Origin of the sequence: Psychrobacter sp. DM8 (genome assembly GCF_051307025.1) — a bacterium.
Classification (GTDB): domain Bacteria; phylum Pseudomonadota; class Gammaproteobacteria; order Pseudomonadales; family Moraxellaceae; genus Psychrobacter.
The window spans coordinates 2825901-2912690 of record NZ_CP195538.1 but is presented as its reverse complement, the minus strand read 5'-3'; the positions used below and the strand labels follow the sequence as shown (position 1 = coordinate 2912690).

General features: G+C 44.3%; 69 protein-coding genes, 3 tRNA genes and 4 rRNA genes. 47 read left to right on the top strand and 29 right to left on the bottom strand.

What is annotated here, in order from left to right:
* Window positions 1–585: 585 nt before the first annotated feature.
* The 8 genes from rpmH (at window position 586) to ACR64J_RS12480 (ending at window position 7833) form a co-directional block, all read left to right on the top strand.
* The gene (gene rpmH, locus ACR64J_RS12515) at window positions 586–720 is read left to right on the top strand and encodes a 50S ribosomal protein L34 (protein WP_007394757.1); all 135 of its coding nucleotides are present in this window, start codon (window positions 586–588) and stop codon (window positions 718–720) included.
* Window positions 721–899: 179 nt separating this feature from the next.
* Window positions 900–1271, top strand: coding sequence for a ribonuclease P protein component (gene rnpA, locus ACR64J_RS12510; protein WP_435949935.1), 372 nt, complete (start codon window positions 900–902; stop codon window positions 1269–1271).
* A 1-nt stretch (window position 1272) separates the two neighbouring features.
* Complete coding sequence (gene yidD, locus ACR64J_RS12505) at window positions 1273–1632, top strand: membrane protein insertion efficiency factor YidD (RefSeq protein WP_435949934.1); 360 nt, start codon at window positions 1273–1275, stop codon at window positions 1630–1632.
* 297 nt (window positions 1633–1929) lie between these two features.
* Window positions 1930–3606, top strand: coding sequence for a membrane protein insertase YidC (yidC, locus tag ACR64J_RS12500; protein WP_435949933.1), 1677 nt, complete (start codon window positions 1930–1932; stop codon window positions 3604–3606).
* A gap of 177 nt (window positions 3607–3783) precedes the next feature.
* Window positions 3784–5202: a tRNA uridine-5-carboxymethylaminomethyl(34) synthesis GTPase MnmE gene (gene mnmE, locus ACR64J_RS12495; protein ID WP_317200729.1), complete on the top strand. Its 1419-nt coding sequence runs from the start codon at window positions 3784–3786 to the stop codon at window positions 5200–5202.
* 33 nt (window positions 5203–5235) lie between these two features.
* Complete coding sequence (nrdR, locus tag ACR64J_RS12490) at window positions 5236–5703, top strand: transcriptional regulator NrdR (protein ID WP_317200725.1); 468 nt, start codon at window positions 5236–5238, stop codon at window positions 5701–5703.
* Window positions 5704–5779: 76 nt separating this feature from the next.
* Entirely contained in the window at window positions 5780–6835 is a 1056-nt protein-coding gene (gene ribD / locus ACR64J_RS12485) for a bifunctional diaminohydroxyphosphoribosylaminopyrimidine deaminase/5-amino-6-(5-phosphoribosylamino)uracil reductase RibD (RefSeq protein WP_435949932.1), read from the top strand.
* 341 nt (window positions 6836–7176) lie between these two features.
* Complete coding sequence (locus ACR64J_RS12480) at window positions 7177–7833, top strand: riboflavin synthase (RefSeq protein ID WP_435949931.1); 657 nt, start codon at window positions 7177–7179, stop codon at window positions 7831–7833.
* Between the two features lie 5 nt (window positions 7834–7838).
* On the opposite strand, the gene ACR64J_RS12475 is transcribed toward ACR64J_RS12480, so the two are convergent.
* Window positions 7839–10574: a response regulator gene (locus tag ACR64J_RS12475; RefSeq protein ID WP_435949930.1), complete on the bottom strand. Its 2736-nt coding sequence runs from the start codon at window positions 10572–10574 to the stop codon at window positions 7839–7841.
* A 212-nt stretch (window positions 10575–10786) separates the two neighbouring features.
* Here ACR64J_RS12475 and fmt point away from each other — a divergent pair, with 212 nt between their 5' ends.
* The 13 genes from fmt to ACR64J_RS12410 all read left to right on the top strand — a co-directional run bounded on the left by fmt (window position 10787) and on the right by ACR64J_RS12410 (window position 24825).
* The gene (gene fmt, locus ACR64J_RS12470) at window positions 10787–11839 is read left to right on the top strand and encodes a methionyl-tRNA formyltransferase (protein WP_435949929.1); all 1053 of its coding nucleotides are present in this window, start codon (window positions 10787–10789) and stop codon (window positions 11837–11839) included.
* 79 nt (window positions 11840–11918) lie between these two features.
* Window positions 11919–13466 carry a transcription antitermination factor NusB gene (locus tag ACR64J_RS12465; RefSeq protein ID WP_435949928.1) on the top strand — a complete coding sequence of 516 codons (1548 nt, stop codon included), beginning with the start codon at window positions 11919–11921 and terminating at the stop codon, window positions 13464–13466.
* Between the two features lie 168 nt (window positions 13467–13634).
* Window positions 13635–15053: a threonine synthase gene (gene thrC, locus ACR64J_RS12460; protein ID WP_435949927.1), complete on the top strand. Its 1419-nt coding sequence runs from the start codon at window positions 13635–13637 to the stop codon at window positions 15051–15053.
* A 243-nt stretch (window positions 15054–15296) separates the two neighbouring features.
* Window positions 15297–16394 carry a LysM peptidoglycan-binding domain-containing protein gene (locus ACR64J_RS12455; protein ID WP_435949926.1) on the top strand — a complete coding sequence of 366 codons (1098 nt, stop codon included), beginning with the start codon at window positions 15297–15299 and terminating at the stop codon, window positions 16392–16394.
* Between the two features lie 62 nt (window positions 16395–16456).
* Window positions 16457–17680: a DNA-processing protein DprA gene (dprA, locus tag ACR64J_RS12450; protein ID WP_435949925.1), complete on the top strand. Its 1224-nt coding sequence runs from the start codon at window positions 16457–16459 to the stop codon at window positions 17678–17680.
* A gap of 73 nt (window positions 17681–17753) precedes the next feature.
* A complete protein-coding gene (locus tag ACR64J_RS12445; RefSeq protein WP_435949924.1) occupies window positions 17754–18383 on the top strand; it encodes an L-threonylcarbamoyladenylate synthase in 630 nt (209 codons plus the stop codon).
* Between the two features lie 271 nt (window positions 18384–18654).
* Window positions 18655–19173, top strand: a complete 519-nt coding sequence (locus ACR64J_RS12440; protein ID WP_435949923.1) for a GbsR/MarR family transcriptional regulator — start codon at window positions 18655–18657, stop codon at window positions 19171–19173.
* A gap of 172 nt (window positions 19174–19345) precedes the next feature.
* Complete coding sequence (locus tag ACR64J_RS12435) at window positions 19346–19843, top strand: hypothetical protein (RefSeq protein WP_435949922.1); 498 nt, start codon at window positions 19346–19348, stop codon at window positions 19841–19843.
* A 28-nt stretch (window positions 19844–19871) separates the two neighbouring features.
* Window positions 19872–20837: a TIGR01777 family oxidoreductase gene (locus ACR64J_RS12430; RefSeq protein WP_435949921.1), complete on the top strand. Its 966-nt coding sequence runs from the start codon at window positions 19872–19874 to the stop codon at window positions 20835–20837.
* A 219-nt stretch (window positions 20838–21056) separates the two neighbouring features.
* Entirely contained in the window at window positions 21057–21902 is an 846-nt protein-coding gene (locus ACR64J_RS12425; RefSeq protein ID WP_435949920.1) for a fatty acid desaturase family protein, read from the top strand.
* A 63-nt stretch (window positions 21903–21965) separates the two neighbouring features.
* Window positions 21966–22424, top strand: coding sequence for a thiol-disulfide oxidoreductase DCC family protein (locus ACR64J_RS12420; RefSeq protein ID WP_435949919.1), 459 nt, complete (start codon window positions 21966–21968; stop codon window positions 22422–22424).
* A gap of 94 nt (window positions 22425–22518) precedes the next feature.
* The gene (locus ACR64J_RS12415; protein ID WP_435951081.1) at window positions 22519–23598 is read left to right on the top strand and encodes a metallophosphoesterase; all 1080 of its coding nucleotides are present in this window, start codon (window positions 22519–22521) and stop codon (window positions 23596–23598) included.
* Between the two features lie 96 nt (window positions 23599–23694).
* Complete coding sequence (locus ACR64J_RS12410) at window positions 23695–24825, top strand: metallophosphoesterase (RefSeq protein WP_435949918.1); 1131 nt, start codon at window positions 23695–23697, stop codon at window positions 24823–24825.
* Between the two features lie 23 nt (window positions 24826–24848).
* On the opposite strand, the gene ACR64J_RS12405 is transcribed toward ACR64J_RS12410, so the two are convergent.
* Window positions 24849–26264 (bottom strand): alpha/beta hydrolase, encoded by a 1416-nt coding sequence (locus ACR64J_RS12405; RefSeq protein WP_435949917.1) that lies wholly within the window; start codon window positions 26262–26264, stop codon window positions 24849–24851.
* 471 nt (window positions 26265–26735) lie between these two features.
* On the opposite strand from ACR64J_RS12405, the gene grpE reads away from it, so the two are divergent.
* The 6 genes from grpE to ACR64J_RS12375 all read left to right on the top strand — a co-directional run bounded on the left by grpE (window position 26736) and on the right by ACR64J_RS12375 (window position 33081).
* Window positions 26736–27362, top strand: a complete 627-nt coding sequence (gene grpE, locus ACR64J_RS12400) for a nucleotide exchange factor GrpE (RefSeq protein WP_435949916.1) — start codon at window positions 26736–26738, stop codon at window positions 27360–27362.
* A 285-nt stretch (window positions 27363–27647) separates the two neighbouring features.
* Window positions 27648–29588: a molecular chaperone DnaK gene (gene dnaK, locus ACR64J_RS12395; protein WP_435949915.1), complete on the top strand. Its 1941-nt coding sequence runs from the start codon at window positions 27648–27650 to the stop codon at window positions 29586–29588.
* A gap of 313 nt (window positions 29589–29901) precedes the next feature.
* Window positions 29902–30444, top strand: a complete 543-nt coding sequence (locus ACR64J_RS12390) for a porin family protein (protein WP_435949914.1) — start codon at window positions 29902–29904, stop codon at window positions 30442–30444.
* Window positions 30445–30633: 189 nt separating this feature from the next.
* Window positions 30634–31209, top strand: coding sequence for a porin family protein (locus ACR64J_RS12385; RefSeq protein WP_435949913.1), 576 nt, complete (start codon window positions 30634–30636; stop codon window positions 31207–31209).
* A 192-nt stretch (window positions 31210–31401) separates the two neighbouring features.
* Window positions 31402–32013, top strand: coding sequence for an NfeD family protein (locus tag ACR64J_RS12380; RefSeq protein WP_435949912.1), 612 nt, complete (start codon window positions 31402–31404; stop codon window positions 32011–32013).
* 207 nt (window positions 32014–32220) lie between these two features.
* The gene (locus tag ACR64J_RS12375; protein WP_435951080.1) at window positions 32221–33081 is read left to right on the top strand and encodes an SPFH domain-containing protein; all 861 of its coding nucleotides are present in this window, start codon (window positions 32221–32223) and stop codon (window positions 33079–33081) included.
* Between the two features lie 65 nt (window positions 33082–33146).
* On the opposite strand, the gene hemN is transcribed toward ACR64J_RS12375, so the two are convergent.
* Window positions 33147–34667 (bottom strand): oxygen-independent coproporphyrinogen III oxidase, encoded by a 1521-nt coding sequence (gene hemN / locus ACR64J_RS12370; RefSeq protein ID WP_435949911.1) that lies wholly within the window; start codon window positions 34665–34667, stop codon window positions 33147–33149.
* Window positions 34668–34851: 184 nt separating this feature from the next.
* On the opposite strand from hemN, the gene ACR64J_RS12365 reads away from it, so the two are divergent.
* On the top strand, window positions 34852–36396 hold the full coding sequence (locus ACR64J_RS12365; RefSeq protein ID WP_435949910.1) for a YifB family Mg chelatase-like AAA ATPase: 1545 nt from the start codon (window positions 34852–34854) through the stop codon (window positions 36394–36396).
* 29 nt (window positions 36397–36425) lie between these two features.
* Here the strand turns inward: ACR64J_RS12365 and ACR64J_RS12360 are convergent, their stop codons facing one another.
* From ACR64J_RS12360 to ACR64J_RS12340, 5 genes are all read right to left on the bottom strand, one after another.
* Window positions 36426–38126 (bottom strand): formate--tetrahydrofolate ligase, encoded by a 1701-nt coding sequence (locus ACR64J_RS12360; protein ID WP_435949909.1) that lies wholly within the window; start codon window positions 38124–38126, stop codon window positions 36426–36428.
* A gap of 50 nt (window positions 38127–38176) precedes the next feature.
* Window positions 38177–38857, bottom strand: a complete 681-nt coding sequence (locus tag ACR64J_RS12355) for a phosphoglycolate phosphatase (protein WP_435949908.1) — start codon at window positions 38855–38857, stop codon at window positions 38177–38179.
* Between the two features lie 86 nt (window positions 38858–38943).
* Entirely contained in the window at window positions 38944–39444 is a 501-nt protein-coding gene (locus ACR64J_RS12350) for a DUF4385 domain-containing protein (protein ID WP_435949907.1), read from the bottom strand.
* Between the two features lie 179 nt (window positions 39445–39623).
* Window positions 39624–39699, bottom strand: a tRNA-Phe gene (locus ACR64J_RS12345).
* A gap of 116 nt (window positions 39700–39815) precedes the next feature.
* Window positions 39816–40238 (bottom strand): hypothetical protein, encoded by a 423-nt coding sequence (locus tag ACR64J_RS12340; RefSeq protein WP_435949906.1) that lies wholly within the window; start codon window positions 40236–40238, stop codon window positions 39816–39818.
* Window positions 40239–40438: 200 nt separating this feature from the next.
* Between ACR64J_RS12340 and hisB the strand changes: the two genes are divergently transcribed.
* The 5 genes from hisB to ACR64J_RS12315 all read left to right on the top strand — a co-directional run bounded on the left by hisB (window position 40439) and on the right by ACR64J_RS12315 (window position 44255).
* The gene (gene hisB / locus ACR64J_RS12335) at window positions 40439–41089 is read left to right on the top strand and encodes an imidazoleglycerol-phosphate dehydratase HisB (RefSeq protein ID WP_435949905.1); all 651 of its coding nucleotides are present in this window, start codon (window positions 40439–40441) and stop codon (window positions 41087–41089) included.
* Window positions 41089–41724 carry an imidazole glycerol phosphate synthase subunit HisH gene (gene hisH / locus ACR64J_RS12330; RefSeq protein WP_435949904.1) on the top strand — a complete coding sequence of 212 codons (636 nt, stop codon included), beginning with the start codon at window positions 41089–41091 and terminating at the stop codon, window positions 41722–41724. Before hisB ends, hisH begins: the two co-directional genes overlap by 1 nt.
* Window positions 41725–41815: 91 nt before the next feature.
* Complete coding sequence (locus tag ACR64J_RS12325; RefSeq protein WP_435949903.1) at window positions 41816–42193, top strand: hypothetical protein; 378 nt, start codon at window positions 41816–41818, stop codon at window positions 42191–42193.
* A 67-nt stretch (window positions 42194–42260) separates the two neighbouring features.
* Entirely contained in the window at window positions 42261–43103 is an 843-nt protein-coding gene (locus ACR64J_RS12320) for a hypothetical protein (RefSeq protein ID WP_435949902.1), read from the top strand.
* A 207-nt stretch (window positions 43104–43310) separates the two neighbouring features.
* Complete coding sequence (locus ACR64J_RS12315; protein ID WP_435949901.1) at window positions 43311–44255, top strand: DJ-1/PfpI family protein; 945 nt, start codon at window positions 43311–43313, stop codon at window positions 44253–44255.
* Window positions 44256–44487: 232 nt separating this feature from the next.
* Here ACR64J_RS12315 and ACR64J_RS12310 read toward each other — a convergent pair whose 3' ends face one another.
* Entirely contained in the window at window positions 44488–45819 is a 1332-nt protein-coding gene (locus ACR64J_RS12310) for a valine--pyruvate transaminase (RefSeq protein WP_435949900.1), read from the bottom strand.
* Between the two features lie 657 nt (window positions 45820–46476).
* Between ACR64J_RS12310 and ACR64J_RS12305 the strand changes: the two genes are divergently transcribed.
* The 3 genes from ACR64J_RS12305 to ACR64J_RS12295 are packed head-to-tail and all read left to right on the top strand — an operon-like array spanning window position 46477 to window position 49092.
* Window positions 46477–47322 carry a PP2C family protein-serine/threonine phosphatase gene (locus tag ACR64J_RS12305; RefSeq protein ID WP_435949899.1) on the top strand — a complete coding sequence of 282 codons (846 nt, stop codon included), beginning with the start codon at window positions 46477–46479 and terminating at the stop codon, window positions 47320–47322.
* A 30-nt stretch (window positions 47323–47352) separates the two neighbouring features.
* Window positions 47353–48042, top strand: a complete 690-nt coding sequence (locus ACR64J_RS12300; protein WP_435949898.1) for a hypothetical protein — start codon at window positions 47353–47355, stop codon at window positions 48040–48042.
* Window positions 48043–48096: 54 nt separating this feature from the next.
* Window positions 48097–49092 (top strand): restriction endonuclease, encoded by a 996-nt coding sequence (locus ACR64J_RS12295; RefSeq protein ID WP_435949897.1) that lies wholly within the window; start codon window positions 48097–48099, stop codon window positions 49090–49092.
* A gap of 15 nt (window positions 49093–49107) precedes the next feature.
* Here the strand turns inward: ACR64J_RS12295 and ACR64J_RS12290 are convergent, their stop codons facing one another.
* The 15 genes from ACR64J_RS12290 to ACR64J_RS12220 all read right to left on the bottom strand — a co-directional run bounded on the left by ACR64J_RS12290 (window position 49108) and on the right by ACR64J_RS12220 (window position 66636).
* On the bottom strand, window positions 49108–51735 hold the full coding sequence (locus ACR64J_RS12290; RefSeq protein ID WP_435949896.1) for an ABC transporter permease: 2628 nt from the start codon (window positions 51733–51735) through the stop codon (window positions 49108–49110).
* Entirely contained in the window at window positions 51728–52426 is a 699-nt protein-coding gene (locus ACR64J_RS12285) for an ABC transporter ATP-binding protein (RefSeq protein WP_435949895.1), read from the bottom strand. The genes ACR64J_RS12290 and ACR64J_RS12285 overlap by 8 nt, the downstream gene beginning before the upstream one ends.
* 163 nt (window positions 52427–52589) lie before the next feature.
* Window positions 52590–53369: an arylesterase gene (locus ACR64J_RS12280; protein ID WP_435949894.1), complete on the bottom strand. Its 780-nt coding sequence runs from the start codon at window positions 53367–53369 to the stop codon at window positions 52590–52592.
* Window positions 53370–53497: 128 nt separating this feature from the next.
* Window positions 53498–54550: an alpha/beta hydrolase gene (locus ACR64J_RS12275; protein WP_435949893.1), complete on the bottom strand. Its 1053-nt coding sequence runs from the start codon at window positions 54548–54550 to the stop codon at window positions 53498–53500.
* A 39-nt stretch (window positions 54551–54589) separates the two neighbouring features.
* Window positions 54590–55846, bottom strand: a complete 1257-nt coding sequence (locus tag ACR64J_RS12270) for an MFS transporter (RefSeq protein ID WP_435949892.1) — start codon at window positions 55844–55846, stop codon at window positions 54590–54592.
* Between the two features lie 445 nt (window positions 55847–56291).
* On the bottom strand, window positions 56292–56537 hold the full coding sequence (nqrM, locus tag ACR64J_RS12265) for a (Na+)-NQR maturation NqrM (protein ID WP_435949891.1): 246 nt from the start codon (window positions 56535–56537) through the stop codon (window positions 56292–56294).
* 120 nt (window positions 56538–56657) lie between these two features.
* The gene (gene nhaD, locus ACR64J_RS12260; RefSeq protein WP_317200681.1) at window positions 56658–58172 is read right to left on the bottom strand and encodes a sodium:proton antiporter NhaD; all 1515 of its coding nucleotides are present in this window, start codon (window positions 58170–58172) and stop codon (window positions 56658–56660) included.
* A gap of 170 nt (window positions 58173–58342) precedes the next feature.
* Entirely contained in the window at window positions 58343–59410 is a 1068-nt protein-coding gene (locus ACR64J_RS12255) for an FAD:protein FMN transferase (protein WP_435951079.1), read from the bottom strand.
* Between the two features lie 158 nt (window positions 59411–59568).
* Window positions 59569–60369 carry an SDR family NAD(P)-dependent oxidoreductase gene (locus ACR64J_RS12250; protein WP_435949890.1) on the bottom strand — a complete coding sequence of 267 codons (801 nt, stop codon included), beginning with the start codon at window positions 60367–60369 and terminating at the stop codon, window positions 59569–59571.
* Window positions 60370–60550: 181 nt separating this feature from the next.
* Window positions 60551–61786 (bottom strand): NADH:ubiquinone reductase (Na(+)-transporting) subunit F, encoded by a 1236-nt coding sequence (gene nqrF / locus ACR64J_RS12245; RefSeq protein ID WP_317200679.1) that lies wholly within the window; start codon window positions 61784–61786, stop codon window positions 60551–60553.
* A 92-nt stretch (window positions 61787–61878) separates the two neighbouring features.
* Complete coding sequence (nqrE, locus tag ACR64J_RS12240) at window positions 61879–62487, bottom strand: NADH:ubiquinone reductase (Na(+)-transporting) subunit E (protein WP_435949889.1); 609 nt, start codon at window positions 62485–62487, stop codon at window positions 61879–61881.
* Window positions 62487–63158 carry an NADH:ubiquinone reductase (Na(+)-transporting) subunit D gene (locus ACR64J_RS12235; RefSeq protein WP_435949888.1) on the bottom strand — a complete coding sequence of 224 codons (672 nt, stop codon included), beginning with the start codon at window positions 63156–63158 and terminating at the stop codon, window positions 62487–62489. Before ACR64J_RS12235 ends, nqrE begins: the two co-directional genes overlap by 1 nt.
* 1 nt (window position 63159) lies before the next feature.
* Window positions 63160–64065, bottom strand: coding sequence for a Na(+)-translocating NADH-quinone reductase subunit C (locus ACR64J_RS12230; protein ID WP_435949887.1), 906 nt, complete (start codon window positions 64063–64065; stop codon window positions 63160–63162).
* Window positions 64046–65281, bottom strand: a complete 1236-nt coding sequence (locus ACR64J_RS12225) for an NADH:ubiquinone reductase (Na(+)-transporting) subunit B (RefSeq protein ID WP_435949886.1) — start codon at window positions 65279–65281, stop codon at window positions 64046–64048. The genes ACR64J_RS12230 and ACR64J_RS12225 overlap by 20 nt, the downstream gene beginning before the upstream one ends.
* Window positions 65282–65286: 5 nt before the next feature.
* On the bottom strand, window positions 65287–66636 hold the full coding sequence (locus tag ACR64J_RS12220; protein ID WP_435949885.1) for a Na(+)-translocating NADH-quinone reductase subunit A: 1350 nt from the start codon (window positions 66634–66636) through the stop codon (window positions 65287–65289).
* Window positions 66637–67298: 662 nt separating this feature from the next.
* Here ACR64J_RS12220 and hisA point away from each other — a divergent pair.
* The 5 genes from hisA (at window position 67299) to ACR64J_RS12195 (ending at window position 71531) form a co-directional block, all read left to right on the top strand.
* Window positions 67299–68036 (top strand): 1-(5-phosphoribosyl)-5-[(5-phosphoribosylamino)methylideneamino]imidazole-4-carboxamide isomerase, encoded by a 738-nt coding sequence (gene hisA / locus ACR64J_RS12215; protein WP_435949884.1) that lies wholly within the window; start codon window positions 67299–67301, stop codon window positions 68034–68036.
* 163 nt (window positions 68037–68199) lie between these two features.
* Entirely contained in the window at window positions 68200–69720 is a 1521-nt protein-coding gene (locus ACR64J_RS12210; RefSeq protein ID WP_435951078.1) for a mechanosensitive ion channel domain-containing protein, read from the top strand.
* 58 nt (window positions 69721–69778) lie between these two features.
* Window positions 69779–70057 (top strand): hypothetical protein, encoded by a 279-nt coding sequence (locus ACR64J_RS12205; protein WP_435949883.1) that lies wholly within the window; start codon window positions 69779–69781, stop codon window positions 70055–70057.
* 134 nt (window positions 70058–70191) lie between these two features.
* Window positions 70192–70704: a helix-turn-helix domain-containing protein gene (locus tag ACR64J_RS12200; RefSeq protein WP_435949055.1), complete on the top strand. Its 513-nt coding sequence runs from the start codon at window positions 70192–70194 to the stop codon at window positions 70702–70704.
* Complete coding sequence (locus ACR64J_RS12195) at window positions 70692–71531, top strand: IS3 family transposase (RefSeq protein WP_435951011.1); 840 nt, start codon at window positions 70692–70694, stop codon at window positions 71529–71531. The genes ACR64J_RS12200 and ACR64J_RS12195 overlap by 13 nt, the downstream gene beginning before the upstream one ends.
* A gap of 85 nt (window positions 71532–71616) precedes the next feature.
* On the opposite strand, the gene rnr is transcribed toward ACR64J_RS12195, so the two are convergent.
* The 4 genes from rnr to thrS form a co-directional block, all read right to left on the bottom strand.
* Entirely contained in the window at window positions 71617–73878 is a 2262-nt protein-coding gene (gene rnr / locus ACR64J_RS12190; protein ID WP_435949882.1) for a ribonuclease R, read from the bottom strand.
* Window positions 73879–74051: 173 nt separating this feature from the next.
* Entirely contained in the window at window positions 74052–75287 is a 1236-nt protein-coding gene (locus ACR64J_RS12185; RefSeq protein WP_435949881.1) for a toxic anion resistance protein, read from the bottom strand.
* 306 nt (window positions 75288–75593) lie between these two features.
* A complete protein-coding gene (gene infC, locus ACR64J_RS12180) occupies window positions 75594–76091 on the bottom strand; it encodes a translation initiation factor IF-3 (RefSeq protein WP_435951077.1) in 498 nt (165 codons plus the stop codon).
* A 29-nt stretch (window positions 76092–76120) separates the two neighbouring features.
* Window positions 76121–78055, bottom strand: coding sequence for a threonine--tRNA ligase (gene thrS, locus ACR64J_RS12175; protein WP_435949880.1), 1935 nt, complete (start codon window positions 78053–78055; stop codon window positions 76121–76123).
* Between the two features lie 1146 nt (window positions 78056–79201).
* On the opposite strand from thrS, the gene ACR64J_RS12170 reads away from it, so the two are divergent.
* From ACR64J_RS12170 to rrf (ACR64J_RS12150), 5 genes are all read left to right on the top strand, one after another.
* Window positions 79202–80740, top strand: a 16S ribosomal RNA gene (locus ACR64J_RS12170).
* Window positions 80741–80826: 86 nt separating this feature from the next.
* A tRNA-Ile gene (locus ACR64J_RS12165) sits at window positions 80827–80903 on the top strand.
* A 208-nt stretch (window positions 80904–81111) separates the two neighbouring features.
* Window positions 81112–81187 (top strand) — tRNA-Ala (locus tag ACR64J_RS12160).
* 426 nt (window positions 81188–81613) lie between these two features.
* Window positions 81614–84473, top strand: a 23S ribosomal RNA gene (locus tag ACR64J_RS12155).
* A 216-nt stretch (window positions 84474–84689) separates the two neighbouring features.
* Window positions 84690–84804 (top strand): 5S ribosomal RNA (gene rrf, locus ACR64J_RS12150).
* 299 nt (window positions 84805–85103) lie between these two features.
* On the opposite strand, the gene ACR64J_RS12145 is transcribed toward rrf (ACR64J_RS12150), so the two are convergent.
* Window positions 85104–86255 carry a catalase family protein gene (locus tag ACR64J_RS12145; RefSeq protein WP_435949879.1) on the bottom strand — a complete coding sequence of 384 codons (1152 nt, stop codon included), beginning with the start codon at window positions 86253–86255 and terminating at the stop codon, window positions 85104–85106.
* Between the two features lie 232 nt (window positions 86256–86487).
* On the opposite strand from ACR64J_RS12145, the gene rrf (ACR64J_RS12140) reads away from it, so the two are divergent.
* Window positions 86488–86602: ribosomal RNA gene (gene rrf, locus ACR64J_RS12140) — 5S ribosomal RNA — on the top strand.
* Together the 16S, 23S and 5S rRNA genes with 2 tRNA genes alongside form the textbook arrangement of a ribosomal RNA operon.
* Window positions 86603–86790: the final 188 nt, after the last annotated feature.

Genomic DNA, 86790 nt, shown 5'->3' with positions numbered 1-86790 from the left:
AAAGAAATTTAACCTTTTATCTTAAAATATGACGCACTTTGTGTCATTTGTGAATAATTTAGAAACTTGCTTAGCAGCACCCTTTGACCATTTAAGGTAGAACAAAGCTAGGATAAGTTCTCTATTTTGTAGGCTGCTAATTTAACATAAACTGCCTGTGGATAACATCTTGTTTTTTGTGGATAAGGCTGTGGATAGTTTTGTGGATAAGTTAAAAGGCAGAGTTATCCATATTTCGCCCACAGGTTATCCACAGGGTTACCCCTAGTCTAGTAGTTTGATAGTAAAGAACTAATTAGACTTACCCACAGATATTAGGGTCTCCAATAACAACAATACTTATATATATTAATTATTAATTATTATGGAAAACAGCATTTGCTGTGGATAACTTTTGAATACTGGTCAAATATTCGTCTAGACTTAACTAGTAACCAAGCGGCACAGATCATAAAAAAAGATCACCTATCTGATGAGATAACGGATACTTAGAAATTTAATAAACTAGTTCGTTGACCCAGTTGTTACTAAGTGGTATAATCCTTCGCTATTACGAATTTAGTCCATTATTTTGATAGGTGAGTTATGAAACGTACATTCCAACCCAGTGTGATCAAGCGTAAACGTACTCACGGTTTCCGTGCTCGTATGGCAACTAAAAAGGGCCGTCAGGTTCTAGCACGTCGCCGCGCTAAAGGACGTCATCGTCTTACTGTGTAATGAGCACATTGCAAGAATCGTGGGTCAAGGTGCTGGTTGAATATCTAGTATGATAATAAGATAAACTATAGTTGCCATTGATTCATATATTAAAAGCGCCCATATAGGCGCTTTTTTTGTCTTTACGATTTATACTATTACTTTCTGTAACATCAGAAGCTCTCAATTTAGGCTGTACTATGTCCAACACTGTCTTAGCAGTACCTACTACCCGTTTCACTAAAGAGCAGCGCCTACTGACGCCTAGTGACTTCAAATCGGTGTTTGATGCTCCTACTCGTAAGCTTCACCAAAGTCACTTGATGGCATTTGTACGTGATAATACTTGTCAGCGGCCACGAGTAGGTATGGCTATTACCAAGCGCAAAGTACCTACTGCAGTCGCTAGAAATTTAATCAAACGTCAAATACGTGAGCAGTTTCGATTAAAGTCTCATATATTAGAAAATAAAGACATAGTTTTTATTGTTAAAAAACCTATAAAAGATATAGAAAGAAAAGAGATAAGGGATCAGATAAAATATATATTTAAAAAAATAGAAAATAAATAAAATGACTAAATTTATAAAAAACATTAATAATTTTTTTTATTTATTATTTAGTAGTATTATTGTTTTTTATCAAAAAATAATAAGTCCAGTATTACCTGCGCGCTGTCGCTATTATCCTACTTGTTCAGAATATGGCAAACAGGCCTTGGCATGGCATGGCGTTTGGTCAGGTATTTGGCTATTGTTGAAGCGCTTAGGTCGTTGTCATCCACTAGGTGGTCATGGCATTGATTTTGTACCTCTGCCGCTATCTTCTTATCAATATCAATATGTAGATACGTCTTGGATAAAGGTTCACTCGATCATTTATTCAGACTATACAAGTTATGCTGCTCGTCTGAATTATCTAATGAGAGGATGATGAGGCTGTCTATAATTGAATGCTGTGGATAAGTTCTATAGTTATCCACAGCAAGTTATCCACACTTAGACCTAGCTTTTCCACAGAAAGACAAAGTTATCCCCAGGTTATCTACATTATTTATGATTTGGGCTATTGGTATCATTTAGAGTGGATTTTTAGTAAAATAGTGCACATTTTGTGTCAGTGACTGCTTTTGCCTGATTTCATTGCGTCAGTAGTAGCAATAATCTTATCTAGCAGTCATGACATATGTCCCAACATTTCGCTCCCTAATTTTTAATCTAGGAAAGGTTTATGCAAAAGATATTTCGGGTGATGATCATCATTGCGATGTTGATTACCGCTTATCTGCTGATATTAGCGTGGCGCGACGATTACGCTGACGCACCTGCTGTGGATACTGTCTCTGAGGCCACGACGTCTGTGAGTGCTGATATTCCTGCAACGACTGGTGCTGCAGGTGATATTCCAGTGCAAACACTGCCTGCCGATAATAGTATAGTGGCGGCCGCCCCTGATAGCGCCGCTCTTATCACAGTAACGACTGATCGCTATGATATTAAAATCAACCCAGAAGGCGGTGATATTGAGTATGCAGCGCTTAAGCAGTTTGATGCGACACTCGATAGCGATGAGCCTTTTGTATTATTAGAGAGCAATAGCAATCGTATATATGTCGCTCAATCAGGTTTGATTGGTCAAGATGGTATCGATACTGCTGAGGGCCGAGCAAGCTACAGCCATACTGCTAATAATTATGTGATGGAGGAAGGTCAGCAAACTCTATCTGTACCACTTACCTATCAACAAGACGGCGTTAAGATCACAAAGACCTTTACCTTTACCCAAGGTAAATACCCTATCGATATCAGCTATCAGATTCAAAACGCCTCTACGTCTGCCTGGCAAGGACAGATGTTTGCGCAGCTTAAGCGTGATGATAGTAAAGACCCTGGTATGTCTGATAAGGGCGCGCTTAGTATGGCTACCTATTTAGGCGGTGCGTGGGGTACACCTGATGACCCTTATAATAAGCTTAAGTTCAAAGACTTTAGCGAGCAGCTGGCAGTAACCAGTGATGAGGGTTGGGTAGGGATAGTGCAGCATTATTTTGTTTCTGCATGGACGCCTGAGAATTTCACAGGTAAGTTCTTTACTCGCGAAACAGGCAATGACTATTTTATTGGCTTTAATAGTCAGCCAGTTAATGTCGCCCCAAATAAGCAAGTGACGTTAAATGCAACCTTGTATGCTGGACCAAAAGTACAGTCTGAGCTCAAAGAGGTCGCTGTAGGTCTTAACCAAACGGTTGACTATGGCTTGCTTTGGCCAATATCTAAGATATTATTCGCCATACTTGATGGTATCCACAAAGTGCTTGGCAATTGGGGTTGGTCGATCATTGTGTTGACTATCTTGGTCAAAATCGCTTTGATGTGGTTCTCAAATAAGAGCTACTACTCTATGGCGAAGATGCGCGCACTTGCTCCGCGCCTAGCCGCGCTCAAAGAAGAGCATGGCGATGATCGCATGAAGATGTCACAAGAGATGATGGGCATTTATAAAGAAGAAAAAGTCAATCCAATGGCAGGGTGTTTGCCCATACTCATGCAAATGCCTATTTTCTTGGCACTGTATTGGGTGCTGGTTGAAAGTGTTGAGCTACGTCATGCGCCGTGGATATTATGGATTCAAGATCTGTCAGCGATGGATCCATGGTTCATCTTGCCACTGCTCATGGGTGCGTCGATGTTCATTCAGCAGCAGCTTAATCCTCAGCCTGCTGATCCGATGCAAGCTAAAGTGATGAAGTTTTTACCTATTATCTTCACCGCCTTTATGTTGTTCTTCCCAGCAGGCCTGGTATTATACTGGACAGTGAACAACTTGTTTAGTATGACGCAGCAGTATATCGTCAACAAAAAAGTTGAAGAAGAGCAGAAGCGCCGTACCGTTAAAGTGCTGAGCTAAGTTTGTATGTACGATATAAAAACCATCGCTCAAGCGGTGGTTTTTTTATGAATATAGTTTTATTTTTTAGTGCTAGAGATACTGATATCAAGTTTGTTTTGTGAGTATCCACGCAGCCGTCTATAATGATGATTTTAGCTAGTGAGAGTCAATGTGAATGCTATTGTAACGCCGCTGATGCCTGATGAGCGATCTGAAAAGTCAGGACTTACGACCATTGCCGCTATAGCTACGCCTATCGGCCGCGCGGGAGTAGGCATCGTTAGGCTATCGGGCCCAAAAGCTTATGCTATAGCCTGCAAGCTTACAGATAAAACGAGCTTTACGCCGCGACAAGCTCACTTTTGCCGTTTTTATCAAGCGGATGGTAGTATTATTGACGAAGGCTTAGTGCTGTATTTTAAAGCACCGCATTCGTTCACAGGTGAAGATGTTATCGAGCTACAAGGTCATGGCGGAGTAATACTACAAAATCATCTGCTTGCACGCGTGTTCGAACTAGGCGCTCAGCAAGCGACAGCGGGCGAGTTCTCTTATCGCGCCTTTGACAATGATAAGTTGGATCTAGTGCAAGCAGAAGCTATTGCTGATGCTATTGATGCGACTAGTAGTGCTGCGGCGAGTAGCGCTATTCGCTCACTAAGTGGTGAGTTTTCACAAAAAATTAACCAGCTATTAGAGCAGCTCATTCATCTGCGTTTGCACGTTGAGGCGGCTATTGATTTCCCTGATGAAGAAGACGTTGATTTTTTATCCGATGGCGTCATACAAGATAAGCTTGAGCACACTCAAGCTAGAATTAGGCAAGTCTTGGCGACTGCAAAACAAGGGCAATTATTGCGTGATGGTATTCATGTGGTGCTAGCAGGGCGTCCTAATGCTGGCAAGTCAAGTCTGCTTAATCGCTTGGCAGGGCAGGAGCGCGCTATTGTCACAGAGGTCGCAGGCACAACTCGTGACACTCTAAGTGAGACAGTGGTGCTCAATGGTCTGACGCTACATCTAACTGATACTGCAGGTCTAAGGGACACTGAGGATACCGTAGAGCGCATAGGGATTGAGCGCGCGCGCACAGCGATTGAGCAAGCCGATATACTCCTTATGGTCTACGATGTGACTCGTGATCTTGTAAGTGAAAGTACACCATTACAGCTAGCAGAGCAGCTATTTGGTAAGCTGCCTGAGGCTAAGCGCTTACTTATAATTGCCAACAAAAGCGATTTATTAAATGCTAGTGATGATCAAAAAAAGGCTATAGATACTGATAAGCACATGCGAGAAATAGGTTACGAGCAGGTCAATGTTTCATGTGAAACAGGTGCTGGTATCGATACTTTAGTTACGGCTCTATGTGATAAAGTAGGATTTCATCCGCCAGAAAACAGTCTAATCGCTCGTACGCGTCACTTAGATGCCTTAAAGCGAACGGCTGAACATTTAAGTGAGGCGCACGAGCAACTCACGGTATTTACCGCAGGCGAATTGGTCGCTGAAAGTCTGCGCCAAGCGCAGCAGAGTTTGGGCGAGATCACAGGTGAGTTTAGCGCTGATGATCTACTAGGTAAAATATTTGGTAGTTTTTGTATTGGTAAATAGCTGTTTTTAATAAAGAGTTAACAAGGAAGCGATATGCATTGTCCCTATTGTAATGCCTCAGAGACAAAGGTTATTGACTCGCGTCTGGCCGCAGAGGGCGCACAAGTACGCCGCCGCCGCTCTTGTAGTAGCTGTCAAGAGCGCTTTACTACCTTTGAGATGGTAGAGGTAGTCATGCCGCGTATCATCAAATCTAGTAGTAAAATCGTACCTTATGACAATGAAAAACTGCGCCGCTCTATTTTATTGCCGCTACAAAAGCGTCCTATTACTATCGATGAGCAAGAGGCGATGATTAGCCGTATCGAAAAACGTATTAGGCAAATGGGCGAGCGTGAGATCAGTAGCAAAGTGCTTGGTGAGATTATTATGAGCGAGCTTAAAGTGTTGGACGATGTCGCCTATGTACGCTTCGCTAGCGTCTACCGTGACTTTCAAGATATCGATGCTTTTCATCAAGAAATTGCTAATATTCGCCCTAGTGAAAAATCAGATGATTAATTCTGAAAATGGATAGCGTCTTAAAATCATTTCACCTTTTGGTGTTGACTCATATTTACTTAATAAGCACTCCCTTATGTCACCTATAGACCATGCTCAAAATGCGCAGGATAGCTATTTTATGATGCTCGCTATCGAAGAGGCTAAACTAGGTTTGTATACTACCAGACCCAATCCAGCGGTAGGCTGCGTCATTGTGCAAGCACAGCAGGTCGTTGGACAAGGCTATCACCCCAAGGCAGGACAGCCTCACGCTGAGGTATTTGCACTCAAAGATGCAGGCGAGCAAGCGATTGGTGCGACCGCTTACGTTACTTTAGAGCCTTGTAGTCATACGGGGCGCACGCCGCCTTGTGCTTTGGCACTGATAGAGGCTGGGATTAAGCGTGTCGTTGTAGCAGGTCTTGATCCCAATCCACAAGTCGCTGGACGCGGTGTCCGCCTACTCAAAGAGGCTAGAATTGAGGTCAGTGTTGGTGTATTAACTGAGCAAGCAGAAGCACTCAATCGAGGATTTTTGAAGGCGATGCGTACGCAAATGCCTTACGTGCGCCTCAAAATCGCTACTAGTCTTGATGGACGTACCGCGATGGCAACTGGCGAGTCAAAGTGGATCACTGGACCAGCTGCCCGCGAGGATGTACAAAAGCTGCGAGCACGTAGTGGTGCCATTATTACAGGTAGCGAGACAGTTATTCAAGATAACCCGCAGCTTAATGTACGCTCAAATCAGCTGGGGGTATCGCCTGAGCAGGTTCCGCCTCCTATCATCGTCATACTCGATAGACGCAAACGCTTATCCCATAATGCACGATCAAATTATCGACTCTGTCGCCATATGGCTACTGTGTATTGGCGCGATGACAATTTGATTGAACTACTAAAAACTTTAGTGAGTGAGCATCATTGCTATGAGGTGTTAATAGAGGCAGGCGCTAGCGTCGCAGGTAGTTTTTTGAGTCAGCAGCTGGTCGATGAATTGATTGTTTATCAAGCGCCTTGTATTTTAGGGGCACATGCACGCGCTATGGTTGATAGTGCTCCGCTGACTTTAGCGCAGCAACTACGTTTTGAGTATCAAAGTTGTGAGAAAATAGGCTCTGATTTAAAGCTAACCTTGTTGCCGATCTAAATACTTATCTATCCACAGCTAATATCATTACTGTTTATAAATATAGATAAAAGCAGCTCTCTTGAAAGTTCCACATGAAACTGTGTATAACTTTGTTTCACATGGAACCAAAATAATTAATCAAAGGTAAGTTGCTATAAATTATCATAAAAATCAGTAATTTATGTCTATTAGTGTTCGTTTACCAGAGTTGTACTATGTATTCAAATACTGTGGATAACTTCTTAATTGGTACTCATGAAATAGTAATATCTAAAATTTTTTATACTTATCCACAGGTTATCCCTTACTACGCAAACTAAAATATAGCATAGGTTTATAACCATAAAAATGAGGTTCATATGTTCACAGGAATTATAGAAAGTGTCGGGCACGTAAAATCAATGCAACCTGTAGGCGGTGATATCCGTCTCACAGTAGAGTCCAATGATCTAGACTTCAGCGATGTCAAGATTGGAGACTCCATAGCATCTAATGGTATTTGTCTTACCGTGGTAGATATGAGCAGCAACGCTTATTCAGTAGATGTGTCACGTGAAACTATGGCTCGTACGGCGCTTGAAGGGCTAAAGACGGGTGATATTGTGAATTTAGAAAAAGCTATGCTACCGACCACTCGTTTTGGCGGTCATATTGTCGCAGGTCATGTCGATGGCGTGGGTACAGTCGTTAAACTCCAACAAGATGCACGCTCTATCTATATTGAGATTGCTATTCCAAAGGAGCTTGAGCACTACGCGGCGACCAAAGGCTCTATTACCCTAGACGGAATAAGTCTCACAACCAATCTAGTCAAAGATAATATCGTATCTCTAAACATCATCCCGCATACTGCACAAGTCACCAATATATCAAAGCATTGGCTGGTAGGAGATAAGGTCAATGTGGAGGTGGATATTGTGGCGCGTTATCTTGAGCGCCTAATTAATAAAACGCCAGCGAGCCAAGAAAGCAGTATTACAGAGGCGTTTTTAGCGGATAACGGTTTTATGAAGTAAAAGGCTTAGATATATTTTTGTAGGACAGTCTGTAGCCTATCCTTATTGATGGGTTTAGATAAAAAGTCGCTCATACCTGCTCTTGTACACGCTTCACGATCCTCTTCGGTATTATTAGCCGTCAAGGCGACGATTGGGATATTTTCGTCTTGTGAGCGAATAGCTCGAGTGGCTTCAAACCCGTCCATAATGGGCATGCGGCAATCCATCAAAATCAGATCAATAGGCTCTTTTTGATTCTCAAATTGTGCCAAGCCCTTTTGCCCATCCTCTGCAACGACGCTACGGTATCCCAACTTTTTGAGTAAGCGGCAGGTAATCTTTTGATTGGTCAAGCTATCTTCAACGACGAGTACAAGAGGCGCTGATGACTCAGTTGTATCAGTAATTTCAGTTGTATCAGTAATTGTAGCTGTATTAGTAATTGTAGCTATGTCTTCTTTTCCTACTAATTTTTTTGGTGACGTAGCGAGGCGTTTTAGTTCAGATAACAATAAACTGATGTCTAAAGGTTTATTCAAAAAACCATCGAAGCGATCCAGAAGACTTGAAGGTATGTGGCGTGTCCGTTTACGGCTTAAGAGTAGGGTGGAGAGGGTATCATCTGCGAGCAAACCATCCAAAAGCGTTATGATGTCAGCGCGGCTCTTAGTCATTATGCGCTTAGTCTCTTTTGACGCTTGATGATAAGTGTTCTCGTACAGCTCAAAGTCTAAGAGTACGACAGGGGTGAGGTTTTTATCATTTTGAAGCATATCTTTTATATCATCGATAACATCGATTGAAGTATGGACGCTACAAGTCATCGATAGATGCTGACAAATATTTTTTAAATGCTCTGCATACATTTGATGATTAACAATAGCTATAAGGTGCACATTTTTTAAGCTATCGTTGTCATGATATATCGGTACATAATTGGGTTGACGACAGGGCAGATAAAGGGTCGTGCTGTTGATTTTGTCATACTCACTATCGGAATCATCATTTTGACTGCCAAACTCCATATAGCCGTCCAGCGATTGCCCCGCGCTATCAGCCGCACTCATTTTAAGCTTACTACTATAGTAGTTTTGCTGCGTGGACTTATCATCTTGTTCAGTGTAGTGAATCGGGTAAAGATGCGTAGGATCTACCTTTTGCGTTCTAGTATCGTATACCGTGAAGCTTATCCAAGCGCAGGCGCTCTGCTCTTTTGATACTGAGTCGATAGTTAGAGCAATACAGCCCGCCTCGGTCGCACTGATCGCATCTGCCAATAAATTACGTAGTAACTGCCTTAATCTAGAATCGTCAGTATCGATATAACGCGGACAGTTTGGGGCAAAAAAGTATAGAAGCTCAATACCTTGCTGATGTACCTCATCGGTTACCAAAGCAATTAATTGTTTACCCATCATAAAGATATCTACAGGTTTGCTACTGATCGTTGATTTAGTAGCTATTGGCTGTGCTGTGCTAAGTACATCGATAAGTTTGCCTGATAAGGTGTGACTCAATTGATTAACATCTTCTATTATCTCATCTTTTAATAAAGTGTCAGAACTGATGTCCTTTAGCGTGCTGATTACTCTATCAAGTGGTAAAGCAAGTTCGTGATGAAGAATAGCTTTGGTTTTGTGAGCTTCATTAAGCTGCTGCTGCAATACTTGGTTTTGTCGCTGCAAGCGCTCTGTTTGTTTGACAAAGTCGTTGATGGAGTTAAGAAGTACAGTGAAGCCATGGATCTGTCCATGATCGCCAAACCAAGGGGTAATATGGAGCTGATAGGTCTGTTGATCCTTTAACCCTTTGACTACTAAAGTGCGCATGACGCGCTGGGTCGATAAGTTCTTTAACCAAAGCTGAGTGGCATCATCAAAACCGGTCACAAATTCTGTCAGCTGATAACTATGGCTAAGCTGGGAGGAGACACCAAAGACTTGCTCAAAGCGCTTGTTGGAGAAGCTAATCTGACCGTGGCGCATCAGCATCAGCATCGGGAGCGGTGCTTGTTCAACTAGGCGCTCAAGACGGTGATTAAGGGTTTTTATACTGCGATGATTGTTGTGTATCTGATAGCTAATACGGCTGAGCGCATGACCTAAACGCAAAAATTCAGTAGTAGTATTGCGCTCAAGAAAGGGTTGCGGGCTATAGGATTCTTTTGCACTATTACCCAAGTCATCAGCGTAGCTCATTAGTGCTCGCCAGTTAGCATTTCGTTTGAGCATATAGAGTAAAGCGATGGTGAACAAGATCAACGCTGCCATCAAAGGTAGCCAAAAACGATAAGAGATCCAACTGATTTGAATAGGCTGATGTTTAATCATGACATAAAGCTGATGACCACTTTGAAGCTTGATAGTGCCTTTTAAATCGATGGTATTAATTGAGTAGGCGCTGTTACTATTACTTTGAGTAGGGGATGAAATCGTAGGAAAAACAACGGTCGATATGGTCGTGTCGTTAGGCCTCGTATACCGATGGATAAAGGTTTGACCTGAGGGCAACATAAATATGATCTGATAGCTCAAATCTTGTAGATATGGTTTGTCCAACAGTTTTCGAACATCAGTATCTGTAACGTTATCTCCATAATCAATAAAGTCGTACTGCAAGGACTCAAAGGCATCAAGGGTATGGCGTTCGCTATAGGTCTCAAGCTCACTAAATACCATCGTATAATATAACGCTAGCATGACTATGAGCGTTATCGTATAAAAAAGCAGCAAGCGTTGCAAAGAATGGAACTGTTGCATAAAAACATAATCCTATGTCAGTACCAAAACCTATCTAAAGTGTTTGAGTATAACAACCATATTAAACGCTTGTCATCGACTTAACCTCGCTATTTTAGTAAAAAATAAGTAATCAAGAATAGACCCAAGTGTAGTCACGGCCTAGGACAGGCATAGCGCTATATAGAAAACTCACTTATAATGGCTAAGTCTATTTTTAATCAAGCCTTACTATGAGCTTATCTGCCGTATCAGAAAAACAAAATACCTTATCTGTCGTGCGTCCATTACGAGTCATCTTTGCTGGAACGCCTGAGTTTGCAGCGACTAGTCTTGAAGCCTTGATTGCTCAGCAAGAGTCGCTGGCTATAGAAATCGTTGCGGTCTACACCCAACCTGATCGCAAAGCGGGGCGAGGTCAAAAAATCACCATGTCTGCGGTCAAGCAAGTCGCTCTAGCACATGATATTGTAGTCGAGCAGCCCGCTACTTTCAAAAAGTCTAGTACTGAGGGCATGGTAGCCAGACAGACGCTGCGCTCTTATCAGCCTGATGTCATGATTGTCGCCGCTTACGGGCTGATCTTGCCAGTAGGGGTGTTGACTACGCCAACTTTAGGGTGTCTTAATATTCATGCGTCATTGCTGCCGCGCTTTCGCGGGGCGGCGCCGATTCACCGCGCGCTACTGGCGGGTGATAAAGAGACTGGCATTACCATTATGCAAATGGATAAAGGGCTAGATACGGGCGATATGCTCTATAAAGTCAGCTGCACTATTGAATCACACGATAGTGCGTCAAGCTTGCATGATAAGTTAGCAGACTTGGGCGCTCAGGCGATCATTACCGTTATGCAAGATCTACAAAACTATCAGGCAAACGCAAGCAAGCAAGATGATAGTCAAGCTAATTATGCCAAGAAGTTAGTCAAGTCTGAGGGCGAGATCGATTGGACGCAGTCTGCTACGGCTATTGAGCGTCAGATACGTGGCCTGACCCCTTGGCCTGGTGCTTATACCTTTCTACAAGCTCAACGTGTCAAGATTTTAGCCAGTTTACCTGTCGATGAAACGCTGCGAACCGACAAGCCAGCGGGCACTGTTATTAGCGTCGGGCGCAAAGCTATTTTAATTGCTTGCGGCAAAGAAAATGCTAGTGATACGCAAACGAGTACGTTAAGAGTGACTCAGTTGCAATTTGCAGGCAGTAAGCCAGTAAATGCCGAGCAAGTCTGTCAGGGTAGTCAATTAAATGATGACGACCAATTTACTCGCGACCCTACTTAGTTCTAAGATTAATCCTAAAATACGCCAAACTCTATCTAAATAAGACGCTATTAATCAGACGTCAAGGAAACAAAACTTAATGAGACACCAAACCGCGTCTAATCACAATAGCAAAAAAGCTAAGCCATCGAGTAACCTAAAAATGAGCGGCAGCGTGCGCGTGCGTGTCATACGTACGCTACTTGCGATTCAAAACGGTCAATCCCTCTCAAGCGTACTCGATCCACTGCTCAATAGCCTGCACGATGGAGACAAGGGTTTCGCTCATGCGCTGCTTTTGACCACTCTACGCCAGTGGTACGCGCTCGCGCGACTGCTCGATAGTCTTGCGAATAATTCTATTGATGAGATAGAGGTACGCACGACGATTCAGGTCGGTATGGTGCAATTGCTGTATCTAGAAGTCGCCGACCATGCTGCGATTCACGAAACGGTTGAAGCGGTCAAAGAGATAGAGTTCGCGCATGCCTCAGGTCTGGTCAATGCAATCTTGCGTAAAATCGCCAAAAATCCTAATAAATTTCGCAAAAAATGCGATAAAAACCATAGCTTGCCTAATTGGCTGGCCTATCAGCTCAAGCAAGACTGGAGCGAGTACTATAACGATCTTACTCAAGGACTGCGCCTGCCTGCACCGATGTTTTTGCGCGTGAACAGTCGTATGCACTCGGTCGAGGACTATCATCAAATGCTTATAGATGCCGATATCAGCAATGATGTCGTTGCGCTGCGTAGTGGTTTGGCTTTGAATAATCAGCTAGCTAATCAGGCTGAAGGTAGCGTTACTGAAATAACATCGCAAGCTCTACGCTTGCAGCAAAGTACTGCGGTAAGTTATTTGCCGCAATTTAGCGAAGGCGCAGCTAGTGTGCAAGACATGCACGCTCAGCTCGCTGCCCTGCTTATCAACCAAGCGCTTGTCCAAAAGATAACAGGTGCGCGTGAAGAGGATACGCCAACTACAGATATTCATCTGCTAGATGCATGCGCCGCTCCTGGCGGTAAGCTGGCCCACTGGCTAGAATTACTAAACACGGGTAGTGAGCAGTCTTTGTTTCATGTGAAACAAGATAACGACATTAAAACGCAAGTCAAACTAACCGCTATCGATAATGAAGCAATGCGTATCACTCGTATTCACGATAACCTAGAGCGCTTACAACTGGGCCAAGCTCAAAATGAACCTATCGATCTCAATATCGTTTGTACAGATGCCACTCGCTGGCAGTACGCTCAAGATGAAAATCTCGCCGTATTCGATGCTATTTTGCTTGATTCCCCTTGTACGGCAACAGGCGTTATCCGTCGTCATCCTGACATCAGCATCTTGCGTCATGAAGAAGATATGGCGCAGACGGCCATTTTACAAGCGGATATCTTGCACAATTTATGGCCACAGCTTAAGGTTGGCGGTTATTTGCTTTATGTGACGTGCTCTATTTTAAAGCAAGAAAACGTCGAGCAAATGCAGGACTTTATTACTCATCACAATGATGCAGTGGCGATTGAATTCACCGATGCTTGTAACTGGGGAATCCATCAAGAGATTGGTCGTCAGTGTTTGCCGATTGATAGCGACGGCGGCGATGGCTTTTATTATGCGTTGTTGCAAAAGACAGATCAGTAGATATATTTGAGACCTACTTTAAACGATTAAGGTTCAGGGTAGGCTGATGCTTTAGACCAGCTTCTATATTTTGTAAGGTTACCATGTTGGGCTAAAGCACCAGCCTACAACCGCATATACCTATTTGAAATTTATATTTGAACGAAGCAATTATTTATAGGACAAACAATGAAATATATCAGTACCCGTGGTCAGACTGAGCCGATGGATTTTAGCGATGTGCTTTTATTGGGCCTTGCTCCTGATGGCGGCTTGATGCTACCTGAGCATTATCCAGCGATCGATGCTGCGACATTAAATGAGTGGCGAGGGCTTAGCTATACCGATTTGGCATTTGCCGTTATGCAGCGTTTTGTGACTGATATTCCAAAGGCAGATTTAAAAGACATTATCGAGCGTACTTACACGGCTAAAGTGTTCGGTGATTCTGAGATTGTCCCTGTACGTAAGCTTGAGGACAACTTATACATTTTAGGTTTATCGAACGGTCCGACGCTAGCGTTTAAAGATGTGGCGATGCAGTTTTTGGGTAATGCTTTTGAATATGTACTCAAACAAAAAGACGCTCGCATCACGATTATCGGTGCGACCAGTGGTGATACGGGCAGTGCTGCTGAATATGCGCTACGCGGTAAAGAGAATATCGAAGTCTTTATGCTCTCTCCCCATGGCAGAATGAGTGAGTTTCAGCGCGCGCAAATGTATAGCCTAACCGATGACAACATCCATAATATCGCTATTGACGGTATGTTTGATGATTGCCAAGATATTGTCAAAGCGTTACAGCAAGATGCCACCTTTAAAGCGGCCTATAATCTAGGCACGGTCAACTCTATCAATTGGGGCCGTATATTGGCGCAAATCGTTTATTATTTCAAAGCCTACTTTGCGGTCACTGATAGTAACGATGAGCAAGTGAGCTTTAGCGTGCCATCAGGGAATTTTGGTAATATCTGCGCCGGTCACATTGCCCGCGAGATGGGTTTGCCTATTAGACGCTTAATTGTCGCAACCAATGAGAACGATGTGTTAAATGACTTTTTTAATAAAGGGATTTATCAGCCGCGTCCTACAGAGCAGACTTATATCACCTCAAGCCCATCAATGGATATATCCAAAGCCTCTAACTTTGAGCGTTTTGTGTACCTATTGTTAGATAAAGATAGCGCCCGCGTCCATGAGCTATTTGAAGGCGTCAAATCAGGTCAAGGGTTTGATCTATCTGGTGCGATGGATACCGTCAATACGCACTATGGCTTTGCAGCGGGCAAATCAACCCATGAGGATCGTTTGCAGACAATTCGCAAGCTGTATAAAGAGTCAGGCGAGTTGGTCGATCCGCATACTGCTGACGGTATCAAAGTGGCTAAAGAGTTGCAGCAAGAGGGCGAGGTTATCATCTGTGCTGAGACCGCTTTGCCTGTTAAATTTGCCGATACTATCGTAGAGTCCATTGGTCCAATAGACATTGCTCGTCCAGCACACACTGAAGGCTTAGAGGATTTACCTCAGCATGTCACCGTATTAGCTAATAACGCCGAACTAGTTGCTGACCAGATTCGTCAGCATGTAACTTCTAATCTGTAATAGGTAAAATCGATCTAAAATGTGAGACAAGCTCATTTTGTTTCACATGAAACTTTATAAGTTGTCTTTACTCAAATCTATGGCTGTAAATAGTATTATTTTTTGTAAAAATGTGTCAGAAATTATGCTATGGTTCTTACTACTGTAAGTTGAGCGGTTGGTCATACTTGTTTTATCTTATTTAAAGATAAGAACCTTAGTTTATATCGCCTACGATAACTCTCATATTTTGTGGATATAACAATGAAAATAAGCATTACTGCCCTAACCAAGGCTTTTATGGTCACAGCTTTTAGTAGCGCTATACTCATGACAACCGCTTATGCTAACAATCCACCGCCAACCATCAAAGCTGATGCGCCTAACCGCTATATTGTCAAAAAAGGCGATACCTTATGGGATATATCGGGGCGATACCTAGATAGTCCGTGGCGCTGGACGGAGATTTGGGCAACCAATAAGCAAATCAAAAATCCTAACCTGATCTATCCTGATGACATTCTCATCTTGTGCGTCATTCAAGGCAAAACGCTCATTGGAGTCGATACAGGCGAGGGCTGCGCTGGCGTTGAGAGGCAACTGACTGGTGATGTTGTAGCCACTGCGGTTGCGGTGACCTCAACTGTGAATAGTATACCTGCTATTCCGCGCTCTGCAATTGGGCACTGGCTTGATAAAACCCTTATCGTCAATCCAGCAGACTTTAATACTACCCCTTATATTTTAGCGTCCAAAAAAGGCAACTTGGTCACGGCAAGCGGTGATAAAGTTTATGCCAAAGGTGTGCCTTTAATTGTCGGTCAACGCTACGGTGTGTATCGTGAAGGGCAACAGTATGTTGATCCTAAGAGTCAGAGGGTTATCGGATTAGAGGTCACGCAAGTGGCAACTGGTATGGTCACAAGTGTGGCTAGTAATGGCGTGAGCAGCTTAGAATTGACAGATTCTTATGATAAAGAAGTACGTGAAGGCGATCGGGTGTTCGTTGAGCTTAACAACTCGATACCGCCTGTGTTCTACCCTGAGCCTGCGACAGTCAATCGCGGTGGTATGATCGTACGTGTTATGGATTCTATTAGCTCAGCGGCTAAGGGTAGCGTAGTCGCTATCAATCTAGGTCGTACTCAAGGCGCTAAGCCTGGCGATGTTTTGACTATTTACAAACAAGGCGCTTTGGTACGCGATACTATCGATAATGATATGCCAGTGCGTCTGCCAAATGAGCCAAGTGGTATGCTTATGGTGTTCAATACCTTTAGCGATATCAGCTACGCTTATATTTTAAGCTCAGACTTACCGCTCAATGTGGGCGATAAGCTACTACCGCCACCTTATCTATAACGGTATTAATAGGCGCGCCCAAGCGTCTTACAGATTTAAGAATCTAAACAGAGCAATGACTCATGACCACGTCGCGACCTTTTTTATCTACAGATCAACGCGCTATATTGGCGCTGTGGTATGAGGTCAATGCGTCACTATCAGCTTATCATAAGCTGGTCACTCATTTGGGTAGCGCGCAGCTGGCATGGCAAGCCAAAGCAAGCGTTTGGCAAGAGATGGGTATCCATCATACTCATCTTAAGCGTCATGAAAATTTAGAGCAAACACAGACTGATATCGATAAGATTGAGCAAGCCTTGGTAGAGGGACGCTATGGTCTCCTGTTCGCCGATCAGCCTGAATACCCTGTGTCACTATCACAAATATTCGACCCGCCGCCACTGCTGTTCTTTCGCGGTGACATCTCTTTATTGCAGCAACCCCAGATTGCTATCGTCGGTAGCCGCAAGCCTAGCACCCATGCGCAAAAAATCACCTTTGATATCGCGCAGTATCTTGTGCAAGCAGGCTATATCGTCACCAGTGGTCTGGCAATGGGCGTCGATAAGTGCGCGCATCTAGGCGCACTGTCGCAGACAGATACGCAGTATCAAGGCCGTACGATAGGAGTTATGGGTACGGGTATCAATATCAGCTACCCCAATCACCACGACAAGCTCTTTAGCAAAATTATCGAACAAGGCGGCTGCCTTATCAGTGAGCTATTGCCGCATACTGGCCCGCACAAACATACCTTTCCGCGGCGCAATCGTTTGGTCGCAGGTTTAAGCCTAGCCACGATAGTGACTGAAGCGACGATCAAAAGTGGCTCCTTAATTACCGCACGTCTGACCTCAGAGCAGGGCAAACAAGTCTTTGCCGTACCCAGCCACATCGACAACAGCAACGCTGAGGGCTGCCATCATCTAATACGTGAGGGCGCAACACTGATATACCATCCGCAGCAGGTGCTAGATGATGTCAGCGTTCAAGTTTATACGCCGCTACAACGTACACGTATAAACCAATCTCAGCCGTCGAAAGTTAATAGCGCGAAAGATAATAGCGCTGACTCTAATAAAAACGCCAAGCAACGCTCAAGTACAGCTATGAATACCAAAGCTGACATAGTCGTGCCTGAGCATTTAGCGCCTGTTTACGAGCAGCTTGACTGGCATGGTCAGGATTTAGATGCCTTGCTTATCAGTACTACTCTCACGGCGCCGCCGCTGATCGGTCAACTGATGGAGCTTGAGCTTTTGGGACTCATTAGTGAGCAGGGCGGACGTTATTTGCGTGTTTGATGATAGTTTTTAGCCTCTGTTTGCCCTGTTAATCTGTATATATTTTCGCAGCCTTATCTATAGCGCTTGTCTTATGTCCTTATCTAGCCCGCTTATTACTGAATCCGTCGTTCAAGCTGCCACATGGCTCAAACAAGGACGGCTGCTCGCTTATCCGACTGAAAGCGTTTGGGGTATTGGCTGTGATGCTTATGATAAAGCAGCAGTTGGGCATATTTTAGATATTAAACAGCGCCCGCAAGCCAAAGGTATGATTGTTATTACCGATAGTAGCGAGCGTTTGACTCCTTTATTGGAGACTTTAGACAAAGATAGACACCAACAGATTATGGATAGCTGGCAGGTAGACAATGAGAATTTAGAGGTTCAACATCAGCAAGCTCATACTTGGCTTTTACCTATTCCTCAAACGCTTGTCGGCACTATTCCTCTTTGGATAACGGGTCAGCATCAGAGCATTGCGGTTAGAGTCATTGCCCATCCGCTTATCCGCGAGCTTTGCCGGCAGCTTATATCTATTGATAATCCTTATGGGTTTATCGTCTCTACGAGCTGCAACCCTTCAGGTCAGCCGCCTGCCAAAAATTTCTTTGAAGCGTACAATTATTTTGATACCCAAATCAGTTATCTACAAGCTGATACTCTCGGCTATACGCAGCCAAGCCAGATACGAGATGCCGTTACTGGTCTAGTCGTTCGTTAATAGTATAGTTAACACTAAATAAAATGGATACGTTATTCAAAAACGCGGGACTAGTATAAATTTTTCTGGCGTGCTGTGCCTACGCAGGCAAAGGCTGCAAAAAATTCATTCCAGCCCCGCTGTATTTTTTTTATATTGAACTGGCTATATAGCGTGAAACAGAGACCGTTAAATAAAAAAGTGTATTCTTTTATTTCAGTGTTGACAGAAATAAAAGAATAGCGCAGTATAGATTCAAAGAACTCATAAAAGTTAAGAGTATTTATTTATTATGAAACTAAACCCTGTCACCGAAAAATTTATCTTACATTGGGGCGAAATGGGCTCTAAATGGGGCGTTAACCGTACGATGTCACAGATTCATGCTTTGCTTTATGTCATTGGCAAGCCGTTAAATGCCGAAGAAATCACTGGAACACTAGGCGTGGCACGCTCAAACGTCTCTAACAGCATCAAAGAGCTACAGAACTGGGGATTGGTGCAAAAGGTGTCGATATTAGGCGATCGCCGCGATCACTTTACGACCAATACTGATGTCTGGGAGCTGGCGCGTATCATCGTCGCCCAGCGGCAAAAGCGTGAGCTGGACCCGACCGTTCAATTCTTGCAAGAGCTGATGAATAGTCCTGAGTTTGAACATGAGAATAGCGAAGTAAAAGCTCGTATCCGTGATACGCAAGAGTTCGTCAGCACGCTCACAACTTGGTCATCTGAGATGCTCAAACTACCGACCAATATACTAAAAAAGGTACTAAAACTAGGCGCTAGTATTAAAAAGGTTTTACGCTAATAGTGAAACTGTGTTATTTAAAATAAAAAATTTGAGTACTGTTTTCTGTTTTGACAGAAACTAATAAAATAAAGTTCTATATATTATCTATAGTGAATTCGTAGTTAATTCATTGTCACTACCAACGCTATATTCATACTAAATGAACGACTCACTTTTTAGGGTAAATATAATGAATATAGACAATAGCGCTTATCCTTATTTACAGGTTGTCCTATTATTTTCAGGATTTGGTAGTGTCATCAGTGGACTCATAGCAGAGCTTATTGTTTTGGTTGTTTTTAGAGAGGCGAGCTTTGCGCAGATAGGGTTTCAACCTTTAATATTCGTTGGACTATTTGGGTGTTTACCCGCATTTATAACCGCTTGTATATTAGCCTTTATCAGGCTTAAGCAAAGCGCAAAAAATGCTACAGAGATTACTTTTTTGACAGGGTTTTTAGTATCAGCATTCTACGTGGCTTTTATCGTGCTATACCTAGGTATCGGATCTTTATTAGAAGTTGGCGTTTTACTCGGATTTATGCTCATTGGTGGGGTGTTTGGCGGTACGAGTTCTATAGTAGCGGGCTACTTAACCTTACCTAAACTCACCAAAAGCTGTTTTGACAATAGCGCTAGAAAAGCACAGGATATTGATAAAGATAGTGCTTATAGCAAACATAGATAACGCACAAATCATAACGAATAAGGAAGATATGATGAAGATTTTAATCAGCGGTGGTTCAGGGTTTTTGGGTAGTGCTTTTAGTCAAGAGATCATCAGCCGTTATCAAGGCGACGATAAAGAGGTGCATGTTACTTGGCTCACTCGTGATAGTACGCAAGCGCATCCAAGCCGCGTCAGTATGATGAGCTATGATGAGCTTGCTAAGAGCGATGATAGCTTCGATGTGATATTGAATTTAGCAGGAGCAGGTATCGCCGACTCGCGCTGGAGCGATGAGCGCAAAGAGCAATTGCTCGCCAGCCGCGTGAAACCAACCGAATCATTACTGGAATACGTTGCTCGTAGTAGCACCAAGCCTAAACTGATGGTGAGTGGCTCAGCGATTGGCTGGTATGGCACCCAAGGCGACAAGCCATTAACTGAGAGCAGCGACTACAAGACAGATTTTGCTCATAAACTTTGTGACACGTGGGAGCAACTCGCGCTCAAAGCGACTGCCTATGGTGTACCTGTCGCCATTGTACGTACGGGCGTAGTGATGCATCCTGACGGCGGTATGCTGGATAAACTGATGCTGCCATTTAAAATGGGTGTTGGTGGACAACTGGGTGATGGCCAGCAAATCATGAGCTGGATCAGTCGTGAGGACTGGGTAGGGGCTACGATATTTATTATTGAGCAGCATCTAAATAATGCCGCTAGTAGCCAAGTAACGCAGAACAATGCGATTAAGACAACTACTGATACACCTGCTGTCGTCTACAACTTAACCGCACCCAATCCTGTGAGCAATCATACCTTTACCAAAACCTTTGGCGCCTGGCTACATCGCCCAACGATCTTTACTCTACCAGAATTTTTGCTCAAGCTGATGTTTGGTGAGATGTCGACCTTACTTATCGATGGTCAAAAAGTATTGCCACAAGCACTACAGGACGCCGGCTATAAGTTTAAACAACCGACGCTCAAACAGGCCTTAGAAGAGCAGAAGTAGGGCACCTTTATGAACATGAAAATCAACTTTGTTTCATGTGAAACTTCTCAAGTTTGTTTTTTCAACTTTTAAGCAACGTAGTAACGGTTAAATATAGTTAGGCGGTTTGGACACAGTTTACGAGCCGTCTATTTATTTAACTATTAATTTCAGTTTTGACAGAAATAAAGTAAATGCAGTGATTCAATATTTATATAGATACTAATCAAGGAGAACCTCATGCGTCATCCTTCGCTCAGTCAAATAAAGTGGCAAGACTTACGTCAACTGCGTCCTGTTGAAGCTATCTACAATGTATTGCTATCACTTCCTTTTCTTTTGTTATCATGGTGGAGCGCGTGGCAAGGGTTTTGGTTATTGGCATTAGTGGCAACGTTTTTCTTTTTTACCGCTGCACTACGTCAGGCGCATGATTGCTATCACCGCACTTTAGGCATCGGCAAGATGGCGACCGAGCTCATGCTATTTGCGCTCAGTATCACTATGCTCTGTAGTACGCATGCGATTCGCCATACTCACCTCAATCATCATCGTGACCCATTAGGGGAGAGCGATGTCGAGGGCAATTGGGCACGTCTGCCTTGGTATCAAGCGATACTCGGCGGCGGACTATTTTCAATAGCGATTCAGTGGTTCGGTCTGACCCATGGCAGTCGCCATAATCGCTTGCTTGTCGCCATTGACATGCTGCTGATATCAGCGGTTATTGTTACAGCGCTAATTACTATGCATCCTGTCTTGGTCTATCACGTGCTCGTTATGATACTTGCCAATACTATGGTCGGCTTCTTTGCAGTATGGAGCGTCCATCATGGCTGTGATGAGCGAGTTTATGCCCGTAGCGAGCGCCATCCGCTAATCAATCTGCTGACTTTTAATCTGCTCTATCACATCGAGCATCATCTATTTCCAGCGGTACCGACCAACCATTTGCCAGAGCTCGCTAAGCGTTTGGATGCGCAGGCGCCTGAGTGGACGCAGCAACCTGTGATACCTATGTTAGCACCTAGCTATTCGCAAAAGACGAGAAGTCATAAAGACATGCAGTGCGATACCGCACTATAAGAAATACTGTAAAAGTCATGTTCAACATAATAAGTTCAACATAATAAATGAAGGAGCCCGCAGATGATTATTTTAAATAAAGACAACCGCTCAAAATCAAAGGTTACCGCTATCACTATGTACTACGACGACAGTTGCGTGCTCTGTAGTACAGAAGCGCACAGTATGCAAATTCGTAATCCAGAAGGAATTGAATTAACGTCAGTAGATACAGGCATAGACGAGTTACAAGCGGCTGGATTTAGCCGCAATGATGCTATGACTTATCTGTGTGTCAAGACCGATCAAGGTCACTGGTATACGCATATGGATGCTATCAGACTGCTCTATAAAATGGGCGGCGTGAAGTGGGCATCGGTATTATATCTACCTATTATCAAACAGCTGGGCGACTTTATCTATCCTACGGTTGCGCGTAATCGCTACCGTATTCCAAACTGGGTAACCAAATTGATTTATGGTAAAGCAGTGACGCAAGCCTGCGCTAATGGCATCTGTACTATCACCCCTGACAAGGGTTAAAGGATTTTTTATGAAGTGTTCGTGAAAACTGACTTGCGCTATTTCGCTTTAGAGTTTAGTACCGTAAGATGGATTTATATTCACTTTGTTAGATATGGTTATGTGGTTCTTTATCACTTTCACCCAGCTCCTTACGATTATGACCAGCATGATTCTTTTATGGTTTACGAGGCCTAAGAGAGCGATTAGTAAAGTGGCGCTGGTTCTAGCGATTTTTATATTTAACAATGCCATACTGGTTTACGGCTATACTGAATTCTGGTATGAGCGTTTTCACGTCTATCTAGTGGTCGCTATCTTGCAAGGCTTTATGCTCTATACTGTAGCCATAACGGCTGTGGTTTGGTTTATCTTATCCAAAGGGTATAGACAAAATTCAAATGCGAAGTTTATACGTTTATTTGCTATCGTCACTTTTGTCAGTATGGTTAGCTTAGCCGTATTCAATGCGTATTCACCAGTGGTGCATAGATTGACGGTTACGACAGACAAACCGTTAGATAAGCCAATGGATATCGCGCTAATCTCTGATACCCATTTGGGTAGATGGTTTGGGAATCGGCAGATAAAGAAAATGGTCGATTTGGTTGATGAGCAAAACCCTGACGTGGTTGTTATCGCAGGCGACATCATGAATGATACGACTATCGCTTATGACAATACCAATATGCATGAGCAATTATCGCAGCTAAAAGCGCCGCTTGGCGTTTATGCAACGCTTGGCAATCATGATTACCGAGGCTATGATGAAGCGATTACTCAAGCTGTGGAAGCGGCTGGTATCACCGCGCTCGATAGCGAGAGTGTGTTGTTAGATGATGCGGTATGGCTGGTTGGACGCTCAGACGATGTTGATTTGACGAGGTTATCGGCGGATACGCTACTCAAGCAAGTGGATACCCAAAGGCCTGTCGTATTTTTGGAGCATCGCCCCTCAACGATGGATGAGATCAGCGGCTTGCCAGTAGATTTGCACTTGTCCGGTCATACGCATGGCGGGCAGATATTCCCGTTAACGATACTAAAGAGTTGGTTCGAGCCGCTTAATTATGGCGCAAAAAAGCTAGGAGGTACGCAGTTTTTGGTCACCTCAGGCTACGGATTTGGCCCTGTGCCCTTTAGACTCGGCACCCGCTCTGAGATTTGGATGATACATTTACAATCAACATCTTAACAATGACTTATCAGCCTCTACTATGAAGAGGCTTTTTTATTGATTTTGGTTGGACCCGTTCTCATATCTGTACTCAAACCAGCTCTAGGACACCGCATGCGCTACACGTTTTTTATTACTGTATTTATGCTATTACAGCTCTTTAGTACGGGCGCAGCGCTTAGCTTACAGTGGTGGCTGGCGCCTTGGAGCACCTTTATATCAAAAGTCGCAGTATGGGTTATTGTGTTTGCGATTACCAATATTTTGCTAGCACTAAGCGTTAAAAGAGCATTTGCCAATAGCTATCGCTGGGTGAGTATGTGGATGCTAATCATGCATTTTATTATGCTGACTGCGCTGGTTATTAGTATTTTTTACGGTGGATACTGGCTTTTGTCCTCGTTTACTAGCGTAGGGTCAATGCAATCCATTAGATTAGAGGTTGGCTTGCGAGTGCTGGCATTATTTACATTTATAGGATTATTTGTCTACGCGCTTTATAGCGCTTATGTGCCTGTCGTGCGCGAATTAAGGATCCAGATAGATAAGCACTTATCTCATCCCTTGCGCTTAGCGCTAGCGAGTGACCTGCATATCGGACGCTTATTCGGCAACAGAGCAATTGATAAATTGCATAAGCTGCTGATCGATAATCGAGCAGATATATTACTGATGCCTGGCGATATTATGGATGACAATACGCAAGCGTTTAATGACTATAATATGGCAGCGAACTTAGCCAAGCTTTGCGCTGCTGTGCCGTACGGCGTTTATGCTACGCTTGGCAATCATGATTTATATGGTCATGAGCAATCGATCAGCGAGGCGCTGCGAGAGGCTGGCGTACAGTTATTAAACGATGAAGTGCTACGAATTGAGCACAAAGGCGATCCGCTATGGCTAGTGGGACGTTTTGACAATCATAAGAGTCAGCGTGTGGCAACCACAGATCTGTTAGCACAAACTGATATGGCAGAGCCTATTATCCTGCTAGATCACAGACCAAGCGATATTATGGAGCACAGCCAGCTACCTATAGATCTGCAAGTCTCAGGACATACCCATAACGGGCAAGTGTTTCCTGCAAATTTCATTGTCAATGCTATAAACAGAATAGGCTACGGCTATGAAACCATAAACCAAGGTCACTTTGTGGTGTCCTCAGGTTATGGCTTTTGGGGGATTCCGTTTCGATTGGGCTCGCGTGCTGAGATTTGGCTAATTACTTTGACGGGCAATAAATGATAAAAATAAAACTTATTTTATTTTTAGGCCGCAAGTTTAGCCTGCGTGCTAATAACCTCACTTACAAACTGAGCAAAACCTTTAATAATATCATGCGTCTCTTTGGCTATGCCCTGATGTACACTCATCAAGTGAATAAAACCATGCGGCGCGCCAAGTACCGTGTAGGTCTGCGTAGCAATACCAAAACTCTCTAATTGCTTGGCATAAGCAAAGGCCTCATCACGCAACACATCAAGCTCGGAGGCGACCACATAGGTTGGGCATACTCGGCTGTTATCGCCAATCATCGGTGAGATAAGGACATGATCACGTGATAGCGGACTATTGGCAAGGCATGCCGCATCAAACACTGCTACGTCAGCATGATCTAATAGCAAGCCTTCCCCGTACAGCTCCCAGCTTGGATAGTCAGTCTCAACATCAGTCACAGGATATAGAGGCATTTGTGCAAGCGGCGCAGGCAGATCCTGTAATAGCTCAAACGTTTTTTGACCATCAGCACCCAAATCTGCCCATGCACTCTGTACTGGCGTCATAACCTGCTGTGCCACTAACGTCGATAGACCGCCGCCTGCACTATCCCCTGCTAATACGATACGCTTAGCAGAAGCGCCAAGGCTTTGACAGTTATCCGCAAGCCACGCATAAGCGGCAATACAGTCTCTAAGTGCTACAGGCGCTGAATACTCAGGGGATAGACGATAATCGACGCTAACAACTGGCCAGCCTGTCTGCTCACATACTGCATGACAGAACTCGTGATGGGTATCGACATCACCGATACAAAAACCGCCGCCATGAAAGAACAGCATTACAGTTTCATCAGGATTAATCTTAGCTTGTGTCTTATTGCCCACTGTTGCCTGATAGCAGCGCACTGTCATGTCACCATCATCAGCATTAGCAATGGTTTTATCTTGCCAGTTGACGGCTATATCATCTTTTTTGATAAAGCGTTTGATATTGCTCTTGGTGGTGTTTTTTTGCCATACCTTTGGCGCTTGCATAGCAACAGCATCTGCGGCAAATCTTTCACGCAGCTCTTGCATTTTATCAACCTGTAGCGGTGTTTTAAGCTTGCTATTGACCGCAATAATAAGGCGCATGTGTGCATCAGCATGCAGATATTGCTCAGACGTCGGACCTTTTAAGCGACCGACTAAATTCTCTAGCAGTGGAGCTGGTAGGTGACCGATACCTTTTAATACATAGTGCAAAGCGTGCTGCTGATAGTCGCTTGTAGGTAGGTAGCTGGCAAGCTTTTCACCAATAAAACGATAGCGCTCATCGACAGCACTTTCGCTATCATGATAGCTTTCAACTTTTTCTATAGGGGCAAGCTCAGACTGGCTGTCGTCTTTATTAAAGGTCATTGCCGCTTTACTCAGCCAAGTGTTGAGCGATGTCATCGGCGAATTTGATGTAACATTTCTCATGGGTTTGCTCTCTTTCTTAGTAGATTGTTGGCTTAAAGTCCAACGCTTCTGAACTATTATATGAATAGAATATTATATAAATGATGATTATTTATGAGGATGATAAAGTAGCCACGCATTAAGGTGGGTTTTGTTTAGTAATGGTTTATGTACAGATAGTAAAAAATCTGGAATAACATGACCTTCTTGTACCTTTTGTAAGTCATTTTTTACACAGGTATTGACAAGGGTATCAATCGTCCAGATGTGTCATATGGTTTTTGCTTAATATTGGCGTTTGTATCAACTTAGGATAGCTTATTTGTAGTAGATAACATCGTAAGTAAAATTATCATTGTAGATAGGCTTGAAATCAGTGCCTATAGCCTTTATCAATCAGCTATTAAGCCGCATTGATATCATGGTTAATAAAGGCCATTAAACTAGGTATAAAAGCAAGTTTACATCTTTGATTAAAATAAAGGAGCTATCATGAGCGAGAACAATTCAAATCAAAACACCAGTCACTCAAATCAAAATACTAATAATATTGATGAGCAAACGGCACACAATAATCTAGATCTCAATGAGAGCGTTCTCTCTGAGACTATGGATGAGTTCGATCCTGCCAATAATTCAGGCGAGCATCAAACGATTGAGAGCGAGATTGATTTAGGCGTTTTTGAGGCACGTATTAAAGAGTTAGAAGGCGAAGTCAAGCAGGCCAAAGAGGGTACAGCGCGCGCTAATGCCGAAGCTTATAATGCGCAAAAACGCATGGAGCAAGAAGCGGATAAAAGCAAAAAGTTCGCTCTGCAAAAATTTGCCCGCGAGCTACTAGAAATTGTCGATAACTTAGAGCGTGCTATTGAAAGCGCTAACGCTGATGATCCTGTGGCAGAAGGCGTACAACTGACGCACAAAGCTTTGCTTGCGGTACTAAACAAAAACGGCGTTGAAGTCGTCGACCCTATGGGTGAGAAGTTCAATGCTGATATGCATGAAGCAGTCGGTATCGATAGCGATGCCGAGGCGGATACAGTCGGTACAGTACTACAAAAAGGCTATAGCCTAAATGGTCGTCTATTGCGTCCTGCTATGGTGCGCGTCGGTCAATAAATTAAGCAATAAATTAAGCAATAAATGATGAAACCCTTGTTTAAACTAAGGGTATTCACAAAACTTCACACAAAAACTAGGGTTTAGCCAAGCATTGACTTGAAAAAATGCGCACCTAAACCGATATAAAGCAACAAGTGACCAACTACGGTCTGATATGTCAGTTTTGTTTGAGTTTATATGTTTGGAGTTAATAACTATAAATTAAGTTAGTCACTCAAAGCGTCTCAATGAAACTGGCACCTCAACACAACTATTAAATCAAAAAATTAGGAGCACTCTATTATGGGTAAAGTAATCGGTATTGATTTAGGAACCACCAACTCATGCGTTGCGGTAATGGAAGGCGATAGCGTCAAGATTATCGAAAATGCTGAAGGTACGCGTACTACGCCGTCAATTGTCGCTTATAAAGATGATGAAACGCTCATCGGTCAATCAGCTAAGCGTCAAGCGGTCACCAATCCAAAGAACACATTATTTGCTATTAAGCGTCTAATTGGTCGTCGTTTTGATGATAAAGTCGTGCAAAAAGACATCGGCATGGTCCCGTATAAGATTGCAAAAGCGGATAACGGTGATGCTTGGGTCGAAATCAACGGCAAAAAATTAGCACCGCCGCAAGTATCAGCTGAGATCTTGAAAAAGATGAAAAAGACTGCTGAAGACTACTTGGGCGAAAACGTTACGGAAGCGGTTATTACCGTTCCTGCTTATTTTAACGACTCACAGCGTCAAGCGACTAAAGATGCGGGTAAAATCGCAGGTCTTGATGTCAAGCGTATTATTAACGAGCCAACTGCAGCCGCCCTTGCCTATGGTATGGATAAAAAGCAAGGCGATAGCACCGTTGCCGTATATGACTTGGGTGGTGGTACTTTTGACGTATCCATTATCGAAATCGCTGACGTCGATGGCGAGCAGCAATTTGAAGTACTCGCGACCAATGGTGATACATTCTTAGGTGGTGAAGATTTTGATTCAGCACTTATTGATTATCTGGTTGATGAGTTCAAAAAGCAGCAAGATGTCAACCTAAAAGGTGATTCTCTTGCCATGCAGCGTTTAAAAGAAGCCGCTGAAAAAGCCAAGATTGAGCTATCAAGCGCCCAAAGCACGGAAGTCAACTTGCCTTATATTACAGCTGACAGCAATGGTCCTAAGCATTTGGTTATTACCATCAGCCGCTCAAAACTCGAAGCCCTCACGGAAGACTTAGTTAAACGTACCATAGAGCCCTGTAAGATCGCTCTAGAAGATGCTGGCATCAAGTTATCTGATATCGACGATGTTATCTTGGTCGGTGGTCAGACTCGTATGCCACTGGTACAAAAACAAGTACAAGAGTTCTTTGGTCAAGAGCCGCGCAAAGACGTTAACCCTGATGAAGCGGTCGCTGCAGGTGCTGCGATTCAAGGTGCCGTACTCTCTGGTGACAAAACCGACGTACTACTGCTTGACGTAACGCCATTGACGCTAGGTATCGAGACGATGGGCGGTGTTATGACGCCAGTCATTGAGAAAAACACGATGATTCCGACTAAGAAATCACAAGTGTTCTCAACGGCGGAAGACAACCAGCCAGCGGTTACGATTCAGGTCTATCAAGGTGAGCGCAAAATCGCTAATCAAAACAAAATGCTTGGGCGTTTTGATTTGACGGATATCCCGCCAGCACCGCGTGGCCTACCGCAAATCGAAGTGACTTTCGATATCAACGCTGATGGTATCATGAACATCTCAGCGACTGATAAAGGTACGGGTAAAGCGCAAAGTATCCAGATCAAAGCGGATTCTGGCTTGTCGGATGAAGAAGTCGAGCAAATGGTGCGTGACGCTGAGGCAAATGCTGAAGAAGATGAGAAATTTGCTAACCTTGCGCAAGTGCGTAATGAAGCCGACGGTCGTATTCATGCCGTACAAAAAGCCCTCAAGGAAGCTGAAGATAAGGTCACTGAAGAAGAAAAATCATCAGTAGAAACGGCTATCTCTGATCTCGAGGCGGCAACTAAAGAAGACGATCATGATGACATCAAAGCTAAGCTTGAAGCGTTAGACAATGCCTTCTTGCCAGTAAGCCAAAAGATCTATGCTGATAGCGGCGCAGGCAGCGAGGGTATGGATCCAGGTCAATTTGGTCAACAGACAGAATCTGCAGATAGCACACAAGCGGATGATGATGTCGTTGACGCTGAATTCACTGAAGTTGATGAAGATAAAAAGTAAGCTTTTAAACTATTAGCTAAACTTTAACTAAAAACGCATTCTTCGGAGTGCGTTTTTTTAGTTAAAAAAGGTCATTCATGGACATAAATATTGCTCAAAATCTACTCATGTAACAAAAGATTTCATATCTTAGCCTTTGTAACCCATTAGGAGATGATTGCTTGCACTTCTTAACCATCATGCCCTCAATAGGCTACAGAGTATTTGAAATACTTTGTTACTATGTACTCATCGTTAGCAAACAGGACGATAGAGCAAAAAGCTCACATAAATACATAACTTGTTTGTCATATTTAAATTAATGGAGAATACAATGAAAACTCTACAAAAAACATTACTCGCATTAGCTGTTGGTTCGTTCGTTAGCGTTGGTGCACAAGCTGCTGTTACTTACGGCAATGGTTATACAGGTCAGCCGTACGTTGGTGCTAAGATTGGTCAGTTTGACACTGATGTAGACGGTGATGATCCAACTGCTTACGGTATCTATGCAGGTTATAACTTTGACCCAAACTTTGGTATGGAAGTGGAATACGTCGGATCAGATGATGCGGATCTAGATAGTGGCTTCAATGGAGAGTATGACGTCAAGACTTACGGTGCCTACGGTACTTACCGCTATGCTTTCCCGAACACAGCCTTATATGCAAAAGGTAAACTCGGTATTGCTAAAACAGAATTAGAAGCTGATTTTGATGGCGGTGGCAGTGACTCTGTAAGTGATACAGGCATTGCTGGTGGTATCGGTTTAGGATACTCAGTCAATCAAGATTTCAGTGTTGAAGCTGAATATGCCATGATGGATAGCGATGCTGATGCGTCACTTCTAACATTAGGCGCTCATCTGAAGTTCTAATATTTTATTACTATAATTGATATAAAAAACGATCACCTTGGTGGTCGTTTTTTGTTTGCATTTCATAAAAACATTTGTTTGTTCTAACGATTTTTCTTGCTATTATGCATCTGTCACGAAAGCTTGCAGTATGAGCCCAAAGACGACGAATCTATATTTTAAATTTCAGCCTTTTATTAAAGGAAAGATATGAACAATTTACAGAAGTCTTTAATTGCTTTAGTCGCAGGTTCACTACTAAGTGTCAGCGCGCAAGCTGCTTTGTTCTCTGGCGTAGCAGGTTATACTGGACAACCTTATGCTGGTGTTAAAGTTGGTCAGTATAGCCCTGATGATGTTGATGATGACGCTTTTTCTTATGGGGTGTATGGCGGTTATAAGTTCACGCCAGAATTCGGTGTTGAAGCTGAGTATCTGACTACTAACGATGCTGATGCTTTTGATGATGAGTTTGAAAAGGCAGAGTATAGTGGTGATGTTTACGGCTTATACGCTACTTATGATTATGTATTTCCTAACACTGCGTTATACGCTAAAGGCCGCTTAGGTATTGCAAAAAACGAGATTGATGTCGATTATACTGATAATTTTGACACGCGTGAAAACGATAGTTTTAGCGAATCCGATACAGGAGTAGCTGGTGGCTTAGGTTTAGGGTATAACCTTACTCCTATGGCGAGCATTGAAGCTATGTATAATTTCTATCCTTCTGTTGAAGACTTAGATGTAGATGGTATCACTGTAGGTGCTCACTTTAAATTTTAGGATATAGTACAATTATCTAATGAAAACGATCACTTCGGTGGTCGTTTTTTTGTGCCTATAACTTTTATTAATAACTTTTAGGTTATCAAATCCGATAAGCTATAAATAACAGTATATTATTGATTTATAAGAGAATAGTAAGCGCTTAACTGTGCTACATTAAAGGATAGGAATGCATAGGAGCATACAGCGATGATTGAGACCCTTTGGATGATTGAGCCTTGGCATTGGTTGGTACTTGGCTTTGTGTTGATGATTGCTGAGATATTTATTCCTACTTTTGCAAGCCTTTGGTTTGGCGCAGCAGCATTGATTGTCGCCGCCCTAGCATGGCTCTTGCCTGTGCCTTTAGTCTTTCAAGTGATTATCTGGCTTGTACTATCGGTGCTATTTATGTTTGCTTGGATCAAATATATCAAACCGCTATCTATTAATCGCAGTAAAGCAGGACTAGATAGTAGTACGCTCATTGGTGAGACGGGTATGATCGTACTCAAACCGCAAAAGAATACTGCCGGAATCATCCGCTTTAATGTCCCTATTTTTGGCGCTGATGAGTGGCCTTGTCGTATTCGTAGTGAGAGCGTAGAGGTCGGCGATCGGGTTATAGTCACAGGATTAAGTGGTAACGATCTAATGGTTGCACCAACCAAACGTATCGCCGCGCCAAGTATTGCTACTCATCCTAATATCAATCCTGTTGAGAGCCGAGTCATACCCGAAAAAGCAAAAGCTAGTCGGCTTGATCTCAACAAACCTAATCTTGATAGCGTGCGCTTGAAGAACAAGTTTATCGATAAGTGAGGTATGGTTCAGAATCTTTATTGTAAGCTACCTTGATATCGCCAGAACTTTGACATTACCAGACGTAGAGCTAAAGGTGGTGTGAATTTTTTCTACAAATATAACGCTAGTCAAGCACCGTAATGATTTAGACAAAATTTTTTAACATTGCTGCGCTCTTGATAGCAATGGCTCAAGGAGAGCACTATGAACAGCATTATAAATAACATGAGTGGCGTCAGTATTGTGATGATACTTCTCATAGCCTTAGTAGCTTTTACCGTATTTAAAGGGGTACGCATCGTACCGCAGGGTTATAAATGGGTGGTTCAGCGCTTAGGTAAATACAATCAGACGCTAGAGCCTGGTCTGACGCTGATTATTCCGTTCATTGATAGAGTGGCGTACAAAGTGACGACCAAAGACATCGTACTTGATATTCCATCACAAGAAGTCATCACCCGCGATAATGTTGTCATTATTGCCAACGCGGTCGCTTATATCAATATTGTCCGTCCAGACAAAGCGGTCTACGGTATCGAAGATTATGAGTATGGTATCCGCAATTTAGTACAGACCTCACTTCGTTCTATCATTGGTGAGATGGATTTGGACAATGCTCTGTCTAGTCGTGACGAGATCAAAGCTTTGCTCAAGCATGCTATCTCAGAAGATATCGCTGATTGGGGTATTACTCTAAAGACCGTTGAGATTCAAGACATTAACCCCTCACAAACCATGCAAGCCTCTATGGAAGAGCAGGCCGCAGCAGAGCGTCTACGCCGCGCAACAGTGACCCGTGCTGATGGTCAAAAGCAAGCGGCTATCTTAGAAGCTGATGGTCGCCTTGAAGCCTCACGCCGCGATGCTGAAGCGCAAGTGGTACTGGCCAAAGGCTCAGAAGAATCTATTCGTCTTATTACCGCGGCGATGGGTGATGAAGAGATGCCGATTGTCTACTTACTTGGCGAGCAGTACATTAAGTCGATTCGTAAACTGGCAGAGTCTGATAATTCAAAAATGGTCGTGTTACCTGCTGATATTTTGAGCACCGTTAAAGGTATGGTCGGTGATAAGTTTAAAGTGTAGTCCATAATTTAAAAAAAGACCTCGCTTGAGGTCTTTTTTTTGGCTGCTCTTATGACTATGAACGGTTAAATCACTTTAGAAAAACGGTCTTTATGTTTGACGCTTAGATACTCATCAAACACCATCGCTACGTTGCGACCAAGCAGGCGACCTCTGGGCAAAACGCGAATACCCGCTGCATCCATATCTATCAGCTTATCTTTTTGCATAGCATCCAACTGGCTAATCTCATCAATAAAATAAGTCACTGCATCAATACCAAATTTTTGATTGACGTCTTTAAAGTCGATATAGTCGTGACAAAGCAGATTCATAATCACGTACTCACGCAGACGGTCTTTGAGTGAGGTTTTGATGCTTTTAACAGCAGGCATCAAGTTAGGGTTATGACGTGCCTTATCAATACTCTTCTTATAAGCTTGCAAGTCGGTATCGTTTTGCAAAATATAGCGCGTATTACTATTGGCGATTTGGCTGATGGCTGAGACTCCAAAGCCGAGCAAATCGCAATCGCCCATGATGGTATAACCCTGAAAATTACGGTGTAATTTACCGGCGCGCTGTGCTATCGCCAACTCATCATCCGCTTTGGCAAAATGATCGATACCGATATATTGATAGCCTGCTGCAGTGAGCATATTGACCGTATTGCCAAGCATAGTGAGCTTGTCGCTAGGGCTAGGTAGATCCTCATCCTTGATCTGCCGCTGCGCTTTAAAACGCTCAGGCAAGTGCGCGTAGTTAAACACAGACAGACGATCAGGTGACATCTCTATGATGCGTGCAACGGTTTTATCTAAGGTATCAGGGGTCTGATGCGGGAGACCATAAATCAAATCAATGTTGATAGAGCCAAAACCAAGCTTGCGCGCCTCAGCCAAGATATGAGCAATCAATTCTGCTGAATGGACGCGGTTGACGGCGATTTGCACCGCGTCATCCAAATCCTGCACCCCTAAGCTAATGCGATTAAAACCAAGCCTGCGCAACGTTTTGAGGGTATTATCTCCAAGCTCGCGCGGATCAATTTCGATGGAGTAATCCCCTTTATCCTCATCCAAAAACTCAAACTGCGTCTGCAAAAACTTCCACAGTTGCACCAGCTCCTCATCGCGCAAAAACGTCGGCGTACCACCGCCTAGATGCAGCTGTTTGACGATAGGCTTATCACTACCCTCTGGCGCAGTTAGCAAATGGCGTTTTTGTTTTACCTCATCGATCAAATACGCTAAATAATCGCCCGAGTCGCTGTTCTTTTTAGTGATAATTTTGTTGCAAGCGCAGTAATAGCATAGATGACGACAAAAAGGGATATGAAAGTACAGAGATAATGGCGCGCGTGCTTCACGCTTTTGGAGTGTTTTTGTCTCTAGATTTTCAGCGATGGGGGATAATTCTAGTGCCGTTGGATATGACGTGTAGCGAGGCCCTGAACGATTGTATTTTTGGATAATGGCGTCGTCAAAGGCAGGGAGTTGCTTACTGGTGATACTGCCGCGCGTGCTAGCATAAGGGTTGTCAGGCTGGGCGGTAGGGCGCACGGTAGTAGGCGGCGCGTCATGTGCGTAATGATCAAATTCTGCCATGTGCGTATCCTTTTTTATATTGTAAACGTTTAGTAATGTCATTTTATTATATCAAATCCCTAATAAAAGTAGGGGTAATTTATGGTCTAAGAGTTTATTGGCTCAAAAAAATCACCAATAACACGACATTTGCGCGCCAGTAGATAATACTTTATTATCAATCAATCTGCATAAGGAAGTGCTCATGTCGTTCGCGCAAGTCTATACCCGCTCCGTAGTCGGTCTACATGCTCCGCAAGTTATCATCGAAGTCCATCTCTCTCAAGGCTTGCCTGCACTGACTATCGTCGGACTCCCAGCCGCAGCAGTCAGAGAGAGTAAAGATCGGGTGCGCTCAGCTATTATAAATTCAGGATTTCAGTTCCCCAACAGGCGTTTAACCATAAATCTTGCGCCAGCTGATTTGCCCAAAGACGGCGCGCGTTTAGATTTACCGATTGCCATTGGTATTTTGGCCGCCAGTGGTCAGCTTGAGCCTGAGGTACTCACTGGGTTTGAGTTTATCGGAGAGCTTGCGCTCAACGGCGAGCTACGACAAGTGACTGGGAGCCTTGCTGTTGCCCGAGCGATTAAGGCTGAACAGTCCGCGTCAAAAGAGACAGTAACAAAAGAGACATTAGCAACGCGTCAGCTTATGGTACCAAGCGCTAACGGCGCTGAGGCCAGCCGAGTGGACGGTATAGAGGTGCTTGGCGCGATAAGTCTAAAGGCGGTTTGTGATCATCTGCAAGCGCTAACGGATGCCACCATGACGGACAAACAGCTGACACCAGTTGTGCCAACGCCAGCCCCCAAACATACAGGGTATAAAGTTGATTTAGCTGATGTAAAGGGTCAGCATCATGCGCGCCGAGCGCTTGAGATCGCAGCTGCTGGCGGGCATTCATTACTATTTACAGGACCACCAGGTTCGGGTAAGACCTTGATGGCGTCGCGCCTACCAACGATACTGCCAGATCTTAGCGCTGAGGATGCGTTAGAGGTCGCTAGTACCTATTCGGTCGCAGATAGCGAGTATGACTATGGTACGCGCCCCTTTCGTCAAGTGCATCACACCATATCAGCCGTCGCCTTGGTTGGTGGCGGCTCACGTCCCAAACCTGGCGAGATTACCCTTGCCAATAAAGGCGTGTTGTTCCTTGATGAATTACCTGAGTTTGAGCGTACGGTGTTAGAAGTACTACGCCAACCATTAGAAGCCAAGCAAATTACCATTAGCCGCGCCAACTCACAGATGACGTTTCCTGCCAACTTTCAGCTAGTGGCCGCGATGAATCCGTGTCCTTGCGGTTATGATGGCGACGCCTCTAATCGTTGCCGCTGTCGTCCTGAACAGATCAAGCGCTATCAAGATAAGCTCTCAGGGCCACTACTAGATCGTATTGACTTGCATATTACCGTACCTGCGCTACCGATAGCTGATCTGCAAAACGCGCAAGCAGGGGAGAGCTCAGAGCAAGTACAAACTCGAGTAGCCGCAGCGCATCAGCGTCAATTAACGCGGCAAAATAAGGTCAATAACGAGCTAAGCCCTAGCGAGCTTGATGAACATATCCAGTTAGGCGAGAGTGAGCAAAAGATACTACAGATGGCGCAGCAGCGCCTCAATCTATCGGCGCGTGGTTATCACCGTGTATTGCGAGTTGCCCGTACCATCGCCGATCTGGCCGATAGTATCGACATCACCAGCGCTCATGTGTCCGAGGCGCTCAGTTACCGTAGTAAGTGATTGACTATTTTTGACCTTGATGAATTAAATCAAAACAGCCCGATGATATTGCCAGCATCATCTAAGTCAATACGCTCAGCTGAGGGCTGTTTTGGTAGTCCTGGCATTTTCATAATAGGGCCACAAATCACCACGATAAACCCTGCACCACTTGAGATGCTGATATCGCGCACATGGATAGTAAAGCCGGTTGGTCGTCCTAATAGTTTGGCGTCATCGCTTAGAGAATACTGCGTCTTAGCAATACAAACAGGCATCTTATCGAGATTAAGTGCCTCTAGTCGCGCGATTTTGGACTGCGCAAGGCTGCTGATATCGATGTCATCTGCGCCGTAGATACGCTGAGCAATCGCGCGTATTTTATAAGCAATAGGTTTGTCACTATCACAAGCTAACTGAAAGGTGCTGGGTTTATCGTCATGCAATATATCAAGCAGAGTATTCGCTAGTGCCTCGCCGCCTGCGCCGCCTTTTTCCCATACTTGCGTGAGCGCCACTTTAACGCCTTTTGCCTGACAGGCTCGCCGTACTAGTTCAATCTCAGCATCCGTATCACTGACAAAATGGTTGATGGCGACAACGACAGGTAGACCATAGACGTTTTGCATATTATCGATATGCTTCATTAGATTAGGCAGCCCTTCCTCAAGGACAGGCAGGTTCTCAGCTGTCAGCTCGTTTTTGGTAACACCGCCATTATATTTAAGCGCGCGGATAGTCGCGACAATAACCGCTGCATCTGGGATGAGCCCTGACAAGCGGCATTTGATATCGCAGAACTTTTGCGCGCCAAGATCAGCACCAAAGCCTGCTTCGGTAAGGGTATAATCTGCTAAATGCATAGCGACGCGAGTGGCAATCACTGAACTGCAGCCGTGGGCGATATTGGCAAAGGGACCACCGTGGACGAAAGCAGGTGTGCCCTCGATCGTTTGGACGAGGTTGGGTTTGATGGCCTCTTTTAATAAAACTGCCATAGCGCCGTGAGCGTTTAGATCACGAGCGTAGACTGGCTGTTTGTCTTTATTAAAGGCAACCAAAATATTACCCAAGCGCTGCTTTAAATCGTTTAAATTGGTTGCCAAACAAAATATCGCCATGACCTCAGAGGCAACAGTGATATCAAAGCCGTCTTCACGCATGATGCCATCAGTCGTCTTGCCGATACCGCTGATCATATTGCGCAGCTGACGATCATTCATATCGACCGCACGCCGCCAAAAGATTTGTTTGGGATCGATACCCAGTGCATTACCTTGATAAATATGATTATCAATCAGCGCGGCTAGCAAATTATTAGCCGCACCAATCGCATGAAAGTCACCTGTGAAATGCAAGTTAATATCCTCCATCGGCAACACCTGCGCGTATCCACCGCCAGCGGCGCCGCCTTTGATACCGAATACTGGGCCTAAGGAGGGTTCACGAATAGCGACAACCGTTTTTTTACCTGAGCGCTGCTGCTGATGGATGCGATTGAGCGCGTCAGCCAGACCAATAGTGACCGTGGTCTTGCCTTCACCAGCAGGGGTGGGGTTAATGGCGGTGACTAAGATTAACTTGCTACGCTTGGTCGCAGGCATTGCAAATACGTCGGCGGGGTCTATTTTGGCCTTGTAATGTCCATAGGGCTCGATATGGTCTGCATCTATGCCTAGCTTTTGCGCAATAGTATTGATAGGTTGCAAGATTGCTTGCTGGGCAATAGCAATATCGTTAGGGACGCTCATACAGGTAATTCTCTTTTATTTATAATAGGCGGTGAGTCGCTGTTTAAAGGTTACTGATTCAAAACGTAATCAAGCAAATCTGCAAAGTTGTCAAAGGCGGCGCTAGGTCGACTATCTCGAATATCTTGACCGTAATTATAGCCGTAAGATAGCGCTAGGGTATCCATACCAGCGCTTTTACCAGCGAGCATATCATTGACAGAGTCGCCAATCATAACCGCTTGCATGGGCGTAAATCCAAGAGTCTGGCAGGTATGAAGCAGCGGAGTTGGATCAGGCTTTTTAACTGGTAAGCTATCGCCGCCAAGCACGCTTGAGAACAGCGGCGTCCAACCAAAGCTCTCAAGTATTTTGGGTACAAAGCGTATGGGTTTATTAGTAACGAGCGCTAACGTGTAGCCCGCTTGTTTTAATTGATGTAGACCCTTATCGACATCAGGATAAGCGACGGTTTTACTGGTTTCTATGCTGTTATAAGCCTCTAAAAATATCTGCTCTGCATGATCTGCCTCGGATGGTGTCAATGCGCCATCAGGTACTTGTGTCTGTCCAACCAGAGCACGCTCAACCAGCAGGCGCGAGCCATTACCGACCCACTCTTTTATCGTATCGAGCGAGTAGGTAGGTTTGCCAAGCGTTGTCAGCATCGTATTGATTGCGTCAGCCAGATCAGGAACGCTGTCGATCAACGTACCATCAAAATCAAATATCAACAGTTTTTTATCTTGCATAGATGTACTCATTATTATGTTTGTATTAAAAATACTAGGCTAAACCGATAGTTTTAAGGGTTAAAGTTAGCACTCAAACTAAGCCATTATTCTACTTCTTTGTAGCGCTCGCGATGCTCCTTTTTCATCCGTAGATAGTCTTCATTTGCGCGGCACTCATCCCATTTGGCTTTAAATATTTGCGCTGATTCTGCCTTGACAGGGTCTTCGATTTGCCGTGGTAATTCCTCGCGACCATGCGCACCGCTTTGACCTTTTTTATCATCAGGTACAGGGCCTTTGTACTTTTTACCGCCCTTGTGATTGGCGTAGCGACGCGCGCGGGTGTAGCCCATCTGAATAAATTTGCGTGCCATATCGGCACCAACGAAGTCATCGTCTGCTAAATAGTCCAAAAACATCTGATAGATTTTTTCACTACTCTCACGAGCAATATCAGGCGTCGCAAAGCGCCAATGCGGCAGAATCTCAGACTTATATGGCTCGACGAGTAACACGCCTTGCTCACCGCGCCCCACTCGGTATAGCTCAGGCTGCGCACGTAGATCTAGATTCTTATAATCCAAATCGTAATCAAATTCCCTCATTACCTTCACTCGCTTCTGTTAGTGCTACCCAGTATACTGAGCAAAACATGATGAAAAGTAGCATAAAAGTGTTATGAATGAGTATGTGCTTGCCTGATTTTTAGTCATAAAAAAACCCTCAAACTATATAGCTTGAGGGTTTTGGCTGCTTAATTAACAGCTAAATTAGGTCAACGAAATGGTGGCTCGAGGCAGGATCGAACTGCCGACACACGGATTTTCAATCCGTTGCTCTACCTACTGAGCTATCGAGCCGTCTTCGTTGAGGTCGCTATTAAACTAAATATAGGCGCTAGTGTCAAGTCATTTTTAGCTTTTCTACTATAATATAAATAAATACAGAAGTAATATAGGCAAACATAGATATCAGATCACTCTTTGACACGTAGCAGCTCATAATCGCTCATAATGTGATGGATATCGCTATCCACAGGGACGAACTGGCGCACACCTTTTTTGACCTCAGCGTCATAAACCAATTTGATGAATTTAGCGTCTATCGCGCGCCCCTTGTTTTGTTCGTGCACCGTCAAGTATTGCAAGCGTTTGGCGTCGGTCTGCCCATCATCAAAACAGCTAACCGCAGCAATAGGCTTGTCATTGAACATACCGACATACAGGTACTGACCACGCTTAAAGCCTTGCTCAATAAGACTTAAGACCTCAGCGCCACTTGGCTGGGTATCATCGTTATCGTAGAGAGCTTGCAAGCGCTCAGCAAGCTCATTGTCGCGCGCAGGTTTTTTAATGAGCGGCGCATCTAGATCGTTAATAGCAATAGCTTCTAATGGCATGGTCGAATCCTACAAAGAGTACTTTTATAATGATTAAAATAAGTAAATTGATAATACTAAACACACTATTTTAGCATAATGATGTGAGCTTTACGCACGCGCCATAGCCGTTATGGTGCCGTTTTGCTATGATAGCGATACCTAATATACTTCTCGTCAAACCTATCAGAATTTTTTATCTTTATATACAGAGAACCGTCATGTCTACTGATGCCAACCAAAATCAACAGCAAAACTCAGCTCTAAATCAATATGGTCGCCCAGCGCGCACCGCCACCGTCGAGCGTAACACTGCTGAGACGCAAATCACTTGTACCGTCAATCTTGATGGCACGGGTCAAGGGGTGGTCGATACCGGCGTGCCGTTTTTGGATCACATGATTGATCAGATCAAGCGTCATGGTCTCTTTGATTTAGACATCAAATGCGTCGGCGATACCTTTATCGACGACCATCATAGTGTGGAAGATACAGGCATTACCTTGGGTCAAGCCTTTAATAAAGCGCTTGGTGATAAAAAAGGCATCCGTCGTTATGGGCACTTTTATGCACCGCTTGATGAAGCGTTAACGCGCGCCGTCGTCGATCTCTCAGGTCGTCCTGGATTGCATATGGACATCCCTTTTACTCGCTCGCACGTCGGTACGTTTGATGTCGATCTATTTAGCGAGTTTTTTTACGGCTTCGTCAATCACTCATGGATGACCGTGCATTTGGATAACCTTAAAGGTAAAAACAGCCATCACCAAATCGAGTCGACCTTTAAAGCCTTTGCTCGCGCGCTGCGTATGGCCTGTGAGTATGATGAGCGCGCGCTTAATACGCTACCATCGACCAAAGAGGCGTTTTAATGACCAAAATAGCACTCTTAGATTACGGTATGGGTAACTTGCATTCGGTCAGCAAGGCACTCACCAATGTCGGCAGCGATGTGTCCATCACCAACGACCCCAAAGTCGTCGCAGCTGCTGATAAAATCGTCTTCCCCGGTGTTGGTGCGATGCGCGATTGTATGATTGGTATGCACGCGGCAGGCATTGATGATGTCGTACGTGACGCTATCTTTAATAAGCCCGTCATGGCGATTTGCGTCGGTATGCAAGCGCTATTTGAGCGCTCCGCTGAGAACGGTAGTACGGATTGCTTAGGTATCTTACAAGGCAACGTAGAAGCCTTTGATCCATCGTGGGTGGATGAGCAGGGCGCAACCATTAAAGTGCCGCACATGGGCTGGAATACGATTACAGATATGGATTTAGCACATCCCTTATGGAATGGTATTGAAGATAATGCGCACTTTTACTTTGTGCACAGTTATTACTGCGCTCCTAACGATGAGTCCCAAATTGCCGCCATTTGTGATTACGGACAGCCGTTTTGTGCCAGTATTATCAAAGACAATCTATTTGCCACTCAGTTTCATCCTGAGAAAAGCCATACCGCAGGCTTGCAACTACTCAAGAATTTTGTCGAGTGGGACGTGTAGTTAGGTAAAAGTTAAATTTGGCAGTAAGGTGAGTTATCATAGGCGTAACTCACCTTTTTTATTATCTATAACTAACATTTGAGATAAATAAGTGGACTTTACTACTTTTAAACTAAGCGTCATTGAAGTGACAGGCCTTGCCAAAGATGCGCTACATATCTATGTCGGTGTTGGCGTCTATTTGCTTTGTCTATTTATTTTGCGTCCCATTATCAAAAAGCAAGCCATCCGCTCAACTTTTGCTTTGCTAGTCGCCATCGGCATTGCCTTACTAGGTGAGTACTTTGACAATAAACACATCATAGCGCCAAAAGGTCTAATGGCTTTAGAAGGCTCAGATATAAAGGCCAGTATTCATGACCTTATCAATACTTGCTTGCTACCCTTCGTGCTTTATACTTTGACTCTATGGACGACTATATTCCACCCTTCAAACCCGCAAGTTAAAATGTTGAGACAAAGATCTTAACTTACCGCCCTAAAAATAAGCTAAAGTAAGGGTGTTCTTTCAAAAACCTGAAAGAGGCGCTATTACCATGTTTATCTCCAGCAAGTTTAAACCTCACGCTGCTAGAATCCTCTCTACATTGATCGCTTTGCTGCTTAGTTTTGGCAGCCATCATTCGGCAATGGCTGCTCAGAACGTCATTGAATCGACAAACCCCTCTATTGAAAAACCATTAGCCCGCGTAACACCTGCACCTGTCAAATTGCTTGATACTAATGAGTTAAATCGAATAACGCATTTGTCAGTAGGCAAAAAAGATCAATTTTTTCCAGCTGGCAAAGTACTCAATGACTATCTTAAAATTGAATTAATAGATAAAGCCTTTTTTGAGAAAAAACGTCCGCTCGCTGTCGATCATTTATCACATAAAAACGCCATCAAAAAACGTAATGGCATAATAACTATTCAATTGGTTAAGGATTCTTTGAAACTAGTAGATATCGATAGTGACGATGATGGCGAAACTTATCGCTATATCGGCCAAATAGATGCCTTAGATCAGCATCTGGTTGAAGTACTGCGTTGGGAGAGTCAGAACTATCAAATGTTTGATCAAGTTGAAGGGTTCTTAACTCAAGAGTTTTCAGCTTATCCTTATCTGTCGCCAAATAAACGCTATATCATCTCAGCTTACGCCAACCCATATGAGGGTCATACCGATCTCGGACTCTATAAAGTTAAAGGCAGAGAGATCATCCCTGTTATGAGCGCAGGCTTTAAAAATTGGATGCCTATCACTGATCCTGCTGACATATTTTGGGCGAGAGATGGCTATCTGTATTTAGCGGTGACTCATAGCGCTAGTGCCATGCAGATCGGCGGTCGCGTCAATGCACAGATGCAGTATATTAGGATAAAAGTTGATTTATAGAGTGGTTAGTTGTTACATAGATAATTCTTGCAACTTAACAACCGACCCCTTACAAAGCTTACGAAACATAAAAACTCTCTTCTACTTAACGCCCCCTTAGTTTGTTATTTTACCCTTAGACAATAGCCAAATCGATATGCCTATCAAGTTTATTAATTTGGCTATCCATAACTATCAATAATAAAAACCTATTAAAAAGGAACCACTATGAATATCCAAAACCTAGTAGACAAAGCCAAAGATACTTTAGATAAGGCCAAAGACACCTTGGTTTTAGAGCCGCAAGAGACTGAGTCAGGCGCTTATATCCCTTCTAAGTCCTCGCTAAAGATAGCCGCACCGAACAAAACCAACTACGATCATACCGAGTATGATAATCGCTATACGGGCAATAAGAAAATTATGATGATCTGTACCGAGCAGCAGTATATGACCATGGAGAACGGCAATAAGTTTGACACAGGTAATCATCCCGTTGAGATGATGGTGCCGTTATTACACTTTAAAAAAGCAGGCTTCGACGTGGATGTATTTACCCCAACAGGCGAGTCTGTGAAAGTCGAGCAGTGGGCGATGCCTGAGGACGATGAAGACGTTAAACAAATATACGCTGAGTATAAGTCCAAGTTTGAGAGCCCTAACAGCATCGCTGACTTTGTCAAAAACGATATGGCAGACAGCGATGAGTACGCGGCAATCTTTATTCCGGGTGGTCATGGCGCGATGCTGGGCTTGCCTGAAGATAAAAACCTTGGCGAATTGTTACGCTGGGGTTATGACAAGGATTTATTCACCTTAGCCATCTGTCATGGGCCCGCTGCATTATTGGCAGCAAATTTAGAAAGTATTGATAGCTCTGATAAAGAAACAAGTCAAGACGATAACGCTAAGCGCGATTTTATCTTTAAAGGCTATAAAATGGTCGCCTTTCCCACTGGCATGGACAAGCAAATGCCTAAGATCGGTTATTTGCCCGGACCAATGCCATGGTATTTCGCCGAAAAGTTAGAAGACTTGGGTGTTACTATCGATAATAAACTCGCTTCAGGAAACACCCATCAAGATAGAAAATTGATCTCAGGTGACGGTCCTCTAGCGGCAAATGATTTTGGTAAGATGAGTGCTAAGGCTTTATTGAAAGAGCTTAATTAAAAACGTTTTGATATAACCATTTCTAAGTAGGATAAGCACAAGCTATCTACACTAATTACGTACTGCTGGGATGAATTTTGCGCAGCCTCTGGAGTGATGAAGTCGCACAGCAAGCAAGGAAAATTTATACCAGCAGTAATTCAACAATTTTAGATTGAGTCAGCTGTATGTTTACTCCATAAAAAAACGGACTATTCATTAGTCCGTTTTTTACGTTTAAAACTAAAGTTATTTACTTAACCTTATCATAAAACCCGCGTACCACCTCACCAATCACCGCAATGCCATCAACCAAAGTCTGCTCATCGGCGGCAATACTCATACGAATACACTCATGCGCGTGCTTATAGTCGCTAATATCAACACCAGGGAAGAAGTACTCACTCGGCACGATAAGCGTACCTTTTTCTTTCAAAGTCTCATACAGCTCAGAGGTACTAATCGGCAAATCTTTAAACCATAACCATAGAAATATCGCGCCCTCAGGCTTATGAATCGATAGCGGATAGTCGCCCAGCTCCTTTTTAAGTAGCGCAACCGCAGTTTTGGCTTGCTGCTGATAAAAAGGCTTGATATCGTTATCAGACAAGTCTTTAATCGCATCGTTTTTCATCAGTGGCGTAGCAATAGAAGCCCCAAAGCGTGTGGGCGAGAGATTGACCACCGCATTCATCGCACTAACCGCTTCGATAACTTCGGGAGCGGCAACGATAATACCCGTACGCACCCCTGGCAAGCCAATTTTAGACAGGCTAAAACAAAGAATGGTATTGTCATCCCAATTAAGGGTGACGTCTGAATAAATAATATTAGGAAAGGGCATGCCATAAGCGTTATCGATAATCAGTGGTACGTCGTAACGTTTGGCAATCTCAGCCAAATGCGCCATTTCCTCATCGGTTAAGACATTACCCGTTGGATTAGTCGGTCGCGAACAACAAATCGCCCCGATACGACCTTCCTTGAGCGCTGGCAGGTTTTCCAATGCCTCAAAATCCACCCGATATTTAAAAAACCCTTCCTCGCCATCATGAGTCACTTCATCGATATGCGGCAACACCGCCATAAAATGCTGACCCTCAACATGCACATCGCTATAGCCGATATACTCAGGCGCAAGCGGTAGCAAAATGGACTTATCGATGGTTTGTTCTTCCGAGTCTTTTTCCTCAACGAACGCGCCGCCAAATAAGTTAAATAAATAGAAAAACGCATTTTGCGAGCCGTTGGTCAACGCGATATTTTCACTCGTCAAATTCCAGTCATAATGCCGATTAAAAAACCCCACCAAAGCATCAATAAAGCCAGCATCGCCCTGCGGATTAGAGTAATTCGCCATGCTACTCGTCGCCGTACTATTAATGTCTTCACAAAAGCTACCATCGTTACCCAGCGCTTGATAGGTCTCTAAAAACAGCTCATTGACCGCTTCGATTCGCGCTGGATTACCACCGCCTAGCATATTGACGGGCTTATCGCTTTTGAGCGCATCGCCCAAATCATCCATCAATTGCGAGATGCCCGTAGGCTGAATAAACTTTTGACCAAACTTAGAGAATTTCATAGGATTACCGTGCGCTTGTCAGTATCTGACTGTTTGATTAGGTGAGTGTGCAGGTTCGCGTGGCGCTAGTATAGCAAATGCCAGCTTTAATGTGCGCGGTGTCAAGCGCTGATCGCCGTTTATCTTTCGTATATTTAACCCACAAATAAACCAAAAAACGCCCTCTATATCAATAGCGAGCGTTTTGGTTTGCGGTTTTGGGAGATTGGGGTTTTGTAGAGTCTTTAAATGCTGGAGCGGAAACCTGCTTTACGCTTGTAGTTGGCAGTCTGCGGCGCACAGCACCTAGGCACAGTAGCATTGCTGTTGCCTCGACACTACTCCTGTGCAAGGTGCTGTAAGCGCCACAGCCCACCAAGCTACCGCTGCAATCAGGGCTAAACCGCGCCACAAGGCGACTACTGATAACTGGGCAAAGAATGAATAGGTGTAAAGTTTAGCGTAGGGTAGGACTTATCAAATTCTCGTATAGAACGAAGTGGAGACGTAATACATCAAATAAAATGAGTTGCCACTAAGCTACCTTATTTTAACCTAACAATTTATAGTAATTTCTAAAACGTATTATGAGGTAATATGTTATCTTATCTCCATACTAAAATTGACTTTTTTATCGCATATGAGCATGGTTTTAGTTTCATTAATTAGTGAGCGTTTATGACCCTATCTACACAAATTTGTGCCATAACATTTACTGGTAATGTTAGTCATGGTTTACAGCAAGATGCGTTTGCGATTAACGATGATTATTATCAAGAGACATTAGGTGTTACTGAGGTACAAACCTATCCAGAGGAGTTTTGTGTGGCGGTCGCGGATGGAGTGGCAGCGTCAAATAAATCACAGTATGTATCTAAAGCGATAGTTAAATCTATCGCTCGACAATGGCAAAAATCATACAAGATTGATATGTCGATTATTCATACTGATATTAATTGTTTGGCAAACAAGTATATTGGTGCAAGTAGTACATTAGCACTGGTATATTGCTCTAATACAGACTCAGATACTGTATTTATTAAGCATGTAGGTGATAGTCGTGTTTATTTATGGCGAAAAGATAAGGATATTGGAAATAGCAATGAAGAAAACACGCATAGTCAACGATCATGCTGGCAAGCGTTAACCTATGACCACAATCTAGCTAATCAATTTATTAAAGAGCATGCTGAGCAAGCAGGAATTGCGCCTGAGCATGATGATTTTAATCCAAACGGTATGGCAAGCTCATTATATGTGTTGACCGAGTGCTTTACCGTTGATGATGGTTTGGACGAAAGCTCTGTACCCAGCTATGATAGCCAAACTTTAAATATAAAAGCTGGAGATTGCTTACTCGTGTGTAGTGATGGCATTCATGACCTCGTGCCATGCGTGGACTGGCAAGATATCGATGCAAAAACAGATTTGCAAGATTGGCTAGAAAACCTAAGAACACAAGTCTATCAGTCAGAGGGTAATGCTTACGATAACGGTACGGCGATCGTCGTGCGATTTGGGTAGATTAATTTGGCAATCAGTAAAGAGGTAACAATGAATAGCGTGGTGGATCAAAATTTTCAGCTTAAACCTATAGGTTCAAAGTATGCTATATCAAATGATACTTTCAATGACTGGAAACTCAACACGCAATTTAAACTATATCATCCTGAAAATGACTTCAGCGTACCTTGTTGCTGCGCTTTCTTTTTATTTAACGATGAGTGGAATGAAGAAAGTCTTAGTGCATTGAAAGAACAGTCAGATGCAGAATTGTTGATTGGCATAAAAACCAGTCGCAGATTCATGGAAATTGATAACGTCATAGATGGGGTAGTTTGCTGTGAGCTTGAGGAAGTCGCTAGAATTGTACATCAGTTCCAAGCTATGCTAAGTGTACACGGAAGCTACATTTCTATGGACTTAAACGATATCATCCGTTTCTTTAACCAAAACTCATATACAAAATATGCTGAAACAAAACTTTATCTATCAGACGATTTTACTGAGCAAAATAAACAAGAAGTAGAAGAGTTTGTAGCTAAACTACCGATAAGAAATATTAGAGATTTTTTGCTCTACACTCATTCAGCCAACTTTACGGGTCTAAAGTATTTTAGTGAAGTTATAGAGATAGTTGAGCATAAAGTTGATGACTATGATATGCCGTTATATGGTATGGCGATGACGAATACATTAAATGATACTTATATCAGTCTTATATATCCCATAGAGCCACAATAAAATTAATGAGTTACAGATCGCTTTTACACACAGCAATATTATAAGGAAACTAAGATGACAAAATATATATTGGTAAGGACACCAAAAGCTTTAATTGAACAGAACAAAATTGGTATTGGCTGGAGTAAAGTTGATTTTTCACAATTCACTACCGCTGATGACCTAATTAAAGAACTTAAAAGCGAGCATCCTAAATTTAGTCGCGCAAGAAAGCAAGTCAAGCGCTTCTTTAACCTAAAGCAAGGCGATGTTATTGTTGTTCCTAGCTATAAAAGTGTTCTTTTAGCAGTTGTATCTGGCGAAAAAACATTTGATCCAGATTTTGATGATGGTCATGGAGCAAACCAAATTAGTGTAAATTATTTAAAGCAAGCAAATGGTAAGCTTCTACGTATTGCTCGAAGTGATTTGACTGAAGGTTTAGAGCGTCGCTTAAGAATTCGCCAAACTGTGGCAGATTTAAAAGATTTTAGTAATGAATTAGATAAGTTTATTGCTAAAAAAGATAAATTTTCATTGAAAAATGAATATTTACACATATTAGCAACTGAACAAGAAACATTTAAAGATGAACTAATTAAACGTCTTCGACACGGTAAAACAAGACTCGATGCAGGTGGGTATGGGCTAGAAAAGCTTATTAAAGAGTTGCTTCAGTTAGAGGGTTATACAGACGTTGAAATATTAAGTAAAAAAAATCAATCAGGTATTGCTGACGTAGATATTATTGCAAAATCCTCAAGTAATCCCTTTGCACCTACTTTACTTATTCAAGCAAAACATCATCGCGGTGAAACAAGTGCTCATGCTATCAAGCAATTAATGGCATATGAGTATAATGATAATGATGATGATGCTCATGTTCAACGTTGGATGATAACTACGGCAGATATTAATAATGAAACGGCAGAGCAAGCTTTCACGCAGGGCATTCATGTAATGCGAGGTAACACATTCGCAGAATGGCTTTTCGATCATTTTGAGAACTTATCAGATGATACAAAGTTACGTTTAGGCGTAGGTGTTTTGCCAACGTTTATCGGGGCATAAGATAAAAAGAGACTACTAAACCATAGCCCGAACCCGAGCCATAATCCCGCGTCCAATCACCAATCTCACATAAATAATCGCAATACCCAGCAGCAAGGCTAGCAGCAATCCGCCACCGATAGCTAAGTTCGCCCACGGTACACTAAAGCGTAAATCAAACCACTGGGTAATCGTAAACCACGAGCCAGCGCTGGCAATCGTCATCGCAAATACTGCCGCGCTCACCCCAAGTACACCAATCTCCAAGATATTCAGCAGGTATAAATCACGTTTTTGCATACCGAGCAGGCGGAACGAGGCGCTCTCTTGCATACGGTCTTGTGAAGTTGAGAGCAAGGAGCTAATCAGTACCATAATACCTGTAAGTAATGCCAGTAAGGTAAAGACATAGACCAAGCGGCTCATCTGCTGCACCAATCCTTGGATTTGCTCAGCTATAGCCGTACCGTCAACCGTAGTGACGGCAGGGAATTCGCGTACCAGCTGCCCTTGCACCTCAGCGATACTGTCCTCAGGGATATGCGCGGTGGCAAATTGGATTTGCGGCGCGGCGGCTAACAGCTCAGGCTCAAATAAGAAATAAAAGAACGGGCTGGGGCCGCGCTCGAAGCGTGAGCGGATACTGGTAATCTCTCCAGTTATCTCAATGCCTTGAATATTAAACACCACTTCATCGCCCATACCGACATTTAACATTTCAGCCGCGCTGTCTAATATAGATAACGGCTGTACTTGTTGTAGCTTTGATTTTTGTGGGTCTTGACCATCGATAGGGCTATACAGCTCGTCATTGGTGACCGCATTGACGATATATTCGGTGTCCATAATCGTATCGGCGTAGCTTAAATTGAACACTCGCGTCGGCTCATCGAAGTCGTCATCAGCGTCGATATCTTCTGCCGCGACGCCGCCAGCGGTAACGATTCGCGCACGAATGACGGGGTAATAGCTGACCGGTGCGCCAATAATATTATTAATCGCGTCATGTTGCTCGCTTTGCACATCGAGCAAAAATATATTAGGCGCATCTTCAGGGTAGGCGTTGACGAACTGAGCGTTGATACTGTGATTTAAGGTGGTAATCAAGGTCAATACCGCGACTGATAGCGCTAGCGTGACAAAGAACAGCGCAGATTGATTGCCTTTACGCGCCAGATTATGAATAGCAATGCGCTGCATCCAGCTGACGTTTTTGTTTTTCGCCAAGCGTGATAACAGCCACAACCAACCGCGTGCCAATGCCCAAAAGATAGCGACAAAGCCAATTAAACCGATAAGCAGTTGCGCTGATAAGCGCCAAGAGCCGACTTCATAAGTGAAGAATAAATACAGACCGATAAACATCCCCCCATACCAGAGTAGGGGCAGACGTTGGTACCAAGGTTGTTTACCCGATTGCTGGCTAGCGCCTTGATTGAGCAGGGTAGCGGGTTTAGTGGTACTCAGCTCATTAAGGCCGCGCTGGGTAATCACCAAGGTCAATATAATAGCGATAATCAGCGTTTTAATAATGCTAAGCGGACTAATCGCTAAGCCAAGGTCTTCGGGCAAAATAGCGGTGAGATAAGGCTGACCGATTTTTAACAGTCCGAGACTAAGCACTACAGCGGCAACACTGGCAATGATGGACGTGCCCAATAACAGCCGATAGTAGCTGGCTTTGATTTGACGGGCAGGTTCGCCCATTGCCATACGGATGGCGTTGTTAGCTTGCTGTTTGGTGACAAAGGCAGTGATGACGCCATACATAGCGACCGCAGATAGTAGCAGTACCGCGATGACCAGTAATTTCAAAAACATGAGCACATTGTCAGAGATGCGCGAGACTTGCGTGTCCTCACTATCGATATCGGACAGCCTGATGTTAGGATAGCTGGTTAAGGTTTGCTCTAATTGCTCATTTAATGCGGCTATGGCTTCTTCGTCGCCTGCCATCTCGATACGATAACGCACGCGGCTACGCTGACCGAGCAGATTAGTTGCCGCTAAGCCGTCCTCTTGCATCAATACATGCCCGCCAAAATCAAAAGCGCTTAAGGGGCGGTCTGGCTCTTTGGTCAGCACATCGCTGATGGTGAATTGCCCATCGCCGATGGTAACGCTGTCGCCAACGCTGGCATTTAACCCTTGTAACACCTCAGGCGCAATAACAATAGTGTCCGGTCTTAACTGTTGCCACAAAGGTTTGCCGGAGGCGGTTTGTGCCTCGCCATATAAAGGATAAGCAGGAGTAACGCCTTTTATGCGCACTAATAAGGTCTGCTCTTCGGTCACCGCCATAGAGCTAAACTGATGGTCATAAACGACTTGGGTCTCAGGCAAGCTGCGCACTTGCTCTAAGACTTGCGCTGGCCACTCTTGATTGCTCTCCAGCACCAAATCACCACCGACCAGTGCGCGCTGATTATCGGTGATGTAGGTATTCACCGCTTGCTGAATGGAATCCAAAGTCAGATAAGTGGCAAGCGATAGCGTTAAAGTGATTAAGAATAAAACGGGATAAACCCAGCGTCGCCACCAGCTGCGGGTCAGGGCTTTGGTGCCTAATGTGGAAGCGAAAAGCTGGCTTATTATGCTATTAGCGCCGTTTGTATCATCGTTTACATTGTGAACGGCTTGGTTGTTTTTTGCGACCTTATCCATTAGCGTAAGACCCGTCTATCATACCATCATGCATAGTAATGACTCTATCCGCCATCTCAGCAAGCGCTGGGTCATGAGTCACGACTACCAGCGCTGAACCAGTTTGTTGCCGCAAATCGAGCAATAATTGCATAACTTGGTCGGCGTTTTGCTCGTCTAAATTACCCGTCGGTTCATCAGCAAAGACGATTTTGGGACGCGACACCAAAGCGCGGGCGACGGCGGTACGTTGCTGTTCACCTCCAGATAATTGATTGGGCAAACTGTCACGGCGATGTCCAAGTCCGACCGCATCGATGAGTTCATCGACCCGCACATTGTCAGGACGACGCGCAATATCGAGCGGAAAAGCAATGTTTTCTGCCACGGTTAATGTCGGCAAGAGATGAAACGACTGAAATACAAAGCCCATGTCGCGCTGACGAATAGCCGCCAGCTTATCTTCATCAAGACTACTTAAGGTTTGCTCGCCTAATTTAACCGAGCCGCTATCGGGATAATCAAGCACCGCTAGCAAACCAAGCAAGGTAGATTTACCCGAGCCGGACTTACCCATAATCACCACAAACTCGCCCGCATCGACATGGATACTGACGTCTTTGATAATCGCTAGCGATTGCTCACCGACGTGGACGGTTTTATTGAGGTTTGCGGCGGTGAGTAGGGCATTGTTGGTAAGTGTAGCGGTCATTGGACAGTCTCGATTAATATATGTATCGCTATAAGTGTTTGGCAAGAAAATAACTACGTTTAAGTGCTTCTGGGGTAAATTTTGCGCAGCCTCTGTCGGCGTAGGCACAGCAAGCAAGGAAAATTTATACCAGAAGCACTGTATTCTCTTAAAATTGACTAATTTAATTACGCGCGCTTACTACCATACGCTCAAGCTCCGGCTCTAGTACAGGCAAGATGTTATTATTAACGATTATCGTATAGCCTTCCTTTGTTGGGTGAATAGCATCGGCTTGATTTAATTCACTAACACCGCCCACGCCCTCTAAGAAAAACGGAATCATCGGCACATTCATATCTTCAGCGATACGTGGATAAATAGCTGAGAACGACTGTACGTATTCATTGCCCAAGTTATCATAAATTTGCATGCCGCCTAAGATCACTTCGCTACCATTATCTTGTAGATGTTTAACTGCCGTACGAATGTTATCTTCAATCGTTGCTACATCGAGTCCGCGTATCGCATCATTAGCACCGATAGTAAGTATGGTAATGTCAGGCTCGGTTTGCGTTACCCAATCTAAACGGTTAACCAAACCCGTGCTGGTTTCACCACTAAGCCCGGAATTGACGACGTCAACATTGACGTAGCCCATTTCTTTTAATTTGGCTTCTAACTGCGCCGGGTAATTACCGTCACGCTCCACGCCTAAGCCTTCGGTTAGTGAGTCACCTAGCGCTAGGATAGTAATAGGCTGCTCTACGATTGATACATCGCTTTGCTCTGTTTCACGTGAAACAGACTCAGCACTATTGGTAGTTTCTACTGGAGCTATAATTTCGACAGCGTCATCCGTGGCTTGCTCATCCTTAGCGGGACTACAGGCGATCAGAGACAGGCTCATTAATACGGCTAAGCTCGCTGTTTTAATTGATATAGAGTTTAAAGATAAGGACATAGGGGTTCCGTAGTAGGACTATATTTAGACTTTTACTTTGCACTGACTATAGTAGCAAGTTTGTAACTTGTAGCTTGTCTAGGAATGGTGAGCGTTGTTTCTTAACTTTGTCATCAGCATGTATTTGTCTAAATTTTGCTGTTTAAAAACTCATTGATAGCCGTATAAGTCTGCATGCAAACATCAGGATTGAGGTTTTCCATATTAAGGTAAGCGTGAATAACCTTATCATAAGTGATGTGCTGCGCATCAACGCCTGCTTGGTTGAGTTTGGTAGCATAAGCGACGCCTTCATCATATAAAGGGTCAATGGCTGCATTGATAATAAGCGCAGGCGGCTGACCCTTGAGGTCGTCTAAACTGGCAAATAGCGCGGACTTAGCTTGTGTATCTTCATTGTTCTGAAAGTATTGGTTAAAATACCAGTCGATACGTACGCGGCTGAGCAAGTAGCCACTAGCATATTTTTCAACAGAGGGGCTACTCATTGTAAAGTCGACGCTAGGGTACATCAGCACTTGCGCGCTGATTTTCTCTATTATATCCGAGGCTTTTACCCTAGGATCACGTAATAGATTGGTTACTAGCGCGCCGCCATGACTATCGCCTGCGACCACTATCTTGTCTGTCATTATTTGACGACGGGCAAGTAGTTTATTGAGTCCAAGCAGCACAGTACAAGCGTCGTTTTGCGCGGCAGGGTAAGGATTTTCTGGGGCTAGGCGATATTCTGGCGCGATGATGATGTGATTGGTATGTTTGGCCAAACGGCATAAGATCTGGTGATAAACAGAGACGCTACCCGCAGTTCCGCCGCCACCATGAAAGTACAGCATCACGGGCAAAGAAGTCGTGGCTGACTCTCCCGAATCTACGGGCAAACTGGGATAAAAAAGCCGTACGGGTACATCATAAGCGCGCGCATCACTAGCATCTGTCACTCGTCCATCATGTTTCACAATGTCGTCAATTATCAGTGGGATATCTACTGCTTGGGTCACAAAGGTATGAGTCAAGTTTGCCAGACCATCTCGTGCATTGGTTGCATTAGGTACGCTACCTGTTTTGATAAAAGCAGGTAGCACTTGCTCGTTAAGTACCTTTAAATAATTGGCAACGGCGGGTAGTAAATCCGCCTCAATTGTATTATTTACCGATGTTTTTTTGTTCACAGTAGTCATATCAATTCCCTTTAATAGATAATATTGTTAACTATTCGACTATGCCGCACGCCCATCGATCATCACAGGACGACTAATTAGCCAAGCCACGACGACGTTGATAATCATCAAGATCGATATCAGAAGTAGCGGCAAACTCCAATCTCCCGAGACTTCATTGAGCCAGCCTGCGCCCAGTGGACCAAAAAACGCAATCAAATAACCGACCGTTTGCGCCATACCAGACAGCTCGCTCGCCTGATTAGGCGTATAAGTACGCAAGGAGAACAGCATCATACTCAAGGTAAAGATCGCCGAGCAGCCAGCGCCCATCATCCCCGACCATAGCCATGCTAAATCTGCCGATAGGTAGCTCATACCCAAGACGCCAACCACGTTGAGTACTGCAGCTAGCACCGTCAACGCTTGAATGGGGCGACCACGGTTGACCAGCCACGTCAAACTGATAATCGCAACAGGTGCCATAAACTGAAACACCGAACCCATCTGTCCTGCTTTTACCGCGCTCAAGCCTTTGCTCACCCAGATTGAGGGCAAAAAGCTAGCGACGGTATAATAAAGCAAAGATTGCAGCCCCATAAATACCGCGATCTGCCAAGCAAACGCATTGCGCCATATCGCGATATGCGATGTCCCTTGAGCCGCTATTGGTGCTATCAAATTCGTTGATGAGCCAAGGCGCAAGCGCAAAAATATCCAGACGACAAGTGCCAACACACCCAAAATTGCCCAGCCACCTAGCGCCCATTGCCAACCTACATATTCAGATAAAGGTAGAACGACGCCAGCGACAATACCTGCAACGACTGTCATAGTCAGACTAAAGAGTCCAGTAATCAGTGGAATATGATTAGGCGTGCGCTGCTTAATGACAGGAGCTGCAAGCGTATTGGCAAAGCCGATCGCTAAAGTGAGCATAATCGTTCCGCTCAAAAACCCAGTCCAAGTCGGTATAACAGAGCGCACCACCATGCCCAAAGTCAGCAGCGCAATCATAGCGATAAGCGTATTCTCAAGCCCAAAGCGTTTACCGATAGTAGGCGAGATAAACGAACCCACAGCAAAGCCCAACATAGGCACCGCGCCAAGCCAACCAATCTGGGTTTCAGAGATATTTAGCGCCTCTTGCACCACGGGTGCAATAGAGCCAAGGGCAACGATAGGCGCGCGCATATTGGTCGCCAGTAAAATAATAGCGCAGAGCACGACCCAAAAGGTAAACTTTGATGACGGCAGCTTAGATGATGGCTTGGCATCTGCGTTTGATTTGAGCGCTGAGTGAGGTGAAGTAGACATAGCAACCCGATTACCATTAAAAGTAAGTCATCAAAAGGGCTAACAAATGAGCACTTTTTAAACGACAACAAAAAAATTCCACTATAAAGTGGCCGATATATAAGATGCGCTATAAACCACAAAAACTCTATACCCTGAAGAGGGCAAGAGTAATAGAGTAAAGCTATCGCAAAGAAATATAGGAGGTTATCTACAATAGTGCTGAGTATAAGATAACACTCAGCACCATTGTATATCTACGAGGGGTTATGTACTACCAGCGTTAAGTAACTGCTAAACTGATGAGCAGTCGCAGAGTTTGACTATGCCAAATTATGCTAAGCTAAGTTGTGCTAAGCTAAGTTGTGCTAAGCTAAGTTATACTAGTCTAAGCTAGGCTATACTAAGTACTAAAGGGTTTAAGTGCGGATTGCTATAAAAGCTAGATGCTACACAAAGCTAAGGGTTAAACAGATTTGCCTAACTTAGCTGCATTTAACGAGGTAGCTTGTTGCTCTGCAATCATAGAATCACATTTGTTGGAATCATCACCACAAAACGAGCATTGCTCATCGCCCATTAATTTGGCGACGCCGCCGCAAGAACCTTTAAGCGGTTGTTTTTTGAACATATAACCGATACCCATAAAGACAAAAAACAGTACGAATACAGTAAAGGTAATGGCGAACATTGGAATTAATTGACTAAGCATGGAGGAGACCTCGACTCATATCAGACCATCCATAGTGATAGATGGTCTTAGAATGTATAGCTCTATTCTAGCACATTTAGTCTCGTTAAAGGTCAAACTATCAACAGCTTAAGGCAGTATCTATATCATCTGTATCAAGATATAGGTCGCCGCGCCTGCCAAGTAACCGACTAGAGCTAGGCCACTGATACGCTTGAGATACCACAGAAACGGAATCTTCTCCATACCCATCGCCGCAACACCTGCAGCTGATCCAATGATCAGGCAGCTACCACCGACGCCCGCGCAATATGCTAAAAAGTGCCAAAACTCGCCATCTTGCATAAACTGACTTTGACGCGCCAGCTCATCGCCCGCCAATCCCGCCATCGCCGCCTCACCAAGTAGCGGATACATTTTCATGGCTCCAGCGACAAGGGGTACGTTATCAACTAAAGATGATAGCAGACCAATCAAGACATTGATGACATATAGATTACCAAAGGTATTATCCAGCCACATCGCCATATCAGATAAATGTCCAGCGGTCGCCAGACCTGAAACGGCAAGTAAAATACCTAAAAAGAATAAAATGCTGGGCATATCAACACGGGTCAAGACACCGACGACGGTCATGTGCTGCTTGACGTACCAATCTTGATGACGATGCATCAGCTCAGTGAATACCCACAGTACCCCAACACCGAACAAGATACCCATATAAGGCGGTAGATGGGTGACCGTTTTGAACACAGGGACAAAGGCGAGTGCGCCCAAACCCAATGCTAAAACGCTCAGGCGCATTCTATTGGTGATAACGTCGCTTGGCTCTACTGCCACCGCGCTACTACTGACATTTGAGGGCGAGCTTGAGGGCATAGTAGTAGGCGTATCAATACCATTAATAGCAGAAGCAGTCGCCGTCGTCGCTGTATAATCCCCTAGATAGTTGGTGTTAGTAGAGAGCACAGGTTCTTTGTCATCGACAGGGCGCATGACTTGCTTGCCCTTAAAGATAAGGGTTAGCATGATAAGCGGCACAACGGCAGCGACTAGGCTTGGGATAATTAGATCTACAATGATACGGCTAGCGGTAATCTGACTGCCAATCCATAGCATAGTCGTTGTCACATCACCAATAGGCGACCAAGCGCCGCCTGCATTAGCACAGACGACAACCGTGCCGACGAACCACCAACGCAGCTCTTTGTCAGCGACCAGTTTGCGTAGCAAGGAAACCATAACGATAGTGGTGGTTAAGTTATCAAGCAGCGCTGAAAAAAAGAAAGTCAGCGTCCCTATAGTCCAAAGTAGCGTGACTGCATTGGTCGTTTGAATGCGGCTGGTAATAGCATAAAAGCCGTCATGAGCATCAATCAGCTCCACGATGACCATAGCACCCATCAAGAAAAACAAAATCTCCGCAATCTCTGCCAGATGATGCCTAAGCTCGCTGTTTAAAATATAAGTGGCTCCAAGACTATCTACTGCGCTCAGCTCTTCAACGAGTAACGTGTCAGCACCGATGACCAGCAGTGTCCAAATGATGGTAGCGGTCAGTAGAGCAGAGGCGGCCTTGTCTACATGGAAGTTGTGCTCTAAGGCAATAGCGATATAGCCGAGCACAAAAACCACAGCCATCAAGGAGTAAATCATGGGAACCCTTAAGTGTAATAATGCGGTAACAACAGTTAACTAAAGGGCAATAGTTTAACGAGTTATGCTCAATATTACACCTAGTAATAATGACTGACTAAATAACGCGGCAACCCAATGTAAATCAATGGGTTAATAGAGGAACACCAAGCAAAAATACTGAGTAAAAATTAGTCAGACTCTCCTGCACGCAGAGCTTTCATAGCAGCCGTTTGTACAGTCGTCCATGTTTTTAGAGGACTTGTACCTATGCCGTCTTCATTACCTGCATGAATCACAAACAGAGCTGCTAAGTTCTGCCGTTTAGCGGTATCTAGAGCTTTGTCATAAGGCATAGCAGTCAGCGCCGTTGCCCACGCATCAGCAAGCGCAACTGAATCGGCAGCTACGGTTACAGACGGCGCGCCACCAACGATAGGCTCGCCCGTAGTGGGGTCGATGGTATGACTATAGCGCTTACCAGCAAATATGATAGCGTTACGGTAGTTACCAGAGGTCGCTAGATGCATGGTACTCCCAGCAGGCTGGCGAATAGCTGCAATCGTCTGGCGCTCGCTAACTGTACTGCCCTCAATCGGCGCGTCAATCGCGATCTGCCATGGCAGCTTTTGAGCGCTGACGCCAGAGGTCGCCACCTCTCCACCAATCTCAACCATATAATTGCGAATGTTATAATCACTTTTGAGCACATCAGCGATGACATCGACGCCATAGCCTTTTGCTACCGCAGAAAAATCAAGCCCGACGCCGTCTTTGGTCTTGTACAGCAGCTTGTCCTTTTGCATGATACTATCAAAATCTACCAAAGCTTTTGCTTGTGCAATCTCTTGCGCGCTTGGCGGACTTTGCAAACGCTCAACGGTCATAGTGCTACCAAAGCCCCAAACGTCTATCAAAGGCATGACGGTAGGATCAAAGGCGCCGCCTGATTGCTCATAAACTTGACGCGAGATTTGTAGCACTTGGCTGAAGTCTGCATCAATCATTACGGACGCATCTGCAGCCAAACGATTGAATTTAGAAATGGTTGAATTATCTTGGTAAGTCGACATGCTATCGTTAATCTGCTGCAAACGCTGATCGATAGCCGCTTGAATCTCGTTTTCATCACTATGGTCTGGCAGCTGATAACTAATATGGTAACTGGTACCCATCGTCTCGCCGCTTAGATAGTTGTAATCTGACGTTTGCTGGCAGGCATTTAAGCTGAGCAGGCTGACAGAAGCGAATACGCTCATCAAAATTTTATGATTAAAGGTATGGGGAGAGGCGAGCGGATTTGTATTTATCATAGATATTTTTGGATAGAGTAGGGGCGAATGTAGGATACATTTTACACCCCTTTATATCAATAACGCTAATAAGTATGTCTATGAACCAAGCTTGGTGCAGAGTCTTATTTGACTTGCGACTCGCGGATTAGTTTGTAGAGCTTGGGCGGTGATACACGGTTGACTCTGGTGGCAAGCTTCTCTTTGGAGCCGGCAACAATGATATATTCCTCCCCTTTACTCAAAGCTTTGGTGACTTGCTTGGCAAACTCGGTCGCCGTCAATCCAGCATTAGTCGCCTCATCCATCGTGCCTTGCGGACTACCATCTGCCGTCAAAGCATTGATTGAGATATTAGTTTGAATAAATCCTGGAAATACGGTGGCGACTTCTATCCCTTTATCATGCAATTCAGCACGCAGGCTATTTGCCCACATATGGAGCGCCGCTTTGGCTGCACCATAAGCCCCGCGGTACTGCGTACCAAGTAGACCTGCTACGCTAGAGATCATCACGATCCTACCACCGCCTTGAGTGATCATATCTGGTAATATGAGCCGCGTTAGGCGCGTTTGCGCAAAATAATCTATCTCCATGATCTGGCGCTCAACCTCCTCTTCTGTCTCCATAATCAGTGAGCGCTGAGAGATACCTGCATTGTTAATCAGCCAATCAACCTTACTTGTTTGCGCTTTGATTAATTGATAGGCTTTTCTTGCCTGCTTGCTATCGGTAATATCAAATGGAATAACGATATGTTTATGCGAGCGTTTACATTTATCTTTGACGGCCTCAAGTTTTTGACGATCACGCCCGCTTAAAATGATAGTCGCGCCTTTTTTTGCAAAAGCAATAGATAGCGCAGCACCAAGTCCACTTGATGCACCTGTAATCCATATGGTTAGATTTTTAAACTTGGTTTTCATAAGCATCCTTACTGACAGTATTAAATGACTTGCATTGAGTAATAAGAGGCAGAAGAAAGTATCTAATATTGAGGTAATAATATTGACGATCACTATTTATCCGATACTAGAACAAAAAAAAGAGCCTCGATTGAGACTCTTAATTTAGCACAAAATATTTTACTTAACGGTTAAACATTTTTTAACCACCAAAGTCATCGAGAGCGATGTTTTCATCTTCGACACCTAAGCTATGAAGCATATCGATGACAGCAGCGTTCATCATCGGTGGCCCACACATATAGTATTCGCAATCTTCTGGGTTTGGATGATCCTTGAGATACTCTTCTAGTAACACGTTGTGAATAAAGCCGGTGTAACCATCCCAGTTGTCTTCTGGTAATGGATCTGATAAGGCCACATGCCACTCAAAGTTATCGAACTCTTCTTCTAGTTGATCATAATCCTCAACGTAGAACATCTCGCGGATAGAGCGTGCCCCGTACCAAAAGCTAATCTTGCGATCAGAATTGAGACGTTTGAGCTGATCAAAGATGTGTGAGCGCATCGGTGCCATACCTGCACCGCCACCGACAAAGACCATCTCAGCATCCGTGTCTTTTGCAAAGAACTCACCATAAGGGCCTGATACCGTTACTTTATCGCCGGGCTTTAGACTAAAGGTCCATGATGACATTTTACCTGGTGGAATATTATCAGGGCCACGCGGCGGTGGACTTGCAATACGAATATTGAACTTAATAAGGCCTTTTTCTTCAGGGTAATTGGCCATCGAATAAGCACGGATAACAGGCTCATCGACCTTTGACACATATTTGAAGATGCCAAACTTTTCCCAATCTTCGCGGTATTCTTCTGCGATATCGAAGTCTTTGTAGTGTACTTCGTGCGGCGGCGCCTCAAGCTGAACATAACCCCCAGCACGGAAATTAACCTCTTCGCCTTCTGGAATTTTGAGTACAAGCTCCTTAATAAAGGTCGCTACGTTGTCATTAGAGATGACCTCACATTCCCATTTTTGCACATCAAAGAATTCAGGATCGATCTCAATTTCCATGTCTTGCTTAACTGCAACCTGACAAGCCAAGCGCATATGATTGCGAATCTCGCCTTGGGTAAAGTAGCCCTCTTCGGTAGGCAAAATAGAGCCGCCACCTTCGATAACGCGGCAGCGACACTGCGCGCATGTACCACCGCCACCACAAGCTGAAGATAAAAATATACCTTCGCTTGCAAGGGTTTGCAATAATTTGCCGCCTGCTGGCGTGACCACATCGTTAGCCGGATCTTCATTGATGCGAATGGTTACGTCACCTGAACTGACCAATCTTGAGCGCGCTGCCAAAATAATGGCAACCAGACCCATGATGATCACGGTAAACATAGCAACGCCACCAATCGCCGTAGCATAATCCATGATAGGTATCCTTAACTATGAAGTAGCGGTCTAAAAGTGAATTCTCGTACCGCTACCGTATAAATGAATAAGAAACTGATAAATTCTTTCGCTTAAATCGACATACCACCAAAAGACATAAAGCCAAGTGACATAAGGCCTACAGTAATAAAGGTGATACCCAAACCACGCAGAGGGCCTGGAATGTCTGAGTATTTAAGCTTTTCTCGAATACCCGCCAGGGCGACAATAGCGACTGCCCAACCAAATCCTGCACCAACCCCATAAACGACAGATTCACTAAAGTTGTAATCGCGCTCAACCATAAAGAGTACGCCGCCTAAAATAGCGCAGTTTACAGTGATCAGTGGTAAGAACACCCCAAGCGCGTTATATAGCGCAGGAACAAACTTATCCAAGAACATCTCTAGAATCTGAACGGTTGCTGCGATAAGACCAATATAGCTCAGTAAGCCTAAGAAGCTTAGATCAATATCGGGGAAACCTGCCCAAGCCAGCGCACCATCTTTAAGGATAAACTGAAATAACAAGTTGTTAAGTGGGACGGTGATAACCATAACCACGATGACGGCAACCCCAAGACCGATAGCGGTCGAGACCTTTTTTGATACTGCCAAAAAAGTACACATGCCTAAGAAATAAGCAAGCGCCATATTCTCAATAAAAACTGAGGTTATAAATAAACTAACATAATGTCCCATTAGTGACCGCCTCCATGTGCCATGCCTTTAGACTGCGGCTTCATAACAAAGTCAGCTTCTTCGATTTGCTCGGGTTTCCAAATGCGCACGATGGCAATAAATAAACCGATAATAAAGAAGGCAGACGGTGGCAGGAGCAATAGACCGTTTGGTAAGTACCAGCCGCCATCTGACACAGGCTGCAAAATCGTAATACCAAACCAAGTACCTGAACCTAACAGCTCACGGATAGTGGCGACGAATAACAGTACCGCTGAGTAACCCAGACCATTACCAATACCATCTAAGAAGCTCGGTATTGGCGGATTGCTCATAGCAAACGCTTCTGCGCGTCCCATGACGATACAGTTGGTAATGATGAGACCGACGAATACTGACAGACCCTTGCTGATGTCGTAAGCGACCGCTTTGAGGACCTGATCGACCAAAATAACCAACGAGGCAATAATAGTCATCTGTACGATAATACGAATGCTTGATGGAATGTTTTTGCGAATAATAGAAATAAAGAAGCTCGAGAACGCTGTCACTAACGTCAACGCCACACACATGACCATCGCATTGGACATACTGGTTGTGACTGCTAGCGCCGAACAGATACCCAAGATCTGTAATGCAATAGGGTTATTATCAAAAATAGGCGAGGTTAAAATACCTTTTGTATCTGCCATATTATGCCTCCTTGCCGTTTGCTACTGGCGACTTAGCTGCCAGCTCGGTGGTGGGTTGTGCAGCTTTATCATTAGATAACTGAGCTTGCGTTTCAGCATTATCAATGGTTTCGCCGCTCTCTTGACGTAGTGCATCTAGGTAGGGCTTATAGCCATAATCCCCCAACCAGAACTGGATCATGTTGCTCACGCCGCGCCCTGTTAAGGTAGCGCCGCTAATGCCATCGACCCAGTTCTCCTTTGGATTACCCGCTTTAGTCACGCCAGTTGCAACTTCGCCGTTCTCGTCATAAGAGTGAATGCCCTGCCATTTAGCGCGCCATTCTGCCTCTTCAATACGAGCGCCAAGACCTGGAGTTTCTTTGTGCTCATAAAAGCTAATACCTTTTATGGTATTCATATCGCTCTCAAGCGTCAAAAATCCATAAATCGTGCCCCAAAGACCATAACCTTGGATAGGTAATACCACCATTTCAGGGTTACCAGCGTCGTCGTTTTTGACATAGACTTTGGCATATTTCGGGACGCGACCAATACTAGCAAGATCATTACTGCCTAGGTCTTCGCTGAGCGCTGCGTTTTTGGTCGCTTGACTAGCATCATAAGCATTACGATCAGGAATGCCGACCTCTACTAACTGCTCATCATCTAGATAGTTACCTGCGGCTAAATCGACAATCTCAACATCGAACTCTTTGAAACGCTCTACTACATCGTCAGCAGTATCTGATTCAGCGTTATATAATCCTGCTGCCACTAAGATGTTTTTGTTGCGATCTAAGCGCGCGTTCTCAACTTGTGACGGTTTGAGGCCGACAGCGACAGCTGAGACCAGTACCGAGCAGACCAAGCATAGGATAAGAGCTACGCTGATGGTTTTTGCATTGTTACTTTTGGGCTTGGACATAACGAACCCTCCGTGCCGTTTGACGCTTAATATTCGCCTGTGTCACAAAATAGTCAAACAAAGGCGCAAACAAGTTAGCAAATAAAATAGCTAGCATAATACCTTCTGGAAAAGCGGGGTTCACTACTCGAATCAAAACCGTCATAAATCCGATCAAAATACCATAAGCCCAGCGACCTTTATTGGTATGAGCAGCTGATACTGGATCTGTTGCCATAAAGACAGCACCAAAAGCAAAACCACCGATAACTAAGTGCCAATAAAACGGCATATTCATCATTAGGTTTTCTTCAGAACCGATCAAGTTAAAGACAAGCGAGGTGGCAATGAGACCGATCACGCAGCCTGCCATAATGCGCCAAGAAGCGATACGCGTCCACAGTAGGAAGACAGCACCAATCAAAATAGCGAGTGTTGAGACTTCACCAATACAGCCCTGGATATTACCTAAAAAAGCATCACTCCAAGTGATCGCTTGACCATACACATTGGTAAAGTTCTCAGGTGTCACGCCAAGAGCGGCAAGACCCAGCGGCGTCGCTCCTGAGAAGCCATCGACCGCCGTCCAGACCGAATCACCTGACATGTAAGCAGGATAAGCAAAGTACAAGAACGCGCGACCTGATAGGGCAGGGTTTAAGAAGTTTTTACCGGTACCGCCAAAGACTTCTTTAGCAACCACAACCCCAAAGATAATACCTAAGGCCACTTGCCATAGCGGAATATCTGGCGGCATGATGAGCGCGTAGAGCACCGAGGTCACAAAGAAGCCTTCATTAACTTCGTGACCACGAACAACAGCAAATATCACCTCACAGGTAATACCAACAGCAAAGGTGACAATATATATCGGCAAAAATTGCATAGCCCCGTAGACAAAGCTTGCCCAAATGCTGTTTGGATCATAGCCTGCCATACTCGTAATAATCGTGCGCCAGCCTTCAGGCTGCAGACCCAATTGAGCAATAGCCGTTAGTGCTTGATGACCAACATTGTACATACCCCAAAACATCGCTGGGAACGTACAGAGCCATACTGTAATCATAATGCGTTTTAGATCGATACCATCACGCACATGCGATGAGGTAAAGGTCGTTGAGCTGGGCTGACGTAAAAACGTATCGAACATCTCAAAGATAGCATAGTACTTCTCGTGCTTGCCGCCTTTGGTAAAGGATGGCTCCATACGATCGAACATATTGTATAAAAATTTCATCGTGATTAACCCTCCAGCTCAATACGCGTCAAATTATCACGCAAGATATCACTGTATTCATATTTACCAGGTGAGACAAAGGTACATAACGCCAAGTCCTCTTCGTCCAGCTCAAGTACGCCTAAATCTACAGCAGTAATCATATCCTCGATAATCAGTGCACGCAAAAGCTGCGTTGGCAGATAGTCTTGTGGCATGACTTCTTCATAGATGCCAATTGGCACCATCGCTCGTGGTGAGCCATTGGTGGTCGTCGTAAAGTTGTATTTTTTCTTAAAAAACTGCGAGATGTAGATAGGCAGCTTAGAAAAACGGTTTTTGCCTGGGCTAAAAAAGTGAAACGCTGGGCGCTCGTAGCCTTCTGCCAATGCGCTGACTTGATCATGAAAGCGGCCAAGATAAGCGATATTAGCAAAGACTTTACGACCCGATAGCACCGAGCCTGAAATAACGCGGTTTTCACCTGCTAATAGTTTGCCCTGAGTAAGCGCCGTTAGATCAGCGCCGCGTTCGGTTGCAACTAGGTGCGGGCTTTTGACCGCAGGACCTGCCAAACTAATCAAACGGCGCGTATACAAGCGTCCTGTGGTAAACAGTTTGCCGATAGCGATAACGTCTTGATAGCCGATCGTCCACACAGTAACGCCGCGCATGATAGGATGCAAAAAGTGGATGTGGGTACCTGCAAGACCTGCTGGGTGCTTGCCTGCAAAAGCGTGATACTCAGTGACGTTGTTACCAGCCGTTTGTGCCACAGCTGGTAATTTTGCATCTGCATGATGACAGACGTATGTCTTTGGGCTGAGCGCTGATAGCACTGCAAGACCGTCATTGAACGCTGCCATCTGCTCAGTGATCAGTATCATAGGATCAAAAGCTAGTGGATTGGTATCAATAGCGGTAACAAATATGGCTTGCGGACGAGCACCAATCTCAGGCGCGCGGCTATAAGGACGGGTACGAAACGCTGTCCATTCGCCTGAGGCAAGTAGCTGCTTTTCGATAATTTCAGCATCAAGCGTAGCAAGCTTAGCGGAGTCAAAGCGCTCAAACTCGACTTCTTTGCCATTTGGATCAACTTCGATCACCAAACTCTCAAACACTCGGCGCTCACCGCGCTTAACAGCTTTGATTGTACCGGCTGCAGGTGCTGTGTATATGACGCCTACCCGTTTTTTGTCTTCAAAGACAGGTTGACCTTTAGCGACGATATCGCCTTCTTTGACGTTCATCGTAGGCTTCATACCTACATAATCGTAACCGATAAGGGCGACATGCTTAGGTTGATGCTCGGATATCTCGCGGGAGGGTTCACCTGTGATGGGCAAATCCAAACCTTTTTTGATGGTAATCATAAGCGAAAACTTAGTCCATAGTTCAAAACGATACCAGACGTCCTGTTTGGTATAACGGCAGCATACTCGTAAGCAGTCATCAAGCAGATCTAACATTATTTTTTGATGAGCAAAAAATAAAATTAAAACTATCAAATGATATGCTCAAGATTTGCTGCTAGCAAGAATATTAACGCTGACCTTAGACTCCTTAACAACACGTTAATGTCTTATTCGTTGTACCAATTAGCGACCGGCTACCAAGATACAAGATAGATAGGTTATCTATAAAGTCCGAACAAAGTGTGCTCAAACGTCATAAGTTAATCTACCATGCCATTTATAACCAACTTATTATGCTACAAAAGCTATGTTCAATAGCTAAACCGTTGAATTAATAAATGAGCCGCTCATGCAAGATGAAGTACGCAGCTCATTGTCAATAGAATAAACAAGATAATATAAGTCTCAAACACAGCATGATGCTCGACGTCTGATGACTCTTTTGTAAAAACAAATACAAATTTACCTAGGATTATACGCTAAATTGACCTAAAATTGCCAGTTACTAATTGAATTTACTTGATATTAATGCCTATTTTTTTTATGACAAAACCAGTTAATTCTAAAAAAGGTTTTTTGTCATCAGTGTCATAAATATAATGTTTTATAAGGAATAAAGTATGTGTGCAGCGCCCGTTATTATCCCAGCTATTGATCTAAAAGACGGCAAATGTGTGCGTCTCAAACAGGGCCGAATGGAGGATGACACAGTGTTCTCTGACGATCCAGTTGCTATGGCAGCGCGCTGGGTGGAGGCGGGGGCAAGACGTTTGCACCTAGTAGATCTCAATGGCGCGTTTGATGGCGTACCAGTACATAAAGACGTAGTACATGACATTGCCAAAGCCTATCCTAGTTTGCCTATCCAGTTGGGTGGCGGCGTGCGTACGCTGCAGACTATTGAGCAATACATCAGTGCTGGTTTAACGTATATCATTATCGGTACCAAAGCCGTTGAAGACCCTAACTTTGTCGCTGAGGCTTGCCGCGAGTTTGCCGGACATATCATTGTCGGCATCGATGCCAAAGACGGTATGGTAGCCACCCATGGCTGGGCAAACGTCACCGACACCCGAGCCACTGAGCTGGCCAAACGTTTTGCTAATGTTGGTGTATCTTCTATTGTCTATACCGATATTGCTCGTGATGGCATGATGCAAGGCGTCAATGTAGAGCAGACGGTTAATTTAGCGCAAGAAGGCGGCTTGCCTGTGATTGCCTCAGGCGGCGTCACTGATATGAAAGATATTGAGCTACTCAAGCCTTTTGGCGATTGTATTGAAGGTATCATTACTGGTCGTGCGATTTACGAAGGTACTTTAGACCTAAGCACCGCTCAGCAGTATTTAGACCTCTAACAGACATTGATAGCGTTATGCCGTCACTACTTTGCACAAAATTGCTAGATAACCAGCAGCATACTGACTAAGAGTATTTATGATGACTAATTTAAGCTTATTTAGATACAAAAAGGTATTTATGTCAAGGTTAACCTTGTTCTCTACCTTAAGCTTGCTAGTAATGAGTATTGTGCTTAGTCTACCAAGTCATGCTGCATCTGAAGAGTTGGCAGGTGTGGCAACGGCTTTGGGTGTAGAGGCGAGTGAGTCAGACAATAGCGATGACAAAGCGGGTGCACCCCCTATTGTTCATGGTCAAAGCACCAACAATGCGCAGATAGAGACGACACCAACGCCACTCAAAGACGACGAGATTCGGACACGTATTAAGGGTATATTCTCAGAGATTGAGGGCTTGCAAGCGGTTACAGTAACAGTATCACAAGGGGTTGCGACTCTAAGTGGTGAGGCTCCTAACGAAAAAAAGGCCCAGCAAGCTATCAACTTAACCAATCGCTTAACGGATGTGGTCACTGTAGATGACCAAATTGAGCGCACACTCGATGTGCAAGATAACGTCTCAACCGTCTATCAAGGTTTAAAGACTCAAGGTAGAAACTTACTCAAAGCCATTCCTTTATTGCTAGTCGGTATAGTGATATTTGGCCTAGTGGCTTGGTTTGGCAGCTGGCTATCCAACCATAAACAAATGTGGCAACGCCTCACGCCTAATCCCTTTGTCGCAGAGCTACTAGCGCAAACGGTCAAAGTCATTTTTATCATCTTCGGTCTGATACTGGCGCTTAGTTTGATAGGCGCAGAGACTGTGCTCGGCACACTGCTTGGCGGTGCAGGTGTCATCGGTATCGCTGTCGGTTTTGCAGTCAAAGACACCATTGAGAACTATATTGCCTCGCTAATGCTGAGCATCCGCCAGCCTTTTCGTGCTCGCGATCAGGTCGATATCAATGGGCAGGAGGGTATCGTAGTTAGACTGACGTCACGGGCGACTATCTTGATGACCTTGGACGGCAACCAGCTACGTATTCCTAATGCTGAGGTGTTTAAAGGTACGATTTTGAACTATACCAAAAATCCTGAACGCCGCTTTACCTTTGAGCTTGGCGTGGATGCTAATGATGATCCACTAGCGGCAATCAAAGTCGGACTTGATGCCATTTATACCTTAGATTTTGTATTAGACAAGCCTCGATCCATTGCTATTATTACCAATGTTGGCGACTCAAATATTATTTTAGAATTTCAGGTGTGGGTGGATCAGTCCGAAACCGACTTTTATAAAGCACGTAGTATCGCGATCCGCGAAACCAAACATGCGCTAGAAAACGAAGGCTTTAGTCTGCCTGAACCTATCTACCGTTTGCGCTTTAATGACAAGGTAGAAAAAGCTCTAGAGTTTGGTCAAGTTCTAAGTGAGCAAGAAGCGCCTCAAAGCACTGATATGAGTATCACACCGACGACACCAGAATCTACCAAGGATGTGAAGCTTGACGACGTCAACAATGATGATGAGGACAAAAAACGCGCTAAGGCCCGCGCCAAGTACATTTTGCAAGGTCGCAATGCTGATGAGGTATTAGACGCCCGTCCTGATGATAAATTGATGGAAAAGGTAGAACAAGAGATCGCAGAAAACTCCGACGAGACTGATTTATTAAACAATAATAGTCCGCAAGAGTAATTTGAAAGACTAAGTCCAAAAAATTAAGAGTGAAGACAAATTATAGAAGGTTACACCTATGCAAAGAAAACATCTGATAGCTTTTACTCTTGCTACTGTCTTTATGCTACTTGGCTTTAATATGATCAATAATTATTTTAACCAAAAAAACAGAGCTGCGCTAATGGATGCTGATGTGGCAGTAGTTAAAAATAAAGACGAGGCAAATGACAGTATCTCAGGACAGCCTTTAGGTGAGCAGCCCAAAGCCATTATTGATAATGTGACGGCTGATATTGAACAAGCTCAAAACCTCGAGCAACAGCGACTTGAACAGATGCAAGAGAGCGCTGAGTAACTATAAGCTACAAGTGGTCATTTATTTTTTAATTTGCAAACAAAGTATCCTGTATCGTCCTTGCTACAAAACAAAAAAGGCTAACATCGTGAACTGACCCCCATAAGTTGGACACCACTTATGGGGGTTATTTTATGCGTTACGATCTAGACTTTAAGATCAAAGTCATTGCATACTACAAACAAGGACATAGTAGCAGTGCGACAGGTGAAAAGTTTTCTGTAAATCCAAGGTTTGTCAGCAAATGGACTGAACAATATCAACATGGCGGTATAGACGCCATTAAACCTAAGACCAGTAAAACTAAATACAATAGTGAGTTTAAGTATAAAGTGCTCGCTGTAATGTTAGCAGAAGGACTAAGTCAATCTGAAACTGCCCTTAGGTTTACTATCAGCTCACCTGCACTTATTAGCCACTGGCATAAAGCCTACCGCCTCTACGGTATGTCTGGACTCATATCCAAATATAAAGGTAGTACTATGGCATCTCCTATCACAGACAAACCTGATAATGAAAAGACCTTAGCAGAGCTCAAGCGTGAGAATGAGTATTTACGAGCGGAGAACGCCTATCTAAAAAAGCTCGATGCCTTGCTCAAGGAAAGGAAACAAGCCGCGATAAAGCAAGGCTCATCGAAGGACTAAGGCAGCAATATGCGTTATCTGACTTACTGACCATAGCAAAGCTTGCAAGGAGTAGTTTCTACTATCATAGAGCACAGCTTTGGAGTGAAGATAAATACGCCGATCTCAAACAGCGTATCAGTGATATCTATCATCACCATAAAGGTCGGTATGGCTACCGTCGAATCACCCAAGCACTCAAGAATGAGGGTTTAATTCATAACCATAAACTGATTGCCAGGCTCATGGGACAGCTTAAGCTGACTGCCAGAATCAGAAGGCAAAAGTATCGATCCTACAAAGGACAGTGCGGCGTCATAGCTAAGAATAGAGTCAAGCGCAAGTTCAGGGCGAGTGCGCCTAATCGCAGATGGTTTACTGACATTACTGAGTTTAAAGTGGGCGGTGATAAGTTGTATCTGTCTCCTATACTAGATTGCTATAACAATGAGATCATCAGTTATACGCTCTCAAGACGACCGGTATATGACTTAGTGAAACAGATGCTAGATGGTGCGCTTAAAGGCATACCTAAAAAACGCAAGGAGGAGTTGACACTGCATTCAGATCAAGGCTGGCATTATCAGATGAAGCCGTTTGCAAAGTCGCTTAAAGCGAATCATATTAAGCAAAGTATGAGCAGTAAGGGCAATTGCTTGGACAATGCATTGATGGAAGGCTTCTTCGGTACGCTTAAGTGTGAGACGATTTATATTGAGAAACCAGAAACTATTGAAGCGTTAGAGAAACAGATTCATGAGTATATTCACTATTACAATCATGAGCGTATTCAGCTAAAACTAAAAGGACTAAGCCCTGTACAGTACAGAACTCAGTCCTTGTTATAAACTTAAACCGTCCAAGTTTAGGGGGGCAGTTCATCGCGTTAGCCTTTTTATTTAAATAAGTTTTGTCAAAAAGATTCTAGAGAAACTAGCTCTTTTTGTTACCGCCTTTGCCGCGGCTGCTTTTCTTGGCAGGTGCTTTTTTAGAGTTGTCTTTCTTAGTTTGATTCATAGCGCTGGCTTTCAGCTTAGCGGTCAAATCAAAATCAATCTGTAACAAGTCCATATTGACGCCAGCGACTTTTACTTTTACGGTGTCGCCAAGTCCAAATAGACCACCTTTATCTTTACCGATAAGCTGCTGCTGCTTTTCATCATAGACAAAGAAGTCATCGCCAACGTTTGAGATATGCACCAGGCCATCGATATATAGGTCGGTCAAAGTCACAAATAGGCCAAAGCTTGTCACACTGGTTACCACGCCTTCGAACTCTTCGCCGACGTGATCGGTCATATAATGACATTTGAGCCAAGATTCTACGTAGCGAGAGGCTTTTTCCGCGCGGCGCTCAGTATCTGAGGTTTGCGTGCCAGCACCGTCCAAAGAGAAGTCCATGACAGGCTGTTTGCTACCTGTGACTTTTGCTTTGATCGCGCGATGAAGCATCAAATCAGGATAACGGCGAATTGGTGAAGTAAAGTGACTGTACTCATCGTAAGCCAAGCCAAAATGACCGATATTATCAGGGGCATAGTTAGCTTGCATCATCGAACGTAGCAACATGCTGTGCACACTTATAGCATCGGGACGGTCTTTAGTCGCCTCAATAATTCGCTGATAATCCGCTTGCGTCGGGTTTTCTTCTGGGAAGGACAAGCCAAAGTTCTTAGCGTATTCATGCACACGCATGGACTTCTCACCATCTGGCTTATCGTGGTTACGATACAGCACCGGCAGCTCTTCTTTGAGCGCAAAGTTCGCCGCGCAGGTATTAGCAAGGAGCATGCACTCTTCAATTAGCTTGTGCGCGTCCCCGCGTGTGCGAGGTACAATGGCTGCAATACCGCCTGTCTCATTGAACTTGATGTAAGTTTCAACCGTTTCAAACTCCATCGCATGACGCTCTTCACGCTTTTGGATAAGCAAATCATACAACTGATGTAGCGTATCGATAGACTTCTTAACGTCTTTGTTGCCTGTTAATGACTTTGGAATGCTGTCATCTTTTGGATTGGCAAAGTAATCATTGACCTGATTATAGGTCAGACGTGCCTGCGAATGGATAACCGCAGGATAGAACTCATAACCTGTCACTTTACCGGCGCGTGATACTTTAATATCTGCGACCATACACAGACGATCGACATCAGGATTTAATGAGCACAGACCATTGGATAAGACTTCTGGCAACATCGGAATCACCCGATGCGGGAAGTAGACGGACGTACCGCGCTCAAAGGCTTCAACATCTAAAGGAGAGTTCGGCGTGACATAGTGACTGACATCAGCGATTGCTACAACGACGCGATAATTGCCACCAGAGCGTTTTTCGGCGAATACCGCATCATCAAAATCGCGTGCATCCTCGCCATCGATAGTGACTAGGGGTAGATCACGCAAATCAGTACGACCTTTTAGGTCTTTTTCGGTCGGCTCTTTATAGTCATTGGCTTGCTTGAGCGTCGCTTCGCTAAATTCTGACGGGATATCATAATTGAGCAGCGTTGTCTCAATAATGAGTTCGCGATCGTTCTCATCATCGAGCACTTCTGTGATTTTACCCGTAGAGAACTCGTGCTGGTTGGGCCAATCGATAATATCTACTTTGACAGGAGCGCCTTGCTTGATATTGAGCGCATTGACATTGTCATCAGTAACCGTAATCGGTTGATGATTATTAGGACTACCCAGCTCAACGCAGTAGCCATCCTCATCGCGAGCCAGTGTACCGATGAATTGATTTTGTTGACGTTCAACGACATCAACGATGCGACCTTCAGTGCGGCCGCGATTGTCTGTAGAGGTCGCAACTGCCGCAACCGTGTCACCGTTAAAGACCCAGCGCATTTGCTTTTCATGCAAGAACAAATCTGGCATATCACTTAGCAATACAAACCCAAAGCCCTTGGCATGTGCAGAGACTGTACCCTCAACGACGTCATGCTGCGTGACCGTACGATAGCGATAAGGACGCCCATCACGGTTAACTTGACCATCACGAGCCATTGCTTTTAGGCGATTGCCTAGCGCATCAAACTGATCAGGATCCTCTATGCCAAAGGCTTTTGCCAGTTGCTGATGGGTCGCTTCGCCCTGCTCAATGATCGTGCTAAGTATAAGCTCACGACTAGGAATAGGATTATCATATTTTTGTGCCTCAGCTGAGGCGTTTGGATCATTCCAACTCATAAATTACCGTTTCTATTTTTAAATTATTAGTAGGCGCTATCTTAACACGAACTTTGATGCAATATATGACGTCTATTGTTCGTCTTAAAATAACAAATAGGGCAGACACTCAAGTAATGAGCATCTGTGAATATATAAAACCAAATCAAAATGGCTATTAAGATACTGCTCTGCTAAATATCGATACCAGATTCGTCTGTTAGCGACTTGCTATCGAGCTCTTTTGACACCTCTATCACCGTGGTCTGATTGGATTTATCGAGATACTTTTGTGCTTTATCGACTTCACTCGTTAAAGTATTGACCGTCTGCTTCATATTCTCGAGCGCTTCAATTTTGTAATTACTAATCATATCCATAGTGTCATAGACATTATTGAAGGCGTTTTGCAATTTATCAAGCTCAATGGTGCTACTAGTCGCCTGCTCATGAATCTCGCCTGACTGACGTTTGAGCATCTCAGAGGTCGACTCGATCAAGCTACTGGTGGTTTTATTGAGTGCTGTAATCTGGTCCAGAACGAGCTTTTGATTGGTCATCGCTTGAGCGACAACGACTGCAGTACGTAAAGCAGAGACTGTGGTCGTAGTCGCGCGATCGACACCCTTTATCAGCTCTAGGTTATTCTTACGAATCGTATCGAGTGCCAAATAACCTTGGACGTTTACTGCCAACTGCGTCAAAAAGTCGGTGTTCTTTTGACGCACATAAAACAGCATCTCTTCTTTAATAATGCGTGCTTTTTCAGGATCTGTCGCTTCTATCGCGTGAACTTTTTGCTCAAGTTGCTCATCGATTTTTTTACCGACATAGACATACTGACGTATCGATTGCATCAGCTCCCACATATTGACTTTTTCTTGCTCAATGGTGGCATTGTCTTTGAGCAGCTCGTCTTTACCGTTATATAGGCTGGTCACTACCGCATTAATATGCGATTGCGCCGACTCGTACTGACGAAAATAATCTTGGACTTTGTTACCAAAGGGAATCAAGCCAAAGAGTTTACGCGAACTGGTCAATTGCTTTTTACTTGGGTCTAAATCTTCGACGATACCGCGCAGCTCGGTCAGAGATTTTGCGATAGGGGAGTTATCAAACAGACCGTCGTTTAAACTTTTGGCTGGCAAGTCAAGCATGCGGTTTGAGACTTGCGCGGACTCGCGAATCTCTTTGGTGCCCAAATTGTGAATGGACTGAATGTTTTGCTGAAACTCAGGACTATGCACAGAGTTAGTGATGACATGATCGACGAATGCATCGACTTTGGCGTCTAGCTCTGGAATTTGACTCTCATCTAGCTTTACCATCTGATCCGCTTCACTTTTTTGTATCTCTTTTACAGGCTCTGGCGGTGTTAGTGAGATGCTTGGCGTATTGGTGTTCTCTGGTGGGGTCAATTCTTGCATGTCATGTCCTATTATAATTCGTGAATGAGCTTATTGGCCTAACAGTCGAGCTTTTGAATGCCCTGTTGTTTTTATTAATGTGAGCTGATTGAACCAGTAGCGTTTAATCTTAGCTATAGACTACGCGGTTACTACCGAGTTGGTAAGGCAGATTTTGTAAATGCAGAACCTATTAAAGGCAAAACAACACCAGCTACATATTAAAGACTACCAACCATAGATAATAAAAAACCATCAATATATCGCTGTATATTGATGGTTGGACATTACAATTACATACGTTACAGCTATCACTACTCTTATAGCCTATTTTTTGCGAGTAGGGCCTAATAGCATACCCATCTGGCGACCTTCCATCTTTGGATGTTGCTCGACATTTGAGATCTCTGCGGTATCTTCAATAATACGCTCAAGCTGCTTGCGACCCAAATCTTGGTGCGCCATTTCACGACCACGAAAGCGAATACTGACTTTAACCTTGTCCTGATCTTCTAAGAAGCTGACAATTTTACGCAGTTTTACTTGATAATCAGCTTCATCAGTGCTCGGACGCAGTTTCATCTCTTTCAACTGAGTTTGCTTTTGGTTCTTCTTAGCCTCTTTCGCCTTTTGCTTTTGATCATAGAGGTAGTGCTTATAATCCATGATTTTGCATACTGGCGGCTTGGCATCTGGGACCAATTCAACCAAATCTAAGTTGTCCTCACGAGCCGTTCTCATCGCGGTCTCGATATCAACTACGCCCATTTGTTCGCCATCTTCTTTAACCAAGCGAACTTCTTTGACGTTAATATCTTCGTTAATGTTTAAACGGTTTGACTGTTTAATAGGTATTACTCCTCATCTGTTTTTGGGGTCTGTCGGCCTTTGGCACCAACAGCGGTCTGTACTAATGCAATAAATTCGTTAACACTCATCACGCCGAGGTTCTCACCTTCTCGCGTACGGACATTGACATTGCCCGATTCCACTTCTTTATCCCCTAATACTAGCATATAGGGAATACGTTCTAATGTTTTCTCTCGTATCTTAAATCCAATCTTTTCGTTACGCAAGTCGCTAATAGCACGCAAGCCTACGTTTTTAAGCTCATTGACCACATTCTCGCAAGCATCGGCCTGTTTATCCGTGATATTCATGACCACTACTTGCTTGGGCGCAAGCCATACTGGCATCCAACCGGCGTAGTTCTCAATCAAAATACCAATGAAGCGCTCAAACGAACCCAAGATGGCACGGTGCAACATGATAGGTACTTCGCGCTCGTTTTGCTCGTTAACGAATTCAGCATCTAAGCGCTCGGGCATATTAGGATCGACCTGAATAGTACCGCACTGCCAGACGCGGCCTAAGCTGTCTTTGAGACTAAATTCAATCTTTGGACCATAAAATGCGCCTTCACCGGGCAGATACTCCCAATCAAGCCCCGAACTATCGAGCGCATCGGCTAGCGCTTTTTCGGCAAAGTCCCAAGACTCGTCACTACCGACACGCTTTTCAGGACGGGTCGAGAGCTTCATAATAATATTATCAAAGCCAAAGTCTTCATATACGGCAAGCGTTAGCTTAATAAAATCTGCGACCTCCGCCTGAATTTGCGACTGCGTACAGAAGATATGCGCGTCATCTTGGGTAAAGCCGCGTACCCGCATCAAACCATGTAATGACCCCGACGGCTCATTACGGTGACACGAGCCAAACTCTGCCATACGTAGAGGTAAATCGCGATAAGATTTCAAACCTTGATTAAATACTTGTACGTGGCACGGGCAGTTCATCGGTTTCACCGCATAATCACGGTTCTCACTCGCAGTGGTAAACATATTGGTCGCGTAATTACCCCAGTGTCCAGAGCGCTCCCACAAGCTACGATCGACAATCTGTGGCGTCTTAATCTCTTCATAGCCGTTATCGTATTGCACTTTACGCATATACTGCTCAAGCACTTGATAAATCGTCCAGCCATTGGCATGCCAAAACACCATACCCGGCGCTTGCTCTTGCATATGAAACAGATTTAAAGCTTTGCCAATCTTACGATGGTCGCGTTTTTCCGCTTCCTCAATACGCTGGATATAAGCCTTCAGATCTTTTTTATCCGCCCAAGCGGTACCGTAAATACGCTGTAGCTGTTCGTTCTTAGCATCACCGCGCCAATAAGCGCCTGACATCTTAGTTAATTTAAATACTTTTAAGAATCTTGTATTAGGCACATGCGGGCCACGGCACATATCGACGTATTCTTGATGATGGTACAGACCAAAAGCCTCTTCACCTGGCATATCATTGATGAGCTTAAGCTTATAATCCTCACCGCGCTCTTCGAAGATTTTAATCACTTCATCACGTGGCGTTATCTTCTTTATGACGTCATAGTCCTGCTTTATCAACTGCATCATGCGTTTTTCGATCGCTTCCATATGCTCAGGCGTAAACGGCGTCTCGCTATAGATGTCATAATAAAAGCCATCTTCGATCACAGGGCCAATCACCATTTTAACGTCTGGATACAGCTGTTTTACCGCATGACCGAGTAAATGCGCGGCCGAGTGACGAATGATATCGACCCCATCAGCATCTTTTGGGGTAACGATTTCAACGACGGCATCATGGGCTATAGGATCAGAGGCATCTACCAAATGACCATCGACACGTCCTGCGACCGTCGCTTTGGCAAGGCCTGCGCCAATACTTTGCGCCACTTCCATGACTGTCGTGCTGCCCTCAAACTCTTTTACGCTACCATCGGGTAAAGTAATCGCTACCATAATCTTATCCAAAATTTATTAAAACGCTATCAATGAATGACGGCTATTAAAACAGAAAAACCAGCAATAGCGCTAGTTATCATATATAGGTTATCTAAGTGACGGCTATTATAAACGATTTTTGGGAGCTAATCTTGCTATTTGCTTGTATCTAACACGCTCTATGAGCTGCTGGCTAAAGAAGGTATCTCAGTACATAAGGTATCCTAGTATTATCGTAATCATTAAGGCTTAACTACACAGAAGATCTTAGATTTTCTCTGGTGTCAGGGCAAGTGTCTCCCAAGCACTTGCTTTTACCTCCTTGTATCGAGGCTAGCGGCGAGGTTATGTTCTTATAACTATCATATAGTAATATGAGTTAGATTCTCCTACATATATAAGTATTATTAGCCACGAGTCGATGACATTAATATGCAACAAACACTGTCAGTGGGCACACCCCACACAGCAGAATCTTAGAAAACATCAGTATATAAAATAAATCTACCAAACCCCTTGACCCAACTTTAAACATGCGTATAATGCCACCCAGTCGAAAGGGAAGGCGGATTGAAGAATGACTTATCATTCTAACCAACCAGCCAATAGCGAGAAATTTCAAACTAACTACTTTAGTAATTAAAAATGAAATTTCAAACTAAATAAAAATACTTCTTGACTTACTAATTAAAGCGTCTATAATACGCACCTCGATAAGAGATAGGGGAAGAGACTAGCTGATAATATTAGCGAAATCAGAACCTTAACTTAGCGAAACAAATTATAAAAAGAGTTGACAAACTAATCTACTATGATAAGATAGTCGGCTCGCTAGATAGCAAAGACCCTAAGGGTTTGAAGCGAATTTAGCAAACAAGATATTAGATTAAATCACTGACTGGACGACAGCAGTGGAACACTATTTAAAAGCGAAACTAAAGAACAACTTGTGTGGATTTTTGCTGAGACAAGAATGCTAAAAATAAAGTTGACTATCTTCTCTTTTCGGGGAGATTATTAACTATAAAAATTATCATTTAATCAGCAGAAAAACTCAAAGTTAATTCATTACGAACATAATTTAAAGCGATTTTGCCAGATTAGATGAGCCAAAGATTAGAAGTCGTCTTACTATTTTATAGTGAAAGACTTCATAGTTAGATTAAACTGAAGAGTTTGATCATGGCTCAGATTGAACGCTGGCGGCAGGCTTAACACATGCAAGTCGAGCGGTAACATTTCTAGCTTGCTAGAAGATGACGAGCGGCGGACGGGTGAGTAACACTTAGGAATCTACCTAGTAGTGGGGGATAGCACGGGGAAACTCGTATTAATACCGCATACGACCTACGGGAGAAAGGGGGCAACTTGTTGCTCTCGCTATTAGATGAGCCTAAGTCGGATTAGCTAGATGGTGGGGTAAAGGCCTACCATGGCGACGATCTGTAGCTGGTCTGAGAGGATGATCAGCCACACCGGAACTGAGACACGGTCCGGACTCCTACGGGAGGCAGCAGTGGGGAATATTGGACAATGGGGGCAACCCTGATCCAGCCATGCCGCGTGTGTGAAGAAGGCCTTTTGGTTGTAAAGCACTTTAAGCAGTGAAGAAGACTCAATGGTTAATACCCATTGACGATGACATTAGCTGCAGAATAAGCACCGGCTAACTCTGTGCCAGCAGCCGCGGTAATACAGAGGGTGCAAGCGTTAATCGGAATTACTGGGCGTAAAGCGAGCGTAGGTGGCTTGATAAGTCAGATGTGAAATCCCCGGGCTTAACCTGGGAACTGCATCTGATACTGTTAGGCTAGAATAGGTGAGAGGAAGGTAGAATTCCAGGTGTAGCGGTGAAATGCGTAGAGATCTGGAGGAATACCGATGGCGAAGGCAGCCTTCTGGCATCATATTGACACTGAGGTTCGAAAGCGTGGGTAGCAAACAGGATTAGATACCCTGGTAGTCCACGCCGTAAACGATGTCTACTAGTCGTTGGGTTCCTTGAGGACTTAGTGACGCAGCTAACGCAATAAGTAGACCGCCTGGGGAGTACGGCCGCAAGGTTAAAACTCAAATGAATTGACGGGGGCCCGCACAAGCGGTGGAGCATGTGGTTTAATTCGATGCAACGCGAAGAACCTTACCTGGTCTTGACATATCTAGAATCCTGCAGAGATGCGGGAGTGCCTTCGGGAATTAGAATACAGGTGCTGCATGGCTGTCGTCAGCTCGTGTCGTGAGATGTTGGGTTAAGTCCCGCAACGAGCGCAACCCTTGTCCTTAGTTACCAGCGGTTTGGCCGGGAACTCTAAGGATACTGCCAGTGACAAACTGGAGGAAGGCGGGGACGACGTCAAGTCATCATGGCCCTTACGACCAGGGCTACACACGTGCTACAATGGTAGGTACAGAGGGCAGCTACACAGCGATGTGATGCGAATCTCAAAAAGCCTATCGTAGTCCGGATTGGAGTCTGCAACTCGACTCCATGAAGTAGGAATCGCTAGTAATCGCGGATCAGAATGCCGCGGTGAATACGTTCCCGGGCCTTGTACACACCGCCCGTCACACCATGGGAGTTGATTGCACCAGAAGTGGGTAGCCTAACCTTTTAGGATGGCGCTCACCACGGTGTGGTTGATGACTGGGGTGAAGTCGTAACAAGGTAGCCGTAGGGGAACCTGCGGCTGGATCACCTCCTTATAGACGGCATTCTTCTTGGCAAGAATTCACAACAAGTTGTTCTTTAGTTTAAGCTAGTTTATTAGCTAGAGGTATATGCCTCGTACAGGCCTGTAGCTCAGCTGGTTAGAGCACCGTGTTGATAACGCGGGGGTCGGCAGTTCAAGTCTGCCCAGGCCTACCATTATTTAGGTACAGTGCTTAAAACAGTTAGAAACGCTCAAGCGTTAGCAAGACTTATAGAAAATTGCCTTTAAGCAATTTTCTCTTGCGAGCCTAGCGAAGTAAAAGGCTTTAAGGTTTAAGAAGGGTTAGGGCTATCAGCAAATCCCCTTTAAGGGATTTACTCTTGCGCTCGGATCAAAGCGGTGCTTTGATTGTATCCTCGCTCAGGGGCCATAGCTCAGTTGGTAGAGCGCCTGCCTTGCACGCAGGAGGTCAACGGTTCGACTCCGTTTGGCTCCACCATTAATAAACAAGCCCGATTGAATAGAATATATACATAAGCATAAATAGAAACGAATGATTCGACTTATAACAAATAAGTACTGATTATTTCTTTCTGTTTTATACAGAACTTACTACTCGACGAGAGAGTAAGAACTATTTAAAAACATAGATATGAGTCTGGGTTAGGAAGAGCGTGTTCACGCGCACTTCTTAACCTTAATAACTCACCTCTTAACGACATCAGTTGTTATCCCAGGGGTGAGTTATTAAAAAAGTAAAGAGAACTGAATCAAGCGTAAACATAGGTGATATCGTTATAATTGCGAAACCAACCTGTTAAGTACCAGATCTGTTCAGTAGTAAAATACCTCGAATTACTTCGAGGCTACTTTTACTACTAATAGAGATAAACTTAGCAAGTAAATAGACCCTTTGGGGTTGTATGGTCAAGTAATTAAGCGCACATGGTGGATGCCTTGGCAGTCAGAGGCGATGAAAGACGTGACAGCCTGCGATAAGCTTCGGGGAGGCGGCAATATCCTGTGATCCGGAGATTTCTGAATGGGGAAACCCACCTAGCATAAGCTAGGTATCCTAATTTATTAGGAAGCGAACGAGGGGAAGTGAAACATCTCAGTACCCTTAGGAATAGACATCAAATGAGATTCCCCAAGTAGCGGCGAGCGAACGGGGAGAAGCCGATTGATATTAGAATAGAAGAACAGCGTGGGAAAGCTGACCGTAGTAGGTGATAGTCCTGTATTTTAAATTCTAGTATTGACATATTAAGTAGAGCGGGGCACGAGAAATCCTGTTTGAAGATGGGGGGACCATCCTCCAAGGCTAAATACTCCTGACTGACCGATAGTGAACCAGTACCGTGAGGGAAAGGCGAAAAGAACCCCTGTGAGGGGAGTGAAATAGAACCTGAAACCGTGTGCGTACAAGCAGTGGGAGCCTTAATTTATTAGGGTGACCGCGTACCTTTTGTATAATGGGTCAGCGACTTATATTCTGTAGCAAGGTTAACCGTTAGGGGAGCCGTAGGGAAACCGAGTCTTAATAGGGCGTCATAGTTGCAGGGTATAGACCCGAAACCGAGTGATCTATCCATGAGCAGGTTGAAAGTGCCGTAACAGGCACCGGAGGACCGAACCCACTGTCGTTGAAAAGCCAGGGGATGACTTGTGGATAGGGGTGAAAGGCTAATCAAACTCGGTGATAGCTGGTTCTCCCCGAAAGCTATTTAGGTAGCGCCTCGGACGAACACCATTGGGGGTAGAGCACTGTTTCGGCTAGGGGGTCATACCGACTTACCAAACCGATGCAAACTCCGAATACCGATGAGTGATATCCGGGAGACACACAGTGGGTGCTAACGTCCATTGTGGAGAGGGAAACAACCCAGACCGCCAGCTAAGGCCCCAAATTCCTAGTTAAGTGGGAAACGAGGTGGGAAGGCATAGACAGCTAGGAGGTTGGCTTAGAAGCAGCCATCCTTTAAAGAAAGCGTAATAGCTCACTAGTCGAGTCGGCCCGCGCGGAAGATGTAACGGGGCTCAAACTAGGAGCCGAAGCTGCGGATTTGAATTTGTTTTCAAGTGGTAGGGGAGCGTTGTGTAAGCCTGTGAAGGTGCATTGTAAAGTGTGCTGGAGGTATCACAAGAGCGAATGCTGACGTGAGTAACGATAATGGGTGTGAAAAGCATCCACGCCGGAAGATCAAGGGTTCCAGTCCAACGTTAATCGGGGCTGGGTGAGTCGACCCCTAAGGCGAGGCCGAAAGGCGTAGTCGATGGGAAATCGGTTAATATTCCGATACTTGTTTATAATGCGATGGAGGGACGGAGAAGGTTATGTCAGCCTGGCGTTGGTTGTCCAGGTGAAAGGATGTAGGCTTGTGGCTTAGGTAAATCCGGGCTGCAATATGGTCGAGATCTGATAGCAAGTCCTACTTGTAGGACGAAGTGGCAAATACCATGCTTCCAGGAAAAGCTTCTAAGCAATAGTTATAAACGAATCGTACCCTAAACCGACACAGGTGATCAGGTAGAGAATACCAAGGCGCTTGAGAGAACTCTGCTGAAGGAACTAGGCAAAATGGTACCGTAACTTCGGGAGAAGGTACGCTGCTGATGGTGATAGGACAAGCTCCTTGAGCTGTTGGCAGTCGCAGATACCAGGCTGCTGCAACTGTTTATTAAAAACACAGCACTCTGCAAACACGAAAGTGGACGTATAGGGTGTGATGTCTGCCCGGTGCTGGAAGGTTAATTGATGGGGTTAGCGTAAGCGAAGCTCTTGATCGAAGCCCCAGTAAACGGCGGCCGTAACTATAACGGTCCTAAGGTAGCGAAATTCCTTGTCGGGTAAGTTCCGACCTGCACGAATGACATAATGATGGCAGCGCTGTCTCCAGCAGAGACTCAGTGAAATCGAAATCGCAGTGAAGATGCTGTGTACCCGCGGCTAGACGGAAAGACCCCGTGAACCTTTACTACAGCTTTACATTGAACTTTGACCTGACTTGTGCAGGATAGGTGGGAGGCTTTGAAGCCGAGACGCTAGTCTTGGTGGAGCCAATCTTGAAATACCACCCTGGTCATGTTGGGGTTCTAACTCAGGTATAACAGTACCGAGGACAATGTATGGTGGGTAGTTTGACTGGGGCGGTCTCCTCCTAAAGAGTAACGGAGGAGTACGAAGGTGCGCTCAGACCGGTCGGAAATCGGTCGTAGAGTATAAAGGCAAAAGCGCGCTTAACTGCGAGACCCACAAGTCGAGCAGGTACGAAAGTAGGTCTTAGTGATCCGGTGGTTCTGTATGGAAGGGCCATCGCTCAACGGATAAAAGGTACTCTGGGGATAACAGGCTGATACCGCCCAAGAGTTCATATCGACGGCGGTGTTTGGCACCTCGATGTCGGCTCATCTCATCCTAGGGCTGAAGCAGGTCCTAAGGGTATGGCTGTTCGCCATTTAAAGAGGTACGCGAGCTGGGTTTAGAACGTCGTGAGACAGTTCGGTCCCTATCTACCGTGGGCGTTGGAAATTTGAGAGGAGCTGCTCCTAGTACGAGAGGACCAGAGTGGACGAACCACTGGTGTTCGGGTTGTCATGCCAATGGCATTGCCCGGTAGCTACGTTCGGATGGGATAACCGCTGAAAGCATCTAAGCGGGAAGCCCACCTCAAGATAAGATTTCCCTAAAGAGCCGTTCAAGACTAGGACGTTGATAGGCAGGGTGTGGAAGCACAGCGATGTGTGTAGCTAACCTGTACTAATTGCTCGTTTGGCTTGACCATACAACACCCAAGTGGTTTGTAATTATCTATTGAGTGACAATTATGCGTCTGTCACGCACCTTCAATGACTTGAAGGTCCCTTGACAGATAAAACGCACAATGGTTATTCATAGAATGGTAAGCATTATATCGATATCACCTTTATCCTTGATTCAGTTAGGATAGTGATACTTAAGTCATTAAGTAAAACCAACAGACTCATATCTAACCCCCTTTGCTGACGACAATAGCACGATGGCACCACCTGATCCCTTCCCGAACTCAGAAGTGAAACATCGTTGCGCCAATGGTAGTGTGGCTCCGGCCATGTGAGAGTAGGTCATCGTCAGCTCTCTATTCTAAGAAGAGTCATCCTTAATCGGATGGCTCTTTTTTTATCTTTCATTTAGTCATTACCATGTGACCTACGCAGCCAATCCTATTTAAAGGATTGGCTCTTGCGAACCTAAAATTGACATGCAATTTTTTAACGGTTCTCAGGTCATCGTCAGCTCTCTATTCCTAGACTAGCCCAATCCTGTTTATTCAGGATTGGGCTTTTCTTTGTCTCCTGTTTTATGTTTAAGAAAACCATCATTCTTACGAATGATGGTTTTTTTGTTTGCTCAAATCATTACTATAAACACTAAATTACTTAGTAGTTGGTTTATCAAATACTTCTTTTAAGCTACTAGGCTCTTTGCGTTTTACATTGTTGTGCTCGTGACGAGTATCAGAAGAGGTCTTGTATGCCTGCAAACGCGAGGTTTGAATCACTCCGATAGGACGATTCTCTTCTAAACATCTAAAGGTGGTAAAGCTTAGGTTCTCTATCGCGTCAACATTGCCATCGTCTGCTACATCCTGACAAGGTACAGTTAGCGTTGCTACTGTGACGAAAGGCACATCAGATTCGTCCCATTCTTTAGTCAGTGTTTCGATAGGCTGCTTTTTAAGATTATGGCACAGCTGTATTTGTACATCGAACTGATAGTCGTGTTCTTGAATCTCTTGGATAATAGCGGGGCGGATGGCCTCGTCCTCTGTAAACAAGTGAATGTCACGACGTTTAATTTTGGCAACAGATGCCTTGGTAGGGGTCACTCTAATCTTGGCCATATAGTCGCCATGACGGCACGCGCCTTGCGAGAAGTAATCGTATAGCCAAGCGTTCTTTGGTGGAATGGTAGCCAGCTTTCTAAAGGCATTTAGAGTCTTTATGCCTTCTACATTAGGAAATGCTTTGCCGTATTTGGTCAGCCAGTCAAATACCAGTTTGCCTTTACCGAGCAGGCCATCACCTAAGTAGCTGTTTAGCTCAAAATTTAATTTAGACAGATAAGCATAATCTTTTAGACTGTTGGTAAAGAAGATAGGCCCATTCACTAGCGCATAATCAAAGGTGGTACAGTCCTCTTCACCAGAGGTGAGCTTTTTGCCCGGCACATCAAATATCTTGATAGCGAGTCCTTGTCCCAAGCCCAGCCTTCTATCTGCGTCCACACCTGCCGCAGCATTTGAGAATCGAATGACGGCATCATGAATACCTGCGTTTGCATACAGTCCTTGCGCGTACTCTTTGGGTAAATTATCTAAAATCTCAAACTTGGCTTTGAGTCCGCAATAGCTTTTGGCATGGACGGCGCGGGTATGATGATCAAGTTTATTGGCTTCTTTGCTCTTTTGCACGTAGTCACGGATATCAGCGGTGATCATTTCCATCGTTTGCTGATCTTCTGCACTTAGGGTGGTGTATTTTTCATCGAACTTGACGTATTTTGGTTTAAACAACTTCTTTAGCATAATCAGCTACCTACTGTTGGTAAATTAAGACTTAAGACTTGAAATCTTAGTTATTTTACAAAAGTTTGGTCGCTAATATTGATGATAAATATTGGTGATGTGTAAAGGTGAGCAAGGAATAACGACCGTCTGGGAAACAGTCATCCGCAGCGCAAGACGGAAGGCTATGCCTGTATGTAGCTTTTACGCTGCCTAAAATTGACATACAATAGCGATTCTAGTTTGCTACAAAATAGACGACAATAGCACGATGGCACCACCTAATCCCTTCCCGAACTCAGAAGTGAAACATCGTAGCGCCAATGGTAGTGTGGCTCCGGCCATGTGAGAGTAGGTCATCGTCAGCTCCCTATTCCTGAAAAGCCCCCTTTGCTAACGCAGAGGGGGCTTTTTTTATGGGTGTCAAATCTAAAAATTAATGATTGATAAAACTATTATTCAGTTGAAGAGATAAATATACAATAATTAAGTATATATACTTCATAGCTATACTTTGATACAAGCTGTTTAAGTTTTATAATCTAATGAGTTATGA

Coding starts and splice junctions, on each gene's coding strand:
- ACR64J_RS12185 (WP_435949881.1), bottom strand. CDS start 75,287: ATGCAAGAATTGACCCCACCAGAGAACACCAATACGCCAAGCATCTCA.
- ACR64J_RS12425 (WP_435949920.1), top strand. CDS start 21,057: ATGCGTCATCCTTCGCTCAGTCAAATAAAGTGGCAAGACTTACGTCAA.
- ACR64J_RS12380 (WP_435949912.1), top strand. CDS start 31,402: ATGATTGAGACCCTTTGGATGATTGAGCCTTGGCATTGGTTGGTACTT.
- ACR64J_RS12445 (WP_435949924.1), top strand. CDS start 17,754: ATGTCCTTATCTAGCCCGCTTATTACTGAATCCGTCGTTCAAGCTGCC.
- ACR64J_RS12410 (WP_435949918.1), top strand. CDS start 23,695: ATGCGCTACACGTTTTTTATTACTGTATTTATGCTATTACAGCTCTTT.
- ACR64J_RS12420 (WP_435949919.1), top strand. CDS start 21,966: ATGATTATTTTAAATAAAGACAACCGCTCAAAATCAAAGGTTACCGCT.
- ACR64J_RS12355 (WP_435949908.1), bottom strand. CDS start 38,857: ATGCAAGATAAAAAACTGTTGATATTTGATTTTGATGGTACGTTGATC.
- ACR64J_RS12225 (WP_435949886.1), bottom strand. CDS start 65,281: ATGAAATTTTTATACAATATGTTCGATCGTATGGAGCCATCCTTTACC.
- nqrE (WP_435949889.1), bottom strand. CDS start 62,487: ATGGGACATTATGTTAGTTTATTTATAACCTCAGTTTTTATTGAGAAT.
- ACR64J_RS12340 (WP_435949906.1), bottom strand. CDS start 40,238: ATGCCATTAGAAGCTATTGCTATTAACGATCTAGATGCGCCGCTCATT.
- ACR64J_RS12405 (WP_435949917.1), bottom strand. CDS start 26,264: ATGAGAAATGTTACATCAAATTCGCCGATGACATCGCTCAACACTTGG.
- hisB (WP_435949905.1), top strand. CDS start 40,439: ATGTCTACTGATGCCAACCAAAATCAACAGCAAAACTCAGCTCTAAAT.
- ACR64J_RS12300 (WP_435949898.1), top strand. CDS start 47,353: ATGAATAGCGTGGTGGATCAAAATTTTCAGCTTAAACCTATAGGTTCA.
- ACR64J_RS12465 (WP_435949928.1), top strand. CDS start 11,919: ATGAGACACCAAACCGCGTCTAATCACAATAGCAAAAAAGCTAAGCCA.
- mnmE (WP_317200729.1), top strand. CDS start 3,784: ATGCCTGATGAGCGATCTGAAAAGTCAGGACTTACGACCATTGCCGCT.
- yidD (WP_435949934.1), top strand. CDS start 1,273: ATGACTAAATTTATAAAAAACATTAATAATTTTTTTTATTTATTATTT.
- ACR64J_RS12440 (WP_435949923.1), top strand. CDS start 18,655: ATGAAACTAAACCCTGTCACCGAAAAATTTATCTTACATTGGGGCGAA.
- ACR64J_RS12290 (WP_435949896.1), bottom strand. CDS start 51,735: ATGGATAAGGTCGCAAAAAACAACCAAGCCGTTCACAATGTAAACGAT.
- ACR64J_RS12285 (WP_435949895.1), bottom strand. CDS start 52,426: ATGACCGCTACACTTACCAACAATGCCCTACTCACCGCCGCAAACCTC.
- thrC (WP_435949927.1), top strand. CDS start 13,635: ATGAAATATATCAGTACCCGTGGTCAGACTGAGCCGATGGATTTTAGC.
- ACR64J_RS12200 (WP_435949055.1), top strand. CDS start 70,192: ATGCGTTACGATCTAGACTTTAAGATCAAAGTCATTGCATACTACAAA.
- ACR64J_RS12250 (WP_435949890.1), bottom strand. CDS start 60,369: ATGAAAACCAAGTTTAAAAATCTAACCATATGGATTACAGGTGCATCA.
- thrS (WP_435949880.1), bottom strand. CDS start 78,055: ATGGTAGCGATTACTTTACCCGATGGTAGCGTAAAAGAGTTTGAGGGC.
- rnr (WP_435949882.1), bottom strand. CDS start 73,878: ATGAGTTGGAATGATCCAAACGCCTCAGCTGAGGCACAAAAATATGAT.
- grpE (WP_435949916.1), top strand. CDS start 26,736: ATGAGCGAGAACAATTCAAATCAAAACACCAGTCACTCAAATCAAAAT.
- ACR64J_RS12230 (WP_435949887.1), bottom strand. CDS start 64,065: ATGTCCAAGCCCAAAAGTAACAATGCAAAAACCATCAGCGTAGCTCTT.
- rnpA (WP_435949935.1), top strand. CDS start 900: ATGTCCAACACTGTCTTAGCAGTACCTACTACCCGTTTCACTAAAGAG.
- ACR64J_RS12365 (WP_435949910.1), top strand. CDS start 34,852: ATGTCGTTCGCGCAAGTCTATACCCGCTCCGTAGTCGGTCTACATGCT.
- ACR64J_RS12205 (WP_435949883.1), top strand. CDS start 69,779: ATGCAAAGAAAACATCTGATAGCTTTTACTCTTGCTACTGTCTTTATG.
- ACR64J_RS12315 (WP_435949901.1), top strand. CDS start 43,311: ATGAATATCCAAAACCTAGTAGACAAAGCCAAAGATACTTTAGATAAG.
- dnaK (WP_435949915.1), top strand. CDS start 27,648: ATGGGTAAAGTAATCGGTATTGATTTAGGAACCACCAACTCATGCGTT.
- nqrM (WP_435949891.1), bottom strand. CDS start 56,537: ATGCTTAGTCAATTAATTCCAATGTTCGCCATTACCTTTACTGTATTC.
- ACR64J_RS12310 (WP_435949900.1), bottom strand. CDS start 45,819: ATGAAATTCTCTAAGTTTGGTCAAAAGTTTATTCAGCCTACGGGCATC.
- nqrF (WP_317200679.1), bottom strand. CDS start 61,786: ATGGATTATGCTACGGCGATTGGTGGCGTTGCTATGTTTACCGTGATC.
- ACR64J_RS12375 (WP_435951080.1), top strand. CDS start 32,221: ATGAGTGGCGTCAGTATTGTGATGATACTTCTCATAGCCTTAGTAGCT.
- ACR64J_RS12295 (WP_435949897.1), top strand. CDS start 48,097: ATGACAAAATATATATTGGTAAGGACACCAAAAGCTTTAATTGAACAG.
- ACR64J_RS12270 (WP_435949892.1), bottom strand. CDS start 55,846: ATGTCTACTTCACCTCACTCAGCGCTCAAATCAAACGCAGATGCCAAG.
- ACR64J_RS12385 (WP_435949913.1), top strand. CDS start 30,634: ATGAACAATTTACAGAAGTCTTTAATTGCTTTAGTCGCAGGTTCACTA.
- ACR64J_RS12255 (WP_435951079.1), bottom strand. CDS start 59,410: ATGAGCGTATTCGCTTCTGTCAGCCTGCTCAGCTTAAATGCCTGCCAG.
- ACR64J_RS12480 (WP_435949931.1), top strand. CDS start 7,177: ATGTTCACAGGAATTATAGAAAGTGTCGGGCACGTAAAATCAATGCAA.
- ACR64J_RS12350 (WP_435949907.1), bottom strand. CDS start 39,444: ATGAGGGAATTTGATTACGATTTGGATTATAAGAATCTAGATCTACGT.
- dprA (WP_435949925.1), top strand. CDS start 16,457: ATGACCACGTCGCGACCTTTTTTATCTACAGATCAACGCGCTATATTG.
- ACR64J_RS12475 (WP_435949930.1), bottom strand. CDS start 10,574: ATGCAACAGTTCCATTCTTTGCAACGCTTGCTGCTTTTTTATACGATA.
- ACR64J_RS12430 (WP_435949921.1), top strand. CDS start 19,872: ATGATGAAGATTTTAATCAGCGGTGGTTCAGGGTTTTTGGGTAGTGCT.
- nrdR (WP_317200725.1), top strand. CDS start 5,236: ATGCATTGTCCCTATTGTAATGCCTCAGAGACAAAGGTTATTGACTCG.
- hisH (WP_435949904.1), top strand. CDS start 41,089: ATGACCAAAATAGCACTCTTAGATTACGGTATGGGTAACTTGCATTCG.
- ACR64J_RS12435 (WP_435949922.1), top strand. CDS start 19,346: ATGAATATAGACAATAGCGCTTATCCTTATTTACAGGTTGTCCTATTA.
- hisA (WP_435949884.1), top strand. CDS start 67,299: ATGTGTGCAGCGCCCGTTATTATCCCAGCTATTGATCTAAAAGACGGC.
- ACR64J_RS12210 (WP_435951078.1), top strand. CDS start 68,200: ATGAGTATTGTGCTTAGTCTACCAAGTCATGCTGCATCTGAAGAGTTG.
- nhaD (WP_317200681.1), bottom strand. CDS start 58,172: ATGATTTACTCCTTGATGGCTGTGGTTTTTGTGCTCGGCTATATCGCT.
- ACR64J_RS12275 (WP_435949893.1), bottom strand. CDS start 54,550: ATGACTACTGTGAACAAAAAAACATCGGTAAATAATACAATTGAGGCG.
- ACR64J_RS12360 (WP_435949909.1), bottom strand. CDS start 38,126: ATGAGCGTCCCTAACGATATTGCTATTGCCCAGCAAGCAATCTTGCAA.
- ACR64J_RS12145 (WP_435949879.1), bottom strand. CDS start 86,255: ATGCTAAAGAAGTTGTTTAAACCAAAATACGTCAAGTTCGATGAAAAA.
- hemN (WP_435949911.1), bottom strand. CDS start 34,667: ATGGCAGAATTTGATCATTACGCACATGACGCGCCGCCTACTACCGTG.
- ACR64J_RS12320 (WP_435949902.1), top strand. CDS start 42,261: ATGTTTATCTCCAGCAAGTTTAAACCTCACGCTGCTAGAATCCTCTCT.
- yidC (WP_435949933.1), top strand. CDS start 1,930: ATGCAAAAGATATTTCGGGTGATGATCATCATTGCGATGTTGATTACC.
- ACR64J_RS12235 (WP_435949888.1), bottom strand. CDS start 63,158: ATGGCAGATACAAAAGGTATTTTAACCTCGCCTATTTTTGATAATAAC.
- fmt (WP_435949929.1), top strand. CDS start 10,787: ATGAGCTTATCTGCCGTATCAGAAAAACAAAATACCTTATCTGTCGTG.
- ACR64J_RS12280 (WP_435949894.1), bottom strand. CDS start 53,369: ATGTCCTTATCTTTAAACTCTATATCAATTAAAACAGCGAGCTTAGCC.
- ACR64J_RS12305 (WP_435949899.1), top strand. CDS start 46,477: ATGACCCTATCTACACAAATTTGTGCCATAACATTTACTGGTAATGTT.
- ACR64J_RS12455 (WP_435949926.1), top strand. CDS start 15,297: ATGAAAATAAGCATTACTGCCCTAACCAAGGCTTTTATGGTCACAGCT.
- ACR64J_RS12220 (WP_435949885.1), bottom strand. CDS start 66,636: ATGATTACCATCAAAAAAGGTTTGGATTTGCCCATCACAGGTGAACCC.
- ACR64J_RS12415 (WP_435951081.1), top strand. CDS start 22,519: ATGGTTATGTGGTTCTTTATCACTTTCACCCAGCTCCTTACGATTATG.
- rpmH (WP_007394757.1), top strand. CDS start 586: ATGAAACGTACATTCCAACCCAGTGTGATCAAGCGTAAACGTACTCAC.
- ribD (WP_435949932.1), top strand. CDS start 5,780: ATGTCACCTATAGACCATGCTCAAAATGCGCAGGATAGCTATTTTATG.
- ACR64J_RS12390 (WP_435949914.1), top strand. CDS start 29,902: ATGAAAACTCTACAAAAAACATTACTCGCATTAGCTGTTGGTTCGTTC.